General features: G+C 72.7%; 98 protein-coding genes and 1 pseudogene (2 of these 99 only partly in view). 52 read left to right on the top strand and 47 right to left on the bottom strand.

Translation table 11 applies throughout. The features are described from left to right. The 7 genes from BLW85_RS34815 to BLW85_RS34785 all read right to left on the bottom strand — a co-directional run. On the bottom strand, nt 1-1,108 hold the 5' portion of the coding sequence (locus BLW85_RS34815) for an ArnT family glycosyltransferase (protein ID WP_074995281.1). The gene continues 1,097 nt to the left of window position 1, outside the view; 1,108 of the gene's 2,205 nt are visible here — the first part of the coding sequence; it begins with the start codon at nt 1,106-1,108; its stop codon lies off the left edge, out of view. A 162-nt stretch (nt 1,109-1,270) separates the two neighbouring features. Beyond that, entirely contained in the window at nt 1,271-3,040 is a 1,770-nt protein-coding gene (locus BLW85_RS34810; protein WP_074995279.1) for a complex I subunit 5 family protein, read from the bottom strand. After that, the gene (locus BLW85_RS34805) at nt 3,040-3,390 is read right to left on the bottom strand and encodes a sodium:proton antiporter (protein ID WP_074996326.1); all 351 of its coding nucleotides are present in this window, start codon (nt 3,388-3,390) and stop codon (nt 3,040-3,042) included. The genes BLW85_RS34810 and BLW85_RS34805 overlap by 1 nt, the downstream gene beginning before the upstream one ends. Before the next feature lie 5 nt (nt 3,391-3,395). Continuing rightward, nucleotides 3,396-4,136 (bottom strand): MnhB domain-containing protein, encoded by a 741-nt coding sequence (locus tag BLW85_RS34800; RefSeq protein ID WP_074995276.1) that lies wholly within the window; start codon nt 4,134-4,136, stop codon nt 3,396-3,398. Then, the gene (locus BLW85_RS34795; RefSeq protein ID WP_074995274.1) at nt 4,133-4,393 is read right to left on the bottom strand and encodes a hydrogenase subunit MbhD domain-containing protein; all 261 of its coding nucleotides are present in this window, start codon (nt 4,391-4,393) and stop codon (nt 4,133-4,135) included. Before BLW85_RS34795 ends, BLW85_RS34800 begins: the two co-directional genes overlap by 4 nt. A gap of 27 nt (nt 4,394-4,420) precedes the next feature. Further along, complete coding sequence (locus BLW85_RS34790) at nt 4,421-4,873, bottom strand: monovalent cation/H+ antiporter complex subunit F (protein ID WP_074995272.1); 453 nt, start codon at nt 4,871-4,873, stop codon at nt 4,421-4,423. Continuing rightward, complete coding sequence (locus BLW85_RS34785) at nt 4,870-5,064, bottom strand: hypothetical protein (protein WP_070023269.1); 195 nt, start codon at nt 5,062-5,064, stop codon at nt 4,870-4,872. Before BLW85_RS34785 ends, BLW85_RS34790 begins: the two co-directional genes overlap by 4 nt. Before the next feature lie 252 nt (nt 5,065-5,316). Between BLW85_RS34785 and BLW85_RS34780 the strand changes: the two genes are divergently transcribed. Next, on the top strand, nt 5,317-6,567 hold the full coding sequence (locus tag BLW85_RS34780; protein WP_074995269.1) for a lectin: 1,251 nt from the start codon (nt 5,317-5,319) through the stop codon (nt 6,565-6,567). 9 nt (nt 6,568-6,576) lie between these two features. On the opposite strand, the gene BLW85_RS34775 is transcribed toward BLW85_RS34780, so the two are convergent. Both BLW85_RS34775 and BLW85_RS34770 read right to left on the bottom strand, forming a co-directional pair. After that, the gene (locus BLW85_RS34775; protein ID WP_070023267.1) at nt 6,577-6,822 is read right to left on the bottom strand and encodes a hypothetical protein; all 246 of its coding nucleotides are present in this window, start codon (nt 6,820-6,822) and stop codon (nt 6,577-6,579) included. Between the two features lie 61 nt (nt 6,823-6,883). Then, nucleotides 6,884-7,690 (bottom strand): SDR family oxidoreductase, encoded by an 807-nt coding sequence (locus BLW85_RS34770; RefSeq protein WP_074995267.1) that lies wholly within the window; start codon nt 7,688-7,690, stop codon nt 6,884-6,886. A gap of 131 nt (nt 7,691-7,821) precedes the next feature. On the opposite strand from BLW85_RS34770, the gene BLW85_RS34765 reads away from it, so the two are divergent. From BLW85_RS34765 to BLW85_RS34745, 5 genes are all read left to right on the top strand, one after another. After that, nucleotides 7,822-8,862, top strand: a complete 1,041-nt coding sequence (locus BLW85_RS34765) for a PHP domain-containing protein (protein ID WP_074995265.1) — start codon at nt 7,822-7,824, stop codon at nt 8,860-8,862. A 49-nt stretch (nt 8,863-8,911) separates the two neighbouring features. Then, complete coding sequence (locus BLW85_RS34760) at nt 8,912-9,568, top strand: HAD family hydrolase (protein ID WP_070023264.1); 657 nt, start codon at nt 8,912-8,914, stop codon at nt 9,566-9,568. Nucleotides 9,569-9,936: 368 nt separating this feature from the next. Beyond that, the gene (locus tag BLW85_RS34755) at nt 9,937-10,968 is read left to right on the top strand and encodes an SDR family oxidoreductase (protein WP_074995263.1); all 1,032 of its coding nucleotides are present in this window, start codon (nt 9,937-9,939) and stop codon (nt 10,966-10,968) included. Nucleotides 10,969-10,993: 25 nt separating this feature from the next. Beyond that, complete coding sequence (locus tag BLW85_RS34750) at nt 10,994-11,245, top strand: hypothetical protein (protein WP_070023262.1); 252 nt, start codon at nt 10,994-10,996, stop codon at nt 11,243-11,245. 88 nt (nt 11,246-11,333) lie between these two features. Then, nucleotides 11,334-12,086 carry a dienelactone hydrolase family protein gene (locus BLW85_RS34745; RefSeq protein ID WP_070023261.1) on the top strand — a complete coding sequence of 251 codons (753 nt, stop codon included), beginning with the start codon at nt 11,334-11,336 and terminating at the stop codon, nt 12,084-12,086. Nucleotides 12,087-12,110: 24 nt separating this feature from the next. Here BLW85_RS34745 and BLW85_RS34740 read toward each other — a convergent pair whose 3' ends face one another. After that, on the bottom strand, nt 12,111-13,403 hold the full coding sequence (locus BLW85_RS34740) for an ROK family transcriptional regulator (protein ID WP_070023260.1): 1,293 nt from the start codon (nt 13,401-13,403) through the stop codon (nt 12,111-12,113). 140 nt (nt 13,404-13,543) lie between these two features. Beyond that, the gene (locus tag BLW85_RS34735; RefSeq protein ID WP_074995260.1) at nt 13,544-16,708 is read right to left on the bottom strand and encodes a cytochrome P450; all 3,165 of its coding nucleotides are present in this window, start codon (nt 16,706-16,708) and stop codon (nt 13,544-13,546) included. Nucleotides 16,709-16,919: 211 nt separating this feature from the next. Here BLW85_RS34735 and BLW85_RS34730 point away from each other — a divergent pair, with 211 nt between their 5' ends. Continuing rightward, nucleotides 16,920-17,546 carry a PAS domain S-box protein gene (locus BLW85_RS34730; RefSeq protein ID WP_070023259.1) on the top strand — a complete coding sequence of 209 codons (627 nt, stop codon included), beginning with the start codon at nt 16,920-16,922 and terminating at the stop codon, nt 17,544-17,546. A 95-nt stretch (nt 17,547-17,641) separates the two neighbouring features. Here the strand turns inward: BLW85_RS34730 and BLW85_RS34725 are convergent, their stop codons facing one another. Beyond that, nucleotides 17,642-18,514 carry a DUF3626 domain-containing protein gene (locus BLW85_RS34725; protein WP_070023258.1) on the bottom strand — a complete coding sequence of 291 codons (873 nt, stop codon included), beginning with the start codon at nt 18,512-18,514 and terminating at the stop codon, nt 17,642-17,644. A gap of 82 nt (nt 18,515-18,596) precedes the next feature. Between BLW85_RS34725 and BLW85_RS34720 the strand changes: the two genes are divergently transcribed. The 3 genes from BLW85_RS34720 to BLW85_RS34710 all read left to right on the top strand — a co-directional run bounded on the left by BLW85_RS34720 (nt 18,597) and on the right by BLW85_RS34710 (nt 21,776). Next, a complete protein-coding gene (locus BLW85_RS34720; protein WP_070023257.1) occupies nt 18,597-19,091 on the top strand; it encodes an FBP domain-containing protein in 495 nt (164 codons plus the stop codon). 134 nt (nt 19,092-19,225) lie between these two features. Continuing rightward, complete coding sequence (locus BLW85_RS34715; RefSeq protein WP_177329940.1) at nt 19,226-20,479, top strand: FUSC family protein; 1,254 nt, start codon at nt 19,226-19,228, stop codon at nt 20,477-20,479. A gap of 103 nt (nt 20,480-20,582) precedes the next feature. Further along, a complete protein-coding gene (locus BLW85_RS34710; protein ID WP_074995257.1) occupies nt 20,583-21,776 on the top strand; it encodes a lactonase family protein in 1,194 nt (397 codons plus the stop codon). Here the strand turns inward: BLW85_RS34710 and BLW85_RS34705 are convergent. Both BLW85_RS34705 and BLW85_RS34700 read right to left on the bottom strand, forming a co-directional pair. Further along, the gene (locus BLW85_RS34705) at nt 21,744-22,463 is read right to left on the bottom strand and encodes a DUF2470 domain-containing protein (RefSeq protein WP_074995254.1); all 720 of its coding nucleotides are present in this window, start codon (nt 22,461-22,463) and stop codon (nt 21,744-21,746) included. The genes BLW85_RS34710 and BLW85_RS34705 overlap by 33 nt on opposite strands. Before the next feature lie 103 nt (nt 22,464-22,566). Then, entirely contained in the window at nt 22,567-23,172 is a 606-nt protein-coding gene (locus BLW85_RS34700) for a TetR/AcrR family transcriptional regulator (RefSeq protein WP_070023254.1), read from the bottom strand. Nucleotides 23,173-23,291: 119 nt separating this feature from the next. On the opposite strand from BLW85_RS34700, the gene BLW85_RS34695 reads away from it, so the two are divergent. Continuing rightward, a complete protein-coding gene (locus tag BLW85_RS34695; RefSeq protein ID WP_074995252.1) occupies nt 23,292-24,902 on the top strand; it encodes a cytochrome P450 in 1,611 nt (536 codons plus the stop codon). A 64-nt stretch (nt 24,903-24,966) separates the two neighbouring features. Here BLW85_RS34695 and BLW85_RS34690 read toward each other — a convergent pair whose 3' ends face one another. Then, a complete protein-coding gene (locus BLW85_RS34690; RefSeq protein WP_074996325.1) occupies nt 24,967-25,803 on the bottom strand; it encodes a pentapeptide repeat-containing protein in 837 nt (278 codons plus the stop codon). A 208-nt stretch (nt 25,804-26,011) separates the two neighbouring features. On the opposite strand from BLW85_RS34690, the gene BLW85_RS34685 reads away from it, so the two are divergent. Continuing rightward, nucleotides 26,012-27,166, top strand: a complete 1,155-nt coding sequence (locus BLW85_RS34685) for a glutathione-independent formaldehyde dehydrogenase (RefSeq protein ID WP_070023430.1) — start codon at nt 26,012-26,014, stop codon at nt 27,164-27,166. A 48-nt stretch (nt 27,167-27,214) separates the two neighbouring features. Here the strand turns inward: BLW85_RS34685 and BLW85_RS34680 are convergent, their stop codons facing one another. Both BLW85_RS34680 and BLW85_RS39635 read right to left on the bottom strand, forming a co-directional pair. After that, the gene (locus BLW85_RS34680; RefSeq protein WP_074995250.1) at nt 27,215-28,516 is read right to left on the bottom strand and encodes an alpha/beta fold hydrolase; all 1,302 of its coding nucleotides are present in this window, start codon (nt 28,514-28,516) and stop codon (nt 27,215-27,217) included. Between the two features lie 231 nt (nt 28,517-28,747). Further along, nucleotides 28,748-28,843, bottom strand: a pseudogene (locus BLW85_RS39635). 488 nt (nt 28,844-29,331) lie between these two features. On the opposite strand from BLW85_RS39635, the gene BLW85_RS34675 reads away from it, so the two are divergent. The 4 genes from BLW85_RS34675 to BLW85_RS34660 all read left to right on the top strand — a co-directional run bounded on the left by BLW85_RS34675 (nt 29,332) and on the right by BLW85_RS34660 (nt 33,833). Then, nucleotides 29,332-30,741 carry a DUF7507 domain-containing protein gene (locus BLW85_RS34675; RefSeq protein ID WP_074995248.1) on the top strand — a complete coding sequence of 470 codons (1,410 nt, stop codon included), beginning with the start codon at nt 29,332-29,334 and terminating at the stop codon, nt 30,739-30,741. 226 nt (nt 30,742-30,967) lie between these two features. Continuing rightward, on the top strand, nt 30,968-31,723 hold the full coding sequence (locus BLW85_RS34670) for a (Fe-S)-binding protein (RefSeq protein ID WP_070023251.1): 756 nt from the start codon (nt 30,968-30,970) through the stop codon (nt 31,721-31,723). Next, complete coding sequence (locus BLW85_RS34665) at nt 31,720-33,195, top strand: LutB/LldF family L-lactate oxidation iron-sulfur protein (protein ID WP_074995246.1); 1,476 nt, start codon at nt 31,720-31,722, stop codon at nt 33,193-33,195. Before BLW85_RS34670 ends, BLW85_RS34665 begins: the two co-directional genes overlap by 4 nt. Continuing rightward, nucleotides 33,192-33,833 carry a LutC/YkgG family protein gene (locus BLW85_RS34660; protein WP_070023249.1) on the top strand — a complete coding sequence of 214 codons (642 nt, stop codon included), beginning with the start codon at nt 33,192-33,194 and terminating at the stop codon, nt 33,831-33,833. The genes BLW85_RS34665 and BLW85_RS34660 overlap by 4 nt, the downstream gene beginning before the upstream one ends. A gap of 50 nt (nt 33,834-33,883) precedes the next feature. On the opposite strand, the gene BLW85_RS34655 is transcribed toward BLW85_RS34660, so the two are convergent. From BLW85_RS34655 to BLW85_RS34645, 3 genes are all read right to left on the bottom strand, one after another. Further along, complete coding sequence (locus BLW85_RS34655) at nt 33,884-34,651, bottom strand: SDR family NAD(P)-dependent oxidoreductase (protein WP_074995243.1); 768 nt, start codon at nt 34,649-34,651, stop codon at nt 33,884-33,886. Between the two features lie 80 nt (nt 34,652-34,731). Further along, a complete protein-coding gene (locus BLW85_RS34650; RefSeq protein WP_074995241.1) occupies nt 34,732-36,168 on the bottom strand; it encodes an MFS transporter in 1,437 nt (478 codons plus the stop codon). Nucleotides 36,169-36,268: 100 nt separating this feature from the next. Beyond that, the gene (locus BLW85_RS34645) at nt 36,269-36,556 is read right to left on the bottom strand and encodes an Atu4866 domain-containing protein (RefSeq protein ID WP_074995239.1); all 288 of its coding nucleotides are present in this window, start codon (nt 36,554-36,556) and stop codon (nt 36,269-36,271) included. Between the two features lie 139 nt (nt 36,557-36,695). On the opposite strand from BLW85_RS34645, the gene BLW85_RS34640 reads away from it, so the two are divergent. Both BLW85_RS34640 and BLW85_RS34635 read left to right on the top strand, forming a co-directional pair. Further along, the gene (locus BLW85_RS34640; protein ID WP_074995237.1) at nt 36,696-37,544 is read left to right on the top strand and encodes a helix-turn-helix transcriptional regulator; all 849 of its coding nucleotides are present in this window, start codon (nt 36,696-36,698) and stop codon (nt 37,542-37,544) included. A 72-nt stretch (nt 37,545-37,616) separates the two neighbouring features. Next, nucleotides 37,617-38,771, top strand: coding sequence for a betaine/proline/choline family ABC transporter ATP-binding protein (locus tag BLW85_RS34635; protein WP_074995235.1), 1,155 nt, complete (start codon nt 37,617-37,619; stop codon nt 38,769-38,771). A 6-nt stretch (nt 38,772-38,777) separates the two neighbouring features. On the opposite strand, the gene BLW85_RS34630 is transcribed toward BLW85_RS34635, so the two are convergent. From BLW85_RS34630 to BLW85_RS34610, 5 genes are all read right to left on the bottom strand, one after another. Next, complete coding sequence (locus BLW85_RS34630) at nt 38,778-39,758, bottom strand: ABC transporter substrate-binding protein (RefSeq protein ID WP_079172526.1); 981 nt, start codon at nt 39,756-39,758, stop codon at nt 38,778-38,780. 20 nt (nt 39,759-39,778) lie between these two features. Beyond that, nucleotides 39,779-40,450, bottom strand: a complete 672-nt coding sequence (locus tag BLW85_RS34625) for an ABC transporter permease (RefSeq protein ID WP_074995233.1) — start codon at nt 40,448-40,450, stop codon at nt 39,779-39,781. A gap of 25 nt (nt 40,451-40,475) precedes the next feature. Beyond that, nucleotides 40,476-41,156 carry an ABC transporter permease gene (locus BLW85_RS34620; protein WP_070023238.1) on the bottom strand — a complete coding sequence of 227 codons (681 nt, stop codon included), beginning with the start codon at nt 41,154-41,156 and terminating at the stop codon, nt 40,476-40,478. Nucleotides 41,157-41,293: 137 nt separating this feature from the next. Continuing rightward, nucleotides 41,294-41,794: a GNAT family N-acetyltransferase gene (locus BLW85_RS34615; RefSeq protein WP_074995230.1), complete on the bottom strand. Its 501-nt coding sequence runs from the start codon at nt 41,792-41,794 to the stop codon at nt 41,294-41,296. A 99-nt stretch (nt 41,795-41,893) separates the two neighbouring features. Continuing rightward, complete coding sequence (locus BLW85_RS34610) at nt 41,894-42,466, bottom strand: TetR/AcrR family transcriptional regulator (RefSeq protein ID WP_074995228.1); 573 nt, start codon at nt 42,464-42,466, stop codon at nt 41,894-41,896. A 134-nt stretch (nt 42,467-42,600) separates the two neighbouring features. On the opposite strand from BLW85_RS34610, the gene BLW85_RS34605 reads away from it, so the two are divergent. The 7 genes from BLW85_RS34605 to BLW85_RS34575 all read left to right on the top strand — a co-directional run bounded on the left by BLW85_RS34605 (nt 42,601) and on the right by BLW85_RS34575 (nt 48,641). Then, nucleotides 42,601-43,458 (top strand): AAA family ATPase, encoded by an 858-nt coding sequence (locus BLW85_RS34605; RefSeq protein ID WP_070023232.1) that lies wholly within the window; start codon nt 42,601-42,603, stop codon nt 43,456-43,458. Further along, complete coding sequence (locus BLW85_RS34600) at nt 43,455-44,807, top strand: vWA domain-containing protein (RefSeq protein ID WP_074995226.1); 1,353 nt, start codon at nt 43,455-43,457, stop codon at nt 44,805-44,807. The genes BLW85_RS34605 and BLW85_RS34600 overlap by 4 nt, the downstream gene beginning before the upstream one ends. A 102-nt stretch (nt 44,808-44,909) precedes the next feature. Further along, on the top strand, nt 44,910-45,878 hold the full coding sequence (locus BLW85_RS34595; RefSeq protein ID WP_074995224.1) for a D-cysteine desulfhydrase family protein: 969 nt from the start codon (nt 44,910-44,912) through the stop codon (nt 45,876-45,878). A 137-nt stretch (nt 45,879-46,015) separates the two neighbouring features. Then, nucleotides 46,016-46,480, top strand: coding sequence for a hypothetical protein (locus BLW85_RS34590; protein ID WP_074995222.1), 465 nt, complete (start codon nt 46,016-46,018; stop codon nt 46,478-46,480). Nucleotides 46,481-46,542: 62 nt separating this feature from the next. Further along, on the top strand, nt 46,543-47,211 hold the full coding sequence (locus tag BLW85_RS34585) for an RNA polymerase sigma factor (protein ID WP_074995220.1): 669 nt from the start codon (nt 46,543-46,545) through the stop codon (nt 47,209-47,211). Then, nucleotides 47,208-47,582 (top strand): hypothetical protein, encoded by a 375-nt coding sequence (locus BLW85_RS34580; RefSeq protein WP_074995218.1) that lies wholly within the window; start codon nt 47,208-47,210, stop codon nt 47,580-47,582. Before BLW85_RS34585 ends, BLW85_RS34580 begins: the two co-directional genes overlap by 4 nt. 93 nt (nt 47,583-47,675) lie before the next feature. Beyond that, nucleotides 47,676-48,641 carry a pirin family protein gene (locus tag BLW85_RS34575; RefSeq protein WP_074995216.1) on the top strand — a complete coding sequence of 322 codons (966 nt, stop codon included), beginning with the start codon at nt 47,676-47,678 and terminating at the stop codon, nt 48,639-48,641. 774 nt (nt 48,642-49,415) lie between these two features. On the opposite strand, the gene BLW85_RS34565 is transcribed toward BLW85_RS34575, so the two are convergent. After that, the gene (locus BLW85_RS34565) at nt 49,416-50,162 is read right to left on the bottom strand and encodes a phosphotransferase family protein (protein WP_074995212.1); all 747 of its coding nucleotides are present in this window, start codon (nt 50,160-50,162) and stop codon (nt 49,416-49,418) included. Nucleotides 50,163-50,455: 293 nt separating this feature from the next. Beyond that, entirely contained in the window at nt 50,456-50,902 is a 447-nt protein-coding gene (locus BLW85_RS34560; RefSeq protein ID WP_074995210.1) for a winged helix-turn-helix transcriptional regulator, read from the bottom strand. A 112-nt stretch (nt 50,903-51,014) separates the two neighbouring features. Between BLW85_RS34560 and BLW85_RS34555 the strand changes: the two genes are divergently transcribed. The 11 genes from BLW85_RS34555 (at nt 51,015) to BLW85_RS34505 (ending at nt 61,760) form a co-directional block, all read left to right on the top strand. Then, entirely contained in the window at nt 51,015-51,719 is a 705-nt protein-coding gene (locus tag BLW85_RS34555; protein WP_244174969.1) for a DsbA family oxidoreductase, read from the top strand. 99 nt (nt 51,720-51,818) lie between these two features. Beyond that, the gene (locus tag BLW85_RS34550) at nt 51,819-52,127 is read left to right on the top strand and encodes a DoxX family protein (RefSeq protein WP_244174968.1); all 309 of its coding nucleotides are present in this window, start codon (nt 51,819-51,821) and stop codon (nt 52,125-52,127) included. Nucleotides 52,128-52,195: 68 nt separating this feature from the next. Then, nucleotides 52,196-52,858, top strand: coding sequence for an NAD(P)-dependent oxidoreductase (locus BLW85_RS34545; RefSeq protein WP_074995205.1), 663 nt, complete (start codon nt 52,196-52,198; stop codon nt 52,856-52,858). Between the two features lie 53 nt (nt 52,859-52,911). Further along, nucleotides 52,912-53,634: an SDR family NAD(P)-dependent oxidoreductase gene (locus BLW85_RS34540; RefSeq protein ID WP_074995203.1), complete on the top strand. Its 723-nt coding sequence runs from the start codon at nt 52,912-52,914 to the stop codon at nt 53,632-53,634. A 54-nt stretch (nt 53,635-53,688) separates the two neighbouring features. Continuing rightward, complete coding sequence (locus tag BLW85_RS40815) at nt 53,689-54,099, top strand: transposase family protein (protein ID WP_079172679.1); 411 nt, start codon at nt 53,689-53,691, stop codon at nt 54,097-54,099. Between the two features lie 122 nt (nt 54,100-54,221). Continuing rightward, the gene (locus BLW85_RS34530; protein WP_244174967.1) at nt 54,222-55,322 is read left to right on the top strand and encodes a phosphatidylinositol-specific phospholipase C domain-containing protein; all 1,101 of its coding nucleotides are present in this window, start codon (nt 54,222-54,224) and stop codon (nt 55,320-55,322) included. A 623-nt stretch (nt 55,323-55,945) separates the two neighbouring features. Then, entirely contained in the window at nt 55,946-58,120 is a 2,175-nt protein-coding gene (locus BLW85_RS34525) for a xanthine dehydrogenase family protein molybdopterin-binding subunit (RefSeq protein WP_244174966.1), read from the top strand. After that, nucleotides 58,117-59,049, top strand: coding sequence for an FAD binding domain-containing protein (locus BLW85_RS34520; RefSeq protein ID WP_074995199.1), 933 nt, complete (start codon nt 58,117-58,119; stop codon nt 59,047-59,049). The genes BLW85_RS34525 and BLW85_RS34520 overlap by 4 nt, the downstream gene beginning before the upstream one ends. Next, the gene (locus BLW85_RS34515; protein ID WP_074995197.1) at nt 59,046-59,528 is read left to right on the top strand and encodes a (2Fe-2S)-binding protein; all 483 of its coding nucleotides are present in this window, start codon (nt 59,046-59,048) and stop codon (nt 59,526-59,528) included. Before BLW85_RS34520 ends, BLW85_RS34515 begins: the two co-directional genes overlap by 4 nt. Further along, nucleotides 59,525-60,577 (top strand): amidohydrolase family protein, encoded by a 1,053-nt coding sequence (locus BLW85_RS34510; protein ID WP_244174965.1) that lies wholly within the window; start codon nt 59,525-59,527, stop codon nt 60,575-60,577. The genes BLW85_RS34515 and BLW85_RS34510 overlap by 4 nt, the downstream gene beginning before the upstream one ends. 58 nt (nt 60,578-60,635) lie before the next feature. Then, nucleotides 60,636-61,760, top strand: a complete 1,125-nt coding sequence (locus tag BLW85_RS34505; RefSeq protein WP_074995195.1) for an XdhC family protein — start codon at nt 60,636-60,638, stop codon at nt 61,758-61,760. 23 nt (nt 61,761-61,783) lie between these two features. Here BLW85_RS34505 and BLW85_RS34500 read toward each other — a convergent pair whose 3' ends face one another. Beyond that, nucleotides 61,784-62,302 (bottom strand): helix-turn-helix domain-containing protein, encoded by a 519-nt coding sequence (locus BLW85_RS34500; RefSeq protein ID WP_074995193.1) that lies wholly within the window; start codon nt 62,300-62,302, stop codon nt 61,784-61,786. Nucleotides 62,303-62,423: 121 nt separating this feature from the next. Here BLW85_RS34500 and BLW85_RS34495 point away from each other — a divergent pair, with 121 nt between their 5' ends. Further along, entirely contained in the window at nt 62,424-62,915 is a 492-nt protein-coding gene (locus BLW85_RS34495; RefSeq protein WP_070023195.1) for a YbaK/EbsC family protein, read from the top strand. 41 nt (nt 62,916-62,956) lie between these two features. Next, the gene (locus BLW85_RS34490) at nt 62,957-63,691 is read left to right on the top strand and encodes an SDR family NAD(P)-dependent oxidoreductase (RefSeq protein ID WP_208624935.1); all 735 of its coding nucleotides are present in this window, start codon (nt 62,957-62,959) and stop codon (nt 63,689-63,691) included. A gap of 100 nt (nt 63,692-63,791) precedes the next feature. Here the strand turns inward: BLW85_RS34490 and BLW85_RS34485 are convergent, their stop codons facing one another. The 6 genes from BLW85_RS34485 to BLW85_RS34460 all read right to left on the bottom strand — a co-directional run bounded on the left by BLW85_RS34485 (nt 63,792) and on the right by BLW85_RS34460 (nt 71,478). Further along, nucleotides 63,792-65,345: an alpha/beta hydrolase gene (locus BLW85_RS34485; protein WP_074995189.1), complete on the bottom strand. Its 1,554-nt coding sequence runs from the start codon at nt 65,343-65,345 to the stop codon at nt 63,792-63,794. Between the two features lie 335 nt (nt 65,346-65,680). Then, nucleotides 65,681-66,283, bottom strand: coding sequence for a hypothetical protein (locus BLW85_RS34480; protein ID WP_244174964.1), 603 nt, complete (start codon nt 66,281-66,283; stop codon nt 65,681-65,683). A 333-nt stretch (nt 66,284-66,616) separates the two neighbouring features. Continuing rightward, on the bottom strand, nt 66,617-68,116 hold the full coding sequence (arfA, locus tag BLW85_RS34475; protein ID WP_074995187.1) for an arabinosylfuranosidase ArfA: 1,500 nt from the start codon (nt 68,114-68,116) through the stop codon (nt 66,617-66,619). Nucleotides 68,117-68,246: 130 nt separating this feature from the next. Next, complete coding sequence (locus BLW85_RS34470; RefSeq protein WP_070023185.1) at nt 68,247-69,146, bottom strand: carbohydrate ABC transporter permease; 900 nt, start codon at nt 69,144-69,146, stop codon at nt 68,247-68,249. Then, nucleotides 69,146-70,168, bottom strand: a complete 1,023-nt coding sequence (locus BLW85_RS34465; protein ID WP_074995185.1) for a carbohydrate ABC transporter permease — start codon at nt 70,166-70,168, stop codon at nt 69,146-69,148. Before BLW85_RS34465 ends, BLW85_RS34470 begins: the two co-directional genes overlap by 1 nt. 11 nt (nt 70,169-70,179) lie before the next feature. Then, complete coding sequence (locus tag BLW85_RS34460) at nt 70,180-71,478, bottom strand: extracellular solute-binding protein (protein WP_074995183.1); 1,299 nt, start codon at nt 71,476-71,478, stop codon at nt 70,180-70,182. Nucleotides 71,479-72,078: 600 nt separating this feature from the next. Between BLW85_RS34460 and BLW85_RS34455 the strand changes: the two genes are divergently transcribed. Beyond that, nucleotides 72,079-73,509, top strand: coding sequence for a non-reducing end alpha-L-arabinofuranosidase family hydrolase (locus BLW85_RS34455; RefSeq protein WP_074995181.1), 1,431 nt, complete (start codon nt 72,079-72,081; stop codon nt 73,507-73,509). A 59-nt stretch (nt 73,510-73,568) separates the two neighbouring features. Here the strand turns inward: BLW85_RS34455 and BLW85_RS34450 are convergent, their stop codons facing one another. Further along, on the bottom strand, nt 73,569-75,095 hold the full coding sequence (locus BLW85_RS34450; protein ID WP_074995179.1) for a glycoside hydrolase family 43 protein: 1,527 nt from the start codon (nt 75,093-75,095) through the stop codon (nt 73,569-73,571). Between the two features lie 284 nt (nt 75,096-75,379). Here BLW85_RS34450 and BLW85_RS34445 point away from each other — a divergent pair, with 284 nt between their 5' ends. The 3 genes from BLW85_RS34445 (at nt 75,380) to BLW85_RS34435 (ending at nt 77,655) form a co-directional block, all read left to right on the top strand. Next, the gene (locus tag BLW85_RS34445; protein ID WP_205009765.1) at nt 75,380-75,943 is read left to right on the top strand and encodes a TetR/AcrR family transcriptional regulator; all 564 of its coding nucleotides are present in this window, start codon (nt 75,380-75,382) and stop codon (nt 75,941-75,943) included. 117 nt (nt 75,944-76,060) lie between these two features. Next, nucleotides 76,061-77,233, top strand: a complete 1,173-nt coding sequence (locus BLW85_RS34440) for an aromatic ring-hydroxylating oxygenase subunit alpha (RefSeq protein WP_208624934.1) — start codon at nt 76,061-76,063, stop codon at nt 77,231-77,233. After that, nucleotides 77,230-77,655, top strand: coding sequence for a PaaI family thioesterase (locus tag BLW85_RS34435; RefSeq protein WP_070023169.1), 426 nt, complete (start codon nt 77,230-77,232; stop codon nt 77,653-77,655). The genes BLW85_RS34440 and BLW85_RS34435 overlap by 4 nt, the downstream gene beginning before the upstream one ends. A gap of 48 nt (nt 77,656-77,703) precedes the next feature. Here the strand turns inward: BLW85_RS34435 and BLW85_RS34430 are convergent, their stop codons facing one another. Both BLW85_RS34430 and BLW85_RS34425 read right to left on the bottom strand, forming a co-directional pair. After that, nucleotides 77,704-79,218, bottom strand: coding sequence for a class I adenylate-forming enzyme family protein (locus tag BLW85_RS34430; RefSeq protein WP_074995175.1), 1,515 nt, complete (start codon nt 79,216-79,218; stop codon nt 77,704-77,706). A gap of 167 nt (nt 79,219-79,385) precedes the next feature. Further along, the gene (locus BLW85_RS34425; RefSeq protein WP_074995173.1) at nt 79,386-81,590 is read right to left on the bottom strand and encodes a protein kinase domain-containing protein; all 2,205 of its coding nucleotides are present in this window, start codon (nt 81,588-81,590) and stop codon (nt 79,386-79,388) included. A gap of 327 nt (nt 81,591-81,917) precedes the next feature. Between BLW85_RS34425 and BLW85_RS34420 the strand changes: the two genes are divergently transcribed. From BLW85_RS34420 to BLW85_RS34405, 4 genes are all read left to right on the top strand, one after another. Continuing rightward, a complete protein-coding gene (locus BLW85_RS34420; protein ID WP_074995171.1) occupies nt 81,918-86,174 on the top strand; it encodes a HAMP domain-containing protein in 4,257 nt (1,418 codons plus the stop codon). Nucleotides 86,175-86,283: 109 nt separating this feature from the next. Next, nucleotides 86,284-88,662: a SpoIIE family protein phosphatase gene (locus BLW85_RS34415; protein ID WP_074996321.1), complete on the top strand. Its 2,379-nt coding sequence runs from the start codon at nt 86,284-86,286 to the stop codon at nt 88,660-88,662. A gap of 166 nt (nt 88,663-88,828) precedes the next feature. After that, nucleotides 88,829-89,068, top strand: coding sequence for a DUF5133 domain-containing protein (locus BLW85_RS34410; RefSeq protein ID WP_074995169.1), 240 nt, complete (start codon nt 88,829-88,831; stop codon nt 89,066-89,068). Between the two features lie 164 nt (nt 89,069-89,232). Beyond that, nucleotides 89,233-90,270 (top strand): C40 family peptidase, encoded by a 1,038-nt coding sequence (locus tag BLW85_RS34405; protein ID WP_070023160.1) that lies wholly within the window; start codon nt 89,233-89,235, stop codon nt 90,268-90,270. A gap of 37 nt (nt 90,271-90,307) precedes the next feature. On the opposite strand, the gene BLW85_RS34400 is transcribed toward BLW85_RS34405, so the two are convergent. Together BLW85_RS34400 and BLW85_RS34395 are read right to left on the bottom strand one after the other, a co-directional pair. After that, nucleotides 90,308-90,718: a hypothetical protein gene (locus tag BLW85_RS34400; RefSeq protein ID WP_074995167.1), complete on the bottom strand. Its 411-nt coding sequence runs from the start codon at nt 90,716-90,718 to the stop codon at nt 90,308-90,310. Further along, complete coding sequence (locus BLW85_RS34395; RefSeq protein ID WP_074995165.1) at nt 90,715-92,697, bottom strand: heavy metal translocating P-type ATPase; 1,983 nt, start codon at nt 92,695-92,697, stop codon at nt 90,715-90,717. The genes BLW85_RS34400 and BLW85_RS34395 overlap by 4 nt, the downstream gene beginning before the upstream one ends. A 103-nt stretch (nt 92,698-92,800) precedes the next feature. On the opposite strand from BLW85_RS34395, the gene BLW85_RS34390 reads away from it, so the two are divergent. The 5 genes from BLW85_RS34390 to BLW85_RS34370 all read left to right on the top strand — a co-directional run bounded on the left by BLW85_RS34390 (nt 92,801) and on the right by BLW85_RS34370 (nt 97,670). Further along, nucleotides 92,801-93,202, top strand: coding sequence for an ArsR/SmtB family transcription factor (locus BLW85_RS34390; RefSeq protein ID WP_074996320.1), 402 nt, complete (start codon nt 92,801-92,803; stop codon nt 93,200-93,202). Between the two features lie 82 nt (nt 93,203-93,284). Then, nucleotides 93,285-93,665: a hypothetical protein gene (locus tag BLW85_RS34385; protein ID WP_074995164.1), complete on the top strand. Its 381-nt coding sequence runs from the start codon at nt 93,285-93,287 to the stop codon at nt 93,663-93,665. A gap of 114 nt (nt 93,666-93,779) precedes the next feature. Beyond that, nucleotides 93,780-94,874, top strand: coding sequence for a PLP-dependent cysteine synthase family protein (locus BLW85_RS34380; protein ID WP_074995162.1), 1,095 nt, complete (start codon nt 93,780-93,782; stop codon nt 94,872-94,874). Continuing rightward, entirely contained in the window at nt 94,871-96,127 is a 1,257-nt protein-coding gene (locus BLW85_RS34375; protein ID WP_074995160.1) for an MFS transporter, read from the top strand. Before BLW85_RS34380 ends, BLW85_RS34375 begins: the two co-directional genes overlap by 4 nt. Nucleotides 96,128-96,305: 178 nt before the next feature. Continuing rightward, on the top strand, nt 96,306-97,670 hold the full coding sequence (locus tag BLW85_RS34370) for an alkaline phosphatase (RefSeq protein ID WP_074995158.1): 1,365 nt from the start codon (nt 96,306-96,308) through the stop codon (nt 97,668-97,670). 17 nt (nt 97,671-97,687) lie between these two features. On the opposite strand, the gene BLW85_RS34365 is transcribed toward BLW85_RS34370, so the two are convergent. The 3 genes from BLW85_RS34365 to BLW85_RS34355 all read right to left on the bottom strand — a co-directional run bounded on the left by BLW85_RS34365 (nt 97,688) and on the right by BLW85_RS34355 (nt 101,066). After that, nucleotides 97,688-98,455 carry a thioesterase II family protein gene (locus tag BLW85_RS34365; protein ID WP_074995157.1) on the bottom strand — a complete coding sequence of 256 codons (768 nt, stop codon included), beginning with the start codon at nt 98,453-98,455 and terminating at the stop codon, nt 97,688-97,690. A gap of 104 nt (nt 98,456-98,559) precedes the next feature. Then, nucleotides 98,560-100,170 carry a GMC oxidoreductase gene (locus tag BLW85_RS34360; protein ID WP_074996319.1) on the bottom strand — a complete coding sequence of 537 codons (1,611 nt, stop codon included), beginning with the start codon at nt 100,168-100,170 and terminating at the stop codon, nt 98,560-98,562. Between the two features lie 317 nt (nt 100,171-100,487). After that, nucleotides 100,488-101,066 carry a LuxR C-terminal-related transcriptional regulator gene (locus BLW85_RS34355; RefSeq protein ID WP_070023143.1) on the bottom strand — a complete coding sequence of 193 codons (579 nt, stop codon included), beginning with the start codon at nt 101,064-101,066 and terminating at the stop codon, nt 100,488-100,490. Between the two features lie 441 nt (nt 101,067-101,507). Here BLW85_RS34355 and BLW85_RS34350 point away from each other — a divergent pair, with 441 nt between their 5' ends. Continuing rightward, nucleotides 101,508-104,894, top strand: a complete 3,387-nt coding sequence (locus BLW85_RS34350; RefSeq protein WP_074995155.1) for an ATP-binding protein — start codon at nt 101,508-101,510, stop codon at nt 104,892-104,894. Nucleotides 104,895-104,981: 87 nt separating this feature from the next. Here BLW85_RS34350 and BLW85_RS34345 read toward each other — a convergent pair whose 3' ends face one another. The 5 genes from BLW85_RS34345 to BLW85_RS34325 form a co-directional block, all read right to left on the bottom strand. Then, the gene (locus BLW85_RS34345) at nt 104,982-105,176 is read right to left on the bottom strand and encodes a ferredoxin (protein ID WP_070023132.1); all 195 of its coding nucleotides are present in this window, start codon (nt 105,174-105,176) and stop codon (nt 104,982-104,984) included. A 43-nt stretch (nt 105,177-105,219) separates the two neighbouring features. Beyond that, entirely contained in the window at nt 105,220-106,434 is a 1,215-nt protein-coding gene (locus BLW85_RS34340) for a cytochrome P450 (protein WP_070023131.1), read from the bottom strand. A gap of 72 nt (nt 106,435-106,506) precedes the next feature. Continuing rightward, the gene (locus BLW85_RS34335; protein ID WP_074995152.1) at nt 106,507-107,697 is read right to left on the bottom strand and encodes a cytochrome P450; all 1,191 of its coding nucleotides are present in this window, start codon (nt 107,695-107,697) and stop codon (nt 106,507-106,509) included. A 42-nt stretch (nt 107,698-107,739) separates the two neighbouring features. Beyond that, complete coding sequence (gene ccrA, locus BLW85_RS34330; RefSeq protein WP_074995150.1) at nt 107,740-108,996, bottom strand: crotonyl-CoA carboxylase/reductase; 1,257 nt, start codon at nt 108,994-108,996, stop codon at nt 107,740-107,742. Between the two features lie 61 nt (nt 108,997-109,057). After that, nucleotides 109,058-114,812, bottom strand: the 3' portion of a protein-coding gene (locus tag BLW85_RS34325; protein ID WP_074995148.1) for a type I polyketide synthase. The gene runs 4,409 nt beyond the window's last position; the window shows 5,755 of its 10,164 coding nt (coding positions 4,410-10,164); its start codon lies off the right edge, out of view; it ends in the stop codon at nt 109,058-109,060.

Raw genomic sequence — 114,812 nt, 5'->3', positions numbered from 1 at the left:
TCGCCCACCCGTCGTGGGCGCCGCCGGAACCGCCCCCGGCCCGGGGCGCGGCACCCCCGGGACCCGCCGCGCCCCGGTCCCCGGCACCCCGGTGGGCGGGCCCGGCCGCGCCCGTCGCACCGGCGCCGTGCCGTGCGCCGGAGTGCCCGGTCGCACCCGGGACCGCGGCACCCGGCCCCCCGGTCCCCCGCCCGGCGCCGGCCCGGTGCCCGCTCCCCTGGGTCGCGCTCACGCTTCCCGTGGCGGCCGCGCTGACGCCCAGGGAGGCGAAGCGGTTCAGGAAGTTGTAGCCGACGACCATGCTGAACGCGGAGTTGTCGGTGGTGCCGTCCACGTACGGCCGCTCCTTCGCCGGTACGAGGGTGACGGCGAGCATCCAGGAGGCCGACACCGCGACCGTCACCAGGGCGGCCAGGCCGAGGTGGGCGAGCCGGCGGCGCAGCGCGACCGGGGCCGAGACCAGGTGGACCAGGGCGAGCGCGGGCAGCACGGCCCAGGCCTCCAGCATCTTGGCCTGGAAGGCGGCGCCGACCCAGAAGCCGGCCTGCAGCAGCGGGCCCAGCCGGCCGGCGCGGGCGGCGCGCTGGGTGGCCTCGGCGGCGAGCAGCAGGCACAGGGTGAACGCCGGGTCCTCGACGGAGGTGCGGAACAGACCGACCGCGACCGGGGTCACCAGGAACGCCGCACCGGCGACGAGGGCCGCGTGGGTCCCGGCCCAGCGGTGCACCAGACGGTACAGCACCAGCAGGCTCGCCACGCCTTCGAGGACCTGGGGCAGGGTCAGGGTCCACGGGTGGAAACCGAGGAGGCGGGCGGAGAGCGCCTGCGGCCACAGGAATCCCGGGGTCTTGTCGAGGGTGATGGAATTCCCGGGGTCGAAAGAGCCGTAGAAGAACGCCTTCCAGCTCTGTGTCATGCTGCGGGCCGCGTCGGCGTAGAAGGTGTGGTACTGGCTGTGCCCGATGTCCCAGGCGTAGAGCAGGGCGGCGAGCGCGGTGAGGGCCAGCAGTGCGGGGCGGGCGTACGCGGGCTCGCCGGCCGGGGTCTTCCAGGGTGCGCGGCGGCCGGCACCGGTGGGGGCGGTCGCGTCGAGAACGTTCGTGGCCATGCGCGGCAGTGTTGGTCACGACCCCCGTCGAGAACGCCGTGTCGCGGCCTCTTCAAGGAAACTCTCATCGCCGGCAGGGCAATTCTTTGACCACACCAGCAGAAATTTGCTCTGGTAAAGCGCATTCATTGCATTCGTCGCCCGCGGCACCGGCGTGCCCGGTCAGCCGCCGAGCACGCCGGGCAGGGCGAGCGCGGCCAGCAGCGTGGCGCCGACCACCACCCAGGCGACGTAGTCGCCGACATGGCCGGACTGGAGGCGGCGCAGGGGTGTGGTCCACGCGGGGGCGGCCGGGCGGCGCGGCCGGGTGACGGTGACGGCGGCGACGGCCACGGCGAGGACGGCGGAGAGCAGACCGAGCAGCACGCCGTGCGCGGTCCACGCGGCCGAGGCCCGGGCACCGCCCGAGCCCGCCTCGTTGACCGAGCGGGCCACGAGGTCGCCGAAGCCTGGGACGGTGCCGACGGCGAGCGCGGCGGCGAGCAGTACGGCGGCGACCGTGGTCATGGTGTCCGGGACCCGGCCGACCAGTCCGGAGGTCTCCGGCTCCTCCTCGGAGCCGCTGGTCTGGTAGGCGTCGGTGTCCTCGGGGGGCGGCCCGAGTCCGAAGAAGACGCGGGCGGTCACCCGGAGCACCGCGGCCGCCGTGAGCGCGGAGACGGCCACGTACACCACGGTGAGCGGGCCGCCGACCGCCTCCTCGCTGACCGCCTTGCCGAGCCCGGTGCCGAACGGCGGCAGGCCCGCGAGGGCGAGACCGCCGACGGCGAACAGCACGGCGGTGGCCCGCAGCCGGCCCGCCCGGCCGTGCAGCGCGTGCTCGTCCACGCTGCCGAACCGGTCCAGCAGGGCGCCCGCACAGGCGAACAGCGCGGCCTTCACCCCGGCGTGGCCGAGGATGTACAGGGCGGCCCCGTCGTCGCCCTCGGGGGTGAGGACGCCGACGGCGACGAGGAACAGGCCGGTGTGGGCGATGGTGGAGAAGGCGAGCAGCCGTTTGATGTGCCGCTGGTACCAGCACATGACGGCGCCGGTGACGGCGGTGAGCACGCCGAGCGTCAGCAGGGCGCGGGTCAGGTCGGCGGCCGGGATGCCGCCGGGTCCGGCGAAGACGGTGCCGTAGACGCGCCAGACGCCGTACACACCGAGTTCGACCATCACGCCGGACAGCAGCATGCACACCGGGGTGGGGGCGACGGCGTGGGCGTCGGGGAGCCAGAAGTGGAAGGGCACGGTGGCCGCTTTGACCAGGAGTCCGGTGAGCACCAGCACGAAGGCGGCCAGCACCAGTGCGTCGGGCCCGCCGTGACCGGCCGTGCCGTCGAGACCCCGGCCGATCTTCGTCATGGACAGCTCGCCGGTGCGGGCGTACAGCAGCGCGATGCCCGTCAGCATTCCGTACGCGCCCAGCGAGTTGACGACGCCGAAGGTCAGCGCCCCCTGGACCGCCTTGGCCTCGTCGATGCGGTAGCCGGTCAGGGCGTAGGCCACCACGCTCATCAGCTCGAAGAACACGAAGGCGTTGAACAGGTCCCCGGCCACGGCGAATCCACACATGGCGCCCTGGAAGACCAGCATCAGCGCGGGGAACGAACCGGCGTGGCCGTGCGGCGGCTCGTCGAAGTAGCGCCAGGAGTAGGCGAGGGCCGAGAGGGCGAGCAGGGAGACGAGTGCCGCCATGCCGAGCGAGGGGCCGTCCCCGATCAGCTCGATGCCGACGCTCTCGCCGCCGACGGGCTTCCAGCCGCCGGCCCACTCGACCATCGGCGGCGAGGAGCCGAGCAGCAGCACGAGGGCGAGCGCGGCGGTCGCGGCGGAGGCGACGAGGCCGGTCAGCTCGGCGGCGGCGCGCGGCAGTCTGCGGCCCGCGGCGGCCAGCAGGGCGGCCCCGAGCAGCGGCACCGCGACGAGGAGGGGGAGCAGATGACGCATCAGCCGCGCAGCTCCCGCAGTGCGTTGGGGTCGACGGTGCCGTGCCGTTTGACGATCTGCAGGACCAGGGCGAGCAGCAGGGCGGTGACGGTGGCGCCGACGACGATGTCGGTGAGGGTGAGGGCCTGTACCACCGGGTCCACCACGGGCCGGGAGCCGGGCTTGATGTCCGAGAAGACGGGCGCGGTGCCGCCGGACCGGTAGCCGACCGCAAGGAGCAGGATGTACGTGGAGACCTGGCACACCGACAGACAGCCCACGGCGTGGATCAGGTTGCGGCTGGTGGCGAGGCCGTACACGCCGGTCAGGAAGACGTAGGCGGCGACCAGGTACGGCAGGACGTGCGCCACGGTGCTCACCCTGCGGACTCCTCCTCGATCTCGACGGCCTGGTCCAGGAAGTTGGCGAGCAGGACGACGACCGCGCACGCCACCTCCATGCCGACGGCCGCGTTCAGCAGCGGGACGATGCCGCCCGAGGACAGCGTGTTGAACGTGCCGTACGGCAGCAGGGTGTTGGCGAGGAACGCGGTCCCGGCCAGGACACCGGCGAGGCCGAGCACCAGGTAGGCGGAGACGGCGAGGGCGTCGGTGGCCTCGAAGACGCCGAGGGGCCGGATGCGTTCGAGCGCGTGGTAGTCGGCGCCGAGGTACAGCAGGTGCAGGGCGGTCGCGGCGACCACCCCGCCCTGGAAGCCGCCGCCGGGACTGAGCTGGCCGTGAGCGATGACGTACAGGCCGCAGACCAAGGCGACGGGCGTCACGAGCAGCGCGTAGCGGCGCACGGGCAGGGCCACGCGGGCGGGTTGGGGGCGGGCCCGGTATTCGTCGCGGGCCTGGCGCAGCAGCACCACGCAGCCGAGGACGGCGGCGAACAGGATGCTCATCTCGCCGAGGGTGTCGTAGGCGCGCTGGTCGAAGTTGACGGAGGCGATGGTGTTGGCAGTGTGCCGGGTGAGGGAGGCGTGCACCGCACGGGTGCCGTAGGGGTGTGAACGGCCACCGAAGCCGGGCAGGTCGAGGCTGGCGGCGGTCAGCAGGGCGGCGAGGCCCGCGCCGCCCACGGCCAGCAGCCACAGCCGCAGCCGCCGGCTCACCGGGCACCGTCCCGGTCCCGGCCGCGGCGGCGGATCTTGCGCACCGACAGCATGACCAGCAGCGGGGTGAGGACGGCGCCGACGGCGAGCTGGGACAGGCCGACGTCGGGTGCCTGGACCACGGTGAACAGCACGGCGAGCAGGACGCCGAGGACGGACAGGACCAGAGCCTGGCGGGCGGGGTCGCGCTGGGCCACGGCCGCGGTGGCCGCGCCGGCCACCAGCAGCAGGGCCACGAGGATCACTGCTTCGTCCACGCCCCACCTCCCGTCCGGGGTGCCGGCTCAGCCACCGCGCACCCCCCGGAAGGCTCCCGACAGGGCCCGCGAGGCGATCAGGTTGCCGCCGATCAGCAGGGCGCCGATCACCAGCAGCTTCACCATGGCCCGGCCCGGCCCGGTGGCCGCGCAGACGGCGGCCACGACCACGGCGCCCACCGCGGCCACGGCGTAGGTCGGCCCCCAGGCGCTCGGCCGCTGTCCCTCCAGGTCCTCGTGGAGCAGGCGGGCGAAGACCAGGGTGCCGACCGGTCCGAGCAGGGCGAGCAGCAGGGCGAGGTCGACGTAGGCGGGGCGGCCGTACCCCTGGGCGAGCAGCAGCAGCGCCGGGCACAGGGCCGCGGTGGTGAGGTTCTGGGCGACGACGCGGCGGGCGGTCCCCCCGGTGGTCACGCCCCACAGGGCGGCCGCCCCTCCCCCACCGAGTTCGACGGTCGCCGCCAGGACCCAGCCGTTCACCGCCAGCTCACCGCCCGCCGGCCGGCCCGTGCCAGCAGCGCGCCCACGGCGGCGACGCTCGCGCCCACGATCCACTCAAGGGGGTAGACGCTGCTGATCAGCACCAGCCAGAGCAGGGTCAACGCGACCCACCACAGGAGGAGTTCACCGACGAGGAGCAGCACCGCACGGGGTGTCGTCCGCCGGTCCATCCGCCACCTCCTCGTTTCCGGTTCGCGGCGGTCTGTCCGCTTCGCCGCCCGGTGCATCCAAGCACCGCCGGACCCCTGGCGGGGCGGCGGCGCGCGGGGCCGGGGGCGGAGTGCCCCGGGAGCGTGAACGGAAACCGGGGCATGACCGGCGCCTCAAGTGAAGGTCCGTACCAGACTCTTGACGGCCCCTTATCTCACTCCTTAAATCAACCAGGAAAACTTCCCCCCACCGACCCCCACGATCGGAGTGCCATGGCCTCCCCGCGCCTGCTGCGCAGATGTCTGTTCGCGGCCCTGTCCGTGCTGATCGGCTCGGCCGCCGTCGGCCCGGCGCACGCGCGTCCCGCCGACCCGGCCGCCGCGCCCGCCGCGCCCGCCGCGACCGTGACCGCCTTCTCCGACACGTTCGACGGGCCCGCAGGCTCACCGGTCGACTCCTCGAAGTGGACGCTGGAGACGGGCGACAACGTCAACAACCACGAGCGGGAGTACTACACCTCCGGCACCCACAACGCGGCCCTGGACGGCCAGGGCCATCTGGTGATCACGGCCCGCAAGGAGAACCCGGCCGGTTACCAGTGCTGGTACGGCACGTGCCAGTACACCTCGGCCCGGCTGAACACCTCCGGGAAGTTCTCCGCGCGCTACGGCCATGTCGAGGCCCGGATGAAGATCCCGCGCGGGCAGGGCATGTGGCCCGCGTTCTGGATGCTGGGCACCCCGGTGAACTGGCCGGACTCGGGTGAGATCGACGTGATGGAGAACGTCGGCTTCGAGCCCTCGACCGTGCACGGCACCATCCACGGCCCCGGCTACTCCGGCTCGGGCGGCATCGGCGCCGCCTACTCGCTGCCGAACGGGCAGGCCTTCGCGGACGGCTTCCACACCTTCGCCGTGGACTGGGCACCGGACTCGATCACCTGGTCGGTGGACGGGAACGTCTACGAGCGGCGCACGCCCGCCGACCTCGGCGGCAAGACCTGGGTCTACAACGACCGGCCGTTCTTCCTGATCCTGAACCTGGCGGTCGGCGGCTACTGGCCCGGCGACCCGGACGGCAGCACCCAGTTCCCGGCGCAGCTGGTGGTGGACTCGGTGTCCGTCACGACCACGGACAGCGCGGCCGGGGTCCCGATCCGGGGGCTGGCCGGCAAGTGCGTGGACGTGGCCGGCGCCAACTCCGCGAACGGCACCCCGGTCCAGCTCTACGACTGCAACGGCACCGCGGCCCAGTCCTGGACGGTCGGCTCGGACGGCACGATCCGGGCGCTCGGCAAGTGCCTGGACGTCACCGACGCGGGCACGGCGGACGGCTCGACGGTCCAGCTGTGGGACTGCACGGGCGGGGCGAACCAGAAGTGGACGGTCACCGGCGCGCACGACATCGTGAACCCGCAGGCGAACAAGTGCCTGGACGTCACCGGGAACAACTCGGCCAACGGGACGCGGCTGCAGATCTGGTCCTGCACCGGCGGGGCCAACCAGAAGTGGACGGTCGGCTGAGCGAACGGCTCAGTGCAGCTTCCAGGTGTACTTGTCGCCGCCCACCCAGCGGACCACGTCCGGGTCGTCGAGGTCGTGGATGGTGATGCCGTGAGCCGCGGCGGCCTCCAGGACGTCGGTGACGGTCCTCGCCTCGCCGATCACCTCCTTGTCGATCTCCACGACCCGGAAGGGCGGCTCGCCCGGCTTCCCCGGGCAGACGCCGAGCACCAGGACCCGTGGCTGGCAGATGTGGGGAGCTGCTTGTTCGGTCATGCAATTCAGGTTAGGACGGAACGCCCGTCGGCGGGTCGCCGCGCACCGGCGCCGTCCGCGCTCACGGGCGGCGCCAGTCGTCGCTGGTCAGATGGGAGCCGGCCTGCGGTCCCATGCGGAGCATGCCGCCGTCGACGCTCCAGGAGGCGCCGGTGACGTAGGAGGCGTCCGGGCCCGCGAGGAAGGCGATCACGGCCGCGACCTCGCGGGCGTCGCCCGGCCGCCCGAGCGGCACCCCGGGCCGGCGCACGCCGTGGACGTCGGTGTCCTCCTGGCCGGTCATCGGGGTGGCGATCTCACCCGGCGCGACCGCGTTCACCGTGATGCCGTGCTCGGCCAGCTCCAGGGCCATCACCTGGGTGAGCAGCCCGAGCCCGCCCTTGGCCGCGCAGTAGGGGGCGGAGCCGACCCGGGGCTGGTGCTCGTGCACCGAGGTGACGTTGACGATCCGGCCGCCCTCGCCCTGCCGGATCATCTGCCGGGCCGCCCGCTGCCCGCACAGGAACGGGCCGACGAGGTCGACGTCCAGGACCCGGCGGACGTCCTCCAGGGTGAGGTCGAGGTAAGGCGTGCTGGTGCCCGTGCCGGCGTTGTTGACCAGCACGTCGAGCCGGCCGAGCGTGTCGCACAGCTCGTCCACGGCGTCGGCGGCCTCGGGCAGCCGGGTCAGGTCCAGCCGGGCGACGGCGGCGGTGCGGCCCTTCTCCCGGACCTCCCGCGCCGTCTCCTCGGCGCCCTGCTCGTCCGTGTGCCAGGTGATGCCGACGTCCAGGCCCGCCTCGGCCAGTCGTACGGCGGTGGCCCGGCCGATGCCGGAGTCCGCGCCGGTGACGATGGCCGTGCGGCGCGCGGCCGGGGATGCGGGCATGGTGTGCCTCCTGTGGTGGTCGGCGCTCGGACGAGTCACCGCAGTACCCGGGGCGGACCCGGCAAAACGGCCGGGTGCGCGGCTGACCGCGCCGGGTGCCGGGTGCCGGACGCTGAGGCAACCTTGGCTGCATGGACCCCGTTGCCGCCCTGGAGCGGATCGCGTTTCTGCTGGAGCGGGCGCTGGCGCCGACCTACCGGGTGCGGGCCTTTCGCACGGCGGCCCGGGTGCTCGGCGGGCTGGGGCCCGGTGAGGTGGCGGCGCGGGCGGCGGACGGGACGCTGGAGGGGCTGAAGGGCGTCGGGCCGAAGACCGCCCAGGTGGTGCGGGAGGCCCTGTCCGGCGAGGTGCCGGGGTATCTGCGCAAGCTGGAGGAAGAGGCCGGGAGCGAAGCCGCACAGGGGCCCGGGGCGACGCTGCGGGCGCTGCTGCGCGGCGACTGCCACACCCACTCGGACTGGTCCGACGGGGGCAGCCCGATCGAGGAGATGGGGCGGGCGGCGGCCGCCGTCGGCCACGAGTGGACCGTGCTCACCGACCACTCCCCGCGGCTGACCGTGGCCCGGGGCCTGTCGCCCGAGCGGCTGCGCGAGCAGCTGGACGTGGTGGCGGAGCTGAACACGCGCTGGGCGCCGTTCCGGCTGCTCACCGGCATCGAGTGCGACATCCTCGACGACGGCTCGCTGGACCAGGAGCCCGAACTGCTGGAGCGGCTGGACGTGGTCGTCGTCTCCGTGCACTCCAAGCTGCGGATGGACGCCCGCGCGATGACCCGGCGGATGGTGACCGCCGTACGCGATCCGCACGCCGATGTGCTCGGGCACTGCACCGGGCGGCTGGTCACGGGCCGGGGGCGGCCGGAGTCGCGGTTCGACGCGGACGAGGTGTTCGCCGCCTGCGCCGAGTCCGGAACGGCCGTGGAGATCAACAGCCGGCCCGAACGGCTGGACCCGCCCCGGCGGTTGCTGCGCCGGGCCGTGGCCGCCGGGACGCTGTTCTCGATCGACACCGACGCGCACGCGCCCGGCCAGCTGGACTGGCAGATCCTCGGCTGCGCCCGGGCCGAGGAGTGCGGGGTGCCGGCCGAGCGGGTGGTGACCACCTGGTCGGCCGACGAGCTGCTGGACTGGACGCGGCACGGCCGGGTGCCGGCACGCGTGGCGCAGGCGTGACGTGGTACCCGGGACCGGAACGAGAAAGTCCCGTCAGAGAGGTCACCGGATGGAGCGCGCCGCGGTCTTCGACGTCGACGGAACCCTCGTCGACACCAATCATCTGCACGTCGTCACCTGGTGGGAGGCGTTCCGGCAGGCCGGACACGACGTGCCCATGCACGCGGTGCACCGGGCGGTCGGCCTCGGTTCGTCGGACCTGATCGCACATCTGCTGGGCGAGGACCGCGACCGGGAGCAGGACGACGCGCTCAGCGCCGCGCACAAGGCGCTGTACGGACAGTACTTCGACCGGCTGCCCGCCCTGCCGGGCGCCGGGGAGCTGCTGCGGCGGCTGCACCACGACGGCTGGACGGTCGTCCTGGCCACCTCGGCGAGCGGTTCGGAGCTGGGCGCGCTGCGCCGGGCGATCGACGCGGACGACGCCATCGCCGACACCGCGAGCAGCGACGACGTCCAGCAGGGCAAGCCCGCTCCGGAGCCGGTGGAACACGCGCTGGAACTGGCCGGGGTGCCGGCCTCGCGGGCGGTGTTCGTCGGGGACACGGTGTGGGACATGCGGGCCGGCGCCAAGGCCGGGGTGCGCTGCGTCGGCGTGCTGTGCGGCGGGCTCCCCCGGGCCGATCTGGAGGAGGCGGGCGCGGAGGCGGTCTACGCGGACCCCGCCGACCTGCTGGATCGCCTCGACACCAGCCCTTTCGCCTGACGGCCGTGGTGTGTGAGGCAGGTCACGGGCGGCGGTGGAACACCGCGGTCCGCCCGCCCGTTGAACCGACCGTGGGTGCGGATGGGACAGTGTCCCCGGGCCTCACCTTTTGCCCACAGGGACGATCGTTCGGCTGAAGCCCTGTGGAGCCTTTCGCCGAGAGGCGACCGCCATCCGTGCCCACCCACAGACCGCCCCGGCCGTGAATCCCCCCGTCACGGCCGGGGCTTTCCGCTGCTCGCGGAACGGGATGCGCCGGAGCCGTACCGGGGGGCGCGGTGCGCGTCGGGCACGCGTGTGCGCCAGGGGCGCCCGGGTACCCGGCCGGTCGGTGCGGGCCTTTCGCCCGAGGACCGGAAGGAGCCAAGGTGAGCAGCTCAGCGGGCAGCAGGGTGGTGGTCACGGGGGCCACCGGCAATGTCGGTACGAGCGTGGTGCGTCTGCTCTCCCAGGATCCCGGGATCAAGTCGGTGCGGGGCATCGCCCGGCGCATCCCCGGCTGGTCGCCGGCGCGGACCGAGTGGTCCGCCGTCGACCTGGCGTCGGACCGGGCGAACCTGGCCGAGCGGTTCGAGGGCGCGGACGCGGTGATCCATCTGGCGTGGGCGTTCCAGCCGACGCACGATCCGGCGGCCACCTGGCGGACCAATGTGCTCGGCGGCATCCGGGTGCTGGAAGGGGTCGCCGCGGCGCGGGTGCCGGTTCTGGTGCACGCCTCGTCCGTGGGCGCGTACTCGCCGGGTCCCAAGGACCGCGCGGTGGACGAGTCCTGGCCGACGCACGGGTGGCCGGACGCCGCGTACTGCCGGGAGAAGGCGTACCTGGAGCGCACCCTGGACGTGTTCGAGCGCGATCACCCCGAGGTGCGGGTGGTGCGGATGCGGCCGGCCTTCCTGTTCAAGTGGGAGTCGGCGAGCGAGCAGCGCCGGATCTTCGGCGGGCGCTTCCTGCCCGGCCGGCTGGCCCGGCCCGACCTGCTGCCGTTCCTGCCGGACATCCCGGGTCTGCGGGTACAGGCCCTGCACACCGACGATGCCGCCGAGGCCTATCGGCTCGCGCTGCACTCGCCGACCGCCCGCGGCGCCTTCAATCTCGCCGCCGAGCCCCCGCTCGACGCCACCGTGCTCGGCGAACTGCTCGGCGCCCGCCCGATGCGATTGCCGCGTACGGCGGCCCGCTCGGCCATCGCCGCGGCATGGGGCCTCCATCTGCTGCCCGCCTCCCCGCACCTGTTCGACGCGGTGCTGCGCCTGCCGCTGATGGACTGCACCCGGGCGCACGAGGAACTGGGCTGGCGGCCGCGCTGGACGGCGACGGAGGTGCTGGAGGAGTTCCTGGACGGGCTGCGGCAGGGCGGCGGCATGGACACCGCGCCGATGCACAGCGGCACGATGGGCTGACCACGACACACTGGGGAGAACCGACATGGCCGCACAGCACCCACAGCGACCCGGCGAACGGCCCGACCAGGAAACCGACCGGCCGTCGGACCCGGTCCCGCGCGACCTGCCCGACCAGCAGTCCCACCCGGACGACCACTGGGAGCCGGACCACCCGGCGTCCGGCCCGGCCGAGGACGCCCCCGACCCGGACGAGGCCGGCACAGGGCCCCGGGGCGCCCCGCGCACCGGCACGGTCCACCCGGAGCATCCGGAGCCGCAGGAGCCCTCGGACTGAGGGATGGGCACGGCGTCTCACCGGGACGGGTGACCGGTCGGCCCGGTGCCTTGTGCCTGGGCGCGGCTCCGGGGAAGCATGACCGGACATGCCCACCAAGACTCTTTCGGTCCCCACCCCGGACGGCGTCGCCGACGCGTACGCCGCCTTCCCCGACGACGGCGAACGGCACCCGGGCGTGCTGCTCTACCCCGACGCCTTCGGCCTGCGGCCCGTGCTGGAGGAGACGGCCCGGACGCTGTCCGGACACGGGTACTGCGTGCTCGTGCCCAACGTCTACTACCGCCAGGGCCCGGCGCCGCTGATCGACCTTCCCGAGCACATCGGCGAGGAGGACAGGCCCGCGGTCATCGCCCGGCTGAAACCCCTGGTCGACGCGCACACCACCGAACGGGTGCTGCGCGACGCCGACGCCTTCCTCGCGTTCCTCGCCGACCGGCCCGAGGTGGGTCCGGGGCCGGTCGGTGCGATCGGCTACTGCATGGGCGCCGTCCTGGCGATGCGTACGGCGACGGCACACCCCGACCGGGTGGCCGCGGTCGCCGGGTTCCACCCCGGTTTCCTGGTCACCGACGACCCCGACAGCCCGCACCGGCTCATCCCGGAGCGCCTCACCGCCGAGGTCCACCTCGGCCTCGCGGAGAACGACATGTCGCCCGAGGCCATCCGCGAGATCGAGCGTGCCTTCGAGGCCGCTGGCGTCGGTCACACCACCGAGGTCTACCCCGGCAGCGTCCACGGCTTCACCATGTCCGACACCGACGCCTTCGACCCGGCCGCCTACCAGCGCCACTGGGACCGGCTGCTCCCCCTGCTCGGCCGCGCCCTGAAGAACGGCTGAGGCACCGCGGGCCGGCGCGCCCCGTCACGCCCCCGGGGTGCGCTCCCGCAGCGCCGTCCGCCAGGCGGGGAGCGGGCTCTCGGGGGCCGGGGCGGGGCGGTGACCGCCGGCGGCGAAGAAGTCGGCCAGGGGGAGGATCGCGGCGCCGACGGTCACCGCGTCCGGGCCGAGCCGGCCCAGTTCGATGGTGACCTTGTCGGCGGGGTGGCGCAGGGCGTACGTCGTCGCGTGCCGGCGTACGGCGGGCAGGAAGCGGGTGCCGAGCTGGAGCCCGGCCCAGCCGCCGACGATGATCCGCTCGGGCTGGAAGAGGTTGATCAGATCGGACAGTCCCGCCCCCAGGTACTCGGCGGTCTCCTCCAGGACGGCCAGCGCCACCGGGTCCGCCGCGCGGCCCTCGGCCGGGTAGGCGGCGGCGAGCATGGCGGTGAGCGCGGTCTCCTCGTCGGCGTCCGCCGGTGGCCGGCCGCCCTCCTCGCGCCAGCGGGCGAGCAGCGACTCGGCGCCCGCGTACGCCTCCAGGCAGCCGGGCGCGCCGCACCGGCAGCGGCGCCCGCGCACCCGGACCGTCAGATGGCCCCACTCGACGGCCCGTCCGCGCTCCACCTCGGGAGTGACCAGACAGGCGCCGACGCCGGAGCCGAAGAGCACGACCACCGCATTGCGGGCGCCGCGCCCCGCGCCGAACCACATCTCGGCCTGGCCCAGCGTCTTGGCGCCGTTGTCGATGAAGTACCGGACGGTTCCGGGCAGTTCGGAGGAGGAGCGGAGCAGCTGTTCCAGCGGCACCGCCTCCCAGCCGATGGTCTGCCCGTGCACGACGGCGCCCCGGTCGGCGGTGTGCTCCACGATGCCGGGCACGCCGATGCCGATGCCCAGCAGCCGCTCGGGCACGGCGGCCTCGGCGGCGAGCATCTCGGCGACGCCGTCGCGGATGTGACCGGCGATGACCTCGACGTCGTAGCCCAGCGGCGTCAGCGGGCGTTCGGTGCGGGCCAGTTCGGTCAGGGCGAGGTCGAACAGCTCGATGCGCACGCGGGTCTCGCCGACGTCGACGCCGATCAGCTGCCCGCTGTCCGGGGAGACCCGCAGCAGGGTGCGGGGCCGGCCTCCGTCGGAGTCGACGCTGCCGGCCTCCTCCACCAGCCCGTCGGCGACCAGATCGGCGACCACGTTGCTGACCGAGCCGGAGCTGAGGCCGGTGGCCGGGCCCAGCTCGAAGCGGCTCAACGGGCCGTCGAAGTACAGCCTCTGCAGCACCGCGGTGCGGTTGCCCCGCCGTAGGTCACGTACCGTGCGCCCGTTCCGCCCCGCCATGCGGCTCCTTTCACGAACCATGCCCGACCTGCAACATACTCCTTCGGGCGACCGGAACGCGACTTTCCACCAACCCTTAGTTCACGCTGTGAGCTAAGGCGGGGGTCCGTGCGCGTCCCGGCGGGGCGGCGTTCCCGGCTTCAGCCGGCCGCGTACACGTCCTCGACGTAACGGCCCTGCGCCACCAGGGAGTCGAGCCAGCGTCCGGCGGCCGCCTCGTCGGCGCCCGGGGTGCGCTCCCGGTACAGGGTACGGAACGCCTCGCGGACGCCCGGCGCCATGCGGGCGCCGTCGCCGCAGACGTACACCCGGGCGCCCGCGGAGAGCAGCGCCCACACCTCGTCGGCCTCGGCGGCGATCCGGTGCTGCACGAAGCGGGCGCCGTCCTCGGGTGCCTCGCTGAAGGCCGGGCGCAGCCGGACGGCGCCCGCGGCCTCGGCGGCACGCAGCTCCTCGGCGTGCAGGAAGTCCGCGTCGGGCGCGTCGCAGCCGAAGTAGAGCAGGGCCCGCGGGAGCCGGCCGCCCGCGCGCAGGGCGGCGACCCGGTCGGCGACGGTGCCGCGGAACGGGGCGAGTCCGGTGCCCGCGGCCACCAGCACCACCGGCACGGAACCGTCGACGCGGAAGGCCTCGCGGCACGGCTGCACCCGGGCGTAGACGGTGTCGCCGGGCCGCAGGCCGGCCAGGTGGCCCGACCCGGTGCCCCGGTACCGGCCGCGGCCCGAGCGGGCGGGGGCGTCGAGGACCGAGACCATCAGGTCGGCGTGGCGCGGGTCGGCCGCCGGGGAGGAGGAGAGGGAGTAGTGGCGGGGCCGCAGCGGGGTCAGCAGGTCGAGCAGGAGCGGCCAGTCGAGGGCGCCGCGCAGCGCGGGGTGGTCCTCGGCCAGCTCCACGAGGGTGCGCGGGTCGTCGCCGGGCAGGGCCTCGAGGGCGGCGCGCTCGGGCGGGCAGGGGTTGGCCTGCGCGAGCAGGGCGAGCTGCCGGGCCGTGGGCCGCTCCTGCAGCTCGACGTGGTGGGTCAGCAACTGCCGTACGGTCAGCGGGCGGTCCACCGCGAGGCCGTCGCGCCGCGCCCGGGTGGTGCGGATGTCCAGGACGGTGTCGCCGTCCAGGCCGAGGGCGGCGAGCGCGCGGTCCACCAGGCCGGGGGCGTTGACGGGGAGGACGGCCAGGTGGTCGGCGGTGCGGTAGGTGACGCCGTCGGGCAGGGCGATGCGCAGGAACCGCTTGGTGCGCGGGTGGCCGGGAGCGGTGAGGTCGTACGCCTCGGTGACGGTCATCGCGGTCAGCCCGTGCCGTTCGGCCAGGGCGTCCAGCGGGCCGCCGGTCAGCGTGCGCACCTCGTAGGCGTGTCCGGGCCGCGGCCGGTCGTCCCCGGTGGCGTCCGGATCGCCGTACGCGGTCAGCAACGCGGTGCGCAGCCGGTCGGTGAACTCCCGCACGGTGCCGGTGAGGTCGCCGGAGGCGTCGGCGGCCGCCCGGTCGGTGAGCCGGGTGGCGCCGAGTTCGGCGAGGCGGGCGTCGATGCGGGTGGGGACCTGCTGGTAGGTGGCGGACCAGTTGCGGTCGCCGACGCCGAGGACGGCGTACGTCACCCCGGTGAGGTCGGGGACGCCGTCGAGCAGGGCGGTGAAGGCGGTGGCGTCGTCGGTGGGGCGGCCGTTGTAGGAGGCGGCGGTGATGACGACGGCCCGGTCCGTGGGCAGCCCGTCCGCGTAGGCGTCGAGCGCGGCCACCTCGGTGGCGCAGCCCAACGCCGCCGCCTCGTCGGCGAGTTGTCCGGCGAAGGCGCGGCAGGTGCCGTAGTTGCTGCCGTGCAGGAAGAGCACGCCGGTGCCGGGGCGGACCCGGGACGGGAGGGCGTCCGGGGCCGTCGTCGACGCGCTCCGCGCGGGGGCGCCGGGCAGCGGGGCGTGGACCCGGTCGGCGGAGGTGCGCGGGGTGAGGGTGAGGGTGAAGCCCTCGGGCTTGAGGGTCAGGGTCTCCTTCACGTCGAGCCGGTAGCCGGCGTGGTCGTGCAGCCGGTAACGGTGCACCAGCAGGGCGAGCAGCATGGTCGCCTCGTGCAGCGCGAACTGCCTTCCGATGCAGGCGCGTTCGCCGGTGCCGAAGGGTTTGAAGGCGTGCACCGGGCGGGCCTCCTCCGCCTCGGCGGTGAACCGCTCGGGGTCGAACAGCTCCGGGTTGTCGCCCCAGACGGGCTGGCGGTGCAGCATCGGGGTGAGTACGGTGACGGGCTGTCCGGCGGCGAGCGGGATCCGGCCGCCGAGCAGGGTGTCCTCGCGGGCGTGCCGGCTGAACGCGGCGGCCGTCGGCCACAGCCGCAGCGCCTCGTTGAGCACCTGGCGGGTGTAGGTGAGCCGTCCGACGTCCTCGTACGTCGGCTCGGGGTCGGCCGCGTCGCCCCACAGCGCGTCGGCCTCCCGCTGTACCAGCCGGAGCACGGCGGGGTGCTTGACCAGGTAGTACAGGGCGAAGGACATCGCGCCCGAGGTGGTCTCGTGCCCCGCGATCAGGAAGGTGATCACCTGGTTGCGGATGTTGGCGGTGTCCAGGGTGGTGCCGTCCGCCGGGTGCGGCGCGCTGAGCATCAGCCCGAGCAGGTCCTCGGCGCCGCTCTGGTCGGTGCCGGTGCGGGCGGCGACGACGTCGTCCACCACCCCGGCGAGGAAGTCCGCGTCCCGGCGGAAGGCCGCGTCGGCCGCCGCGTGGTCGCGGTCCGCGGGCGCGGCCACGCGGGTCATGCTCCACTCCAGGCAGCGGACCATGGACTCCACGAAGGGGTGCGGCCGTTCGCGCCCGAAGGAGCCGAAGTCGTAGCCGAATCCGGCGAGTCCGATGGTGTCGAGGGTCATCCGGGTCATGTCGTCGGCCACGGCGACCGGGCGCCCGGCGTGGGCCGCGCGGTCCCAGGAGTCGATGAGCCGGCGGGCCACCCGCAGCATCACCGGGTGGTAGGTGCGCATGGAGCCGAGCGCGAAGGCGGGCATCAGGATGTCGTGCGCCTTGGCCCAGTTCGGTTCGTCGTTGTACGCGGTGAACAGGCCGTCGGCGGTGAAGGCGCGCACGTTCTCCAGCGCGGGTCCGACGTGCTTGGCGAAGCGGTCCTCGTCGGCCAGGTCGGCGACCAGGTCCGTGTCCGCGACGAACAGGGTCTCCCGGCCGTGCAGCCGGCGCACCAGCACCGGCCCGTGGGTGCGCATCAGGCCCATGGTCTGCTGGATGGGGGTGCGTCCGACGCCGGCGGTGCCGAGGTCCACGACGGGGACGGCGGAGGGGGCGGGATGCGGTGCGGTGGGGGGCATGGCGCGGCAACTCCCTTTCACGGTGCGCGGTGTGCTGCGCTCCAGCCTGCTCGCCCCGCTCCCCGGTCGGGACCACACCACTACACGATCGTGCAGTGGAAACCGGCCCGCGGGGCTTGCGCGCGGCCGCGGCCGGTGCCCCGCCGATTTGGCGCCGGCCTGGGCCTTCGTCTTGGATGAAGCGGACACTGCGGCACGTCGGGAGGTACGCGTGGAGACGGGCGACGCCGTGGTCTGGCGCAACCGCGCCCTGACCCTGTTCGACCGGGTGGCGGTGCCGGTCGCGGTGTGCGACGCGTACGGCCGTGTCGTGCTCGCCAATCCCGCGATGGCCGCGGAGTGCGGCACGACGCCGGGGCGGCTGCGCGGCCGGGACGTGCTGGAGCTGTTCCGCCCGCAGCGGGCCACGCAGGTGGAGCGGATCGCCGAGGCGCTGCGGCTGCGGCGCCGCTCGCGCTACCGGGTCTCGGTGTGCTGGCGGGCGCCGGACGGGGGCGAGCGGTACGGGGAGCTGACCGCGGACCCGGTGAGCGACAGTGTGGAGGAGACGCCCGCGCTGCTGGTGATGCTGCGGATCGAGGACGAGCGCCCCGCCGCCCCGCCGGTTCCCGCCCCGGCGCCGGTCACCCCCGTGGAGGGCCGGGTGCTGGCCCTGCTGGCCTCGGGCGCCACCACGGCCCGCGCCGCCCGCGAACTCGGCCTCACCACCGACGGCGTCAACTACCACCTCCGCCGTCTCTCCGCCCGCTGGGGCGCCGCCAACCGCACCGAACTGGTGGCTCGCGCCTACGCGTCGGGGGTGCTGGCCCCCGGGGTGTGGCCGCCTGCGGCACCCTGACACACGGCCCGGCCCGGCAGAGCGGGGGCCAGGGGGGAACGGCGCGCCGGCACCGGCTCCCGCCCGGCGCGTGTACACCGGGCGGCCGTCGGTCGTCAGTTCCCGACCCCGGACGGCTCCCGGACCGCGCCGAAACGGGCCAGGACGTGCCAGACCTTCTTCAGGTCCTGGAGGTCGTAGCGGCCGGTGCGGGCCGCGTCGCCGATGATCCGCGGGGTGAGTACGCCCCGCTCCGCGATCCGGGCGCCCAGACGGGTGTACTCGGCGCCCCGGTAGTCGGCGTGGTGGTGCAGCCGGTCGGCGGTGAGCCGGTAGCCGGGGTGCCACTCCAGCGGGAACGGCAGCCGCCGGGCCGCCGCCTCCACGGGTGTGCCCCGGAAGCTCGGGTCCAGTACCAGCGCCCGCACGTCCCGGGTGAGCAGCACGCCCCCGTGCACATGGCACTCGATGTAGTCGTCGAGCGCGTCCCGCTCGTCCGCCTCGGCGAGCGCGATCAGCGGCATCGCGCTCGCCACCCCGAAGTCGGCGGGCTCGGCCGCGCTGTCCGGGTAGCAGAAGGTGGCCCGGTGCGCGACGGGTGCGGCCAGCCGCAGGAACGAGGAGCCGAACCGCGGCGCGGCGCCCCCCGGTTGGCGGCGGAAGTCCAGGGCGCCGTACACCGGCCGCTCCGCCGGCTCGGCGTCGTCGTAGGCGCCGCCGAAGATCCGGCTCTCCCAGCGCCAGCGGTCGCCGCCCGGGTGTGCCGTGAGCCCGCCGTTGCTCGTGCCGGTGACGAACTGGGAGTGGTAGACGCCGTCCCGGGCGAGGGAGTCGAGGACGGAGAGCCCGCCCGACAGCCGGTCCGGGTGGAAGTTCAGGGTGATGTGCGGGCCGGGGACGAGCGCGGGCCCGGACGCGCGGGCGGTCACGTGCCGCAGGGCCCGGTGGGCGCGTAACGGCAGGCCGTCCGGAAAGCCCGGGAAATCCATTGGCTCCCCCTCCCCTGGGATATCTAGGCTGCTCAGGGACCCATCTTGCGGGTTCCGTGCACGTACGACGAAGGAATTTCCCATGAGATCGCTCACCGAGCAGGACATCCGCGGCTCTTTCGTGAACTGCTCCAAGGGGGAGGCCAAGCGGCTGGCGATACCCCGGGACCTCGACGAACGGCCGTGGGACGATCTGGACTTCCTCGGCTGGCGGGACCCGGGCGCGCCCGACCGCAGCTATCTGGTGACCGAGCGGGCGGACCGGCTCGTGGGCATCGCGCTGCGCTTCCCGGCGTCCCAGCGCGGCTTCCTGCACCGCAGCATGTGCTCGGTGTGCCTGACCACGCACCCCGGCGGCGGCGTGTCGCTGATGACCGCGCGCAAGGCGGGCACGGCGGGCCGCGAGGGCAACTCGGTGGGCCTGTACATGTGTACGGACCTGGCGTGTTCCCTGTACGTCCGCGGCAAGAAGGTGCCCGAGTCCGGTACGCGGTTCGAGGAGAGCCTGACGCTGGAGGAGCAGATCGCGCGGACGGCCGGCAACCTGGCCGCCTTCGTCGACAAGCTCTACGCCTAGGGTCTTTCCGAACCCTTCCGGTCGCAGCGCCGGTCACCGGCGCTCGGCCGGATGGCCCACGCGTCTCCGCCCCGCGCCCGCCCTCCTCGAACATCCACGTTCGACGCAGCCGAGGAACGGGAACAGGCGAAGGAATGTACGACGTACGCAAGGGGATCGAGGGACTGCGGCGCCTGGTGATGCGCCGCCGGGAGCCGGTGGTCGTCCAGACGCTGCGGTCTGCCGCGGCGGCGACGGTCGCCTATGTCATCGCGCTCCGGCTGAGTCCCGAGCCCGCCCCGCTGACCTCGCCCCTGACCGCGCTGCTGGTGGTCCAGGTGACCTTCTACGCCACGCTGACCAACGGCATCCGGCGGGTGAACGCGGTGGTGGCCGGTGTGCTGGTCGCCATCGCCTTCAGTGTGCTGGTGGGCCTGACCTGGTGGAGCCTGGCGCTGCTGATCGTGGCCGCACTGGCGGTGGGCCATCTGGTACGGGTGGACGAGTACGTCGCCGAGGTGGCGATCAGCGCGATGCTGGTGCTGGGGGTGACCACGGTCGGCTTCACCGCCTGGGCGCGGATCGTGGAGACGCTGATCGGCGCGGTCGTGGGCACCGCCTGCAATCTGCTGCTGCCGCCGCCGGTGTGGGTGGACGCGGCGGGCCGGTCGATCGCGGACCTGGCGCGCCGGGTGCGGCAGTTGATGCTGCGGATGGGTGAGGAGGCCGCCGGCCACATCCCCTGGCAGCGGGCGGCCGAGCGGCTGCACGAGGCACGCCGGCTGGACCAGTACATCGCCGAGGTGGACGCCTCGCTGCGGCAGGCCGAGGACAGTCTGCGGCTCAATCCGCGGGTCAAGGAGGGTCTGCTGCACCGGGTGGTGCTCCGTACCGGCCTGGACACGCTGGAGATCTGCACGGTGGTGCTGCGGGTGCTGGCCCGTTCCTTCACCGACCTGGCCAAGGCGCGCGGCTCCGAGGACCTGTTCCCGCCCCGGGTCGGGGCGGTGGTGGAGGAGCTGCTGTCGGAGATCGGCGACGCGGTGGTCAGTTTCGCGGTGCTGGTGACCGCCCATCTGAGTGCGGACGCCGAGTCGGCGGAGGCACGGCTGACGGCCGAGCTGCACACCGCGGCCGGCACCCGGGACCGGCTGGCCGAGCTGCTGCGCGAGGAGGTCCGCAGGGACTGGGCGAACTGGCAACTGCTGGGCGCCGTACTGACCGAGACGACCCGGATCATCGACGAGCTGAACACCGAGCACCGCACCCGGCGCCTGCTGGAGGAGCTGGACCGGGTCTCCGCCGAGCAGCGTGCCAAGCTGCCCCGGATGACGCGGATGCGCGAGCGGCTCGGCATCCAGGAGAAGCTGTGGAGCGACCGGGCGGGGTTCGGCGACCGCACTCCGTGAGGCCGGCCGGCCGCCGTGTCCCGCGCCGCCGTCCTTGCCTCGCACACCCGGCTCGGGCCAAGGTGGCCCTCACGACCGGGCGACCGACGACCTGAGGTGTGGGATGGACACGGAGGCAGCGGCGGGCGGCGGCTGGAGCAGGCGCCGGTTCATCGGGGTGGGCGCGGGCGCGGCGGCCGTGGTCGCGGTGCCGTCGCCGGCCGCCCCTCCCCCGAGCGCCGCGCGGGCCGCGGACCCGCGGCGGCCGCCCGGCGACCGCTCCGCGGGGCCGCGCCCGCTGTACGTGGGCACCTACACCTCCGCCCCGGGCGGCGGCACCGGCATCGGGCTCGCCTCCTACGACCCGGAATCCGGTGCGATCACGGGCTCCGGCACGCTCACCGGGGTCCCCGACCCGTCGTACCTCGCCGTGCACCCGGACGGGCGCACGCTGTACGCGGTGGACGAGCGGCAGGACGGCGGGGTGACGGCCGTACGCCTGGCGGACCGGCGGATCCTCGGCACGCGGAGCACCGGGGGCGCCGGGCCCTGCCATCTGTCGGTGCACCCCTGCGGGCGCTGGCTGCTCAGCGCGAACTACGGCTCCGGCAGTGTCGCCGTGCATCCGATCGCCGCCTCGGGCGCCCTGGGCGAGCGCACCGACCTGGTCACGCACACCTCCCCGGCGCCCGGTCCGGGCCAGGAGGGACCGCACGCCCACCAGTTCACGACCGCTCCGGACGGCCGGCATCTGCTCGCGGTGGACCTCGGCACGGACACCGTCTACACGTACCGCCTGGACACGGCGAAGGGCACGCTCACCGAGACCGGCCAGGCGCACACCCGGCCGGGCGCGGGGCCCCGCCATCTGACCTTCCATCCGGGCGGGCGGCACGCCTATCTGGCCAACGAGGTCGACGACACGATCGCCGTCTGCGCCTACGACCCGCCCTCCGGCCGGCTGACGATCGGCGCGCCGCAGTCCACGGGCTCCTCGGGGGACGTCACCAACTACCCGGCGCAGATCCTGGTCACGGGCGACGGCCGGTACGCCTTCCTGGCCAACCGCGGCCACAACAGCCTGGCGAGGTACGCGGTGGAGGCCGAGGGGTCCCGGCTGCGGCTGCTGGGCACGGTGCCGGTCGGCGGGGACTTCCCGCGGCAGATCGCGTTCTCGCCGGACGGCCGGCTGCTGTTCGCCGCCAACCAGCGCTCGGGCACGGTCACCGTCTTCCACGTCGACACCGATCGCGGTGAACTGCGGCTCGCCGGCGAGCCGTTCGCGTCACCCGTCGCCGTCTGCGCGCTGCCGCTGTAGCGTCCGGGGGCAGCCTGCGCGGCCCGCCTGCGCCAGCAGGGCGTGCACCCGCTCGGTGAGCTGGGCGAGGTCGTCGGCGGGGCGGTGGAAAGGCAGGCGTACGTCGCCGTGGGCGCGGGTGCGTTCGATGCGCAGGGTCAGCCCGTGCCGGTCGACGGCGAGGGGCAGTACGCGGGTCGCCGCGTGCAGGCTCTCGGGCCGTACCAGCCGGGTGAGGCGCCGCACGGCGTCCGGGTGGGCGTCGGCGAGGTGGGTGAGCAGCCGGGCCTCGGCGGTGGCCAGCGGATCGGGGCGGGCGGCGGTGAACTCGTCCGGTTCGACGAGTACGGAGCCGCCGGCACGCCGCAGCAGCACGCGGTCGGGGTGGCAGCGCAGGGCGCCGCCGTCGGGGGCCGGGGCGAGGCGGCCGGCCAGCCAGAGGCGGGCGCGGACACGGTCGCGCACGGGTACGGGCGCCACGTCGGCGAACTCCAGTACCGCGCGGGTGCCCTGCCGCGCCGCCGCGGGGAGGTCGCTGTCCTCGGGCACCGCGAGCAGGACCGCGCCGTCGTCGGCCACGGTGTGCGCGCCGACGTACTCCTCGCGCGTGCCGCCCGCGGTCACCGCGCACGACCATGCGGCGACGAGCACCGACCGCGCTCGTTCCGCCGCGCCGGGGGCGGCCGTCCACTCCTGCGTGTCATCCATCCCGAGACCTCCTCATTAGGTAAGGCTTACCTAACTTATCGGAGATCGGAGTGCGCGCCAACCAGGCCCCGGCCGAAGGGAAGGGGTGCGGCCCGACCGGGCCTCAGGCGATGGCACCCAGCAGTGCCCGCGCGCACAGATCGCGCACCTGCTCCCGGCTCGCCTCGCCGTCGCGCAGCCACTCCAGGCAGACGGCGGTGGTGAAGGCGAGCCAGCCGCGCACGGCCAGCCGCAGCTGCGGGCCGCGCTCGCAGACGGGCCCGAACTCGGGGTCGGCCGCGAGGGCGGCCAGGATCTGCTTCTCCTGGGCGGCCAGGGCCCGCCGGTAGACCCTGCGCACGGCCTGGTCGCCGGCGGCGTCGGCGCGGTGGAAGGCGCGGAAGCCATGGGCGTGGGCCTGGACGTAGCCGAGATAGGTGTCGAGCCCGGCGGTCAGCTGCTCGCGCACCGGCACGCCGGGCTCGGCCGCCGTCATGCGCAGCATCCGCTCGCTCTCACGCTCCACGACCGCGGCGAAGAAGTCCCGCTTGGTCGGGAAGTAGTGGTACAGCAGCCCCCGGGAGACCCCGGCGAGATCGGCGACCCGCTCGATCCACACGTCGTCGTAGGGACTCTCCGAGAACAGCCGCGCGCCGACCGACAGCAGCTGCTCACGGCGTTCCCCGGTACTGAGTCGGCGCCGGGCGCGTTCCCCCTGGTTCGCGGGCATGCCGTCACTTTACTTGACGTCGGTTCAACAAGCGGACCAGACTGGAAGCCTTATTGAATCCACGTATAACAGGCGCGGATCAAGCTCGACGGTCCGCCCGAGCAAGGGAGTTCGGCGTCATGGCGGGTACGGCGGAGGGACCACGTTCGAGCGGGGCCGCACGGGGCGCGGGCCCGGCCGAGTCCGCGCTGCCGAAGGGGTTCCGCAGCGCCGAGCTGGGCTGGCCCGAGCTGCACCGCATCCCGCACCCCCGCCACCGGCTGCCGCTGCTCGGCGATGTGCTGGGCGTCGACCGGAACCGGCCCGTACAGGACTCGATGCGCCTCGGACGCGAGCTGGGGCCGATCTTCCGGCGGCGGATCTTCGGCAAGGAGTTCGTCATGGTGTGGGGCGCGGAGCCGGCCGCCGACCTCGCCGACGAGTCACGGTTCGCCAAGCACGTCGGCCTCGGCGTGGCCAACCTCCGGCCGGTCGCCGGGGACGGGCTGTTCACCGCCTACAACCACGAGCCCAACTGGCAGCTGGCCCACGATGTGCTGGTGCCCGGGTTCAGCCGGGAGGCGATGGCGGGCTACCACGGGATGATGCTGACGGTCGCCGGGCGGCTGACCGACCACTGGGACCGGGAACTGGCCGCCGGCCGCGCGGTGGACGTGCCCGGGGACATGACCAAGCTGACCCTGGAGACGATCGCCCGGACCGGGTTCGGGCACGACTTCGGCTCCTTCGAACGGGACCGGCCGCACCCTTTCGTCACGGCCATGGTCGGCACGCTCTCCTACGCGCAGCGGCTCAACAGCGTGCCCGCCCCGCTGGCCCCGCTGGTGCTGCGCGGCGCCGCCCGGCGCAACGCGGCCGACATGGCCCTGCTGAACCGTACGGTCGACGCGCTGGTCGCGCAGCGGCGCCGGTCGGGCGACGGGGAGGGCGACCTGCTGGACCGGATGCTGGCCACCGCGCACCCGGAGACCGGCGAGAAGCTCTCCCCGCAGAACGTCCGCAGGCAGGTGATCACGTTCCTGGTGGCGGGCCACGAGACCACGTCCGGCGCGCTCTCCTTCGCCCTGTACTACCTCGCCCGGCACCCGGAGATCGCCGCGAAGGCGCGGGCCGAGGTGGACCGCGTCTGGGGCGGCACCGCGCGGCCCGGCTACGAACAGGTGGCCAAGCTGCGCTATGTGCGCCGGGTGCTGGACGAGTCCCTGCGGCTGTGGCCGACCGCGCCCGGCTACGCCCGCGAGGCCCTGCGGGACACGGTGCTCGCCGGGGACCATCCGATGCGCCGGGGGGCGTGGGCGCTGGTCCTCGCGCCCCTGCTGCACCGCGACCCGGGGGTGTGGGGCGAGGACGCCGAGCGTTTCGACCCGGACCGCTTCGAGCCCCGGGCGGTCCGCACCCGCCCGCCGCACACCTTCAAGCCCTTCGGCACGGGCGTACGGGCCTGCATCGGCCGCCAGTTCGCCCTGCACGAGGCCACCCTGGTCCTGGCCCTGCTGCTGCGCCGCTACGAATTCCGGGCGGACCCCGGCTACCGGCTGACGATCACGGAGCGGCTGACCTTGATGCCGCAGGGGTTCCGGCTGCACCTGGAGCGCAGGCGGCCGGAGGGACCGGAGCCCGCGGCCCCGCAGGAGGCGGCGCCGCGGGCCCGGGAGGACGACACGGCGCCCGCCGAGGGGTGCCCGCTGCACACGGCCGGCAGCCAGGCGGCACCCGGCGCCCCGGCGTAGCGCGCCGAGGACGCGGTGCCATGGGGCCGGGGCGATCCGGGGACCCGCCGCCCGGTGGGAGCGGTCAGTCCGCCGTCTCCCAGTGCACCGGGCGCCGCACCGACCCGGGGAGTTTCGTGGCCCGGTTGCCGCGGGCCGCGTTGAGCTGGGGCTGGGTGAGGAAGAAGGCGCCGGTGAGGTCCGCGTCGCGGAGGTCGGCGTCGCGGAGGTCGGCGCCGATCATGTCCGCCTCGCGCAGATCGGCCCCGGTGAGGTCGGCCGCGATGAGGTACGCGCCGCGCAGGCTCGCCCCGCGCAGGTCGGCGCCCCGCAGCCGGGCCCCGATCAGGTCCGCGCCCCGCCGGTCCTTGGCCTCGCGGCCCCTGCGGTCCCCGGCACGGACCAGCTCGCTGGTGCGCAGCAGCAGCACATTGACCCGCTCGCGGTGCGCGGCGACGTCCAGCCCGGCCAGTTCCTCGGCCGGCTGCCGGGTGAGCCGCTCGGTCTCCCGCAGGAGCCGCCGCAGCTCGGGGTGGACGGGGCGGGCGGCGGCCAGTCCCAGCGCCTCGGTCAGGTACCACAGCAGCTCGTGGAGCTGTCGTACGACGGGGAACACGTCGAACATCAGACGGGCCCGCTCCTTGGGGGCGCCCCGCCAGTCCTGCCCGCCGAAGGTGTGCCCCGAGACCTTCTGCCCCGCGCCGAAGCAGTCGTAGACGGTGCAGCCGGTGAAGCCCTTGTCCCGCAGCCGGGCGTGGATGCCGCAGCGGTGGTCGGTGCCGAGGTTGGGGCAGGGCCGCCCCGCGGGCTTGTCGAGCGCGAAGTCCGCGGAGGCCGCGAAGGGCAGGGCGACGCAGCACAGCCCGAAGCAGTTCCCGCAGTCGCCGCGCAGCTCCGCGAGCCCGGCCGTCTCATCTGACATGAGCACAGCCTACTCGCGCCGACCTGCCGGAATGCCCGCCCCACCGGGGTTGCGACCCCCGCGCCGGAGGAGTTACCTGGAAGTACCGGCGGTGCAGCGCGCGCATGGGGGCTCCGGCACGTACCGAGGGCCCGGGTCGACGTGTGCTCCCCCGGCCCTGGCTCTCGCTCGCCGCCGCCGTCCAGCGCTCCACGCGGAGGTGACCAAGGTGAAAGCCGTCGTCTACGAAAAGCCGTTCAGCGTGACGGTGAGGGACGTCGATGACCCTCGGATCCAGCACCCCAACGACGTGCTCGTGCGCGTCACGTCGACCGCGATCTGCGGCTCCGACCTCCATATGTACGAGGGCCGCACGGCGGCCGAACCGGGCATCGTCTTCGGACACGAGAACCTCGGTGTGATCGAGGAGATCGGCAGCGGCGTGAGTTCCCTGTCGGTGGGCGACCGTGTCGTGATGCCGTTCAACGTGGCCTGCGGATTCTGCAAGAACTGCCTGGCCGGCGAGACGGGTTTCTGCCTGACGGTGAACCCCGGCTTCGCGGGCGGTGCCTACGGATACGTGGCCATGGGCCCGTACAAGGGCGGGCAGGCCGAGCATCTGCGGGTGCCCTTCGCCGACTTCAACTGTCTGAAGCTGCCGCCGGGCGAACAGTTCGAGACCGACTTCGTGCTGCTCGCCGACATCTTCCCGACCGGCTACCACGGCTGTGAGCTGGCCCAGGTGTCCCCCGGTGAGAGTGTGGCCGTCTACGGCGCCGGTCCGGTGGGCCTGATGGCCGCCTACTCGGCGCTGCTGCGCGGCGCGTCCAAGGTGTTCGTGGTGGACCGGGTGCCCGAGCGGCTGGCCAAGGCCGAGGAGATCGGGGCCATCCCCATCGACTTCACCAAGGGCGATCCGGCCGAGCAGATCCACGCCCAGACGAACGGCGAGGGCACGGACAAGGGCGTGGACGCCGTCGGCTACCAGGCCCAGGCGCACGACGACGTCGGCCACGAGGAACCGGCCGTCGTCCTGAACTCGCTGGTGGAGACGGTACGGCCGACCGGCAGGCTCGGTGTGCCGGGGCTGTATGTGCCCTCTGACCCGGGCGGGCCCGACGAGCACGCGAAGCACGGCCAACTCCTGGTCTCCATCGGCAAGATGTTCGAGAAGGGCCAGAAGATGGGCACGGGCCAGTGCAACGTCAAGCGGTACAACCGCCAGCTGCGCGATCTGATCATCGCCGGGCGGGCCAAGCCCAGCTTCGTGGTCTCCCATGAGCTGCCGCTGGAGGACGCGCCGCAGGCGTACGAGAAGTTCGACAAGCGGATCGAGGGCTACACCAAGGTCGTACTGCACCCGGGTCACGCGCTCGCCGCATGAGGCCCCGGGGGTCCGGGCGCCCGGCGCGGGTGCCCGGACCCCCGTGTGTCACACCTCGTCCCGGACGACCGCCAGCAGCCGGTCCAGCACCCGGGGCGCGCCCGTGCGCAGCCCGTCGTGCTCGTACTCGTTCGTCACCCAGGGCCGCAGACCGCGGATGGCGCGCGCGGTCTCCAGTGAGTGGCCGGCGTCGACGTACATGTCGTCGTGGTAGACGGCCGCGGCGACCGGCACCTCGTTGCGGGCGAGGCGGTCGCGGTCGTACAGCGGGGTCCAGTCGGAGCGGGCGGCGAGCAGTTCGGCCGTCTCGCGCAGCGGGCGCAGCGCCGGGTCGTTCTCGAACATCCAGGGGTGCACGGTCTCGCCGGTGAACAGCACCGGGGCGTCGCCCGCGAGCGCCTTCGCCGCGTCGAACTGGGGGAACTCGGCGCGGACGCGCTCGGCGGCCCAGGCGGTGGGGCGGCTGTCCTGGCCGTAGATCGACTCGTGGACGAGGGCGTACAGCGGGTGCGCGGCGTACGACAGCAGGGCCTGCGCCTGCTCCTGGAAGGCGTCCGACAGTTCGGGCCCGGCCGGGGTATGGACGAACGCGTCGGCGAGGAGGTGGTGGAGGCGGTGGCTGCCGTCACCGGTGCCGAGCATCAGGCCGAGGGACTGGAAGGCCTCGACGGTGAAGCGGTAGCCGTTCGGCAGGACCACGTCACGGGTGAGCAGGTGGTCGGCGATCCGGCGGGCCCGCTCGACGTCCTGCGGGTAGCGGGCGTAGTGCGCGGCGACCTTGCGCTCGATGCGCGGGTAGGCGGCGCGGTAGACGTCGTCGGCGTGCGCGTCGAGGGAGGGCAGCCCCCCGGTGATCACGGCGGTGGCGAGGCCCTCGGGGGCGAGGGAGAGGTACGACACCGTGCAGAAACCGCCGAAGCTCTGGCCGAGCACGGTCCAGGGGGCGCCGCCGGTGACCTCGGCGCGGATGTACTCGCAGTCGCGGACGATGGAGTCCGCGCGGAAGCGGGCGAGGTAGTCGGCCTGTTCGGCGGGCCCGCCGCGCAGCGGCAGCGTCTGCCGGTTCGCGGGCGTGGAGCTGCCGGTGCCGCGCTGGTCGAGCAGCAGCACCCGGTACTCCCGCAACGCCCGGTCGAGCCACGCCTGCCGTCCGACGAAACGATTCGCCCCGAATCCCGGGCCGCCCTGGAGGTACAGCAACCAGGGCAGCTCCTCCCCCGCCTTCTCCCTGGCGACCACCTCGCGCGCGTACAACTCGATGCTCTCGCCATCCGGATCGGCGTGATCGAGCGGCACGGTGAACCGACGATCGGTCAGTACGACGCCGGGCTGGCGGTAGCTGGTGCTCAACGGGTCTCCCGGAGGGGTGGGACGGAGGGAGTCCAGTTCAGCACACGGGGTCGGGGCGGCAGGGCGCCAGGGTGGTACTCGCCGCCACCGGCGGGCGGTCGGGCGCCGCCGCGGGCCGGGGCCGCCGCACACGGCCGGCTCGTGGCCGCGGACCGGCCGCCGGGCCGCGCGGCCGACGCGGGCCGACGCGCGGGCGGCCCCGGGGCCCGGCCGCCGGACCCCGTACGGTCGCGGAGAGGGCAGGATTCGAACCTGCGCAGGTCCCTGCGGACCCGACCTCCGAGCCATGCTCGCCGGTCCCCGTTGAACCGCTCCGGGCACCTCTCCTCGTTCCCGGCCGGGCCTTCGCGGACCCGCGCCGTTCACGAGCACCAAGGTGCCAGGGTCCGCTGACCCGGCGCTGACACGAGCACCGTCCGACGCTGTTCGTCCTCCGGCCGGGAACCCGGCGACCGCTCCGACGCGACACCCCGTGTCAATTCGACGTAGCAGTGATTCACCTGGCCGGGTGACCTCTTCGCGTTCTTTCGGGCAGTTGTTTCAGCCATTGGCCACGTCAATACCCCGTGAGTGTGAGGCGCGTGGGCGTCCTGTTCCGCCGTCGCCGCTGCCCGCGAAAACGACAGGACGGTACTTCACGGGCATCTGCACGCGAAACCTCCCGTGCGGGCTTGGCCGGTAGCGCGGGTACGCCCCTTTGCGGTGGCCGCGGCATGCGCTGTCCTGCTCGCGCAACCAGCCGACGCCCGGGCCCTCGCGTCCACCGGGCCCCACCGGCTGTTCCACCACGCAGCACCCAGCAAAGGGGGAAGGCTGTGACCACTCCCGTCCCGTCCCGGATCGCGCTGGCGAACGGCAGCTTCGAGCAGCCCGCCGTCAGCGGCATGGGCTTTCTGCCCGACGCTTCCCAGACCCAGAACCCACAGCACGTTCCGGGCTGGCTGACCACCGCCACCGACCACCTCATCGAGATCTGGCACGACGGCTTCAACGGCGTCCCGGCGGCAGACGGCGTGCAGTTCGCCGAGCTGAACGCCAACCAGGTCTCCACCCTCTACCAGGACCTGCCCACCACCCCGGGCGCGACGCTGTACTGGCGGCTCTACCACCGAGGGCGGCTCGGGCAGGACACCATGGCGCTGGACATCGGCGCCCCCGGCGCGGTCGTCCAGCAGCGCACGTTCACGGACGGCAACAACGCCTGGGGCTTCTACACCGGCACCTACACCGTCCCCACCGGGCAGACCACCACCCGCTTCGCCTTCCGCTCCGTCTCCGCCGCCGGCGGCGACCCGACGGTCGGCAACGTCCTCGACGGGATCTTCTTCGGCACCGCCCCGTCCGTGGCCCTCGCCAAGTACGCCGTTCCGGACGGGCCGCTGCAGGTGGGTGACGTGATCACCTACCGCGTCGTCGTCAGGAACCAGGGCGGCGGCAACGCCGAGGCACTGAGCCTGAGCGACGCCGTCCCGGCCGGCACGACGTACGTGCCCGGGTCGCTGCGGATCGTCAGCGGCCCCAACGCCGGGGCGAAGACCGACCGGCCGGGCGACGACCAGGCGTACTTCGACGCGGCGGGCAACCGCGTGGTGTTCAACCTGGGCAACGGCGCCACCAGCGGCCAGGGCGGCAGCCTGCCCAACACCGACACCCTGCCGAACGGGACGACGGTGGAGTACCGCGTCACCATCGACGAGGCCAGTGCCGGCGGCCACGTCGCCAACACCGCCACCGCGACCTACGAGAACCGCCTCGGCCCCACCCCGCAGCCCCTCACCGCCACGTCCGACGAGGCCGACACCCAGGTGCTGCCGGCCGCGGACCTGAGCGTGACCAAGTCCGCCGACGCCACCACCGTCACGGTCGGCCAGACCGTCACCTACCGCGTCAGCGTCCGCAACGCCGGGCCCGACACGGCCACCGGCGTCACCGTCGCGGACGCCCTGGCCGACCACCTCGCCCTCGTCTGGGCCACGCCGTCCACCGGCAGCTACGACCCCGCGACCGGCCAGTGGGCCGTCGGGACCCTGGCCAAGGGCGCGACGGCCACCCTCACCCTCCACGCCAAGGCCACCGCCACCGGCCCCGTCACCAACACCGCCACCGCCCACGCCAACGAGACCGACCTCCACCGCGGCAACAACACCGACAGCGTCACCGTCTGCGTCGAACCCGCCCCCACCTGCCGGTCCTGCCCCCCGGCGCCCGCCTCCGGCTGCTGCTGATGCGGCGCCGGCCCGGGTCCGCGCACCGCCCGCCAGGTGCCGGCCGCCCTCGGCGACCGGCACCTCGCCGGACCCGCGTACCGTCCCGCCAACGGTCGTCGGCATCCCGGCCGTAGGCGCTCCGGTTCGAACTCCCGCCCACGCCACGCGCGCCTCCTGGTCTCCGGTGGCCACGACGGGGCGATTAGGCTGCGATTCGTCCCGTGGTCGACTCGGAGGAGCCGCGATGCGTGTCGCCCTGTTCCTGACGTGTGTCAACGACACGCTCTATCCGGACACCGGACGGGCCGTGGTGAGGCTGCTGCGAAGGCTGGGGGTCGACGTCGAGTTCCCGCTGGGGCAGACGTGCTGCGGGCAGGCGCATTACAACACCGGGTACCGGCACGAGGCGGAGCCGCTGGCGCGCCGCTTCGCCGAAGTGTTCGAGGGGTACGACGCGGTCGTGACGCCCTCCGGGTCCTGCGGGGCGATGGTGCGCGAGCTGTATCCCCGGATGGGCGAGCGGGCCCGGGCCGAGGGGCGCGGGGACTCGCTGGCGCGGACCCTGGCGCCGGTGGTGCCGAAGACGTACGAGCTGACGGAGTTCCTGGTGGACGTGGTGGGCGTGACCGATGTGGGCGCCTGGTATCCGCACCGGGTCACCTACCACCCGACCTGTCACGGGCTGCGCACCCTGGGCCTGGGCGACCGGCCGCGCCGGCTGCTGGAGGCCGTCCGGGGGCTGGAACTGGTCGAGTTGCCGGGCGCCGAGGAGTGCTGCGGCTTCGGCGGGACGTTCGCGGTGAAGAACGCCGCGGTGTCGGCGGCGATGGGCACGGACAAGGTGCGCAACGCCGAGTCGACCGGCGCCGAGGTGCTGTGCGCGGCCGACAACTCCTGTCTGATGCACATCGGCGGCACCCTGAGCCGTCTCGGGGCGGGCATGCGGCCCGTCCACATCGCGGAGATCCTGGCGAGCACGGAGGAGGACCCGGCACGGTGAGCGGCACCTACGTCGGCATGCCGGCGTTTCCCGAAGCGGCGCGCGACGCCGTCGGCGACCGTACCCTGCGCGGCAATCTGCGCCACGCGACCCACACCATCCGCGCCAAACGGGCCGGTGCGGTGGCCGAGTTGGCCGACTGGGCGCAGCTGCGCGAGGCGGGCCGCCGGATCAAGGACCACACCCTGCGCCATCTCGACCGGTACCTGGAGCAGTTGGAGGCGTCGGTGACCGCGGCGGGCGGCACGGTCCACTGGGCCGCCGACGCCGAGGAGGCCAACCGGATCGTGACCCGGCTGGTCGAGGAGACCGGCGAGTCGGAGGTCGTCAAGGTCAAGTCGATGGCCACCCAGGAGATCGGGCTCAACGAGGCGCTGGAGGCCGGGGGCATCCGCGCGTACGAGACCGATCTCGCCGAGCTGATCGTGCAGTTGGGCCACGACCGCCCCTCGCACATCCTCGTCCCGGCGATCCACCGCAACCGGGGCGAGATCCGGGACATCTTCACGCGCGAGATGGGCTCCTGGGGCCGCCCGGCCCCCGACGGCCTGACCGACAGGCCCGCGGATCTCGCCGAGGCCGCCCGGGTGCACCTGCGGGAGAAGTTCCTGCGGGCCAAGGTCGGCATCTCCGGCGCCAATTTCATGGTCGCCGAGACCGGCACCCTGGTCGTGGTGGAGTCCGAGGGCAACGGACGGATGTGCTTGACGCTGCCGGAGACGCTGATCTCGGTGGTCGGCATCGAGAAGATCGTGCCCACCTGGCGCGACCTGGAGGTCTTCCTCCAGACCCTCCCCCGCTCCTCCACCGCCGAGCGGATGAACCCGTACACCAGCACCTGGACCGGCACCACCGACGAGGACGGCCCCCGGACCTTCCACCTGGTGCTGCTCGACAACGGCCGCACGGACACGCTGGCGGACCAGGTGGGCCGCCAGGCCCTGCGCTGCATCCGCTGCTCGGCCTGCCTGAATGTCTGCCCCGTCTACGAGCGGGCCGGCGGACACGCCTACGGCTCCGTCTACCCCGGCCCCATCGGCGCCATCCTCACCCCCCAGCTCCGGGGCACCGCGAGCGAGATCGACGCCTCGCTGCCGTACGCGTCCAGCCTGTGCGGGGCCTGCTACGAGGTGTGCCCGGTCGCCATCGACATCCCCGAGGTGCTGGTGCACCTGCGGGAGCGGGTCGTGCAGGGCGGCCCGGCGGTACGGCGGGGCAACAAGGTGGTGCTGCGCCCGGCGAAGGGGCACGCGGCCGAGCGGGCGGCGATGCGGGCGGCGGGCTGGGCGTTCACGCACCCCGGCGCGCTGCGCACCGGGCAGCGGCTCGCCTCCCGCAGCCGCCGGCTGCACCCCCGTACCCTGCCGGGCCCCGGCCGGGCGTGGACCGGCAGCCGGGATCTGCCGGCGGTGCCGGCGGAGCCGTTCCGGGACTGGTGGCAGCGTACGCGCGGCGGAGAGGACGCCAAGTGAACAGCAGGGAACGGATCCTGGGCCGGGTGCGGCGCGCGCTCGCCGACGTGCCCGCGGACGACCCGCCGTACGAGCGGGCCGTGCCCCGGGACTATCTGCGCGAGCACGGGGCGCGGACCACCGAGGAGACGGTGGAGCTGCTGGCGGAGAACCTGGCGGACTACCGGGCGGTCGTGCACCGCACCGGGCGCGAGGAACTGCCGGTCCTGATCGCACGGTTGCTGGACGCGCACGACACCCGGGAGGTGCTGGTGCCCGACGGGCTGCCCCCACAGTGGCTGGCCGCGACGAACGCGCGGCGGGTCGAGGACCGCGCGGCGGACACCCCGGACCGCCTCGACCGGGTCGACAGCGTGGTGACGGGCTGTGCCGTGGCCGTCGCCGAGACCGGCACCCTCGTCCTCGACGGCTCCGCCGACCAGGGCCGGCGCCGCATCTCGCTCATCCCCGACCACCACATCTGCGTGGTGCGGGTGCCGGAGCAGGTCGTGGGGTCCGTCCCCCAGGCCCTCGAACGGCTCGACCCCACACGCCCCTTGACCTGGATCTCCGGGCCGTCGGCCACCAGCGACATCGAACTGGACCGGGTGGAGGGCGTGCACGGACCGCGCGCGCTGGAAGTGATCCTGGTGGGCTGAACCCCCCTTCCGGACGAGGCCGGCCCAACCGGCGTGCGGGCGGCGGCGGATCAGGCCGCGGTGAAGCCGCCGTCCGCCGCGAGTACGGCGCCCGTGACGAAAGCGGACCGCGGTGAGACCAGGAAGCACAGGACTTCCGCGATCTCACGGGGCTGCGCCACCCTGCCCAGGGGCTGGGCGTCCGCGAAGGACGCGAGATAGGCGCGGCTGTCGGGGCGGAAGGTGTCGAGGAGATCGGTTTCGACGACGCCCGCGGCGACGAGGTTCGCGCGGATGCCCAGGGGTCCGCCTTCCAGTGCCAGCACCTTGGTCAGCTGGGCCAGCGCGCCCTTCGACGCGCTGTAGGCGATCCCTTCGGGCAGTCCGACGGTGGACGCGTAGGAACCGGTGCCGACGATGGCGCCGCCACCGCGCTCCGCCATGGCCCGGAAGGCTTCCCGGGCGAAGAAGAAGGCGCCGCGGGCGTTGACGTCCATCACGCTGTCCCAGTCCTGTGCGGTGGTGTGCGTGACGGGCTTGTTCAGGGTGCGTCCGGCGTTGTTGACCAGGATGTCCAGCCCGCCGAAGGCGTCGACGGCGGCCCCTACCGCGCGGGCGGCGGACTCTTCCGCGGTGACATCGCCGGTCACCGTCACGACGCCGGGGAACTCCGTTGCCAGTGAGTCCAGTTCGGGTCGTATGTCGAGGGCGACGACGTGTGCGCCGCGGGCGTGGAGGAGTGCCACGGTCTCCTTGCCGATGCCACGCGCGGCGCCGGTGACGACGGCCGTCTTTCCGGTGAACTCGGCGGCTTCGGTGGACGCGGTCGTGGATGTCATGCGGGTGCTCCTGGTGGGGTGGTGGTCGGGTGTCCGTGCGTGGTGACGGATGGTCGGCGGTGAAGGCGGGAGCTACGGCGTCAGTGGTCCCGGCTGCCGGTCCGGTGCCGGAGGAGGAGGGTGCCGCCCAGGCCGGCGAGCACGACGGCGACGATGACGGCGGTGCCAGGGCCGTAGCCCGCCAGAGGGTCGCTCCGGTTCGCCCGCTGTCCGGCTTCGGCGACCGCGGTGACGAGCGCGAGAACGACGGCACCGCCGATCTGCATGAAGGTGTTGAGCAAGGCGCCCGCCAGCCCCTGGTCCCGGTCGGGCACTCCGGCCACCGCGCTCATGTTCAGAGCGGGAAATGTCGCCGCGGTGCCGATCCCGTTGACGACCATGACCGGCAGGACCACGGTGAGGAAGGAACTGTCCGGCCCGATCCGGAAGAACAACGCGTAGGACAGCGCGAGGATCAGCATCCCGGCGGCGACCGTCCTGTGCACGCCGAACCGGGTCGCGAGCCGTCCGGCGAACGGCGCCAGCGCGCCGTTGGCGAGGCCGAGCGGGACGAAGGCGCCGGCCGTCCGCAGCGGCGTCCAGTCCAGCACGTTCTGCAGGTAGAGCGTGGCGAGGAACGCGAAGGACGTGTAGGCGCCCCACATGGCGAAGATCGTCAGGTTGGTGCCGGCGGTAGCGCGCCGAGTGAGGAAGGACAGCGGGACCAAGGGCCTGGGCGCGCGGGACTCGACGCGCAGGAACAGACCGAGCAGGCCGGCCGCGGCGGCGAAGAGGACGAGGGTGCGGGCCGACAGCCAGCCGTGCGAGGGAGCCTGAGTGAGGGCGTAGACCAGAAGCACCAGTGCTCCGGTGGCCGTCAGCGCACCCGGGACATCGATCCTCTCGCGTGTGCTGTCACGGGGGTCCGCCGGGAGCAGGCGCGGCCCTGCGAGCAGTGCCGCCATGGCGATGGGCACCGGGAGCGCGAAGACCAGTCGCCACGACAGTTCGGTCAGCACGCCGCCGAGGACGAGCCCGCCGATGAAGCCGCAGGCGCCCGCGGTCGCGTACCAGCCGAGAGCACGTCCGCGCCGCGTGCCTTCCGGCCAGTTGGTGGTGATCAAGGAGAGGGCCGCCGGGGCGAGGAAGCCCGCCGCTATGCCCTTCGCCAGCCGTGCCGCGATCAGCGGGCCACCGGTCGGGGCGAGCGCTCCCAGCACGCTCACCACGCCGAAGACGGCGACGGCGGCCAGGAAGGCGCGTCGTCGGCCGAACAGATCGGCGACCCGGCCGCCCAGGAGAAGGAACCCGCCGTAACCGAGGGCATAGGCGGACACGACCCACTGCAGGGAACCCGATGACATGCCTAGGTCACGCTGGATGGCCGGCAGGGCCACGCCGACGTCGGACAGATCGATGGCGTCCATGAAATGAGCCGCGCACAGGACCAGCAGGGCCGGAGTGCCGGGTGGCGGGGAGACGTCCGCGAGGGGCCCGGTGCGGCCCGCGCCGGTGGTGCTTTCGCCGGTCTGTTTCATCGCTTCGCCTTCTTCCGGGGACGGTCGAGCGGGACAGGGCCCGCACCGCGGCGGACTCCGTGTCCGTGGGCGTGGGAGAGGACAACGCTGCCGCGCTCCCTCACGAGGGCTTCTCCGCCCGGTCCTCGCGGTGGAGCACGAGGTGCTCGTGATAGAGCACGCCGTCCCGGATGTCCCCCGTGGCGGTGAACCCGGTGTCGTCGACGTAGTCGAGATGGCTGCCGCTCACCGTGTAGCGGCCCGTGTACGCGCTGCGCCGGTCTCCTCGGGCCTCGTCGTAGCGCCCGTCCGGCAGCAGCTCCTGACGGATGTGACCGTCGACGGTCACCCACATGCCGACCACGTCGGCGTTCTCCGCATCGCGGTCGCTCCGCGCATCGCCTGTCATCGAAATTGCCTTCCTCGGTGGGCCACAGGTGTCATGCCCGACCGAGTCTGCGCAGGTCAGCGAGGGTGTGCCAGGGTGCTCTCCGCCTGGGTGCGGCACACCCAGGATGCGCGGGCGGCCACCGCCTAGCCTGGAGGCCATGGACGACAACCACCTCGGGGAGTTCCTGCGCGCGCACCGCGACCGCCTGCGGCCGCAGGACGTCAACATGGCGAGTCACGGTGTGCGCAGAGTCGCCGGACTGCGCCGCGAGGAGGTCGCCGTGCTGGCCGGCGTCAACGCCGACTACTACACCCGGCTGGAGCAGGGACGCGAGCGCCACCCCTCGCCCCAAGTGCTGGACGCGCTCAGCCGCGCGCTCCTGCTCGACACGGACGCCCGCGACCACCTGCACCGCCTGGCCGGAGTGTCACCGGACGGCCGAGGCTCCCGCCACGCCACCGAGCACGTCAGCCCCGCGCTGCGCCAGCTGATGGACGGCTACCCGCACACCCCGGCGTTCGTCATGAACCGCACCCTCGACCTGCTGGCCGGGAACGCCCTGGCCGACGCCCTCTACGCCCCCTTCACCCCGGCCGACAACCTGGCCCGCATGACCTTCCTCGACCCGGTCGGACGGCAGTTCTACCGAGACTGGGACCGGGCCGCCCAAGCCGCCGTCGCCAACCTGCGCCAGGCGAGCGGCTTCGACCCCGACCACCCGCGGCTGCGACACCTCGTGGACATGCTGACCGAACACAGCGCGGAATTCCGGCGGTTGTGGGCGCGGCACGCCGTGCGCGGCAAAACCCGGGACGCCAAGCAACTCCTCCACCCGGACGTCGGCCCTCTCTCCCTCACCTACCAGTCCTTCGACGTCCGCGACGCGCCCGGCCAGCAACTCGTCATCTACCACGCCGAACCGGGCAGCCCCTCCGCCCAGGCCCTGACCCTCCTCGGCACCCTGCACGCCGGGGAGAAGCGGGCCCCGTCCGGCTCCCCACCGTGACGTGCCGGCCCGAGGGCGGCCGGCGGGCGTCGTCGTCGCGCGATGCGGGGGCGGCGCCGCTAGCGTGAGGACATGATCCGGTTCGAGCACGTGACGAAGCGGTATCCGGACGGTACGACGGCCGTGGACGACCTCTCCTTCGAGGTGGCCGAGGGCGAACTGGTGACACTGGTCGGCCCCTCGGGCTGCGGCAAGACCACCACCATGATGATGGTGAACCGGCTCATCGAGCCGACCTCCGGGCGGATCCGGGTCGACGGCGAGGACATCGCCGGGGTCGACCCGGTGCGGCTGCGCCGCCGCATCGGGTACGTCATCCAGCAGGTGGGCCTGTTCCCGCACCGCACCGTGCTGGACAACACCGCGACCGTGCCCGTGCTGCTCGGCTGGAAGCGGGCGAAGGCCCGGGCCCGCGCCGCCGAGCTGCTGGATCTGGTGGGCCTGGACCCGAAGACGTACGGGCCGCGCTATCCGGAGCAGCTGTCCGGCGGGCAGCGGCAGCGGGTCGGGGTGGCGCGGGCGCTGGCGGCCGATCCGCCGGTGCTGCTGATGGACGAACCGTTCGGCGCGGTCGACCCGGTGGTGCGCGAGCAGTTGCAGGACGAGTTCCTGCGGATGCAGGCGGCCGTGCGCAAGACGGTGTTGCTGGTCACGCACGACATCGAGGAGGCCGTCCGGCTCGGCGACCGCATCGCCGTGTACGGGCAGGGGCGGATCGAGCAGTTCGACACGCCGGGGGCGGTGCTGGGGTCGCCCGCGACACCGTATGTCGCGGGGTTCGTGGGGGCGGACCGGGGGCTGAAGCGGCTGTCGGTGACCGCGATCGAGCCGGACGACCTCCGGCAGCCGCCCGTGGCCCGGCCGGACGAGCCCGCCGGGACGGCGCGGGAGCGGCTGCGGGAGCAGGGCGCGCGCTGGGCGGTCGTCCTGGACGCGCACGGCGATCTGCACGGCTGGGTGGGTGCCGAAGACCTGGCGGCGGGCGGCACGGTCGGGGAGCTGGCCCATCGGATGACCGCCTGGGTGCCGGTGGGGGCGCCGCTGAAGCAGGCGTTCGGGGTGATGCTCCAGTACGACGCCGGGTGGGTCGCGGTGCTGGACGGGGCGCGTTTCCTCGGGGTGCTCACCCCGGCGAAGCTGCACGAGGCGCTGCGCCGCTCGGTGGACGCGGACGCGCGGGGCGTGGCGCGCGGGCAGGTGCCCTTCGACTCGGTGTCGGACGCCTGAGCCGGCCTACTTCAGCAGGCCCTTGTCCTTGAGGTAGGTGCGGGCCACGTCGGCGGGCAGCCGCCGCCAGCTGTCCACCTGTTCGTCCAGGCCGGCCAGGTCGCGTGTGGTGAGGACGGTGTTGAGCCTGCCGAGGGCCCGGGTCACCCCGGCGCCGCCCGCGCGGGCGCGGTTGACGACCGGGAGCACGTAGTCGGCGTTCTGCAGCCGCCGGTCGTCGGTGAGCAGGACCAGGCCGAACCGGTCGAGGGTGGCGTCCGTGGTGGTGGTCAGCACCAGTTGGTCGTGGCCGTCCTGCACGGCCCGCTTGGCCTGGGTGGTGCCGACGCCCTTGGGGTCGACGCCGGTGACGTCGATGCCGTACACCTTGCGCAGCCCCGGTGCGCAGTAGGGCCGTTGCACGCATTCGTCGCCCGCCGCGATGCGTACCGGCAGTCGTGCCGCGCCGAGATCGCCGAGGGTCTTGAGGTGGTGCCTGCGGGCGTAGTCGGCGCGTACCGCGAACGCGTTCTGGGCGAGGGCCCGGCCCGGTGGGAGCACGGTGAGTCCGCGGGGGGTGGCGAGTGCGCGCAGGGCCCTGATCGTGACGGCGAGGTCGGGTGAGCCGACCGGCCGGGCGCGGGGGCCGTGGGTCTTCGTGTTCAGCCAGTCGGCGAAGGTGGCCGCGTACTCGGGCACGACGTCGATCCGGCCGGACTCCAGTGCCGGTTCGTACAGCTCCCGGTTGTTGACGGTGAGGATCGAGGTGCGGTAGCCGGCCTGGTTCAGCAGCTGGGCGTACATCTGGGCGAGCAGGTCGCTCTCGGTGAAGCCGGCCGAGCCGATGGTCAGGTGGTGGCTGTCGCCGGGCGGGGCGGTGACCTGGCCGCGGTTCTCCAGGGAGGGGCCGGTGGTGCAGGCGGTGAGCGCGAGCAGCAGGGCGGCCGGGAGTGCACGGCGGGCGCCTGTCGCCCGCCGCCTTCTCGTCCGCCCGCCGCCATGGCCCACTCCCCCATGGTGCCGCGGGCTCACCGCCCGGTCCGCGACCACGCCGGTCCCAGCCGTTCGGCGATCTCGAAGAGGGCCTCCACGACCAGCGCGAACACCGCGACGATCAGGGCGCCCGCGACCACCTGGGGGGTGCTGGCGAGGTTGAAGCCCGCCGTGATGATCCGGCCGAGCCCGCCGCCGCCCGCGAGCGCCGCGATGGTGGCGGTGGCGACGAGCTGTACGGCGGCGATCCGGACCCCGTTCAGGATCATGGGGAGCGAAAGGGGCAGTTCCACGTGAAACATCACTTGCCGGCCGGTCATCCCCATGCCCCGGGCCGCCTGGACGACCCCCCGGTCGACCTCGCGCATCCCGACGTAGGCGTTGGTGAGCAGCGGCGGCACGGCGAACAGCACCAGTGCCACCACGGTGGGCCCTTCGCCCCAGTTGCCGACCGGCGTGAGCAGCAGCAGGACCAGCACGGCGAAGGTGGGTACGGCCCGGCCGACGTTGGAGATGTTCACGGCGAGCGCACCGCCCCGGCCGAGGTGGCCGAGGACCAGGGCGACGGGCAGGGCGATCAGACAGCTCAGGAGAAGGCAGACGGCGGTGAGGGCGAGGTGCTGGAGCAGCCGGTGCCACACGCCGTCGTCGCCGTGCCAGTGGGCGGGGTCGGCGAGCCAGTTCCAGGTGGCGGTGAGCGTGCTCATGGGGCGGCTTCCGGCCGGGCGGCGCTCAAGGGCGAGCCGCCCGGGTCCACGGGGTGATCAGCCGCTGCACGCCCAGCAGGAGCAGGTCGGCGGCGACGGCGATCAGCACGCACAGCACGGACGCGGTGAGCACCTGGGCCTTGAAGTAGGTGTTCATGCCCGAGTAGATGAGGTTCCCGAGGCCCCCGTAGCCGACGATCGCGCCGACCGTGACCAGGGAGACCGCCGAGACGGTGGCAATGCGCAGCCCGGCCATCGCGGCGGGCAGGGCGAGCGGCAGTTCCACGGTGAGCAGCAGCCGCAGCGGGCCGTAGCCGAGGCCCCGCGCCGCCTGCCGGGTCTCCTCCGGGACCGCGCGCAGGCCCGCGAGGAGATTGCGCACCAGCAGGGTGAGCGAGTACAGCACCAGTCCGGCGACGACGAGGGTGGCCGAGAGGCCGTACAGGGGCAGCAGCAGGGAGAACATCGCCAGGGAGGGAATGGTGTAGAGGACCGTGGTCAGGGCGAGGACGGGGGCCGCCGCCCAGCCCCAGCGGCGGGCGAGGACCGCGAGCGGCACCGCGATGACCAGGCCGATCAGGATCGACAGCGAGGTCAGCTGGAGGTGCTGGACGACCGCGTCGAGCAGGATCCGGCGGCGGCTGCTCAGATAGGCGCCGCAGATCCACTCGTTGCGCGCGAGGCAGTCGTCCGGGGCGGCGGTCACGGGTCCATTGCACCGGGAGGGGCGCCAGCCGGCGCGTGGTGGGGGGCCGTACGAGGGAGGGCCGCACGGGGGAAGGCGGATCGGACGCCTCACCTGGGCGCGCGGTCGCCGAGCCGGCGCACCGGCAAGATCGCGGTCTACGGCCGGTGTTCCAGGTCGCACTGGTACCAGGTGCCCGCCTGGCCGCCGACGTCGGCGGGGTCTGCCGGGCCGACCGGCACGAACCCGGCCTTGATCAGCACCTTCCGGGACGCGGCGTTGGCGTGGGAGGCGGCCGCCCGCAGGGTGCGCAGCCCGTGCCGCTCCGCCGCCAGCCGGCACAGCTGCCGGACGGTGGCGGTCGCCACGCCGCGGCCGGCGACGTGCTGCGCGACCCGGTAGCCGAGGTCGGCGCTGCCGTCCTCGAGGTCGTACAGGTTGAACCGGCCCAGTACGGAGCCGTCCTCGGCGACCAGCACGTAGAAGGCGCAGATGCCGGCCTCCTGTTCGGCCAGCAGGGCGCTGTGCCGGTCGGCGAACCGGGCGAAGTACTCGTCGCCCCGGTCGGAGACGGAGGCGGCGAAGTAGGCGCGGTTCGCCAGCTCGAAGGCCAGGACCGCCGGGGCGTGGTCGGCATGCAGCCGCTCCAGTTCGGGCACGGCGCGACTCTACCCGGCGGGCGCGCCGGGGCCGACCGGGTTTTCACCGGCGGTGGACGCGACGCCGGCCGGTGCCGAGGCCGCGCCGCTGTCCGGTGGTCACCGCCGCAGGCCGGCCGCGTCGCAGAGGGTGGCGGCGGTGGCCGTGGCGAGGCCGTCGGCCAGCCGCTCCACCCGGGCGCCGGCCCGCGCGCCGGCGCCGTCGAAGACCAGCATTAGCTGGCGGGCGAGGAGTTCGGGGTCGCGGGCGCCGCCCCGCTCGGCCTCGGTCCGAAACGCGTGCGCCAGACGTTCCTTGGCCTCGCGGGCGACCTCGCTCGCCGGGTGGCCGGGGTCCTTCAGTTCGACCAGCGCGGCGAGGAAGGGGCAGCCGTGGAAGCCGGCGTCCAGGGAGTCCTGCTCCAGCCGCTCGAAGACGTACAGGATGCGCTCGCGCGGCGGCGCCTGCGGGTCGGGGTGCGTGAGCCGGGCGTCGTACCCGGGGACGCGGCGCTCCAGGCTCGCGGCGAGCATCTCGTCCTTGCCGCCGAAGAGCTGGTACATCGACCGTTTGGAGACCCCGGCCTCCCGGCACAGCGCCTCGACGCCGATGGAGACGCCGTCCCGGTAGCAGAGCCGGGCGGCCGCGTCGAGCAGCCGGTCGCGCGGGGATGCCTTGTCGGTGGTGGCCATGGTGTGAGGTTACCTCGCCGGAAACCGATCGGTGTATCAAGCGGAAGGCTGATGACAGAGGCGCTGAACAAGCGCTTAGATAGAACCGCTGCCGACAGAGTCCGAACACTGCTCCCAACCCGCCGGAGGCCCCGTTGTTCACGTCCGTCGACGATGTCTCCGCCCGTCTCGCCGAGACCGGCTACCTCGCCTCGCCCGCCGTCGCCACCACCGTGTTCCTCGCGGCCCGGCTGGGCAAGCCGCTGCTGGTGGAGGGGCCCGCCGGGGTGGGCAAGACCGAGCTGGCCAAGGCCGTCGCCCAGGTGGCCTCGGCCCGACTGGTCCGGCTCCAGTGCTACGAGGGCGTCGACGAGTCCCGGGCGCTGTACGAGTGGAACCACGCCAAGCAGTTGCTGCGCATCAGCGCGGGCCGGGACGAGAGCTGGGACGAGACCCGTACCGACATCTTCAGCGAGGAGTTCCTGCTCCCCCGCCCGCTGCTGACCGCCATCCGCGGCGACGAGCCGACGGTGCTGCTGATCGACGAGACCGACAAGGCCGACGTCGAGATGGAGGGCCTGCTCCTGGAGGTGCTCAGCGACTTCCAGATCACGGTGCCGGAGCTGGGCACGGTCACCGCGACCCGGCGCCCCTTCGTCGTGCTCACCTCCAACGCGGGCCGGGAGCTGTCCGAGGCGCTGCGCCGCCGGTGCCTGTTCCTGCACATCGGCTTCCCGGAGCCGGAGCTGGAGCGGCGGATCGTCCGGCTGAAGGTGCCAGGACTGTCCGAGGCGCTGACGGAGTCGCTGGTGCGGGTGGTCGGCGCGCTGCGCGCGATGGACCTGCGCAAGGCGCCGTCCGTCGCCGAGACCGTCGACTGGGCGCGCACCCTGCTGGCCCTGGGCGCGGACACGCTGGACGAGAAGGTCGTACGGGACAGCCTCGGGGTGATCCTCAAGCACCAGGACGACATCCAGAGGGCCGCCGCCAAGCTCGACCTGGACACGCTGTGACGGATGCCGCCGAGCGGATCACCGCCCTGGTCGGGGCGCTGCGTGCGCACGGGGTGCGGATCGGCACCGGGGAGAGCGTGGACGCGGCCCGCGCGGCGCGGGAACTGGGGTTCGCGGACCGGGAGCTGCTGCGCGAGGGGCTGGCCGCGACCTTGCTGCACGGCCCGGCCCAGCGCGCCGTGTTCGACCCGGTCTTCGACCTCTACTTCCCGCGCGGCGTGGGCGGTCCGGGCGGCCGGCCGGCGAGCCGCGAGACCCTGCGCGACCGGCTGGCCGAGGCCCTCGCGGCGAACGACCCGGCGCTGATGGCCCGGTTGGCCCAGGAGGCGGTCGACGCCCTCGGCGGATACGGGAGTTCACCCGGGTCCGACGGCTGGTCCGCGTACCAGACCCTGGAACGGCTGCGCCCGCAGACGCTGCTGGCCCGGGTGCGGGCCGATGTGCGGGAGGGCGAGGGCGCGGGGGCGGGCTTCGCCGACCGGCTGCTGGAAGACGAGATCCGGCGCCGCATCGAGGAGTTCCGGCGGCTGGTCGGGGCGGAGGCGCGGCGCCGGGTCGCCGAGCGGCGCGGGCGGGACGAGATCGCGCGCCGGGCCGTGCGCCCGACGGCCGACCGGGTGGACTTCCTGATCGCCGACCGCGACCAACTGGCCGAGCTGCGCAGGACGGTCCAGCCGCTGGCGCGCAAGCTGGCCACCCGGCTCGCGGCGCGCCGCCGCCGGGCCGCGCGCGGCACCGTCGACCTGCGCCGCACCCTGCGTTCGTCGCTGTCCACCGGTGGCGTCCCGATGCGGCCGGTGCTGCGCCGGCGCCGGCCGGTCCGCCCCGAACTGGTGCTGCTCTGCGACGTGTCCGGCTCGGTGTCGGGCTTCTCCGACTTCACCATGCTGCTGGTGCAGGCGCTGCACGACCAGTTCGGCAAGGTCCGGGTGTTCGCCTTCGTCAACCGGCTGGACGAGGTGACCGGCCTGCTCGACCACGGTCGTGCCGACCCCGGAGGCCTCGGCGCCCGCATCCGCGCCGAGGCCACGCTCACCGGCTGGCACGGCAGCAGCGACTACGGCACGGCGCTGGGCGAGTTCGCGGAGCGGTACGGCGCCGCGGTCGGCCCGCGCACCACGGTGTTCGTGCTCGGTGACGCCCGCACCAACATGAGCGACCCGAACCTGCCCGCCCTCACCGAGATCGCCCGCAGGGCCCGGCGCGTCCACTGGCTCAACCCCGAACCGGCCGCCCAGTGGGGCACCGGGGACTCGGCGGCGCCCGCGTACGCGGAGCTGGTGGCGATGCACGAGTGCCGTACCGCGCGGCAGCTGGGAGCGCTGGTGGGGCGGCTGTTGCCGGTGTGAGGGGCCGGTGGGCACGATCGGCGGGCGGCTGTGATCGACTGATCGCCGTACCGCTGCCACCGTACGAGGGCCCGTGCCCTCCTCCCGTGAGGATGTCCGCCCATGACGCACCCGCCCGTGCCGCTCGGCACCTTCCCCACGCCCGTCGAACCGGCGCCCCGGCTGGCCGCGACGCTGGGCCTCGGCCCGGAGGACCTGTGGGTCAAGCGGGACGACCTGACCGGTCTCGGCGGGGGCGGCAACAAGGTCCGCAAGCTGGAGTGGACGGTGGGCGCGGCGCTCGCCGAGGGCGCGGACACGCTGGTGACCACGGGTGCCGCGCAGAGCAACCACGCCCGGCTGACCGCGGCCGCGGGCGCCAGGCTCGGGCTGGACGTCGTCCTGGTGCTGCGCGGCGGGGCCGGTGCCTCCCGGTCCGGGAACCTGGCCCTGGACGGGCTGTTCGGCGCCCGGCTCGCCTGGGCGGGCGAGGTGGACCAGGCCGGTCTGGACGCCGCCGCGGCCGAGGTGTGCGACCGGCTGCGGGCGGACGGGGCCCGGCCGGCGCTGATCCCGTTCGGCGGGTCGGGGACGCTGGGCGCCCGGGGCTACGTCCGCTGCGGTGAGGAGGTGCGCGCGCAGGTGCCGGACGTGCGCACGGCGGTGGTCGCGCTGGGCTCGGGCGGCACCATGGCGGGACTGGTCGCCGCCCTCGGCACCGGTTCGGTGCTCGGCGTGGACGTCGGCGCGCTGGCCGATCCGGCCGCCGCGGTGGCGGAGTTCGCGGCGCCGTTGACCGCACAGGAGGTCACGGCGCGGGAGCTGCGGGTGCGCCGGGACCAGGTGGGCGCCGGGTACGCGGCGCTGACCGGCCCGGTGACGGAGGCGCTGCGGCTGGCCGCCCGCACCGAGGGGATCGTCCTGGACCCGACCTACACGGGCCGGGCGCTGGCCGGACTGCGCGCGGCGGTGCGCGACGGTTCCGTACGCCCCGGTGAGAAGACGGTGTTCGTGCACACCGGTGGACTGCCCGGACTGTTCGGCCACGCGCAGGCGGTGGCCGCCGCGGAGGAGGGGGCGGGAGCGTACTGACGCGGCGGAGCGCGCTCCCGGCGGCGGCCCGGGAAAATTCGTCGGCCGGCACCCGCAACCTCGACCGGGGTCGGACGTCTGTCGGGGTGGAGGCCTCCACTTCGACCAGTTGTCCGAGCCGAACCACGAAGGAACCCATGTCCGCACACCGTGTCCCCCGTCCGAGTCGCGCCCGCAAGCTGCGCACCGCCCTGGGGGTCTCCGCGCTGGGCGCGGCCCTCGCCGTCACCGGCACCGTCGCCGCGCAGGCGGCCCAGTCCGACCACCACTCCGCCGGCCGGTCCGACGGCACGGCGAGCCCGGCACCGGCCCGCGCGGCGACCCCGTCGCCCGTGCCGTCCGCCCCGGGGCACGCCAAGACCCCGGCCCCCGTGCCGTCGACCCCCGTCCACACGAAGACGCCCAGCCCCGTGCCGTCCGTGGCGTCCCCGGTGCCGGTTCCGTCCACGCCCGCCGGGACCCCGCGCCCCGTGCCCGCGACACCCGCCCCGGTGCCGGCGACGCCCTCCCCGGTGCCCTCGACCCACGACGGGCGGGCCACGCCGAGGCCCGTTCCGCCCCACGGTCCGGTGACCCCGGCCCCGGTTCCGCCGCAGCACTGAGGTGAGGCGGGTGCGGGGAGCCGCCGTACGACCGGCTCCCCGCACCCGGCCCCAGGAGATCCATGACGACAGCGACACCACCGGCGGCCCTGCCCTGGGAACGGGCCGGCACGGCGCCCTCCCCCGCGTTCTGGCGCAGATGCGCCCGGCTCCTCGTCCGCGCCCGGTTGGGCACCGGCACGGGCGCGGCCGGCGCACCGGCCGCGCCGGGGCGCCCCCTCGACCCGGCCGCCGTCCTCGAACCCCCGCCCGGCATCGAGGAGTTGTACCACCACCGCCGGTTGTCCCTGGTGCGCCTGGCGGTGCTGCTGGTGGACGATCTGCCCACGGCCGAGGACGTCGTGCAGGACGCCTTCACCGCACTGCTGCGCCGGCACGGCCACCGGCTCGCCGCCCTCGACGACCCGGAGGCGTACCTGCGGACCAGCGTGGTCAACACGGCCCGCTCGGTGCTGCGCCGGCGCAGGACCGTACGGGCGCACGTCCCCGCCCCGGAGGAGCACGCGCCCGCACCGGAGGAGGACGTCCTCCTGCACGAGGATCACCGGGAGGTGCTGGCGGCGCTGCGCACCCTGACCCGGCGGCAACGGGAGGTCCTGGTGCTGCGCTACTGGTCGCATCTGACCGAGGCCGAGATCGCGGCGACGCTCGGCCTGTCACGGGGCACCGTCAAGTCCACGGCCAGCCGGGCCCTGGACGCACTCGGCCGCCGTCTGGAGGGCCTGCGATGAACGACCCCGGTACGGCGGACACGCCGCGCCCCGTCGAGGAACGGCTGCGGGCCGCACTGGCCGCCCGCGCGGACGCGGTGGGGCCGGCCGATCTGCGGCCCCTGCGCCCGCCGAGCGCAGCGCCGCGCCCGCACCGGCCCGCGCCGCTCCGCTCACTGCCGTCGCGCGCGGCCGTGGCGGGTCTGCTGGCCCTGACGGCCGTGGCGGCGCTCGTCCTCCTCACGCTGCACGGCACCCGGACCCGCCCGGCGGAACCGGCGCGCTCCCCCCGGCCGACGGTCACCACCCCGACGCCGGTACCGAGCGGCGCGGTCCGCAGCCCCGTGGCGGTCCCCTCCCCGGCGTCGGAGCCCCCACGGCCGTCCGGATGAGGGCGGCGCGACGACGGCACCCGCGCCGTCGCCGGGGAAACGGCCGCTTCGCTTGTCCACCGGTGCAGCGCCCGCACCGCTAAGTTGGGCGGCATGAGCAACCTTGACCGCGCGCCCGTGCCCACCGTCTGCGGGGGCCGTGGATTCGTCGTCGCCGAACCCGTCCGCGAACTGCTGAGCCCCCGACACGTCACGCTGGGGGAATCCACCGAGGTGCGTCGGCTGCTGCCGAACCTGGGCCGCCGCATGATCGGCGCGTGGGCCTTCGTCGACCACTACGGCCCGGACGACATCGCCGACGAGCCCGGCATGCAGGTCCCGCCGCATCCGCACATCGGGTTGCAGACGGTCAGCTGGCTGCACGAGGGCGAGGTGCTGCACCGCGACTCCACGGGCAGCCTCCAGACGATCCGGCCCCGGCAGCTGGGCCTGATGACCGCGGGGCGCGCGATCAGCCACTCCGAGGAGAGCCCCCGGCCGCACGCCCGCCTCCTGCACGGCGCCCAGTTGTGGGTGGCGCTGCCCGACGCACACCGGCACACGGCCCCGAAGTTCGAGTTCCACGCCGAGCTGCCCACGGTGACCGCACCCGGCCTGACCGCCACGGTGCTCCTCGGCGGCCTGGACGGCGCCGTCTCACCCGGCACCGCCTACACCCCGATCGTCGGCGCGGACCTCGCCCTCACCCGGGGCGCGGACGTCCGGCTGCCGCTGGAACCCGACTTCGAGTACGGCGTCCTGGCCATGTCCGGCGAGGTGCACGTGGACGGCGTACCGGTCCTGCCGGGCTCGATGCTCTACCTCGGCTGCGGCCGCTCCGAACTCCCGCTGCGCGCCGAGTCCGACGCCGGGCTCATGCTCCTCGGCGGCGAGCCCTTCGCCGAGGAACTCGTCATGTGGTGGAACTTCGTCGCCCGCACCCAGGAAGAGATCGAACAGGCTCGCGAGGACTGGACGAAGGGGGTTCGATTCGGCGAGGTGAAGGGCTACGACGGGACTCCGCTGCGCGCACCGCAGCTGCCGGAAGTACCGCTGAAACCGCGCGGAAGGGTGCGTTGACCAGGGGAATCCCTGATTTGCGGTCCAGGGCGTTCGAGACCGTCTCTCCGCCTGTCCTCCGACGACATCGCTGGTGGCGCGGGCCCTTGGATACCGCCTCCGGGACGCCTCCGAGTCTGCCCGCGTTTCCAAGGTCGGGTCAGGAGCCGATCAGTCTTCGGAGCCAGTCACCGTAGGCCGGCCGCTCGGGCAGTTGTGGGAACCAAACAGCTTCAGGTATAGGGGCATTGCCATCCGATCCCAGCGGCGAACATGGCATCCCACAAACGACCCCGCCCTCAGCGAACCTCCCCCAGCCGCCAGCCCCGTCGGTACCACCATCAACCCCCTGTCCTACATGGTCAGTTGCTCGTTGGTTGTGCCATGGGGAGTGGACGGTGGGGATGGAAAGAGTGCTTCACCGCCACCGAGGAAGGAACACCTCAAGGCGGCGTGAGCAGTCCCCTCCTGCTCAACACTGCTCTCCATGGAATGAAAGAGGCTGCCGGAGTCCGCTGTTTCACCGGCGGATCACACGCCGGTAAACGGCGCTGTAGTGTCACCGGGTCGCTCCACCCGCGCGGGTCTGCCTGGCTGATCCCGTAGACCAGGGAGGTCAGCCCGACCGTGGCGAGGACCGCGCCCCGCAGGTCCAGTCGCTGGGCGTCCCTCCCCGCTGCCCGACCGGGGAGAAGCGAGGCCGTCAGCAGGATCACCACCGCCTCGATGGGCGCGTTGATCAACAGCCTCCGATGCGTCAGAATGCATTCACAGCAGTACCGGGCCCGCGCAGCCTCACATGCGGGATCTCAGCACGTCGACCTCACAGCCCGGCGCGAACGGGTCGAAACCGTGCTCGACCAGCCAGCGAACCGCCAGCAGGCTTCGCAACGACCACCACGCGTGGATCACGTCGATGTCGATGTCCGTGCCGTAGCCGACGATGACATCGTCAAGGTGCTCCTCGTGTCCGAGCGTGAAGGTGGCGAGGTCGTACAGGGCATCACCCTGGCCCGCCTCGGACCAGTCGATGATGCCTGTGACCTCGTCGCCATCGACGAAGACGTGCGCGATCTGCAGGTCGCCGTGCGTGAACGCCGGAGTCCACGGCCGGAGCGCGGCCTCGGCGACCTGGCGGTTGCGGGTGACCAGGTCCGCGGGCAGGACGCCGTTCGTCACGAGCCACTCGCACTCGTCGTCGAGTTCCGCCGCCAGCGCGATGATGCTCCGGCCAGCCCGGCCCGGCCGGGGCGGCAGCGGCGCGTCGTGCAACTTCCGGATGGCGGCGCCCGCCGCGGCCCATGCCGTCGGCGACCCGGTCGACGGCCCGCCGAGGCGTCCAAGCGTCGTCCCCCGGAGTGCGGCGATCGCGAGCACGGGCGGCTTGTGCCACAGGACCTCCGGGGTCGGGACCGGCGCGAGGGCCATCGCCTCGACCTCGACGTCGATGCGCGCCCGATCGGCGTCCACCTTCAGGAACACGTCGCCGACGCGCAGGGTCGCGCGCTCGGAATGGGCGACGACGACTTTGACCTCATCCATGGGCGACCAGTATCCCGGGGATGATCGCCGACGTCGCCGGGTTTATCGCGTGCGATGACGCGGCTGACCGCCTCCCGCTATCCGACGGCCTCTTGCACGACACCGCCCTCCGACCAGGTCAAGCCCACCACTTTTGTTAGGAGTCCTAACGTTCCGGCGCAGGGCGGCGTCGTTCAGGCGATGTGTCCGTCTTGATGCCGGTTCAGGCGGCTGACGTGACTGTGGAGTTCGCGGACCGGGCCGGAACCGAGGCAGGCGCGGTCTCCGCGTGATCATGAGCGGTCTCTGGTGGCTCAGCCGCGTGCAGTCGTACTCGGCTGCGCTGAGGTCGTGCGGGCCCGGTTCTCGCGGATCTCGTCGTGGTGGGCGGCGGCCCAGCCGACCAGGGACGTGGCGATCTCGTGGAGACCACGGCCGAGCGGGGTCAGGGTGTACTCGACGCGCGGGGGCACTTCGGCGTAGGCGGTGCGGGTGATCAGGCCGTCCTGCCGGAGTTGGCGCAGGGTGAGGGTGAGCATGCGCTGGGAGATCCCGGGGACTTGGCGCTGCAGGTCGGTGTAGCGCAGCGGGCCCGGCTCCAGGACGGCGATCAACAGCAGGCTCCACTTGTCGCCGACGCGGTCCAGGACCTCGCGGATGAAGGTCATGTGCTCGGCGGGGATCGCCGCGCACGGCCCGATCGCCGCCGCCCCGACCACCTCCGCGCCACCGGCCGCCTCCGTTTCGCGGGTCTGTTCCATGACGCACATTCCTCTCCGGCAACGCACACGGATGTGCCTTTTGTATCGCCTTCCATACTGGTCCACCATGATGCTACGAACAAGTCGTAAGAATTGGAGGTGCGGGGTGAAGGTGGACATCTGGTCCGAGGTGACGTGCCCCTGGTGCGGGCTGGGTCATCACCGTCTGCAGCGGGCCGTCGAGCGGTTCGAGCACGCGGGCGAGGTGGAGGTGGTCCACCACTCGTTCCCGCTCAGCAGCAGCTTCCCCGAGGGGCGGACGTTCTCCGTCCGCGAGGCTCTGCTGCGACGGCACGGTGTGGGCGGCGGTCAGGCCGAGGCGTCGACCCGGCGGATCGAGGCACTGGCCGCGGCCGAGGGTCTGAGCCCCTACCGGGTGCTGGACAACCAGGTCGGCAACACCGACCTGGCCCACGAGTTCCTCGCCCACGCCTCCGCCCAGGGCAAGAACCGCGAAGCGTGGGACGCCGTCTTCGACACCTACTTCGGCAAGGCCAAGCCCGTCTTCTCCCTGGACGACCTGCTCGCCCTCGCCGACACCCTGGGCCTGGACCACGAGCGGACCCGACAGGCCCTCGCCCGGCACCGCTACCGCGAGCAGGTCCGCGATGACGCGGCCCGCGCCCAGCGCCTCGGCGCGACGGGTGCCCCGTTCATCGTCATCGACGGCCGCTACGGCGTCCCCGGTGCCCAGGACAGCGACACCCTGCTGGACCTGCTCCGCACCGCTTGGGACGACACCCACCCCCTCACCCCCGCCGGTGGCGACGCCCCGGCCTGCGGCCCGGACGGCTGCGCCGTCCCCGTACAGGGCTGATCTCCCTCATAACCCCCGAGATCCGGTAGCCAGGAGCCCGATGGACGTCCTGCTGTGGGGTGCGGGACTGCCGGCCGCAGTGTTCGCGATGGCGGCGTCATGAAGACGACCCAGCCGATCCACAAGCTCGTCGGCACCCTCCCCTACGCCAAGGACCTCACGCCGGGCACGGTGCGGCTGATCGGGGCGGTCGAGCTGGCGGCCGCACTCGGCCTGGTCCTGCCCGCCGCCACCGGCATCGCGGTGGTCCTCACACCGCTCGCGGCCCTCGGCCTCGCGGTGGTGATGGCGCTGGCCGGCACCTTCCACCTCCGCCACCGGGAGTACAGCGCGATCGGCATGAACGGCGTGCTGCTGGCCCTGTCCTTCGTGGTGGCCTGGGGCCGCTTCGGCCCGTACTCCCTCTGACCCTTCCGAATCCATCCCCGGCCGGCGCCCGCCGTCGGCCCTCCGCCCGCGAAAGGCGATGACTCCCCATGACCGACCTGCTCGTCCTCGGCGGCAGCGGCCGCACCGGCATCCACGTCCTGGCACAGGCCGCCGAACGCGGCCACCGAGTCCGCGCCCTCGTCCGCGACCCCTCCTCCGTCCATGCCCCGACCGGTGTCGAGCTGATCCGGGGCACGCCCGCGAACATCGACGACATCCGCCGGGCCGCCCAGGACACCCAGGCGGTGATCAGCGTGCTGAACAACGCCCGCGCCTCCGACAACCCCTGGGCCAAGCCGGTCAGCCCGCCGATGTTCATGACCGACGCCGCCCGCAACACCCTGACGGTCATGGCCGAACAGGGCATCCGCCGGATCGCCCTGGCCTCCTCACAGGGCGCCGGCGACGACTGGGCCCGCCTCAACCCGCTTATGAAGGCGTTCATCAACCTGTCGAACATCAAAGCCGGGTTCACCGACCACACCGGCGTCGACCAGGTCGTACGCGCCTCCGACACCGACTGGACCCTCGCCCGCGCCGTCGCACTCACCGACAGGCCCGCCACCGGCCCCCTGCACGCCGGCGAGGCCCCCACCGCCACGCCCGGACGCTGGATCAACCGGGCCGACCTCGCCCGCTTCCTCCTCGACGCCATCGACGAGGCGACCTGGATCCGCAGCGCGCCGCTGGTGTGGAACGCCCGCGGCTGACCCACCTCGAACCCCTGTTGAACACTCCCCCGAAATCCCGAGGAGACATCCCCATGCCCCAAACGTCCAAGGTCATCGCGGTCTTCGGAGCCGGCACCGGTCTCGGCGCCTCCGTCGCCCGCCGCTTCGCCCGCGAAGGCTTCCGCGTCGCCCTCGTCGCCCGCCGCAAGGACCGTCTCGACACACTCGTCGAACAGCTCACCGGCGAGGGCATCGACGCGGTCGGATTCACCGCCGACCTCTCCAAGCCCGCCGAGGTTCCCGCCCTTGTCAACGCCGTCCGCGGCCGGTTCGGCCGGATCGACGTCATCGAGTACGGGCCGATCAGCGGGGAACAGAGCTTCGCCCCCGCCACCGAGCTGGACGCCGACACCTTGCAGAAGGACAGCCCCCTTCTCCTGCTCACCCCGGTCGAGGTGGTCCGCGCGGTACTGCCCGAGTGGGCCGAGCGCGGCGACGGCGCGTTCCTGATGACCACCGGCCACACCGCCGTGGCGCCGCGGCCGTACATGAGCGGCGTGGGCCCGCTGATGTCCGCCGCCCGCAACTGGCTGTACTCCCTCAACGGCGAACTCGCCGACATCGGCGCCTACGCCGGCACCCTGTCCATCGCGGCCTTCATCGCCCGCAGCGAGATGGGAGAGATCGCCGCCGCATCCCTGCCGGAAGGCGTCGGCCCGCTCGTCGACCCGGACGACCTCGCCGAGCACTACTGGGACCTGTACACCAAGCGCGACCGCATCGAGCAGATCCACCCCGAGCCGAACGCCGGGTAACGCCGGCCGGGTCCCTCGCCACCGCGGTTCGGGTCATCCCTCGGCTACGACACCCTGCGTCCAAGCCGGTCCTCCGGTGGCGAGTCCAACCGGCCGTCCGCGGGGACCGCCCGCCGGCGGGGAACCCGCGGCCATACGCGGGGAAAGGGGCTTGGCCGCTGCATCACCAGGCGGAAGACCGCGCCTGCCCGATCACCATCGCCCATCCCCGCCGGCCTGGGCCGGCTCGCCACCGGCCGCCCTGCCGAGCCCGGGGAACACCCGCTGCTGCTGGACCGCCTCGCGACCGTACCCGATCCACGCAGGGCCAAGGGGCGCCGCCACCCGCTCGCCTGCGCACTCGCACTCGCCTTCGTCCTCGCACTCGCAGCATGCGCGGTACTGGCCGGCGCGAAATCCCTGACAGCGATCTCGTCCCGACCAGACCCGGAGCGCTTCATATACCTGAACCTCCTTGCCCAGTAGGGGAGTTCGGCTCGAAGTGGAGCTGACAGAAGGATTCCAGGTCGTGTTACGTGTCATGTCTCCGTCGATTCACACGTGGCCATCACCGTCCTTGACGGAGAGCCACACCCACAGGAGGGCACGTGACCGGACCGTTCACCCGTCGAGCTCTGTTCCGACCACGCGCCGTCGTGCGCGCCGCGCTGCTCGGGGCACTCACCGCGTGCCTGGCGTTCACCATGGCCGGTCCGGGGAGCGTCACCGCCTCCGCCGCCGGCACGGACGCGCTACCACTGTCCGGCGCCACGACGTCAGGCCTGCACAACAGCTACGACCCCGGCGCCTTCACGTATCTGGCCCAGGCTCTCGACACAGGCACCTCGATGATCGAACTCGACGTCTGGGACGACGTTTTCACCCAGGAGTGGAAGGTGAGCCACTCCAACCCGACGGGCAACTCGAACAACTGCGTCAACGCGTCCGCGGCCTCCCAGCTCTACACCGGCGCGGCGAACAAGGACCTGGAGAGCTGCCTGGACGACGTCCGGCTGTGGCTCGGGGCGCACCCCGGGCACGGCCCGCTGTACATCAAGCTGGAGATGAAGGCGGGTTTCCAGGCCACGTTCGGCATGAGCCCGGCCAAGCTCGACCAGTCCATCAGCGCACACCTCGGCGGGCTGGTGTTCAAGCCGTCCGACCTGCTCGACAAGCCAGGCGGCGGGCAGTACGCCACACTCGACGCGGCCGCGTCCGCCGGCAACTGGCCCACTCGGCAGCAACTGGCCGGCAAGGTCATCCTCGAGGTCATTCCCGGCACGGTCGAGGAGAGCAACCCGACCGACTCTCTGTGGACCGACCAGGAGTACGCGGGCTACCTGCGCGACCTGCACACCCAGGGCAGGACGTCGGAGGCGAACGTCTTCCCTTCGGTGCACAACGCCCAGGCAGGCGATCCCCGTTCGCGCTACTCCGACACGTCGCTGCGCCCTTGGTTCGTGGCCTTCGACGGTGACGCGGCCACATACCTCAACGGCAGCATCGACACCGGGTGGTACGACACCCACCACTACCTGCTGTTCATGACCGACGCGCAGAACGTGCCGCCGGCGCTGGACGACGTCAACCCCTCGACGGCCGACGCGCAGGCCCGGGTCACCCAACTGGCCAAGGCACACGCCACGGTGGCGTCCAATGACTGGAGGACCCTGCCGGACGTCCAGTCGATGGTCGTCCCGCGCGGCTGACGGCCGCCAGAGGCCCACCGACTCGCCGGGTGCCCGCGGTCAGACGGGAACGCCGACCGCGGGCACCTGGAATGCGGCGAGTGACGTCACGCGCCGCCTCGGGCCCGACATCTTCTACTCGGCCTCCTCTCCGAGGGGGAGCGGTCAGCCCAGTTCCGTCTCCAGCCACTCCAGTGCGTCGGGCTTCACCGGTCGGTGATGTCAGCGAACTCCTCGTGCCGCTTCAGGTACTTGGCCACGCAGAGGCAGACGGGAAGCGGCGGCCGTCGTGCCCGGCGGCCGCCTCTACCGCCAGCGCACTCCGTCTGGTTTTTCTGTGCTCTCAGCGCACAGCGCGCCTCGGTGACTCGTCTTCGTATTTGCGGTGTGGTTAGCATCCGAACCGCTGAATTCGAATGCAATCGACGCGGTGTTCCCTTTGGGACGCCCTACGGCGACGGGCCGGAAATCCTGCACGGCGATGGGCGCAGGATGCGGGGCTCTCGCCCTGCCAATTCCCGCAAAGACACGAACGAGGTGTTGTTGTGGCGCAATGGATGAGGCGCGAGGACGAGCGCCTGCTGTCCGGTCAAGGCCGGTATGTTGCCGATATCGACGTGCCCGGATGTCTGGATGCCGCTTTTGTGAGAAGCAAGGTGGCCCACGGCGTCCTGCGTGCCGTGGACTGTACGGCGGCACGGGAGGTACCGGGTGTCGTGGGAGCCTGGTCGGCCGCGGATCTGCCGGACCTCCCCCCGGTGCCGTACACGCTGCTGGCGCGGCTCTCCACGGAGGACGCTGTCGCGGGCCGGGAGTGGCCGGCCCTCGTGAAGGACCGGGTGCGCTATCCGGGCGAGGCGCTCGCGGTCGTCCTCGGGGAGGACCGGTACCGGGCCGAGGACGGGGTCGCCGAGGTCACTGCCACCATCGATCCCCTGCCCGCAGTGGTGACACCGTCCGCGGCGCTGGACGACTCCGTCCGCCTGTTCGACGGACTGAGCAATATCGCCCTGCGGGGCGAGGCGGGAGAGCCCATCGACCCGTCCGTCTGGCAGGACGCGGCCGCCGTGGTCGAGGCCACGTACCGCCAGCAACTGCTGATGCCCAGCCCCATGGAGTGCCGCACCGTCCTCGCCGTACCCGAGGCGGACCGGCTGACCGTGTGGTCGGGGCACCAGATGCCGCACCGGCTGCGGCGGGAACTCGCCGCACTGCTCGGCTGGTCCGTCGACCGGATCCGGGTCGTCGTCCCCGACACGGGAGGCGCCTTCGGGTCCAAGAGCGCCGCCTTTCCCGAGTTCGTGGTCGTCGCCTACCTGGCGGTGAAGCTCGGGCGGCCGGTCCGCTGGATCGAGGACCGCCTGGAGTCGATGCTGGTCGCCACCCGGGGCAGGGGGCAGGACCAGACTGTCCGGCTCGCCGCCGACGCCGAAGGGCGGCTCCTCGCCTATGAGCTGAAGATCGACGCAGACGTCGGCGCCTACCCCCACCTCGGTGTGGGACTGCCGATGCAGACGGTATGGATGGCGACGGGCGCGTACACCACGCCCCGCGTCCACGCGACGCTGCGCTCGGTGCTCACCAACACCATGGTGACCTATCCGTACCGGGGCGCCGGCCGTCCCGAGGCGGCGATCGCGATCGAGCGGACGATGGACCTGCTCGCCCGGCGGCTCGGCATCGACCCGATCGAACTGCGGCGGCGCAACTTCATCCCGCCCGACGCCTTCCCGTACGACACTCCGACCGGACGCCGCTACGACAGCGGCGACTACGCCGCCGCCCTCGACCTGGCCCTGGACACACTCGGCTACGAGGAATGGCGTGCGGAGCAGGCCCGCCGCCGGGTGGACCCGGCCGCGCTGCCGCTGGGAATCGGGATCTCCTGCTACGTGGAACGCTCGGGCGGCGAACCCGGCGGTCTCCACGAGTTCGGCAGCCTGGAGGTGCAAGAAGACGGCACCGTCACCGCCCGCTGCGGCGCGGCACCCAGCGGCCAGGGGCACGAGACCGTCTTCCCGGCACTGGTCGCCAAGGTCCTCGGCATCCCGGAGAGACAGGTCCGCCTCGTCGAGGGCGACACCGACGAACAGCCCGAGGGGCTGGGCTCCTTCGCCAGCCGGTCGGCTCAGGTCGCAGGTGCCATGTTCGAGCACGCCGCGACCCTCCTGATCAAGGAGGCTCGCACCCGGGCGGCGGAGCTCTGGGGTCTGCCGCCCGAAGAGGTCGAGTGGGCGGACGGTGCCGTGCACGCCGCCCGCGACGGTTCCGCGGCCACCAGCCTCGGCGACCTGGTGAAGGCCACAGGCCCGTTGCGCGTCGAGGACCGGTACGAGGCCGGTATGGCTTTCCCCTTCGGAGCTCATGCGGCGGTGACCGAGGTGGATCCGGACCTGGGCACCGTGAAGGTCCTGCGGCTCGTGGCCGTCGACGACTGCGGAGTGGTGCTCAACCCCACGGTGGTACGCGGACAGGCTTTCGGATCGGCCGTGCAGGGCATCGGCCAGGCCCTCTACGAAGGCATGACGTTCGACGACGGCGTACCGCATCTGGCGAACGGCCTGTTGGACTACCTGCTCCCGACGTTCACGGAGATCCCGCCCATCGACATCAAGGACACCTGCACCCCCAGTCCCAGCACGCCGCTGGGTGCCAAGGGCGCGGGAGAGTCCGGCTGCATCGGCACCCCGGCAGCCATTGTCAATGCTGTGGCCGACGCCCTGCAGATCGCCGACCCCGACCTGCTGCAGATGCCGCTCACCCCGGACAGCGTCTGGCGTGCGGCGCACGCCCCGAAACACGAGGAAGGCGACCGGTGAAACCCGCATCCTTCGACTATGTGGTGCCCCACACGGTCGCCGAGGCCGTGGAGGCCCTCGGCGGCACCGGACGCAAGGCCCAGGTGCTCGCCGGAGGACAGAGCCTGATCCTGGAGATGCACCTCCAACGCATCCGCCCCGACCTCGTCGTCGACATCAACCGCATCCCGGAGCTCGACCGCATGAGCGTCGAGGGCGACGAGCTGCGCGTCGGCGCCCTGATCCGCCATGCGACCTTCGAATCGGCCGATGCCGTACCCGGTCCGTTGGGCACCCTGCTGTCCCGTGCCGTGGTCAACATCGCCCATCCACCGATCCGTTCCCGCGGAACCATGGCCGGCAGCTTCGGCTGGGCCCATCCCGCCTCCGAGTGGTGCGCGATCGGTGTGGCCCTGGACGCCACCGTGGAGGTGACCGGTCCCGGCGGTGCCCGCGAGATCGCGGCCGGCGACTACTTCCTCGGTCCGTACCGCACCGCACGCCGTCCCCAGGAGCTCATCACCGCCGTACGCCTTCCGCTGCTCGGTGAGAACACCGGGGTGGGTTTCATCGAGCACCGCCGCACCCACTTCTGCTTCGCCCAGGTCGCCGTCGCGGCGGCCCTCACGGTGACCGACGGCGTGCTCAGCGACGTACGGATCGGACTGGTCAACTCCGCGGACCGGCCGGTACGGGCCCGCGCCGCGGAACGGTCGCTGCTCGGTGCCGAGATCGGCCCGCTCCCGACAGCGCCCCGGCTTCCCGACGACCACCCGTTCGCCCGCGCCGGCCGTGTCGCCGCCCAGGAGGACGCCGCCCCGGTGGCCGAACCCTACGCCGACGTCGAGTACAAGCGGCAGGCCATCGCCGTCCTGGTCGGCAGAACACTCCTCGAGGCGGCGGTGGACCGGTGCGCCCGCCTCGCCGCACGAGAGGGAGACAACCGATGAAGATCACGCTCAACGTGAACGGCGCCGCACACCCCCTCGACGTGGAGCCCCGGCGCCTGCTCGCCGACGTCCTCCGCGACGACCTGGGACTCACCGGTACGCACCTCGGCTGCGAGCACGGCATCTGCGGGGCCTGCACCGTGCTCGTGGACGGCAAGCCTGTCCGCTCGTGCCTGGTGCTGGCCGTGCAGTGCGACGGCAGCTCCGTCCGCACGGTGGAGGGCCTCGCGGGACCCGACGGCGAACCCCATCCCCTGCAACGGGCGTTCTCGGCCGAGCACGCGCTCCAGTGCGGATTCTGCACACCGGGCTTCCTCATGGTGGCCGCCGGAGCGCTCGAAGCCGATCCCGACCTCGCTGACGACCCGGAGGCCATCGCGGGTGTGGTCGGGTCCAACATCTGCCGGTGCACCGGCTACGAACCCATCCGGTGCGCCATCACGCGCGCCGCCCGGGAACAGCGGGAAGCCACCGCGTGACACGCACAGGCCCCGTGCGGGAGCGCCGCTCCCCGGAGCCGACCAAGGAGAACAACATGAACGGTGACATCCGCGCCGGAGTCATTGACGTCCACGCTCACTGGCTGCCGCGCGACCTGCTCGCCCTCCCGCCCGGAAATCCGCTCGGCGGCATGAACGACCGCGACGGCGAACTCTTTCTGGGAGAGATCCCGTTGTCGTTCCCGACCGCGGCGATGACCGATGTCGACACCATCGTCGCCGACACCCTGAAGGCCGGGCTCGGCGCACGCGTCATCTCCGCACCGCCCTTCGCCTTCCCCGTCCACGCCCCCGCCGAGGCGGACGACTACATCACCGCCTACAACGAACAGCTCGCCGACGCCGTGTCCCGCACGGACGGAACACTCGTCGGGCTCGGACTGGTCCGGCTGGACGACGTGGCAGCCGCCCGACGCGAGCTGACACGGCTCGCCGCCGCGGAGGGCATCGCGGGCGTCGCCGTCCCGCCCGTGGTCGACGGCCGCTCCTACGACCGGGGCGTGCCCCGGGAAGTCCTCGGCGTCGCCGCCGAACTAGGGCTGTCCGTCCTGGTCCACCCGATGCAGCTGCCCCGCGCCGAATGGGACCACCACTACCTGGTCAACCTGATCGGCAATCCGGTCGAGACCACGACCGCCGTAGCCGGGGTCCTGCTGGGCGGAGTACTCGAAGAACTCCCCGACCTTCGGATCTGTTTCGTCCACGGCGGGGGCTGCGCTCCCTCCCTGCTGGGGCGGTGGGGGCATGGCTGGCGCTCCCGCGACGACGTGCGCCGGGGAAGCACCCGTCCGCCCGCGGAGTCCTTCGGCCTTCTCTACTTCGACACGATCACCCACGATCCGGAGGTCTTGAGGCTGCTGCGCGCCCACGCGTCGCCCGACCGGATCGTCTGCGGCAGCGACTACCCCTTCGACATGGCGCAGCCCGACCCGGTGGGATTCCTGCTCGGCCACGGCATCGACGCCGCGGTGCTCGAGGCGAACGGCCGACGGTTCCTCGGGATGAAGCCCGCGCACACGGCGCGATGACAGGCTCGTCCGGCCGGCGGCGGCCGGCCGGACCCGACACAGTGGATCGGAGATCTTCATGCGCCACCTGGCGCCCCGCCTGCTGGAGTGGCAGGCCGCCGGAGCCCCCTATGCCATCGCCAGCGTCGTCGCCGTGCGAGGCAGTGCGCCCCTGGAACCGGGAGCGGCGCTGTGCGTCCATGCCGACGGAACCGCCCTCGGCAGTGTGTCCGGAGGTTGTGTCGAAGGCGCCGTGTACGAGCTGGCCCGTGAGGTTCTGGCCTCGGGACAGCCACGGTTCGCCTCCTTCGGATACTCCGACGACGACGCGTTCGCGGTGGGGCTGACGTGCGGAGGCGAGATCGACGTCTTCGTCCAGGTCGTGCAGGACGCCACGGCGAGGGTTCTCGCCACCGCCCTCCTGGCCGCGGAGGCAAGGCGTCCGGTTGTCGTGGCACGCGTGATGTCGGGACTCCACGGACAGTGCGGCGGGGCCGTCGCCGTGTGGAAGGACGGGCACCTGGGCAGCACCGGAAGCGCCGATCTGGACCTCGCCGTCCTCGCCGACGCCCGTGCGATGCTCGATCAGGACGAAACCGCCGTACGGACCTACGCCATGGGTGTGGAGGACGAGCCCCGGGTTCTGTTCGAGGCATGGTCGCCGCCACCACGGCTGCTGGTCTTCGGGGCCAACACCCACGCCGCCGCCGTGAGCCAGATCGGAGCCTTCCTCGGATACCACGTCACCGTGTGCGACGCACGCTCCACCTTCACCACGCCCGAGCGCTTCCCGCACGCCGATGACGTCGTGATCGACTGGCCCCACCGGTATCTGGCGGGTGTGGAGACCGACCGAAGGACCGTGGTGTGCGTGATGACGCACGATCCGAAGTTCGACATCCCCGTCCTCGCCGAGGCACTCGGCCGGCCGCTGGCCTATGTGGGTGCGCTCGGTTCCCGGCGCACCCAGGCACGAAGGATCCGCGACCTGGCGGAGGCCGGTGTGTCGCCTGACGCGGTGGCGAAGCTGCACGCACCCGTCGGCCTCGACCTGGGCGCGTCGACGCCGCAGGAGACCGCGGTGTCCTTCGCGGCGGAACTCATCGCGGTGCGCAGCGGCCGCACCGGCCGTTCGCTCTCCCTGCTGGAAGGCCCCATTCACCCGACGACGGGTGCGGACCGCCCCGGCGACGGCGCATCGTGAGACACGGGATCATCCGCGAGGTTTCACTGGGGGTAGCGCACGATCAGCAGAGCCTCGACGTCTCCGGACGGTGCTTGGTACAGGTGCGGAACGTCGGCGGCCCAACTGCCGTGCGCGCCGGGGCCGATCAGGGTTGGGGCGGAAATCTCGCCGACCCGCGCGGTGCCGGCGAAGACGATGATGTGCTCCGTTGTGCCGGGGGCGTGGGCGGCGGATTCCTGCGTCGTTCCGGCGCGGATGCGCACTCGGTAGGTCTCCGTGACCGCCGCGGCGGTCTCGAACCGCTCGGTGAGGACGGCGTCCACGGCATGACCGGAGACCTCGGCGGGAATCGCGAGGTTGTGCAGCGCTGTGCTGAGCGGCACTTCGAGGGCCGTCGTCAGGGCGTAGAGCGTCTCCAGAGTGGGATTGCGCCGGCCGCTCTCCAGTTCGGAGAGCGTCCCTTTGCCGATCTTGGACCTGCGGGCCAGCTCGGACAGTGACATCGCCTGCGCTTCGCGCAATTCCCGCAGGCGCAATCCGACGCGAGCGGCGACGTCCATGGTGAGCCCCTCCTTGTTGCCGAGACCAGTTGATCCGATGCCGTGCGAGATCTATCGTTCCACATACAGAACGTTCCGTATATGGAACACGTGACGATGCGACCTCGTAGGAAGGAGTCCCATGGGGCCTCAGGAAAACGCGTCCCTGCCCGTTCGCAGCATGCAGGTGGCCCGCGCCCTCGCCGCGGCCGGCGTCGCGGGTCAGGTACGTGAGCTGGAGGAATCGACGCGCACGGCCGCCGAGGCCGCCTCGGCCCTGGGGTGCGACGTGGGTGCGATCGCCAACAGCCTCGTGTTCCTCTCCGACGACGAAGCCGTTCTGGTCCTGACCAGCGGCCGGCACAAGGTCGACACCACCGCGCTCGCCGCCCGGTGGGGGCGGGGCAAGCTCCAGCGCGCCACTCCCGAGCAGGTGCGCCAGGCCACCGGACAGGCGATCGGAGGAGTGGCCCCCGTCGGCCACCCCCGCGCACTTCCCACCGTGGTCGATACAGCCCTCGCCGACTACCCCCGGGTCTGGGCCGCCGCCGGAACTCCCCGCACGGTCTTCCCCACCACCGCTGGAGAACTCGTCCGGCTCACAGGTGGGCTTCTGCTCCCGGTCGGCCCGTGACGAAGGGGTCCGTCGGCCCGGGGACGGATCTGTCCGGGCAGGTGGCTCTGGTCACCGGGGGCTCCTCCGGGCTCGGCCGGGCCATCGCGCTGGGCCTGGCCTCCGCCGGGTGCACGACGGTGGTGGCCGGCAGGCGGCCGGAGGTGTGCCGTCAAGCCGCGGCCGAGATCGCTGCCCGGACGGGCACTGCCGCCTCGGGCCTTGCGTGCGACGTGACCGAGGAGGACGAGGTCCACCACCTCGTCGAGGAGATCGTCACCGAGTACGGCCGCCTGGACGTGCTGGTGACCAGCGCCGGGATCCAGGCCCGAGGCGAGCTCGGAGCGCTCGACGCCGCCACGTTACGCCGCTGCCTGGATGTCAACGTCGTCGGAACCTTCCTCGCCTGCCAGGCGGCCGTGCCGGTGATGCGCAGTGCCGGGTACGGCCGTATCGTCACCTTGGCCAGCGCTCTCGGGCTCGTCGGTGCCGCAGGCCGGGCAGGCTATGCGGCCAGTAAGGGCGCGGTCGTCCAACTCACCCGCAGCCTCGGTGCCGAACTCGCCGGCACCGGCATCTGTGTCAACGCGCTGGCTCCAGGTCCCTTTCGCACACCCCTGAACGACGGCATCGACGACGACCCGCGAGTACGGGACTTCCTCGATCACCAAGTCCCCATGGGGCGCTGGGCCGACCCTGAGGAACTGGTCGGCGCGGCAGTCCTGTTGGCCGGCCCGGCGGCCTCTTACCTCACGGGCGCCGTACTTCCGGTCGACGGAGGCTGGACCGCCCACTGACGGCGACGGCCCCGGCTGCCGCCCGGCGGTTCGGACCTCTGGCCGGGGAGGAGGCATGCAACCGGTCGACGCGGACGCGCCCCGCGGAACCTGACAGGCCTCAGGACATGCTCCCTGGGCACACCGTCCCCGGGGCCGGGGTGCGGCCCGTGCGGAGGTATCGGTCGACCGTCTCCATGACGCAGCGGTTCTGCGGGTAGGTGCCGTGTCCGTCCTCCTGGGCCGTCAGGAGCACGCCAACGCCCTCGCCCAGCGCACCGGCCATGTGGCGGGCGCCGGAGTACGGGGTGGTCGGGTCGCCGGTGCCGCCGACCACCAGGATGGGCGCCGCGCCGTCGGCGTTCACCTGGGGCGTGATGCGCTCGCCGTCGAACGGCCAGTCGTAACAGAGGTAGACGCCGGTGGACCAGGCCGCGCCGAAGACAGGCGAGGCGGCTTTGGTCCGGGCCTCGTCCCGGTCGAGGCGTTCGACATCGGGGCGGAGGCTGGAGTCCGCGCAGGTGATCGCGATCTGGGCGGCGCGGCTGTTGTCCCGTTCGGCCGCCGCGCGCTCGGCGGAGCCGATGTCGTCCGCGCCCTTGCTCAGCGGACGGCCGTCGTTGTGGTCGATCAGCGCGGTGAGGGCCTTGGCGAGCGGCGACCAGCCGTCCGTGCCCAGGTCGAGATGGTCGCTGACGGCGTACGCGAGGTCGTCGGCGTCGAGGTTCCTTCCGCCGCCGGCCGGGGCGGGCTTCTTCTCCAGGCGGTCGGCCAGGGCCGCCATGCGTCGCGCGGCCTCCTCGGGCCCGTCGCCGGTCGGGCAGTGGCGGATACGGGCCGCGCAGTACGCAGCGAACCGGTCGAACGCCGCCTGGACCGCCTTGACCTGTGAGACCTGCTTCTCATCGAGGTCCTCGGTCGGATCGACGGACGCTTCGAGGACGAGCCGTCCGACGTGCGACGGGTACAGGTGGGCGTAGACCGCGCCGAGCGCCGTTCCGTACGAGACGCCGAAGTAGTGCAGCCGGTTGTCGCCGAGGAGGTAGCGCATCAGGTCGAGGTCGCGAGCGGTGTACGAAGTGCCGATGTACGGCAGGAGCGCCCCGGAGTGCTCGGCGCAGGCGTCGGCCCCCTCGTAGCCGGTGTCGTCCGCGGTCTTCCCGCAGCGCACGGGGATGGTCGCGCCGACGCCGCGCGGGTCGAAGGAGACCAGGTCGTAGCGGTCGAGGAGCGGCTTGTACTGGTCGAGGAACTCGGGCAGTCCGATCACGCCGGACACGCCGGGGCCGCCGAAGTTCAGGACGAGGGAGCCGATGCGCCGGGCGTTCGGCCCGGTGGCCTTTCGGCGGATCAGGGCGACGTCGATCGTTTCGCTGTCCGGTTTCCGGTAGTCGAGGGGGGCCTTCATGGTGGCGCAGTCGTAGCCCGTACGCGCGGTGGGCGGCGAGGTGCAGCGGGACCAGTGGAGGTGCTGGCCGGTGGTGAGCGCGGTGGGCAGGCCGGCGGGCGGGTTGTCCGCCGTGAACTCCGTACGCGGTTGCGCGCTTTGGCCGGGAGCGCCGTGCTGAAGCCAGGCGCAGACGGCCCCGATCGCGGTGAGGACGACCACGGCGATGATGCGCGCACCGACCGAGAGGCCCGGTCTACGGCTTCCTGTCGGACGTGCGTCACTCATCGAAATCCCCCGCGCTCCCGCCCCCGGACGCCCGCCCCGTGCCCGCATGCCCGTATCCGTGACCGTCCGATCGTCGAATGAGCGCAGCGTACAAGCCGCCTCCGACAGTACGGTTCGCGGGAGTGGACCAGGAGTCTGGACCGCGGTGGAAGATGCCGGGTCAGGCCGGGCTCGTCCGCAGTGCCGCATCCCGGAGGGAACGTCTGTGAAGGCAGTGACCGAGAGCCGGATCCGGTAGGTTCGGCCGCGGCCCCGCGCCCCGCTGACGGGAGCGGGCGAAGAGAACGAATGCCGCAAGCGGCTGCGGTTCCGGCCCGCTTGCGCCTGTGGGTGGTTCAGGGCTTGGGCCACAGCGGCAGATCGGCGTGCACGACGCGGTATCCGCCTTTCGTGACGGGGGCGAACGGGGCCGGCGCCATGCAGGTGTTGCCCCCGTCGGCGTGCTCGTGGGTGCGGGTGGCCCAGTCGACCGTGTCGTCCCAGGAGAATCCGACCCGGTCACCCGACGTCTTGCCGCGGTGGTCTTCACCCTGGTCCTGGACGCTGATTCCCAGGCGCTTTCCCACCCAGTCAGGGCCGCCGCGGCTCACCTTCGTGAACACCGCCGTCAAGGTGGCGTTGCCCGGTGCGGTGACCAGGCAGTCGACCTCGCCGACGGCCGTATAGGTGGTGTGCCGCTCGGCGGAGTAATGCACGACCTTCACCGTGCCGTAGGCGTCTGTCGGCAATCCGCTCGACACCCCGGGGAACGGTCTGCTGTAGGGAGCCGCATGCGCGTTCAATATGAAGGAGCGAACGTCGTGGTCGTTCAGATACGGCAGCCGGAACTCGGCCGCCCCGGTCACACTCGCCCGCAGCGGGCGCTGCGGCGGTTCACCACCCTCGGCCTCGCCGGTGAAACCGGTGACGGCGACCGCCGCCGCTGCGGCCGCGGCCACGACCGCTGCTTTGCGTAACGGCGTCAGCGAACGAACAGTCTGCACAGGACCAACCTCCGACTCGATGTCTTTCGGGGGCCACGCCCCCGCTCGCAGACATCCTGGTTCCGCACGGTCGCAGCGTCGTCCGTCTGTAGGCTCAACCACCCGACGCGTTCACCATCCTGTGGTCGCAGCCGATTTCAGCGCCACGGTTGACGTGAGACCCGATAGCGCTCCCGACTTCGTCGGCTATCTGTCGACCGTCTCGGCATACCTCCAACTGCCGCCTTCGAAGCGGCAGCAGGGGTACGACGCGATCACGGAGGTGCTGCCCGAGTCAGGTGTCGTCGCTCAGCGCAGGGCGATCGCGGTCCATGACACCGGTGGCAGCTCGATGGTCAGCACGCCGTCGGCGAGTGTCGCGCTCGGGTTCGCGGACGGGGTCACCCGGTTCTGCTCGGCGAGGGTGTTCTTCGCGTAGACGTCGGAGTCGGCGAGCGTGACCGCCTCGGCGATACGCGACGTGCCGAGTCCGCGCACGTCGATCGTCACCTGCGCGGCCTCCCTCAGGTCGCGGTTGACGAGGAACACCGCGGCCCGGTCGTCGTCGGCGGTCGCGACGGCGTCGATGACGGATGCCTCGCCGTGGCGCGCCGTCTCGTACGTCGGCGCCTCGATCACGGGGCGGATCACCTCCCCCGAGGCGAGCCGGCTCGTGATCGAGAACGGGTGGAAGGTCGTCTGCCGCCAGGCCGGACCGCCGGGTTCGGTCATGATCGGCGCGATCACGTTGACGAGTTGCGCGAGCGATGCCGAGGTGACGCGGTCGCTGCGCCTGAGGAGCGTCATCAGCAGATTGCCGACGACGACGGCATCGGCCACCGTGTACTTGTCCTCGAGTTGCCGAGGGGCGTGCCGCCACTCGTCGTTGACCTCCCCCGACTCCTGGTGCTCCTTGAGGTACCAGACGTTCCACTCGTCGAAGGAGATGTTGATCTTCTTGTTCGAGCGTTTCTTGTACCCCACGTGGTCGGCGGTCGCGACGACGGTGTCGATGAAGTAGTCCATGTCGATCGCGGAGGCGAGGAAGGAGCCGAGGTCGCCGTCGTGCTCCTGGTAGTACGCGTGGCAGGAGACGTAGTCGACATGGTCGTAGGCGTGTTCGAGGACCGTGCGTTCCCAGTCGCCGAACGTCGGCATGCCGGACCCGGAGGAGCCGCAGACGACGAGTTCGAGGTCCTTGTCGGCCATCTTCATCGCGGCCGCGGTGCGGGCGGCGATCTTGCCGTAGTCGTCCGCCGTCATGAAACCGGTCTGCCACGGTCCGTCCATCTCGTTGCCGAGGCACCACATCCGCACGTTGTGCGGGTCGGGCGTGCCGTTGGCGATGCGCAGGTCGGACAGCGCCGTGCCGGACGGGTGGTTGGCGTACTCCAGGAGGTCCAGGGCCGGCAGGATGCCGCGGGTGGCGACGTTGACGCTCAGCATCAGCTCGGAACCGGTGAGCTTGAGCCACCTGGCGAACTCGTCGAGACCGACCTGGTTCGACTCCAGCGAGTGCCAGGACAGGTCGCGGCGCACCGGGCGTTTCTCGCGCGGACCGATCGAGTCCTCCCAGCGGAAGCCGGAGACGAAGTTGCCCCCCGGGTAGCGGACGGTCGTGGTGCCGAGCTCCCTGACCAGTTCGACGACGTCCATGCGGAACCCTTCGTCGTTCGCGGTCGGGTGTTCCGGCTCGTAGAGACCGGTGTACACGCAGCGGCCGAGGTGTTCGACGAACGCGCCGAAGGTGCGGCGTTTGACGGGGGCGACGACGGCCCGCCTGTCGAGCTCGATGTGGGCGCGGGGCAACGCGGGGTCCTTTCCGTGGGGTCGAGCGGGAGTGCCGGTCAACGGGTGCCGCCGGCGGCCGGCGGCCTGCCCCTGCCGGGGGCCGGCGGGGGCAGGCGTGAGACGGTCCGGTGCGGGTCCCGGGGGCGGTTCAGCCCTTCACGGCGCCGGTGAGGCCGCCGACGATCCGCTTCTCGAAGACGGAGAAGAAGACCAGTGCGGGCAGCATGGCGAGCGAGGTGAACGCGAGGACCTTCGCGGTGTCCGAGGAGTACTGCGAGGAGAACGCCTGGACGCCGAGCGGCAGGGTGTAGTTCGCGTCCGAGTTGAGGACGTACAGGGGCAGAACGTAGTTGTTCCAGCTGCCGATGAAGGCGAGGATGCCGACCGTCACCACGCCGGGCAGCGACAGCGGGATCACCATGCGGAAGAAGAATCCGAGCCGGCTCGTGCCGTCGATCGCGGCGGCCTCCTCTATCTCCTTCGGAATGGCTTTGAGGAACGGCACCAGGATGATGACGGTCGTCGGCAGGCCGAACGCGATCTGCGGGACGATGACGCCGAACAGGTTGTCGACGAGGCCGATGTTCTTGACGATGATGTACAGCGGGGTGATCGCGATGACCATCGGGAACATCAGACCGGCGGCGAACAGGGAGTACATCGCGCCCTTGAGCCTGAAGTCGTAACGCGCGATCACGAAGCTCGCCATCAGCCCGAAGGCGACGATGCCGACGGTGCTCACGAGCGCGACGATGACGGAGTTGGCGAATTCGCCCCAGAACGTCCTCGACGTCAGCACGTCTTCGTAGTTGCCGAGGACCCAGGGGTCCGGCAGGGCGGCCGGGTGGGTGGTGAGGTGCGAGTTGGTGCGGAACCCGCCGAGCACGATGTAGAGCACCGGTGCGACGCAGACCCCGACGAAGAGCAGGGCGACGAAGTAGGTGAAGGGGCTCCCCCACTTCTGCGGCCTGTCGTGCTTGGCGCGCCGGCCGCCGGGCGTCTTCGGGTCCGTGCCGGAGGTCAGCCAGTCGGCGGTTGTCGCGCTCATCAGGCGGCTCCTTCGGTGACGGCGCCCTGGAGGTCTCGGCGCAGGACGAAGCGCTGGTAGATCAGTGCGACGACGAGCGAGATGAGGAACATCACGACCGCGATGGCGCTGCCGTAGCCGTAGTTGCCCGCGTTGCGGCCCTGGGCGACCATGTAGATCGCCATGGTGGAGGTGCCGGCGGTGGCGGAGATGTACGGACCCCAGATGATGTAGACGAGGTCGAACAGCTGCAGCGACCCGATGATCGACAGGAAGGCCCAGATGCGGACCGTCGGCCCCAGCAGCGGCAGGGTGATGCGGCGCTGGATCTGCCAGTAGGAGGCGCCGTCGATCTGGGCGGCCTCGAAGAGTTCGTCGGGGATCGACTGCAGGCCCGCGAGCATGAGGATCACCGCGAAGCCGATGTACTTCCACGAGATGATGCCCATCAGCGTCCAGATGGCCAGCTTGGGGTCGGAGAGCCAGTCGGCCCGCAGGGAGCCCAGCCCGATGTGCTGCAGGAGGTCGTTGAGGGCGCCGTTCGTCTGGAGCATCAGACTCCAGCCGGTGCCGACGACGACCTCGGAGACGACGTAGGGCACGAAGATCAGGACGCGGATGACCGAGCGGCCACGGATCTTCCGGTTGAGCAGGAGCGCCAGGAAGATGGCCAGCGGGCCCTGGATGACCAGGGAGAGCACCAGGATGAGGAAGGTGTGCCACACCACTTGCCGGAACGCGGGGTCGGTGAGGATCAGTTTGTAGTTGCCGAGACCGACCCAGTCGGTCGGCGCCCCGTAGCCTTTCCACCGGTAGAAGCCGTAGAACGCCGCCAGCACCACCGGAAAGATCACGAACGTCAGGAACATGATGATCGCCGGCCCGGACAGGACCGCGATCTCCAGTCGCGCCCGGGCACGGCCGCGGCGGCGCGTGGCCGCTCGCGGCGAGGGCGGGGAGGCGGGCCGGGCCGCGTCCCCGCCTCCGGGCGTGCCCTGCGACCGGCGGCCCATGGCCGCGTCAGCACCCAGGGTGTTGCGCATCGTCGGTTTCCTCAGCCCTTCGCGGCAGCGGCGTTGGTGTCCCTGGCGATGTCGGCGGCACTGCCCTTGCCAGCCATCAGGTTCACTACGGCGGTGTTCATGGCGTTGCCGACGTTCTGGCCGTACATGGTGTCCAGGAACATCATCGAGTAGGGGGCCTTGTTGAAGGCATCCAGCGCCGAGACGTTGTAGGGCTCGGTGACGACCTTCTGGGCGTCCTTGTTCACCGGGATCGTAAAGAACGCCTTGGCGTAGGCCTGTTGCTGGTCCTTGGTCACCAGGAACTCGAGGAAGCCGAAGGCTTCCTTCGGTGCGTTCTTGGACAGGGAGAACCCGTCGAGGCCGCCCATGATGGCGCTCGGGTCACCCTGCCCGCCGTTCACCTTGGGGAAGGGGAACCAGCCCAGGTCGGGGAGCTGCTTCTTGTCCGGGGTCAGCGTGGAGTACACGCCGGGCTGCCAGTTGCCCATGAGTTCCATGGCCGCCTTGTGGTTGGCGACCATGCCCGCCGACGACCCGGCGCCCTGCTGCGAGGAGGTGGTCAGGAATCCCTTCTGGAAGGGATCGGCCTTCAGGAAGGAGGCCAGATCGTCTCCGGCCTTGGTCCAGCACGGGTCGGTGAACTTGAGCTCCTTGCCGGCCTTCGTCATGGTGTCCTGGCCGCACTCGCGCAGGGCGAGGTTGTAGTACCAGTGCGCGGCCGGCCAGGCGTCCTTGGCCCCGACCGCGATCGGTGCGACGCCGGCCGCCTTCAGCTTCGCGACATCGGCCGCCAGCTCGTCCATCGTCGTCGGCGGCGCGGTGATGCCGGCCTTCTTGAACAGGTCCTTGCTGTAGTAGATGCCCTCGGGCTGTGTGTCGACCGGCATCGCGTAGACCTTGCCGTCGATCGAATAGCCCGCGACGGACGCCTCGCCCGCGTTCGCCTTGTCGCCGGCGGTGAGGTTCAGCGGCTGGATCTGGCCGGCGTCGACCATCGCCTGCATCTTGCCGCCACCGCGCTGAAGGAAGATGTCCGGCGCGGAGTTCGAGTTGAGCGCGGTCTGCAGCTTGCCGTCGAAGTCCTCGTTCTGGACCGCCTGAATCCTGACCGTCACGTTCGGGTGCAGCTGGTGGTACTCCTTCACGGCGGCCTTCCAGTACTCCTCACCCGGCCCGGGCTGCGCGTTCTCCCAGAGGGTGAGCGTGACCTTGCCGTTGGACGAGCCACCGCCGTTGCCGGTGTCGCCGCCGCCGGCGCAGCCGGCGGCCGCGAGCGCGACACCCAAGCCGATCGCGACAGCCGTCGCGCCGCGTGTCTTCCTCGACATCCTGAAAGCTCCCTGATCTGGCGTCATAGACACACGAGTGCAAGTAGTTCGCGCAACATGACGGTCTGTTGAAGTTCGGAGTGGGACTCGTACGCGCCGCTGGTCCGGGTTCGGACGGCGGTCGGCCGCGACGACAAGCGAACCGGCCTCCGGCGCCGGGCACGCTCATGTGAACGTACGGGGTGGATGGGTGTGACCGTACGAAGTCGGTTCCGTTACGGGGGGTTGCGATTGCACGAGAGTATGGGCTTGGCCCCGAGCGACAGTCAATGACTTGTTTTCGAAAGATTCCCGAAACTTACGACCGGTCGGCCGAGGCGAGCGTCGAAACATTTCGATGCCTCACGAGCACCCACGCGGTATCGGGGAGACCGCCGGAGTGGAGGACGGTTTCGCGCCGAAGTGTCGGCATGCGGAGCCACAAAGGGCGGCGAATGTTTTGTCGTAACTCCCGAATCATGCGAGAGGTATTGACGCCACCCACCGGTTCCCTATCATCCAGTTGCCCGACACCTCGGTCCCTTTTGTGTCATGCGCGCATCAATCAGACGCCTCCGAGGAGGTCGGACGGAACCGCTCGTTCAAGGACCAGGAGGTCCCATGCGCAGAGGACTACCGCACCACAGGCACCGGTCCGGGGTGTTCGCCACCGCGGTCGCCGCCCTCGCCCTGCTGGCGGCCGTGCTCGTCGCCGTCCCGGCCCAGGCGGCCACCACCGGCGCCGTGCGCGGTGTCGGTTCCGGCAGGTGTCTCGATGTGCCGAACGCCGCCCAGGACAACGGCACTTACCTGCAGATCTACGACTGCCAGGGGCAGGCGAACCAGCAGTGGACCCTGACCGACGGCAACCAGCTGACCGTGTACGGCGACAAGTGTCTGGACGTTCCGGGCCACGCCACCACGGCCGGCACCCGGGTGCAGATCTGGTCCTGTTCCGGCGGTGCGAACCAGCAGTGGCGGGTGAACTCCGACGGCACGATCGTCGGCGTGGAGTCCGGACTGTGCCTGGACGTCACGGGCTCCGGTACGGCCAACGGCACGGCGGTGGAGATCTGGACGTGCAACGGCGGCAGCAACCAGAAGTGGACCGGCCCGTCCGGATCGTCGACCCCGCCGACGGGCGGCACGTGCTCCCTTCCCTCGACGTACCGGTGGTCGTCCACGGGCACGCTGGCGCAGCCGGCGAACGGGTGGGTGGCCCTGAAGGACTTCACCGACGTCGTGTACAACGGCAAGCACCTGGTCTACGCGTCGAACGTGTCGGGATCGTCGTACGGCTCGATGGCGTTCAGCCCCTTCGGCGACTGGTCGGAGATGTCATCGGCCGCGCAGACCGGGATGAGCCAGGCCGCGGTGGCGCCCACCCTGTTCTACTTCGCTCCCAAGAACATCTGGGTGCTGGCGTACCAGTGGGGCCCGTCGCCCTTCATGTACCGGACGTCGAGCGACCCCACCAACCCCAATGGCTGGTCCTCTCCGCAACCGCTGTTCACCGGCAGCATCTCCGGCTCCGGCACCGGCCCGATCGACCAGACCCTGATCGGCGACGGCCAGAACATGTACCTGTTCTTCGCCGGTGACAACGGCAAGATCTACCGGGCGAGCATGCCGATCGGGAACTTCCCGGGCAACTTCGGCTCGTCGTACACCACGGTCATGAGCGACTCGACGAACAACCTGTTCGAAGCGCCGCAGGTCTACAAGGTGCAGGGCCAGGACCAGTACCTGATGATCGTCGAGGCGATCGGCGCGAACGGGCGCTACTTCCGCTCGTTCACGTCCTCCAGCCTCGGCGGTTCGTGGACTCCGCAGGCCGCCGGCGAGAGCAACCCGTTCGCGGGCAAGGCCAACAGCGGCGCCTCCTGGACCAACGACATCAGCCACGGTGACCTGGTCCGGGACAACCCCGACCAGACCATGACCGTCGACCCCTGCAACCTGCGGTTCCTCTACCAGGGCAAGTCGCCTTCGGCGACCGGGAGTTACGACCAGCTGCCGTGGCGGCCGGGGCTCCTCACCCTGCAACGCTGACCCGGTCGGCGGGCCCGGTGGAGTTGCCGGGCCCGCCGCGCACGGCCGGACGCCGGACGTCACACGGAGGGCGCCGGGTCCGGGACGTACTCGAACCAGTCGAAGGCGACCGCGCCCTCGGTGGCGTACATGCCGATGACCCGGCCGGTGAAGCCGCCGGCGACCTCGGTGGACAGGTAGCGTCCGTCCAGTTCCGCGAGCGGCCGGGCGTCCTGTCCGCCGAGCCGGAAGGCGATGGTGTCGGGGCCGGTGGTCCCGCCGTCGGTGAGTTCCGGCGAGGCGGGCACCAGGCGGGACGTGCGGATCGAGAGGGTGAGGGTCAGCGGCCCGGGCGGGACGGGTCGGGCGGCCACGGTCTGGCGCAGCGGGCCGATCCGGGCGACGACGCGGACCTCACCGTCGCCGGCCTCCAGTTCGTAGTGGTGGGCCTCGTCCAGGCGCACGCCGAGACCGCCGCGTCCGGTGCCCGGATCGACGACGGCGGTGACGTGGCAGTCGTGGTGCTGCTGGCGGCGCCCGACGAAGGTGTACCCGGGGCGGTCGAGGGTGGCGCCGGTGGCCCTGAGGACCAGCCGGCCGGGGCGTTCGGTGAGCGACCAGGAGCCCTCGGGGCGGCGGAACGGCGAGATCCAGTGCGGGGCGAGAGCCGGCCCGTCGAAGTCGTCGCGGGCGGGCGGGGTCGGCACGGGGTGCCAGGCGCCCCCCGGGGCGGGATGGCGCTCCGGAACGGGGGCGACGACGGGCCAGCCGTCCTCGTCCCACTCCACGGGGGTGAGGTACGTCTCGCGGCCGAGCACGTGCACGTCGGGCGTGAAGCCGCGGGGCCGGACGCCGAGCAGCAGCATCCACCAACTCCCGTCCGGGGCCTGCACCAGGTCGGCGTGGCCGGTGTTCTGGATGGAGCGGGCGGTGCCGCTGTGGGACAGCAGGGGGTTGGCGGGTGCGCCTTCCCAGGGGCCGCGCGGCGAGCGGCCGCGGGCGATGGACACGCTGTGGCCGCGCTCGGTGCCGCCCTCCGCTATCAGCAGGTACCACCAGTCGCCGATGCGGTAGAGGTGCGGCGCCTCGGGGAACTTGAGGCCGCTGCCCGACCACGTGGCGACGGGCCCCTCCAGCACCGCTCCCCCGACCGGGTCGATCCTGGCCAGGTGGATGCCGCCTCCGGGCCCGGAGAAGGCGCACCAGCAGGTGCCGTCCTCCTCCCACGCCAGATCCGGGTCGATCCCGGGCAGGTCGATCCACACCGGGTCGCTCCACGGCCCCTCGGGCCGCTCGGAGGAGACGACGAAGTTGCCGCCGCCGTCGATATTGGTGCAGATGACCCAGTAACGGCCGTCGTGGTGACGGATCGTGGGGGCGTAGAGACCACCGGACGCCTTGGCACCCGGGAGAGGGAGCGGCAGTTGCCCGGGCCGGTCGAGCACGTTGCCGATCTGCGCCCAGTGCACGAGGTCCTTGCTGTGGAAGAGCGGCAGTCCCGGGAAGTACTCGAAGCTGGAGCACACCAGGTAGTAGTCGTCACCGACCCGGCACACGCTGGGATCCGGATGGAACCCGCCGATCACGGGGTTGTCGTACGTGCGCACGGAATGTGTTCCTTTCGGGCCGCAGGCGCCGTGGAGCGAATCCAGGGCGTGTCCGACGCATGAGCGTAGGAGACGGAGCGGCGGCGCGGGAGGGCCCCGCCCGGCCCGAGGGGGCCGTTGCCGCAGTCGCGGGTGCCGGCCGCCGCCGGCCCGCACCGCGCCCCTCGGGTGGTTCCTGGTTCACTGTTGCTCCCGGCAACAACACGGAAGGCCCAGCTCCCGCCATGGTGTATCGGCGCACGGAACGTACGAAGCGGCATGCCCGGACGAAGGAGGAGGCCTTTGTGCACGCCGCGCACGCGCTGGTGGCCCGCAAGGGTTTCGCCGGGGCGAAGGTGGCCGCGGTGGCGGAGGCGTGCGGGGTGAGCGCGGGCTCGCTCTACTCGTACTTCGGCAGCAGGGACGAGCTGCTCGCGCAGGTCTTCCGGCGTGCCGCGGGGCGGGAACTGGCCGCCGTGCGCGGTGCGGTGGATGCCGCGCCCGCGGATCCCGAGGCCCGTCTCAAGGCGTTCGCCGACACCTTCACACGGCGTGCCCTGCGCGGACGGCGGCTGGCGTGGTCCCTGCTCTTCGAACCGGTCTCGCCGGTGGTGGAGCGGGAGCGGCTGGTGTACCGGCGGGAGTACGCCCAGCTGTGCGAGGGCGTCATCCGGGACGGTGTCGCGGCCGGGCTGTTCGCCCGGCAGAACGCGGCGATCGCGGCCAGTGCCGCCATCGGTGCCATCTCCGAGGCGCTGGTCGGCAGACTCTCGCCGGAGGTCGCGCGGAAGGCGGAGGTGCCGGACGAGCAACTGGTCGCCGAGATCCGCGACTTCTGCCTGCGGGCCCTGGGCCGCACGCCTTCCTGACGATCCGTCATCGGACTTTCATTGCCTCGCCCCCGTACCCTCCGTACCATGAATTGAACGAGAATTCAGATCTTGATCTGCGACGGGGGCCTTATGCGGCACAGCGAGCAAGTGGCGATGATCAAGCGTCTTCTCGCGCTGCGCGAAACGCGCCGTGACGAGAAGATGCTCGACGAGGTCGTCACCATCCCGGTCACCAAGTACACCGACGAGGCGCTCCTGGAGCGGGAGATCGCCTCGGCCTTCTCCCACTACCCGCTGGTCGCGGGGCACGCCTCCGCGCTCGGTGCACCCGGGTCCTACCTCACCAGCGACTGGGACCGGTTCCCCTATGTCGTCGTCCGGGGCGAGGACGGCCGGGTCCGCGCCTTCTACAACCAGTGCCGCCACCGCGGTGCCCGCCTCGCCGGCCAGCCGGCGGGCACGGTGAAGAACTTCGTCTGCCCCTTCCACGGCTGGGTCTACGGGCTCGACGGCGCTCTGAAGGGCATCACCCGGGCGCATGACTTCCCCGGCGTCAAGACCTGCGACTACGGGCTGGTGGAGCTGCCCGCCGCGGAGTCCGGCGGACTGATCTGGGTCGGCCGCACGCCCGGGGAGACGCTCGACATCCCCGGCTTCCTCGGGACGTTCCACGAGGACCTGGTGAACTTCGACGTGGCCTCGCTCGTTCAGTACAAGAAGACGAAGGTGGTCAAGGAGGCCAACTGGAAGCTGCTGATCAAGACGTATCTCGAGGGCTACCACGTCCCGTATCTGCACCGGGACACCCTCGCCTTCGCCTTCAAGAAGGGGGTCATCGCGCACGACGAGGACGGGCCGCACATCCGGCTGTCCGCGGCGCGCACCAACATCGGCGAGACGGCCCTGAAACCGGAGGCGGAGTGGCGCATCCTGGACTACGCCTCGGTGTACTACACGCTCTTCCCCAACACCTTCTTCATCCTGCATCCCGACTACGTGTCCATCAACACCTTCTGGCCCCTGGCCCCGGACCGCACGATATGGACCCATGAAATGCTCTACCGTGACGCCGACTTCACCGGGTCGGCGGGGCAGAGCGCGCTGGCCAAGCGCTTCCGGTTCACCAATGACACGGTCTTCGACCAGGAGGACTTCGCCATCGCCGAGAACGTGCAGCGGACCCTGCCGCACGGAGGTAGCGACCACCATGTGCTGGGACTGGCGGAGGGCCTGCTCGCGATGTTCCAGCAGACCATCGACGAGCGGCTGACCGGCCCGGACACGGCCGCCCCCACCACCCCCCGAGCCACAGGACGGCACTCATGACCACGGATCTCGCCGATTTCGCGCACAGCATCTTCAAGGCCCAGCCCTTCAGCGAGTTCCTGGGCGCCGAACTCACCTCGGTGGGGCCCGGCTCGGCCGAGATCCGCATCGTCAACCGGCCCGAGATCCAGCAGCAGCACGGCTTCGTGCACGGAGGAGTGCTCAGCTACCTGGCCGACAACGCGCTGACCTTCGCCGGCGGACTCGCCCTCGGCGGCGATGCGCTCACCGCCGAATACAAGATCAACTACGTGCGGCCCGCGGTGGGCGTCCAGGTCGTCGCCCGCGCCGAAGCGACCGTCACCACGCGGCGGCAGGCCGTGTGCCAGTGCACGGTCCACGTCGTCTCGGAGCAGGGCGAGGAGCAGCTCGTCGCCGTGGCGCAGGGGACGATCGTCAGGGCCGGCAAGCAAGCGGACTGACGCGCGAGGGCCGGCCGGGCGGTCGGCCGGCCCATGGCGCCGGGCGTGTCATGCGCCGCCGACCACCTGTTCGCGCAGGACGTGCTTCTGCACCTTCCCGGAGGGCGTGCGCGGCAGCGACGGGACCACCACCAGCTCCCGCGGGATCTTGTACTTCGCCAGCCTCGTGGAGAGGAACGCGCGCATCTCCTCCAGCGTCACCGCCGCGTCGGCCTCCACCACGGCGACGACGGTCTCGCCCCAGTCCGGGTGCGGCCGCCCGACGACGGCGGCGTCCCGGATCGCCGGGTGCCGCAGGATCGCCTCCTCCACCTCGGGCGAGTAGACGTTCTCCCCGCCGGTGACGACGACGTCCTTGATCCGGCCGACGATGAACAGATAGCCGTCCTCGTCCACCCGCGCGAGGTCCCCGGACCGGTACCAGTCGCCCTCGAAGGCGCGCTCGGTCGCCTCCGGATCGTCGAGGTACCCCAGCATCCGGGTCCCCGACCGCAGCCACAGCTCCCCCGTCTCGCCGGCCCCGGCGTCCAGGCCGTCCTCCCTGACCACGCGGATGTCCACGCCCGGCATGCCGCCCGCCCCGATCGACCCGGCCTTGGCGAGCTGCTCGTGCGGGTGGAGCACGGAACCCACCGGCCCCATCTCGCTCATCCCGTACACCTGGCAGAAGCGGTCCGGGCCGTACACCGCCTCCAGCGTCCGCACCGTCTCGGCACCCAGCGGTGCCCCGCCGTAGGCCCACAGCCGCACGTTCGGCAGACCGAAGCCGGACAGGTCGGCCCCCGCCCCGGGCAGGGCCCGCAGCGGGGCGAGGTAGGCGATGGGGGCGCCGAAGAAGGCCGTGACCCGGTGTTTGCGCACGGCCTCCAGGAAGGCGAGGGGCTGATACTCCTTCAGCAGGACGACGGTGCCGCCCAGGTAGATCATCGACAGGAACCAGTTGTTCAGGGGCGAGGCGTGCCAGATCGGCATGGCCAGCAGGAACCGGTCCTCGCGGCGCAGCCCCGCGGCGGCCGTGGTGTACGCGGGCACGGCGGACAGCCCGCGGTGCGAGTGCAGACAGCCCTTGGGCGCGCCGGTCGTCCCGGAGGTGTACAACACCTGTGCGACGGCCTCGGGCCCGACCTCCACGCCCTCCCATTGGGGCGCCCCGGCGACCAGCCGGTCGAACTCCCCGCCGCCGGTGTCGTCCGTGGTGAGCACATCGACCTCGGGGGCGCCTTCGCGCATACGCCCGGCGAGTTCCTCCGCGACGACGGCGACCCGCAGCTTCGCATGCCCCGCCAGGTACGCCAGTTCGGGCGCGGTCAGCTTGTGGTTGACCGGCACCAGCGCCGCCCCGGCCCGCCAGATCCCGAACGCCGCCACCGCGAAGGCGGGGGTGTTGTACGTCATCACCCCGACGCGGTCCCCCGGCCGTACCCCGCGCTCCCGCAGCACGGCGGCGGCCCGCTTGGAGGCGGCGAGCAGCTCGGCGTACGTCATCGACCCCAGGTCGGACACGAGGGCCGGCTTCCCGCCGCAACTGCGGGCCGACCCCTCCAGCATCCACGTCAGGTTCACCGCGGTCCTCCGTATCCTCGCGGGGCTGCCGTGCCGAGGGCCGCCCCGGCACGGCAAGGATTGAACCATCGTTCAATACCCTGGGGAAGCTCCGACTTCCGTCGCGCGGACGGCACTTCGGCACGGGACGGCGAAGGGCCCGCCGATCCCGGACGACGGGAGCGCGGTCACGCCGGGACGGGTCTGCGTCCCGGGTGCGCCGGGTCCAGGGTGAAGAGGGTGCCGTCCGAGGTCGCCAGCACCAGGGCGCCCTTGTTGAACCACACGGTGGGCAGCAGGCCGCTGTCCAGCACCTCCGCGCGGGCCGAGGACTCCCACAGCAGGGTGCCGCGCTTCGCGTCCAGGGCGGCCACCCGGCCACTGCCGCCGGCCAGGTACACGGTCCGTCCGCTCGGGTCCACCGACACCTGCCCCGGTGTCTCCAGGCTCGTGTGGCTCTCCCACAGCCGGGCTCCCGTCACCGGCGAGACGGCCGTGACCAGACCGCTGGAGGTGGCGAAGTACAGGGTGCCGTGGGCCAGGGCGGGCAGCCCGCCCCGGTACCGCTCGGGAAGCGGCGTGAGCACGCGCTCGCCGGTGCGCGGGTCGACGCGCACGATCCGGGTGTGGATCAGGTCGGGACCGTTGGCCACCGGGCGGTCGTCCGCTTCCACGAAGACCAGTCGTCCGTCCCGGACGCCGACGAAGCTCCCCTGCCGGGCGGGGGACGTCAGGGTGCGCACGGAACCGTCGGCGGGATCGACGACGAGGAACTTCGTGGTGTGCACGCCTTCGGCCTCGGTGACGCACTCCACGTACGGGCGGTCGTCGGCGGCGAGCGGGGTGCAGTCGTACCCGGCGGGCACGGGGATCGTCCTGCGCACCGTTCCGTCGCGCGCCGAGCGGACGGTCACCGCGCCGCCGTCGCCCTCCCGCGTCAGCGTCACCCCGGCCGCGTAGACCGAGCCCGGGCTGTCGATGCGCACCGGGTGGGACCAGCGCCTCGTGCCGCTCGCCGCGTCGAGCGCGAGGAGGGACTGCGTCCGGCCGGTGCCGCCCTCGCCGGTGACGGTCAGTTCCACGAGCACCTCGCCGTGGTACGTGCCGAGGACGTTCGAGACGTAGCGGTCGGCCGGGACGCCGGCGGGCGCGACGCCGGAGCGCCACAGGGTGCGCCCGGTGGTGGCGTCGATCCGTTCCGGCAGGAGTGCGCTGCCCGCGCAGTAGAGGGCGCCGCCGTCCGGTACGCAGGCCGGTGCCCGGTTCCCCTCGTAGCCCGGTGCCTGCTTCACGCCCTTCCCGGCGACCGCGGAGGCGGTCGTCTGCCAGGGCTTCCAGCCGGCCGGGAGCGGGGCCCAGCGCCCGGTGGGGGCCGGGTTCGCCCGTGCCGTGCCGTCATCGCCGGGCGGACCGAGCAGGAGGTAGCCGGCCAGGGCCGCGGCCAGCGCGCCGCAGACGGCCAGGACCCACGGTCCGCGCCTGCGGGGGCGGCCGGCGACGGTCGGGGCGCCGGCGGCGGCCGGTTCGCCGGACGGCGCGGAGGGCAGCCGCAGCGCCATGGTCTCCGGTTCGTCCGGCGTCGGCTCGGGCAGGGCGTCGGCGAACTCCCGTGCCAGTTCGTCCGGACCGGGCCGGTCGGCGGGCTCCTTGGCCAGGCAGCGCTCCAGCACCGCCCGCACCGGTCCGGTCACCCCGTCGAGGACCGGCTCGTCGTGGACCACCCGGTAGCCGGTCAGATAGGGGCTGTCGGCGTCGAACGGGCCGCGCCCGGTCACGCAGTACACGAGCAGCGCGCCGAGCGAGAAGACGTCCGAGGCCGGCCCGACGGCACGGGCGTCGGCGAACTGTTCCGGGGACATGAAGGGCGGGGTGCCGATCACCTGCCCGGTCTCGGTGAGGGTGTGGTGGTTCTCGGCCGCCCGGGAGATGCCGAAGTCGATGACACGGGGCCCGTCCTCGGCCATCAGCACGTTGGCCGGCTTCAGGTCGCGGTGCACCACCCCGGCCCGGTGGATGTCCCGCAGCGCCTCCACCAGGCCGAGTGCCAGCGGCCGTAATTCGGCGGGGCGCAGCGGGCCCTGGTCGCGGATGCGCGCGGCGAGCGAACGGCCGGGGACGTACTGGGTGGCCATCCAGGGCGACTCCGCCTCCGGGTCGGCGTCCACCACGGCGGCGGTGAAGGCGCCGCTCACCCGGCGGGCGGCCTCGATCTCCTGCCGGAACCGGGCGCGGAAGACGGGGTCCTGGGCGTACCGGGCGTGTACGACCTTGACGGCGACCTCGCGCCCGGAACGCGCTCGGCCCCGGTAGACCATGCCCATGCCGCCGGCCCCGAGCCGGTCGAGCAGCCGGTAGCCGCCGATGGACCTCGGGTCGTCCTTGTGCAGCGGCACGCGCCCCTCCCTCGGTCGTCCGGCAGTGCCGGGCGCCACAATACGGAACGGGCCGTGACGGTCGTCGGGCCGCTCCGGTGCCCGGCCGGCGGACGGTGCGGCGCGTCCGGCCGTGCGGCTGCCGGCCGGCGGACGGTCCGGCGAGCGCCGGTGGCCGGTCCATCGCTTTGTGCGAGTCCGCGCAACTGGGTTAACCTGCGACGTATTTCCTCGTCGGGTAAATCCCTGAACTGGGGAAATGCACACCAATCGTCGGGTCAGGCCGCGTGCCCGGCGCTGGTTCCGGGCCCCTCCATGGGGCCCTTGGGGAGCGGAATGAGGGTGCGCATGGCCGGCAAGGTGACCGGGACGACCGACGCGGTCCCCGGCGACGAGGAACTGAGAGGACTGCTCGCGGGGCTGACCGCGGTCCGGGACGGAGATTTCGGCACCCGGCTGCCGGACGACTCCCCGGGGCTGATGGGCGACATCGCCACCGTCTTCAACGGCATGGTCGACCAGTTGTCCGTGTTCACCTCCGAGGTCACCCGGGTGGCGCGCGAGGTGGGCACCGAGGGCACGCTCGGCGGGCAGGCGCAGGTGCCGGGGGTCTCGGGCACCTGGGCCGTGCTGACCGACTCGGTCAACGCCATGGCGGGGAACCTCACCACGCAGGTCCGGGACATCGCCCAGGTGGCCACCGCGGTGGCCAAGGGCGACCTGTCGCAGAAGATCGACGTACCGGCGCGCGGTGAGATCCTCCAGCTGAAGGAGACCGTCAACACGATGGTCGACCAGCTGTCCGCGTTCGCCGACGAGGTCACCCGCGTCGCCCGCGAGGTCGGCACCGAGGGCCGCCTCGGCGGCCAGGCGCAGGTGCCGGGCGTCGCGGGGGTCTGGCGCGACCTGACGGATTCGGTCAACTTCATGGCCGGAAACCTCACCGCCCAGGTCCGCAACGTCGCCCAGGTGACGACGGCGGTGGCACAGGGCGACCTCTCCCAGAAGATCACCGTCGACGCCCGCGGCGAGATCCTCGAACTCAAGAGCACCATCAACACGATGGTCGACCAGCTGTCCGCCTTCGCCGACGAGGTCACCCGCGTCGCCCGCGAGGTCGGCACCGAGGGCCGCCTCGGCGGCCAGGCGGACGTCAAGGGCGTCAAGGGGACCTGGCGCGACCTGACGGACTCGGTCAACTTCATGGCCGGAAACCTCACCGCCCAGGTCCGCAACGTCGCCCAGGTGGCCACCGCGGTGGCACAGGGCGACCTCTCCCAGAAGATCACCGTCGACGCCCGCGGCGAGATCCTCGAACTCAAGAGCACCATCAACACGATGGTCGACCAGCTGTCCGCCTTCGCCGACGAGGTCACCCGCGTCGCCCGCGAGGTCGGCACCGAGGGCCGCCTCGGCGGCCAGGCACAGGTGCGGGGGGTGGCCGGCACCTGGAAGGACCTCACCGACAACGTCAACGTGATGGCCTCCAACCTCACGGGCCAGGTGCGGTCCATCACCCAGGTCGCCACCGCCGTCGCCAAGGGCGATCTCTCGCAGAAGATCACCGTGGAGGCCAAGGGCGAGGTCGCCGCGCTCGCCGACGTCATCAACACCATGGTCGACACCCTCTCGGCGTTCGCCGACGAGGTGACCCGGGTGGCCCGCGAGGTCGGCACCGAGGGCCGGCTCGGCGGCCAGGCCCATGTGCCCAACGTGGCCGGCACCTGGAAGGACCTCACCGACAACGTCAACTCCATGGCCAACAACCTCACCGGCCAGGTGCGCAACATCGCGCTGGTGACCACGGCCGTGGCCAAGGGCGACCTGTCGAAGAAGATCGACGTCGACGCGCGCGGCGAGATCCTCGAACTGAAGACGACCATCAACACGATGGTGGACCAGCTGTCGGCGTTCGCCGACGAGGTCACCCGCGTCGCCCGGGAGGTCGGCACCGAGGGCCGCCTCGGCGGCCAGGCCGAGGTCGAGGGTGTGTCCGGCACCTGGAAGCGGCTCACCGAGAACGTCAACGAACTCGCCGGGAACCTCACCCGGCAGGTCCGTGCCATCGCCGACGTGGCCAGCGCCGTCGCCGAGGGCGACCTGACCCGGTCCATCACCGTCGACGCGTCCGGCGAGGTCGCCGACCTCAAGGACAACATCAACTCCATGGTGGAGTCGCTGCGCGAGACCACCATGGCCAACCAGGAACAGGACTGGCTCAAGACCAACCTCGCCCGCATCTCCGGCCTGATGCAGGGCCACCGGGACCTGCGCGTGGTGGCCGAGCTGATCATGGACGAGCTGGTGCCCCAGGTGTCCGCCCAGTACGGCGCCTTCTACCTGGCCGAGGAGGGCGCCGCGGGGCCCGAGCTGCGGCTCGTCGGCTCGTACGGGCGCCCCGACGAGGACGACCGGCCCGAGCGGATCTCCTTCGGCCGCTCCCTGGTCGGCCAGGCCGCGCGCAGCCGCCGCACCATCGCGGTGGACGAGCTGCCGCCCGGGTACGTCACCATCTCCTCCGGTCTCGGACAGGTCGTACCGACCACGCTGCTGCTGCTGCCCATCCTCTTCGAGGAGCAGGTGCTCGGCGTCATCGAGCTGGCCTCCGTCACCCGGTTCACCGCCGTCCAGCGGGACTTCCTCCAGCAGCTCGTGGACACCATCGGCGTCAACGTCAACACGATCGTCGCCAACGCGCGCACCGATGAACTCCTGGAGGAGTCGCAGCGCCTGACCAGCGAACTCCAGGCCCGTTCGGCCGAGTTGCAGGCCCGGCAGGAGGAGTTGCAGCGCTCCAACGCGGAACTGGAGGAGAAGGCCTCGCTGCTCGCCGAGCAGAACCGCGACATCGAGGGGAAGAACCTCCAGATCGAGCAGGCGCGGCAGGAACTGGAGGCGCGCGCCCAGCAGTTGTCGCTCGCCTCCAAGTACAAGTCCGAGTTCCTCGCCAACATGAGCCACGAGCTGCGCACCCCGCTCAACAGCCTGCTCATCCTGGCCCAGTTGCTCGCCCAGAACCCCTCCCGCAACCTCACCCCGAAGCAGGTGGAGTACGCGGGGATCATCCACTCGGCGGGCTCGGACCTGCTCCAGCTGATCAACGACATCCTCGATCTGTCCAAGGTCGAGGCCGGCAAGATGGACGTGACGCCGGAGCGGGTCTCGCTGCGCCAGCTCATCGAGTACGTCGAGGCCACCTTCCGGCCGATGACGTCCCAGAAGAGCCTCGGGTTCACCGTGAGCACGTCGGCCGGCGCGCCCGCCGACCTGCTCACCGACGACTCCCGGCTCCGCCAGATCCTGCGCAACCTGCTGTCCAACGCGGTGAAGTTCACCGAGCAGGGCGGGGTCGAGCTGCGCGTCGAGCCCGCCACCGACGACGAGGTGCCGCAGGACGTGGTGCGCGGCGGCTCGGTGGTCGCCTTCCGGGTGAAGGACACCGGCATCGGCATCCCGGAGCAGCAGCTGGAAAGCATCTTCGGCGCGTTCCAGCAGGCGGACGGCACCACCAGCCGCAAGTACGGCGGCACCGGGCTCGGCCTGTCCATCACCCGGGAGATCGCCCATCTGCTCGGCGGCGCCGTCACCGTCGACAGCACCCCGGGCAAGGGCAGCACCTTCACCCTCTACCTGCCCGTGGCCCGGCCGGACTTCGACGAACACCTGCACGGCGTGCGCGGCGCCGCCGAACCGGACGAGCAGGAGCAGGCGACCGCCACGCCCCCGCGGGAACTGGAGGCGTCGGCACCGCGCGTCGCGGCCAAGCGGCAGCGCGCCCGCAGGCTCCTCGTGGTGGAGGAACGCCCGCGCGGCCTGCTGACCCTGGTCGCCGAGAGCGTCGTCGGCGACATGGACCACGGGCACGCCGACGGCATCCCGGTCGACATCATCACCGCGGTCGGCGCCCAGGAGGCGGCCGGCGCCCTCGCCGCCGAGCCCTGCCACTGCGTGGTGGTGGAGCTGGGCGGCCCGGACGGGGAGTCGGCCCGGTTCCTGGCGGCGCTGGACGGCGACTCCGCCCTCGCCGGCGTTCCCGTGCTGGTGCACAGCTCCCACCGCGCGGAGTACCCGCCGGTGGAGCCGGGCGGCTCGCTGGAGTACCTCTCCAGCCTGGACGAGCTGCGGGAGCGGATCGCCCTCCACCTGTCGGCCGAGGAACCCGGCGAGGTGCTCACCTTCGTCCGCGGCGAGGAGTTGCAGCACGCCCCGGCGGACCTGGTCGACGAGCAGACCCGCGGCCGTACCGTGCTGGTCGTCGACGACGACGCGCGCAACCTGTTCGCGCTCAGCGGCATCCTCGAACTGCACGGCTTCCGCGTCCTGCACGCGGAGAACGGCCGCAAGGGAATCGAGACGCTGGTGAGCAACCCGGACGTGGAACTGGTCCTGATGGACGTGATGATGCCCGAGATGGACGGGTACACCGCCACCGCCGAGATCCGCCGCATGCCGCAGTACGCCGACCTGCCGGTGATCGCCGTGACGGCGAAGGCGATGCACGGCGACCGGGAGAAGAGCCTCGCCTCCGGTGCCAGCGACTACGTGACGAAACCGGTGGACACGCGCGACCTCATCGCCTGCGTCCGGCGCTGGCTGCCCGCATGAGGCCCGCAACGGCACCGCGCAACCGTCCGTCCGCAGGCCGAGGAGTACCCGTCCGGTGAACATCCAGCCATCCGCCGAGCCCGGCACCCAGACCGAGGCGGCGAGCGGAGTGCCCGCCCCGCTGTCGCCGGTGGACGACGTGGCGGCCGATGTGCCCCCCGGCTCCCCCGTCGGCAGGCTCGCCGCCACCGTGGAGCGGCTGCGCCACGAGGTGCGGACCGCGCAGGCCGAGGCCGAGGGCCGGGCGCTGATCGAACTGGCCAAGGGCATCCTGATCGAGCGGCTCGGCTGCGGTCCGGCCCAGGCCGGCCGGCAGCTCGCCGAGCTGGCCGAGCAGGCGCAGGTGACCTCGCTGGAACTCGCGGTGGACGTCATCAACCAGGCGGCCAGGGACCGGGTCGCGGAGGTGACCGAGGCCTTCCTGTCCACGGCCGCGGCCCCGTCCGGGCAGGCTGAGGAGTCCGCAGCCGTACGGCTGCGCGCCGCCGAGAGCGGCGTCCTGGCCGCCCACGACGCCCAGGCCATGGCCGACTCGCTGCTCGAACACGCCCTGCGCCCGCTCGGCGCCGTCGCGGTGGCCATCTGGGCGGCCGGCTCGGACGGTTCGCTCGCCCTGGCCGGCAGCGCGGGCTTCACGGCCGCCGAGGCGGCCCGCTGGTGCTACGTCCCGCCCGACGTGGCCACGGTGGCCCGGCGCGGACTGACCGAACCCGACGGGCAGTGGCTGCCCTCCATCGCCGCGTCGGGGCTGCCCACCATCGGGCGGCGCGACTACCCCGACGGCGCCCGGATCGCCGTGCCCGCCGGTGCGGGCGGCCGGATCCACGGCGTCCTGGAGATCGCCTGGCCCGGGGCCGAGGAGCCGCTGCCGCGGCCGGTGGTGCGCCAGGTGGAGACGCTCGCCGAACTGTGCGCGCACACCCTGGAGGACTTCGTGCCCTCCGCCGGGACCAGTTGGGGACCTCGGGTGGTGCCGGACGTGGCCGAGCTGATGGACCTGGCGGACGGGCTGCACGACCCGGCGCTGGTGCTGGTGCCGCACCTCGACGACGACGGGCGGCTCGTCGACTTCCGCATCCAGCACGTCAACAGCCGTTTCCTCGACCCGGCGGGCAGGTCGCGGGCCGTCGTCGGCGGGGCCCTGCTGCTGGAGGCCTACCCGATGGCCGCCGGCGCCGGCGAGCTGTTCCAGCGCGTGGAGCGGGTCTACGCCACCGGCGAGCCGTTCCGTGCGCACCGGATGCGGCTGACCGCGCTGGTCGACCAGGTGCCGCTGTCCGCGGTCGCCGACATCAGCATCAGCCGGCACGGCTCCAGCGTGCTGCTCATCTGGCGCATCGAGGACGAGACGGCGCGCCTGGCCAGTCTGCTCCAGCACGCCCAGCGGCTCGGCCGGATCGGCGGCTTCGAGGAGAACCTGCTCACCAGTGAGATCACCTGGAACGGCCAGCTGTTCGACCTCTACGGGCGCCCGCCCACGAGTTCCCCGGTGCCGCTGGAGGACCTGCCCGCCTACTCACACCCGGACGACGCCGTCCAGATCGGGCGGTTCCTGCGCACCCTGCTGCACCAGCACCGGCCGGCGTCCGCCGCCTTCCGACTGCGGCGGCCGGACGGTGTCACCCGGCACATGCGCGTGGTCGCCGAACCGGTCCTGGACACCGCCGGGCAGCTGTTCGGCGTGCGCGGCGCCTACCAGGACATCTCCGCCCAGCACTGGACCGAGGTGGCCCTCGCCGCGACCCGCGACCAGCTCGCCCACACCGAGCAGCAGGCCGTCGAGCGCAACCGGCTCACCCTCCAGCTCCAGCACGCCATCATGCCGCCCACCCAGGCGCCGTTGCGCGTGCCGAGCCTCCAGGTGGCGGTGCGCTACCGGCCGGCCGAGACGGAGCACCTGGTCGGCGGCGACTGGTACGACGCGGTGGTGCTGCCGTCGGGGCTGGTGCTGCTGTGCGTCGGCGATGTGGCCGGGCACGGGATCGAGGCGGCCACCAGCATGGTCGTCCTGCGCAACGCGCTGCGCGGCCTGGCCGTCACCGGAGCGGGTCCGGCGCAGCTGCTGTCCTGGCTGAACATCGTCGCCCACCATCTGACGGGCGCGGTCACCGCGACCGCCGTGTGCGGTCTGTACGACGCCGAGCGCCGTACGCTGCGCTGGGCGCGGGCCGGGCACCTGCCGCCGGTCCTGGTGCGCACGGACGAGGCCACCCCGCTGCCCAGGCTCAAGGGCCTGCTGCTGGGCGCCCTGCCGGAGGCGGAGTACGAGGAGACCGAGGTGCGGCTGGCCGCGGGCGACACCCTGCTGATGTACACCGACGGGCTGATCGAGCGCCGGGACCGCTCGGTGGAGGAGTCCCTGTCCCATCTGCTGGAGACGGCGCGTTCGGGCCCCCGGACCCTGGACCAGCAGCTGGACCGGCTGCTCACGTACAGCAGGTCGGACACCGACGACGACACCTGCATCGTGGGCATCAGGGTCGGCTGACGGCGTACGCCCCGGTGGCGGCCGGGGGCCCTGACCTGCCTTAGTGGCACAGGGGTTCGCTCTCGATGCATACGGTGATCGTTCGGGGGCACACGAAGCGCCGGAGGATCCGTTCGCGGGGTCCGGCCGGGGCCGTGTGCCCGCCCACCGAGAGAGGGATGTCGCTGTGTTGCTGCCTGCGGAGAAGGAACTGCGCGCGCTGCTGGCCCGCTTCGCCGAGGCTCGTTTCCGCCATGACCTCCAGCCCACCGGCCACTCCAGCCGGGAGCTGGAGGACACCTCGTACACGCTGTGTGTGATGACCGGCACCCGGACGGTGGACGAGGCCCTCGCCGCCGCGGACGTCATGCTGGAGCGGCTGCGCACCGAACGGCAGGCGGGCACCCGACCGGTCCTGGCCGCCTGACCCGCACGAACAGGCCTTTCCATGCAAACATTTGATCTAACCGAGAGGAAGTCATTAAGGTCTAGCTCCAACCCCCGTTGGTGATCACTCAGAGGGAGTGACGGCGGCGGGCCCCGCCCACCGATGTGCCGGCAGGCGGCTGAAGGAGCAAGGAGCTCGCCCCTGTGGCGTCCCATCGTCGACCCAAGCAGCCGAGCCGCACGCGTGTCACCGTACTGACCACCGCGGCCGCCGCAGCCGTCGTCCTCAGCGCGAACGCCGCCAACGCCGCACCGAGCGAGAAGCCCGGCAAGGACGAGGTCAAGGCGAAGGTCGACAAGCTGTACGAGCAGGCCGAGCAGGCCACCGAGAAGTACAACGGTGCCAAGGAGAAGCAGGAGAAGCTCCAGAAGGAGATATCCACGATCCAGGACAACGTCGCGCGGGGTCAGGAGGACCTGAACAAGCTGCGCGACGGCCTGGGTTCGCTGGCGACCGCGCAGTACCGCTCCGGTGGCATCGACCCCTCGGTGCAGCTCTTCCTGTCCGCCGACCCGGACGACTTCCTCGACAAGGCGTCCACGCTGGACCAGTTGAGCGGCCAGCAGGTCGAGGCCCTGAAGAAGATCCAGGCCAAGCAGCGCGAACTCGCCCAGCAGCGCGCCGAGGCCACCGAGAAGCTCAAGGACCTCGCCGCCACCCGGACCGAGCTGGGCAACAAGAAGAAGGAGGTCCAGGGCAAGCTCGCCGAGGCGCAGAAGATCCTCAACACCCTGACCGCCAAGGAGAAGGCGGATCTCGCGGCCGAGCAGCAGCGCGCCAACCGCTCCTCCACCGAGCGGGTGGACCTGGGCCACGACAGCTCCGCCTCCGGCCGGGCCGGCGCCGCCTTCTCCGCCGCCCAGAGCCAGATCGGCAAGCCGTACGTCTACGGCGCCACCGGCCCCTCGTCCTTCGACTGCTCGGGCCTGACCTCCTGGGCCTACGCGCAGGCCGGCGTCTCCATACCGCGGACCTCCGAGGCGCAGTCGGGCATCGGGACCCGTCTCACGCGCAGCCAGCTCCAGGTCGGCGACCTGGTCTTCTTCTTCAACGACCTGCACCACGTGGGCCTGTACGCGGGCAACGGCCAGATCCTGCACGCGCCGCGCACCGGCACGGTCGTGCGGTACGAGTCGATGGACACCATCGGCGGCCCGTTCATGTTCGGCGTCCGGGTCTGACCGCAGGCCGCCGCCGGGGCCGCTCCCCCGGCGGCCCTCAGCCCTCCATGCCCTGGCGTACGCGCCGGGACGGGCTGAACTCGTACAGATCGAGCACGCCGGGCGGGTCCGCAAGTCCCGGGCCGCCGGCGGCGACCCACGCGGCGATGTCGGCGGCGGCGTCGATGTCGTTGACCAGGCCGAGCCACACGGGCCGCCCGCCGGCGGCCCGCCCGGCGGGGGACGGTTGCACCACGATCACATCGGCGTGCTCGCAGGCGTCGAGGCAGCCGGTCACCCGGACCCGCCCGGTGCCGGCCAACGCCTCGCGCAGCAGGCCGAGTTGGGCGGCGTGATCGACGCCGGGGAGCTTCTCGGTGCCGCAGCAGCAGCCGCGGCACACGGTGACGGTGCAGCGGTCCGGTCCCTCGGTCGCACCCTGGTCGGTCTCCCGGCGCCGGCGGCTCATCGGGGGCTCCCGCCGTGTGCGCGGCGCCAGGCGCCGTCGGCGAGCAGCCGCAGACCGTTGAGGCCGACGATGACGGTGGAACCCTCGTGGCCCGCGACGCCCAGCGGCAGGGGCAGGTTTCCGGCCAGGTCCCAGATCACCAGGCCGGTGATGAACACCGCCGCGACGACCAGGTTCTGCACCACCAGCCGGCGTGCCCGGCGGGAGAGGCGCACGACCGCGGGAATGGTCGCCAGCTCATCGCGGACCACGACCGCGTCGGCGGTCTCCAGCGCGAGGTCGGAGCCCGCGCGCCCCATGGCGATGCCGGTGTGGGCGGCGGCCAGCGCGGGGGCGTCGTTGACACCGTCGCCGACCACCAGCACCTTGCGCCCCGCCTGCTCCAGCTCCCGCACCGCGGCCACCTTGTCCTGCGGCAGCAGCCCGGCACGGACGTCCGTGATGCCGACCTCGCCGGCCAGCCGGGCCGCCGCGCGCGCGTTGTCGCCGGTGACCAGGGCCGGGGCGGTGCCGGTCAGTTCCTCCAGGGCCGCGACGGTGGCGGCGGCCTCGGCGCGCAGCCGGTCGGCCACGCCCAGCACGCCCACCGGCTCGCCGTCGAGGGTGACCAGCACGGCGGTGCGGCCCTCCTCCTCCAGGCCCGCGGCCACGGCCACGGCGGGATGGCCCGGGTGGGCGTCGCCGAGGCGGGCGGGGCTGCCCACCGCGACGGTCCTGCCCTCGACGGTGGCGCGCACTCCGGTGCCGGGGGCGGAGTGGAAGTCCCGCACCGGGGGAAGGTCCAGGCCGCGGGTGCGGGCGGCTGCCACGAGCGCGCGGGCCAGCGGGTGTTCGCTGGGGTGCTCGGCCGCCGCCGCCAGCCGCAGCAGCTCGTCCTCCGTCAGCCCGGAGGCGGCCAGCGGGCGGATCTCCGTCGTCCTCGGCGTGCCCTCGGTCAGGGTGCCGGTCTTGTCCAGCGCCACCGCGTCGATCTGTCCGAGGCGTTCCATGACGACGGCGGACTTGACGAGGACGCCGTGGCGGCCGGCGTTGGCGATCGCGGACAGCAGCGGCGGCATGGTGGCCAGCACCACCGCGCACGGCGAGGCGACGATCATGAACGTCATGGCTCGCAGCAGGGTCGGCTGGAGCGCGGCGCCGAAGGCGAGGGGCAGCACGAAGAGCGCGAGGGTGGCGGCCACCATGCCGAGGGAGTAGCGCTGTTCGACCTTCTCGATGAACAACTGGGTCGGCGCCTTGGTCTCGGAGGCTTCCTCGACCATGGCCACGATCCGGGCGATCACCGAGTCGGACGGGTCCCGCTCGACCTTCACCCGCAGCGCGCCGGTGCCGTTGAGGGTGCCGGCGAACACCTCGTCCCCGGCTTCCTTCGGCACCGGCAGCGGTTCGCCGGTGATGGTGGACTGGTCGACCTCGCTCGCCCCCTCCAGCACCCGGCCGTCGGCGCCGACGCGCTCACCGGGGCGCACCAGGATGGTCTCGCCCACCGCGAGCCGCTCGGTGGGCACGCTCTCCTCCTCGCCGTCGTCGGCGACGCGGGTGGCCGTTGCGGGGGCGAGGTCGAGCAGGCCGCGCACGGAGTCGGCGGTGCGGGCGGTGGCGATCGCCTCCAGCGCGCCGGAGGTGGCGAAGATGACGATGAGCAGCGCGCCGTCGAGCACCTGCCCGATCGCCGCCGCCCCGAGCGCGGCGACCACCATCAGCAGGTCCACGTCGAGGGTCTTCTCGCGCAGCGCCTGGAGCCCGGCCCAGCCCGGTTCCCAGCCGCCGGTCGCGTAGACGGCCGCGAGCAGCGTGCCCCAGGTCCATGACGGCGCCCCGGTGAGGTACAGCGGCAGCGCGATCAGGAACAGCACCAGTGCGGCGGTCGCCCAGCGGGCCTCGGGCAGGGCGAGGACGCGGGTGCGGCGGCGGGGCGCGCCCGCCTCGCGCGCGGTGCCGTCCGGCGCCGGGCGGGTGAGCGTGGATGAGTTCGACATGGGTCCTTCACGGTGGGCGGCACGGGATCCCGACCCGACCACCGTAGCAGGAATGGATGAAGAGTCATTCATGCGTTCATGAATGGTGTCGTACCATGAACACATGGGTCATGGAGCCGCACAGTCGTCAGGACGCGTCCCGCGCAGGAGTCTGGACGCGGCCAGCGCCGCCAAGGTGGCCACCACCCTCCAGGCCCTGGCGACCCCCTCGCGGCTGCTCATCCTCGCCCGGCTGCGCGAGGGCCCGCTGCCCGCGACCGAGCTGGCCGCCGAGGTCGGCATGGAACAGTCCGCCTGTTCCCACCAGTTGCGCCTGCTGCGCAACCTCGGTCTCGTCGTCGGCACCCGCAAGGGCCGCTCCATCGTGTACTCGCTCTACGACAACCACGTCGCGGAACTCATCGACCAGGCCATCTACCACGTGGAACACCTCCGCCTCGGCCTGACGGACACGGCCGCCCTCACCGAGCCGGAAGCCGAAGCGGCGGGCCTGCCGAGCGCCTGACCGCCCGGGCGTTTCACCTGATGCGGTGATCCCGCCCCATCGACCGGAACCATGCGCGCCCGGCCGACTACTCTTCGCGTTCATGCGAGCCGTGTCGGAGAGGCGCAGCAGCCGCTCCCTGCCGTGGGCCGGAGCGGTGCTCGCCCTGGTGCTGATCACGCTCATGCATGTCTTCGCCTGCTGTCACGGCCCGACGGCCGGACCCGCGCAGCGCGCCGACGTCCTGGTGGCGGCCGGGCCGGGCGCGCCGTCCCCCGACCACCAGAGCCATTGCTGGGGTCTCGACGAGCCGACCGCCCAGCCGCCGCGCGACGCCGGGCCGGTGGACCCGCCGCTCGCGGCGCTCGCCCCGGCCGGACCGCTCGACGCCGCTGCGGCCGTCCCCGCACCGGCGCTGCCCTGCGCCTCCCCCGCGTCGTCCCCCGGACATGCGCGGGCCCTGCTCGGCGTGTGGCGGACCTGATCGCCCCCGCGCCGGCGCCCATCCGAACCGGGCCGCCCGGCGAACGATCACCCCCGTCCCTCCCCCACACCGGCCGGGCGCGGTCCGACGCGCCGGCCGGAGGAGAAGCACGCCATGAACCACCCCTGCCCCACGGCACCGCACACACCCGCCGGCCTCGTCGGCGACACCCCCCTCCTGTGGATCGGCGCGCCCTTCGCCGCCGCCGGCCGCGGCTTCTGGGCCAAGCTCGAAGGCCACAACCCCGGCGGCATCAAGGACCGCGCCGCCCTGCACATGGTCCGCGCCGCCCGCGAGAGCGGCCGGCTCGCGCCCGGCGCCCGCATCATCGAGTCGACGTCCGGCACGCTCGGCCTCGGTCTGGCCCTGGCCGGCGCGGCCTACGGGCATCCGGTCACCGTCGTCACCGACCCCGGCATGGAGCCGCTGATGACCGGTCTGCTCGCCGCCTACGGCGCCCGGGTCGACCTCGTCACCGAGCCGCACCCGCGGGGCGGCTGGCAGGAGGCCCGGCGGCGGCGCGTCGCCGAACTGCTCGCCGGCCGGCCGGACGCCTGGTGCCCGGACCAGTACAACAACCCCGACAACGTGGCGGCCTACGCCCCGCTCGCCCGGGAACTCGTCGCCCAGTTGGGCCGCGTCGACACCCTGGTCGTCTCCGTCGGCACCGGGGGCCACTCGGCCGGCATCGGCTCCGTGCTGCGTCACCGCTTCCCCGGCCTGCGGATCGTCGGGGTCGACAGCACCGGTTCGACGATCTTCGGCCAGCCCGCCGCCGCCCGGCTCATGCGCGGCCTGGGCTCCAGCATCCACCCCCGCAACGTCGCCTACGACCTCTTCGACGAGGTGCACTGGGTCTCCGCGCCGGAAGCCGTGTGGGCCGCCCGCCGGCTGGCCCGCGACCACCACGCCACCGGCGGCTGGAGCGTCGGTGCCGTCGCCCTCGTCGCCCGCTGGCTGGCCCGCACCCTGCCGCCAGAGAACCGGATCGTCACGGTCTTCCCCGACGGGCCGCAGCGCTACGTCGGCACGGTCTTCGACGACGCCTACTGCCGCCGCCACGACCTCCTCGGGCACCCGCCCGCCGACGACCCCGACGAGATCTCCCACGCCGCGGAACGCACCGTCACCCGCTGGACCCGGTGCACCCGCGTCACCGACCCCCTCGGACACTCCCGCCGTCCCGGTCTCGCGGGAGCCGCCCGATGAAGCACCTGTGGCGGCAGACCCGCTCCTTCCCGCCCGGCGCACGGCTGATGATGGCCAATCAGTTCGCCATCAACCTCGCCTTCTACATGCTCATGCCCTACCTCGCCGCGCATCTGTCCGACGGCCTCGGACTGGCCGCCTGGGCGGTCGGGCTCGTCCTCGGTGTGCGCAACTTCTCCCAGCAGGGCATGTTCCTCATCGGCGGCACGCTCGCCGACCGCCTCGGCCCCAAGATCCCCATCATGGCCGGCTGTCTGCTGCGCACCCTCGGCTTCGCCCTGCTCGGCTGGGTCGACGACCTGCCCGCCCTCATCGCGGCGTCCGCCGCGACGGGCTTCGCCGGCGCCCTGTTCAACCCGGCGGTGCGCGCCCACCTCGCCGCCGAGGCCGGCGAGCGCCGGGTGGACGCCTTCGCCACCTTCAACGTCTACTACCAGGCGGGCATGTTGCTCGGCCCGGTGGTGGGACTGGCCCTGCTGGCCACCGACTTCCGGCTGGTGTGCACGGTCGCGGCCGGCATCTTCGCCCTGCTCACCCTGTTGCAGTGGCGCGCGCTGCCGGCGCGCCGGCGACCCACCGGGGACGGCGGGCGGGACGGGGTGCTCGCGCAGTGGCGCAGCGTCGTCGCCAACCGGCCGTTCCTCCTCTTCTCCGCGGCGATGATCGGCTCGTACGTGCTGACCTTCCAGGTGTATCTCGCGCTGCCGCTCGCGGCGACCGACTTCCTCGGCGCCGACGGCACGGCGGTCACCAGCGGACTGTTCGTCGTCTCGGCCGCGGTCGCCGTCATGGGCCAGCTACGGCTGACGGGCTGGGCCAAGAAGCACTGGCGGCCCGGCACGGCCCTGGTGCGCGGTCTGGCGGCGATGGGCCTCGCCTTCGTACCGCTCGCCCTCTGCCCAGGGCAGTCCCCGACGGCCGTGCTGACAGCGCTCGTTCTGGCCGTGGTCCTGCTGGCGGTGGGATCCTCGGTCGTCTATCCCTTCGAGATGGACACGGTCGTCGCCCTGTCCGGGGGTCGCCTGGTCGCCACCCACTACGGCTTCTACAACACCGTCTCCGGACTGGGCATCTCCCTGGGCAACCTCGGCACGGGGGCCCTCTGGGACCACACCCGGCGCCATGACGCCACCTGGCTGACCTGGGTGGCACTGACCGCGACCGGGGCGGCCTGTGCCACGGCGGTCGCCGCGCTCGCCCGCAGCGGACGCCTCGCCGCACCACGCCCGCGGCCGGAGCCCGTCGCGGCATGAGCGCCGTGACCGCCCGTGCCCGGACGGGCTTCGACCACCGCGGAGCCCTCCGGGCACGGGCGTCATGCCACGGATACGTGCACACGACCGGCCGTTTACCCCGGCTTTGCCAACGCATGGTGATCTGATGCCCGTCGGCCGACGCGGCCGACCATCGGACGCCCCGAGGAGTCACTTCATGCACAGAGCCACCCGCCGCCGTCTGACGCTCGCCACCGCGCTCGTCGTCGCGACCACGGCCGCCGTCGCGGTCACCACCCCCGCAGGTGCCTTCGACTCCAAGGAGCAGGCACGCAAGGCGATCCAGGGCGGACAGGCGAAGAACGTCATCCTGCTCATCGGCGACGGCATGGGCGACTCGGAGATCACCCTCGCCCGCGACTACACCGTGGGCGCGGCCGGCCGGCTGAACATGGACCGGTTCCCGCTCACCGGCGCCTACACCACCTACGCGGTGCACGCCGACGGCACCCCCGACTACGTCACCGACTCCGCCGCCAGCGGCACCGGCTGGGCCACCGGGGTAAAGACGGTGAACGGGCGCATCTCCAAGACCCCCGGCACCGACAAGCCGGTGCCCACCCTGCTGGAGCTGGCCCAGCGCAACGGTTACGCCACCGGCGACGTCACCACCGCCGAACTCACCGACGCCACCCCGGCCGTGCTCGCCGCCCACGCCACCGACCGCTCCTGCCAGGGTCCCGCGGACATGGCCAAGTGCCCGAGCGACACGATCGCGGCCGGCGGACCGGGCTCGATCGCGGAGCAGGAGGTCGGCCACAAGGTCGACGTCCTGCTCGGCGGCGGCAAGCAGCGCTTCGACCAGACGATCACCCAGGGCAGGTACCAGGGCAGGACCGTCACCCAGCAGGCGCGGGAGCTGGGCTACCAGGTCGTCACCGACGACGCGTCCCTGAAGGCCGCCAAGGCGGGCCGGCCGGTCCTCGGCCTCTTCGCCCCGGGCAATGTGCCCACCGAGTGGACCGGCAAGGCCGCGGCGGTCGGCGGCACGGCCCCGCAGCGGTGCGTCACCGCCAACCCGGACCGCCCCGCCTCCACGCCCAGTCTCGCCGACTCCGCCGCCACCGCGATCCGGTTGCTCGAGGCCAAGCAGCAGGCGAACCACTCCAAGAAGGGCTTCTTCCTGCAGATCGAGGGCGCCTCGATCGACAAGCAGGACCACGCCGCCGACCCCTGCGGCCAGATCGGCGAGACCGCGGCGTTCGACCGTGCGGTGAAGGTGGCCCGCGACTACGCGGCCAAGCACCCCGACACCCTGGTCGTCACCACCGCCGACCACGGCCACACCAGCCAGATCGTGCCGCTGGAGGCCACTCCGCCGGGGCAGTCCGCCACGCTGGTCACCGACGAGGGCGGGCAGTTGAAGGTGAACTACTCGACCAACACCCCGGGGCAGTCCCAGGAGCACACCGGCACCGAGGTCCGCATCGCTGCCCAGGGGCCGCTGGCCTACCGGGTCCTCGGCGTGACCGACCAGACCGACCTGTTCACCACGGTCCGCGAGGCGCTGCGGCTGCGCTGACCGCGCCGGCCCGGTGCTCAGCGCGGGGCGGGCGCCTCCAGCCCGGAGGTCATCAGCCGGATGATCTCCGGCTGGTGCCGGGCCAGGAAGAAGTGCCCGCCCGGGAAGACCTCCAGGGTGAAGGGGCCCTCGGTGTGTTCCGACCAGGCGGCGGCCTCCGGCACGGTGACCTTGGGGTCGTCGTCGCCGACGAGGCAGGTCACGGGGCAGCTCAGGGGCGGCCCGGGTACCCATGCGTAGGTCTCGGCGGCGCGGTAGTCGGCCCGGATGGCCGGGAGGATCATCCGCAGGACCTCCTCGTCGCCGAGCAGTTGGGGATCGGTGCCGCTCAGGCCGCGCATCTCGGCGACCAGGCCGTCGTCGTCGCGCAGATGGACGGTCTCCTCGCGGTGCACGGACGGGGCGCGGCGGCCGGAGGCGAAGAGCGCGGCGAGCGTGATGCCCCGCTCCCGCTCCAGCCGCCGGGCGATCTCGTAGGCGAGGGAAGCACCCATGCTGTGACCGAACAGGGCGAGAGGCCGGTCGGTCCAGGGCAGCAGGGCCTCGCAGACCCGGTCGGCCAGCGCCGGTACGGAGTCCAGGAGCGGTTCGTCGCGGCGGTCCTGGCGGCCGGGGTACTGCACGCACAGCACCTCGATGTCGTCGGGCGTGGACCGGGACACCGGGAAGTAGAAGCTGGCGGAGCCCCCTGCGTGGGGCAGGCACACCAGCCGGACACGGGCGTCGGGGCGCGGGTGGAACCGGCGGACCCACAGGCCGTTGTCCTCGGGGAGCGGGGTTTTCACGGGGTCATTGCCTTTCGGTTCGGGTTCGGCCGCCCACCGGGGCGGAGCGCTCGCCGGGGCGGAGTGAGGGGCGGGGCGCACGCGGGCCCCGCCCCCGTCGCGTGTCAGGAGGCCGTGACGTCTTCCTTGATGACGCGTTCGACGTTGCGCTCCGCCAGCGCCGTGATGGTCACGAACGGGTTGACGCCGATGCTGCCCGGGATGAGCGAGCCGTCGGTCACGTAGAGGTTCTTGTATCCGGCGACGCGGCCGTAGGCGTCGGTGGCCTTGCCGAGGACGCAGCCGCCGAGCGGGTGGTAGCAGAAGTCGTCGGCGAAGGCCTTGACCTGCTTGCCGAACAGGTCGTACCGGTAGATGGTGCCGTTGGCCGCGTTGACGCGGTCGAACAGCGACTTCGCGGCCGCGACCGCCGGCGCGTTCTGGTCCCGGGTCCAGCGCAGCTTGGCGCGGTCCGCGGCGGCGTCGTAGACGAAGGTGCCGCGCTCCGGGTTCTTGGTGATGGCCAGGTAGAGGCTGACCCAGGTCTCGATGCCCGCCGGCAGCGGGGCGATCTCGGCGAAGACGGGGTTGGCCGGGTTGTCCCAGTCGTCGATACCGAGGGCGGGGATCGACGACTGGCCGGCGCCCGTGGGGTTCCACACATGGTTGGCGCGGGCGGTCATGATGTTGCCGTTGGGGCCCCAGCCGCCGCCGATCTCGGAGCTGAGACCGGGCAGGGTGCCGGTCTCCCGGGCGCGCAGCAGCAGTTCGGTGGAGCCGAGGCTGCCGGCGCCGAGGAAGAGGTGGCGGCAGGAGATCTCCTTGGTCGCGAGCGGCTTGCCGTCGGCGTCCTTCTGCTCGACGGTCAGCAGATAGGTGCCGTCGTTCCGCTGACGGATCGTCTTCACCTGGTGCAGGGTCTCGACGGTGACCTTCCCGGTGCCCAGGGCGGCCGCCAGGTAGCTCTTGTCGAGCGAGACCTTGCCGTGGTTGTTGCCGTAGATGACCTCGCCGGCCAGCGCGGACTTCGGCACCGAGCCGTCGGCCTCCCGGCGCATGTAGTCCCAGTCGTAGACGTTGGGTACGAAGGTGGTCTTCAGGCCCGCGTTCTCGGCCTGCTCGCGCGAGACACGCGCGAACCGGTACCAGTCTGTCTGCTCGAACCAGCCCTGGTCGATGTCGTTGACCCGCAGGGTGGAGTTCGCGCGCGGGAAGTACGTGGAGTACATCTCGTCGGCGTCGACCTGGGGCAGCACCTCCTCGAAGTAGGAGCGCCGGGGCGTGACCGCCATGCCGCCGTTGACGAGCGAGCCGCCGCCGACGCCGCGTCCGACGTACACGGACATCTGGTCGAAGTCGACCCGGTCCAGCACCCCCGCGTGGGGGTCGATGTCCCGGTTGACGAGGTCGAGCCAGAGGAAGGAGCCGAGCGGGGCCTCGGTGCGGGTCCTGAACCAGCTGGAGCGCTTGTCGGGCTTGAGCATCCCGCAGAATATGTTTCCGTCCGGGCCGGGCCGGTTCCACAGTTGGCCCATCTCCAGCATCAGGGTGGGCACTCCCGCCTCGCCGAGGCGCAGGGCGGAGACGGCCGCGCCGTACCCGGTGCCGACCACGACGGCGGGGACGAACGTGCCGCCCTGGCCGCCGCTCGTGGTGGCGGCGGCCGCCCGGGTGGCCGCGGTGATCGTGGTCTGCCCCGCGATCGCGGCGGCGCCCAGGGCCGCGAGGCCGAGCATGCGGCGGCGCGACAGAGGCTGGTGTGCGTTCACGCTGTGTGTCTCCTGGGTCGGGGGCAGGGGAACGGGAGGTACGGAGGGGCGGGGGTGCGCGGCGCGGCCGGTGGCGGCCGGGTCCGGAGGCCGGGTCGCGCGGCGCGCGGAGAGGGCGGCACGGCGCGGACGGGGCCGGCGCGGCCCACGCGGAAGGCGGCACGGTGACGCCATTCGAAGAGGGCTGCGGCACGGCCTGGCCGGGGGCACGGCGCGGCCCGCTCACGCCGTGCCGCGGCGGGGCTGCCGGGCGCTCGGTGAGCGCCCGGGGCCCCCGTGCGTGCTCACTTCACGAAGTCGTCCACGACCTCGGGCGGCCAGGTGCCGACCTTGAGCACGCCCATGGAGTAGGCGCGGGAGACCAGCGCCGCGCGGTTGGGCACTTTCAGCTTCCGCAGCAGGCAGGTCACGTGGTACTCGACGCCCTGCCGGCTGAGGTAGAGGCTCGCCGCGAGGGGGACGGTGGAGACCCCGGCGGCGATGCCCTCCAGGATGCGCGCGTCCATGGCGGAGAGGATCTTCTTGCGCCTGGTCACCACGCCGGTCCCCTCGGCGTCCCCGGCCGTGGGCATCATGACCAGGATGGCGGTCGTGTCGGGCAGACCGCCGCGCACCGCGACCGCGGTGAGGGGGACGGTGAAGGCGGACTCGTCGCCGGGTCCCAGGGCGATGACGGGCGTGACGAACCGCTGGTGCTTGCCCTCCAGTAAATTGAAGAATTGTCGTACTAACGGCTGCTGCACGCTCGGGTGCACCACGTCACGGAAATTCCGGCCACATATGTCTTCGGACGAGCTGTTGAACTGCCGGAAGAACTCCTGGTTTGCCTGTTGGATGGTCAGAGTTCTATCGAGACTTGCCATGCACAGGCCCGGAGCTGCAAGTGCTGGACTCAGCAAGAGTGGGCTCCCTGTCGGAAAACTTGACTGCGAATCTTTCGGAGGCTGGTGCGCGGCCGTGACGGCCGTCGGCAGGGGCGCCATCGTCCCTGAGACCAGCAGAATCTCCAGGTGAGAACATCGTGCGTCACCGACCTTGCGGGGTCCTTGCCGAGCCGCTGGCGGTACCTTGCCGCCGCCCGCCATCGTTTTTCGGACCCTCTGTCGGAATACTTGCCCAACACCTGCCGCTTTCTTGCCAATCGATGGCTATCCGCCCGGATCGGCGCTTTCACCGTGTCATGATCCGCAGGGGGGCGGCGTGAGTCCGACCAGCTCCAAACCGGCCCTCAGACAGCCATGCCCGAGAGAACGATGGGGAACGTCATGCCCGCACCTGAGCTCTTACTGAACGTTCTGGGGCCCATGTCGGCGCGACACCACGGGCGTGAGCTGCCACTGGGCCCACCACGCCGCCGGACCCTGCTCGCCCTGTTGCTCATCCGCCTGGGCCGCGTGGTGCCCACCGAACTCCTCGTCGAGGAACTCTGGGGCGACGAAACGCCCCGCCGCGCCGTCGCCACGCTCCAGAGCCACGTCTCCCATCTGCGCCGGGCACTGGAGCCCACGGGTGAATCAGGCCATTTTTCGGTGCTGCGTCACCGGATGCCCGGGTACGTCCTCGACCTCCGCCCCGAGCAGGTCGACGCCTGCCGCTTCGAGAGTCTGGTCACCGACGGCCGGCGACTGCTGGAACAGCGCGATCCGTGCACCGCGCAGGCCCGGCTCACCGAGGCCCTGGGGCTGTGGCGCGGCTCGCCCTACGCCGAGTTCGACAACAATCCCCCGCTGAGCGACGAGTGCGCCCGGCTCGAACAGATCCGGCTCACCGCCGTGGAGTCCTGTGCGGAGGCGCGGCTGGCGCTCGGCGCGGCCGAGGAGGTCGCCGCCGAGCTGGACGGGGAGGCGCGCCGGCATCCCACCCGGGAGCGGCTGGTCGGCCACCTCATGACGGCACTGTCCCAACTGGGGCGGCAGGCCGAGGCGTTGGAGGTGTACGAGCGCACGCGCAGCCATCTGGTCGAGGAGTTCGGCGTGGACACCGCGGCCGAGCTGCGCCGGGTCAGGAACGCGATCCTGCGCCAGGAGCCGGGAGCGAGCGCGCCCTCGAAGGGGCCGGCCGCCGAGCCCCAGGGCGCCACCAGCACGTCGTACGCCCCGCTCGCGCGGAAGGAGTCCGCCGCCCGGGGGACGCCGGGTTCCGGGCACGGCGGGACGCACGACTCCGGGGTGGCCGTCGCCCACACAGGCGGCGCCGGGATCGCCGGGCGCCCGCAGGCACCGGCCGAACCGCCGCCGGGCGCGCGGGCGGACGCCGCCGCCCCGGCCGGTGCGGCCCCCTGGCGGCCCGCGCCCTGGCCGGGGCACGAGCCGGCCACCGCCCCGGGGACCGGTGAGGTCCCGGACCCGGAATCGGGGTGGGCGGCGGTGCCGTCCCCGTTCACCGGCCGCGGCCAGGAACTCGACCGCCTGACCACCGCCGCCGCGAGCGCGGTCGTGGGCCACGGCCATGTGGCCGGTGTGCTCGGCCCCCCGGGCGTCGGGAAGACCCGCTTGTTGCTCGAACTCGCGGCGCGCCTGGAGAACATGGACGCCCAGGACGAGGGCACCGGCCTCGAAGTGGTCTGGGGCCACTGCTTCCCCGGCGAGGGCGTCCCCGCCTACTGGTTGTGGACCCAGGTCCTGCGGCGGCTGTCCGCCACCCGTCCGGACGCCTTCCGGGAGGCGACGAAGCCGTACGGCTCCCTGCTCGCCCCGCTGATGCCGGAGCGGTCGCCGGTCCCCGCCGGCGACACCGGCCGGGCCTCCGACTGGTGCAAGGCCCGCTTCCTCACCCACGACGCCCTCTGCGAGGTGCTGCTCGCCCTCGCCGGGCAACGCCCGCTCGTGCTGCTCCTGGAAGATCTGCAATGGGCGGACACCGCCTCCCTCGACCTGCTCCGGCTGCTGGGCACCCGCTGCCAGGGCCGGCCGCTCGGCATCGTGCTGACCGCGCGGGAGTTCGAGGCCGAGTCGGACACGACGCTGCGCCGGATGGTCTCCGACGTGCTGCGCGGTCCCCGCACCGAGACGCTGCGGCTGGGCGGACTGTCCCGCGCGGCCGTCGGCGCCCTGGTCGAGGCCTACGCGGGAGCCGGCGTGGACCCGGAGGTGATAGAGGTGCTGCACCGGCGCAGCGAAGGCAATCCGTACTTCGTGATGCAGCTGCTCTCCCTCGTGGGTGACGCGCGTAAACTCCACCACCCCAACGCGGTCGGCGCGCTCCTCGCGCACATTCCCGCCGGGGTGCGCGAGGCGCTGCACCAGCGGTTCGCCGCGTTACCCGAGCCGGTGCTCGGGGTGCTCCGGCTGTGCGCCGTCATCGGCGCCGAGGTGGACACGGACCTGCTGCACCGGACCGCGACCCGGGACGAACCGGTCGTCGCCGCGCTCGAGTCGGCCATCCGGGCCGGACTGCTCGGGGAGGACCCGAACCATCCGGGGCGGCTGCACTTCGCGCACGCCCTGGTCCAGGAGACCCTCGTCGACGAGCTGCCCCGGGAGGACCGCCACCTGCTGCACGCCCGGATCGCCGACGCGCTGCGCGCCCGCAGGCGCGGCCAGGTCGGGGACGAGGAGATCGAGCGGGTGGCCCATCACAGCTGGCACGCCAAGAGCGCGCTGCCCGCGGCCGAGGTGCTGCCCCGGCTGCTGCTCGCCGCGGAACACGCCGAGCAGTCCATGGCGTACGAGCAGGTGGAGACCTGGCTGCGCCGCGCGGTGCACCTGGTCGGCTTCCTGCCGCCGGACGACTCGGCCACCGTGCTGCTGGAGCAGAGGCTGCACATCCAGCTCGGCCAAGTGCTCGCCACCACACGCGGTTACGGCCATCACGAGGCGGAGACGGCGCTGTCCCGCGGCCGTGCGCTGAACGCGGCCACGCATGCCCCCGAGGACCCGTCGGTGGTCTGGGCGCTGTGCGCGGCGCACCTGGTCACCGGCCGCTACGACACCTCGCGGCAGCTGTCGGGCCTGCTTCGGGAGCTCTCGCGGCAGACCCGGGAGCCCGTGGCGGCGCTCGGTGCGGCGTACGGCGAGGGCATCGTGCTGCATGTGCGGGGGATGCTGCCGCAGGCACTGGCCGAGCTGGAGCGCGGCGTCGGCATGGCGGACCGGCTGGCCGGCGAGGGTCATGTGCTGGCCCGTACGTTCCAGCACGACCCGCGGGTCTCCTGCCGTTCCTACGACACCTTCACCCACTGGCTCCTCGGTCACCGGGGGACCGCGAGCGCGCGCCGGCGCGAGCTGCTGAACCTCACCGAGTACGAAAGCAGGCCGTCCGACCGCGTGTTCGCGCTGTACGTCGACGGGATCGTGGCGGCCTGGGAGGGCGACGCCCGCACCGCCCTCGTGGCGGCCGACGAGGGCGTACGGGTCGCGGGGCAATACGGCCTGCTGTACTGGAAGGCGATGCTCGGCGTCGTCCAGGGGTGGGGCCTGGCGCACGCGGGGGACCATGACGACGGCCTCGCCCTCATGCAGACCTCGCTGGCCGAACTGGGCCGGTCCAGAACGTCCTTACGGCACCCGCTGCACCTGGGCCTGCTGGGCCAGGCGCAGCATCTGGGCGGCCGGACCGAGGACGCGAGGAACACCTTCCGGGCGTTGCTGGCCGCCGTCGAACAGCGCCGCGAGCGCGTGTACCTCCATCCGGCGCTGCCCGCGACCCCGCTGCTGCACGAACTGCTGGGGCACGGCTCCGTGTCGACGTGACAAGGCAGGAACGGGCGAGCGGCGGCCCCCGTTTTGGGGGAGCCACCGCTCGCGCGGGTGCGGCCGGTGCCGCACGGCCGTCGCCGTTCAGTCCTCGGTGATCGTGACCGCCTGTACCGGGCAGGCCAGGGGCACCTCGCGCACGCGCGGGTCCCCGGCGCCGTCCTCCTGTCCCGGGAGGAGGGCGACGAGCGCGTCGTCGTCCTGGGTGAAGACGCCGGGTGCGGTCATGACGCACTGGCCGGAGCCGATGCACCGGTCGCGGTCGATGGTGATGCGCATGGCGTGGGCCGCTCCTTTCGTTCCGCCGCTGACGCGTGCCCTGTCACCAGGTGACGGGGAGTTCGATCGGGCCCTGGGCGTCGTGGCCGGCCTTGATGGGCACCTCGTCCAGGGGCACGGCCGGCCGCAGGCCGGGGATGCGGGCGAAGAGCGAGCCCAGGGCGATCTCCAGCTCGGCGCGGGCGAGGTTCTGCCCGAGGCACTGGTGGATGCCGTGGCCGAAGCCGACGTGGTGGCGCGCGTTGCGCCGGGCGTCGAAGACGTCGGGGTCCTCGTACGCCCCGGCGTCGCGGTTCATCAGCGTGATGGAGACCAGCACCGCGTCCCCGGCCCTGATGGTCTCGCCGCCGACCTCGATCTCCTGCGTGGCCATCCGGACCAGGTAGTCGGAGACGGAGGTGAACCGCAGCAGTTCCTCGACCGCGCGCGGCACCGCGTCGGGGTCGCTCAGCAGCACGTCGATCTGTTCCGGGTGCTGCATGAGCGTGAGGGCGCCGAGGGCGATGGCGTTGACCGTGGTCTCGTGGCCGGCCACCAGCAGGACCAGCGCGATCATGACCACCTCGTCGTGGTCCAGCCCGCCCTCCTCCAGCTGGCGGGCGATCAGCTCGTCGAGCAGGCCGTCACCGGGCTCGGCCTGCTTCTTGGCGACCAGGCCGTGCAGGTACGTGTACAGCTGGGCGAAGGCCGCGTCGGCCTCCGCCGATGTAGCGGCGCCCACGAAGTCGCGGGAGCACTCCTCGAAGAAGTCGTGGTCGCCGTAGGGGACGCCGAGCAGTTCGCAGATGGCCATGGAGGGCACCGGCAGCGCGAAGGCCGACACCAGGTCGACGACCGGCCCCTTCGCCAGCATGTCGTCCAGGAGCCGGTCCACCAGGCCCTGGAGCCTGGGGCGGATCGCGTTCATGCGTTTGACGCCGAAGCTCGGGATGAGCATGCGGCGCTGCCGGGCGTGCAGCGGGTCGTCGACGCCGATCAGCGGGAACGCGAGCCCGCCGCGGCCCTCGGTGCGCCGGACGACGACCGGGAAGACCGGGTGCCCCCAGTCGGAGGACAGCCGGGGGTCGGCGAGCAGCGCGCGGCCCTCGGCGTGCCCGGTGATCAGCCACGCCGGCCGCCCGTCGAAGAGCGTGACCCGGGTCAGCGGGCCGTCGCCCCGCCACCGCGTGTAGGCCTCCGGCGGCTGGTAGGGGCAGGTCCGGTCCTGTGGGAAGGGCGGGGCCGACGGCGCGGAGCGGCTGATGTCGGTCTCGGTCATATCGTGCCTTTCGGGCGGTCGGCGGTGCGGTCGTTCAGCGGTTCGTGCGGGGCCGCGGGGAGCCGGCGGGGTTCACCAGGTGACGGGCAGCTCGTGGACGCCGTAGAAGACCATGTCGGTGCGGAAGCGCAGCTCCGAGACGGGCTTGGCCAGGCGCAGGGTCGGGAAGCGCCGGAACAGGCTCTCGAAGACGATCTGCAGCTCGATGCGGGCGAGTTGCTGGCCGATGCACTGGTGCGCGCCGAAGCCGAACGCGAGGTGCGGGGCGGGGCGGCGGGTGATGTCGAAGCGTTCCGGGTCGTCCACGAACGCGGGGTCGAAGTCGGCGGCGAGGACGTGCGCGACGACCTGCTCGCCCGCGGCGATGCGCACGCCGCCGAGTTCCACGTCCCGGGTGGCGACGCGCTCGCCGCCGAACTGGCCGATGGTGAGGTAGCGCAGCAGCTCCTCCACCGCGTTGCCGACCAGCGACGGGTCCTCGCGCAGCAGGGCCAGCTGGTCGGGGCGGTCGAGGAGCAGGGCCGCGCCGAGGCCGATCATGCAGGCGGTGGTGTCGTGGGCGGCGATCAGCAGGGTGCCGGCGGCGTTCATGAGGAACATGTCGTCGACGACGCCGTCGGGGTCCTCGGTGGTGATCAGCGCCGAGATCAGGTCGTCCCCTGGGGTGTCGCGGCGCTCTTGGACGAGCTGGTACAGCAGCCCGCCCAGCCGCATGCCGGCGGCCTCGGTGGCGGCGGCGTCCTGGTCGACCCGCATCATCGCCTCGGCGATCTCCTGGAACTCCGCCCGGCGTTCGACCGGGACGCCGAACAGGTCGGAGATCACCATGGAGGGCACCGGATTGGCGAAGGTCTTCACCAGGTCGACCGGGCCGCCCCGCGCCTCGATCGCGTCGAGGTGTTCGTCGACGATGCGCTGGATGTTCGGCCGTAACGCCTGCATGCGGCGGACGGTGAACTCCTTGGCGAGCAGCTTGCGGTCCGCGGTGTGCTCCGGCTCGTCCTGCCACAGCAGGCTGCCGCGGCCGGGCTTCTGGGTGACGACGCCGTCCTGGGTGTGCAGCGCGTAAGGCACCCGGACACTGAAGGACGGGTCGCGCAGCAGGGCGCGGACCTCCTCGTAGCCGGTCACCAGCCAGGCCTCGTGGCCGCTGGTGAAGGTGGCCCGGGTCACCGGGGCGGCTGCCCGGACGTCGGCGATGCCGTCCGGCGGCAGGAACGGGCAGCTGCGGGCCTTGGGCACGGCGGGGGCGGGCTCGGGCATGACTCTCCTAGCGCTGGTGGGAGGGGGTTGGGGACGGCCGGGTCAGGCCGCGGCGAGTTCGACCGAGGTCTCGCCGCGCCGGGGCGCGTTCACGAGGACGGCCATGTTCCCGGAGGGGTGCACGTTGTCGTGCATCATCTGGTGCATGCGCCCGACGTCCTGGAAGCCCTCGCAGGCGGACAGGCAGGGGTCGAGCATGCCGGCGCCGACGAGGTTGATGACCTCGCGGCACTCGCGGGCGTCCGCGTAGTGCGAGCCCTGGAGGCGCTTGGAGCGCATCCACAGGTGGCGCAGGTCGACGTCCCCGTTGTAGCCGGAGGTACCGCCGCAGATCACCACCATGCCGGCGTTGTCGCACAGGTACATCGAGGTCGGCAGGGTGTCCTGGCCGCTGTGTTCCAGCACGATCCGCGGGGACTTGCGCTCGCCGAGGATCTCCCAGATCCTCTTGCCGACCCCGCGGGCGCCGCGCAGGAACCGTGCCGAGGCCTCGGCGTCCCCGACGTCGGGCAGCCGGCCCCAGTGGTCGAAGTCGCGGCGGTCGATGGTGCCCGCCGCGCCGAGGCGGCGGCAGTACGCGGAGCGGTCCTCGCTGGAGACGACGGCGATCGGGATGCCGCCGGCCAGCTTCACGAGCTGGATGGCCATGGAGCCGAGGCCGCCCGCGCCGCCCCAGATCAGCACGGGGTCGCCGGGGCGGACCGTGTGGCCCTGCCAGCCGAACAGCTGCCGGTAGGCGGTGGGCCCGGTCAGCAGGAAGGCGGCGGACTCCTCCCAGGTCAGATGGGCGGGCTTGGGGTGGCACTGGTACTCGTCGACGCGGCAGAACTGGGCGAAGGAGCCGTAGTTGGTCTCGTAGCCCCAGGCCCTGATGCTCTCCGAGGCCAGCGGGTCCCTGCCGAGGCGGATGTCGGCGGCGGTTTCGTCCCACTGGCCGCTGGTGACCAGTACGTGGTCACCGACCTTGACGTTGCGGACGCCCGCGCCGACGGCCCACACCACGCCGGAGGCCTCCGAGCCGCCGATGTGGAAGTCCTCGGGCCGGCCCTGGCGCTGCCGCATCCCGATGACGTCGACCGGTTTGCCCAGCGAGGACCACACGTTGTTGTAGTTGATGCCGGCGGCCATCACGTAGACCAGCACCTGTCTCCGGCCGACGGCCGGGGTGTCGACGACCTCGGTGCGGAACGCCTGCTTCGGCTCGCCGAAGCGTTCCTGACGGATCACCGAGGCGTACATCCGGCCCGGGACCTCACCGAGCGGCGGGGTCTCGCCGATCTCGTAGAGAGCCTTCGTCATGATTTCTCTCCCACGTCTGCTCTGTCGGGGTCTTGGGGTGCTCGCGGTGGTCGCGGGCGGGTCATGCGGTCGTCGTCGCGTCCGGCGGCACGGCGGGGCCGGTGCGGCCGGTGACGGTGTCCGCGAGCCAGGTGTCCACGGCCGCGGCGGTGGTGGCGGCGTGGTCCTCCAGCATCGAGTAGTGGTCGCCGGGCACTTCGACGGTCGTGTCCACGTGCTCGGGCGGTGCGGCGCGGCCGTCGCCGTCCACGGGGGTGTCGGCCGGCATGGCCTCGCTCGCCCGCACGAGGAGGGTCGGCGCGGCGATCCGCGGCGCGTCCCACTCGTCGAACAGGCGCATGTAATGGCCCATCGCGGTGAGTTGCTCGCCGCCGGACTTCATGAAGTCCAGGCGCCGCGACTGGGCCTGGGCCATCGCGTTGAGCACCTGGTGGTCGAAGGGGATCTCGCGGCTGAAGCTGTCGACCATCACCACGGCCGCGGGCGGCTCGCCCATGGCCTCCAGGTGTGCCGCCACGCCGTGGGCGATCCAGCCGCCCGAGGAGTAGCCGAGCAGGACGACGGGCTTGCCGCCCGCGCGCTCCCGTACGGTCCGCGCGTGCAGCAGGAGCACGGCGTCCGGGTCGGACGGGACCGGCTCGGCCTGCTCGTAGCCGGGGTTGACCAGCGCCCACACGTCCAGCCGGCCGCGGAAGGGGGCGGCGAACCGGGCGTACTGGTGGGCGCCGGCCGGTACGACGTACGGCGAGACGCACATCAGCGTGACGGGGCCCTCGCCGTGTGACAGCCGTACCGGGGCGGGCGGCTCGGTCAGTTCGCCGGGCCGGTCGAACGAGGGCCGGAAGCGGGCGGCGTCCATCAGCATGCCCATGGCCTCGGCGGCCGTCCCGGTCTCGCTGGCGTGCCGGTAGAGCTGGACCAGCAGGTCGGCGGGCCGCTCCGGCGTGCCGCCGCCGGTGTCCCCGAGCCGGGTCAGCAGGTGCTTGGCGAGCCTGGCGGGCGTGGGGTGGTCGAAGGCCAGTCCGGCGGGCAGCCGCAGACCGGTCGTCGCCGCCAGGCGCCGGCGCAGGTCGATCGCGGTGAGCGAGTCGAAGCCGAGTTCCAGGAAGTGCGCGGTGGGCCCCACGTCCTCGGCCGACGTGTGGCCGAGGACCACGGCGCTCTGCGCACGGATGTGCTCCAGCAGCCACTCCTCCCGCTCGGCCGGGGCGAGCGCGGCGAGTTCGGGCGCGGGGCCCGCGCCGTCGCCGGTCTCCGCGTCGGCGGTCCGCTCCGCCGCCAACAGCCGCTGTACGTCGGGCAGTTCGCTCAGCAGTGGGCTGGGCCGGGCCACGGTGAAGGCGGGCAGGAACTTCTCCCAGTCGATCGGGGCGACGGTGAGGGCGGCCTCGTCGTGCCCGACGGCCCGGTGCAGGGCCGAGATCGCGAGTTCGGGGGGCATGACGCCGAGGCCCCGCCGCTCGCCGCGCTCCTGGACCGTGTCGTCGACCATGCCGCCGCCCGCCCAGCCGCCCCAGGCGACCGAGGTCGCGGTCAGGCCCCGGGCCCGCCGCCGCAGTGCGAGGGCGTCGAGGAAGGCGTTGGCGCAGGCGTAGGAGGCCTGGCCGCCGCTGCCCCAGACGCCGGCGCCGGAGGCGAACAGGACGAACGCGTCCAGCTCGCGGCCGTCGAGCAGTTCGTCCAGGTTGCGGGCGCCGGTGACCTTGGCGGCCGCGGCTTCGGCGAACTCGTCGAGGTGCGCGTCGGCCAGCAGGGAGGAGCGTGCCGTGCCGGCGGCGTGCAGCACCGCGGTGAGGGGGTGCCGGGCCTCGATGCCGGCGAGCAGCCGGGCGAGCGCGTCGCGGTCGGCGATGTCGCAGGCGGCGATGGTCACTTCGGCGCCCAGGGCGGTCAGCTCCGCGCGCAGTTCCCGGGCGCCGGGGGCGTCGGGCCCGCGCCGGCTCGTGAGCACCAGGTGCCGGGCTCCCGCGCCGGCCAGCCAGCGGGCGAGGTGCCGGCCCACGCCGCCCGTTCCGCCGGTGACCAGGACGGTGCCGCGCGGCCGCCAGGGGGTCGTGGGCTCCGTGTCGGCGGGCCGTGCCCGGACCAGGCGGCGGGCGTACACGCCGTCGGCACGGACGGCGAGCTGGTCCTCGTCGTGCTGGGCCAGCACTCCGGCCAGGCGGCGCAGCGCGTGCTCGTCCGGCTTCGCGGGCAGGTCCACGAGTCCGCCCCAGCGCCGGGGCAGTTCCAGCGCGGCGACGATGCCGAGGCCCCACAGCTGTGCCTGACCGGCGTCGAACAGCGGGTCGCCGGCCCCGGTGGAGACGGCGCCGCGGGTCGCGCACCACAGCGGTGCCTCGATGCCGGCGTCGCCGAGCGCCTGGACCAGGGTGACGGTGGTGGCGAGGCTCGCGGACAGCGTCGGGTGGGCCGGGTGGCTGCCGGGGGCGAGGCCGAGCAACGACAGGACGCCCGCGGGCCGTTCGCCGTCGAGTTCCTCGGTGAGCCGGTGCGCGGCTGCCGCGCGGTCGCAGTCGACGGGGAGTTCGACGACCCGCACCTTGGCGCCGTGGGCGCCGAGCACGCCGACGACGCAGGGCGCCCACTGTTCGTCCGCCCGTCCGGCGGGGAGGACGGCGAGCCAGGGGCCTTCCAGGTCGGGTGCCGGGTGGTCGGTGAGCCGCCGGAAGCGGACGCGGTAACGCCAGCCGTCCACCGTGGACTTCTCCCGGCCGCGTCGGCGCCACGCGGACAGCGCCGGCAGCGCCGGGGCGACGAGGGCGGCGGCGTCGGGCCCGAACTCGTCGGTGAGGGCGGGCAGGTCCGCGTTCTCCACCAGGTGCCAGAACCCGGCCTCGACGGGATCGGTGCCCGCGGGCACCGAGTCGGCGCTCTCCAGCCAGTACCGCTGCCGCTGGAACGCGTACGTCGGCAGTTCCACACGCCGTACCGGACGCCCGGCGAAGGGCACCGTCAGGTCCACGGACACGCCGTTCACGTGCAGTTCGGACGCGGAGCGCAGGAAGCGGTCCAAGCCGCCCCGGCCCCTGCGCAGCGAGCCGCCGGTGACCGCCTCGGCGTCGGCCTCCTCCGCGATCTCCTGCACCGCGTCGGCCAGCAGCGGGTGCGGGCTGCACTCGACGAACGTCCCGTGCCCGTCGGCCAGCAGCGTCCGTACGGTCGCCTCGAACTCGACCGTGTGCCGCGCGTTGCGGTACCAGTACTCGGCGTCCAGGGCGGTGGTGTCCAGGAGGGTGCCGGTCACGGTGGAGTAGAAGGGGATGTCCGCGGCGGTCGGTGCGACCGGGGCGAGCAGGTCGAGGAGTTCGGGGCGCAGGCTTTCGACCTGGGCGGAGTGCCCGGCGCCGGTGGCGCCGCGCACCTTGCGCACGCGTACGCCCTCGGCCTCCAGTTCCGCCAGGAGCGCGTCGACCGCGTCGGGTTCCCCGGTGACGGTCAGGGCGGCGGGCCCGTTCACGGCGGCGACCGCGAGCCGGTCGCCGTACTTCTCCAGCCGCGCGCGGGCCTGCTCGGCGGGCATGGCGACCGCGAGCATGGCGCCCTTGCCGATGAGCTTGGTCAGCGAGCGGCTGCGCAGGGCCACGATCCGCGCCGCGTCGTCCAGGGTCAGGGCGCCCGCGACGTACGCGGCGGCGACCTCGCCCTGTGAGTGGCCGACGACGGCTGCGGGCGTCAGGCCGTAGGAACGCCACAGGGCCGCCAGCGACACCATCACCGCGAACAGGGCGGGCTGGGCGACCTCCACCTCGGCGACGCTCGGCGCGTCCGGTTCGGCGCGCAGGACGTCGAGCAGCGGCCAGTCGAGGTAGGGGGCGAACGCCTCGGCGCAGGCGCGCGCCTGTTCGGCGAAGGCCGGGGCGGTGTCCAGGAGTTCGCGGGCCATCTCCGGCCACTGGGAACCGTGCCCGGGGAAGACGAAGGCGACCTTGCCGCGGGCCGTGGCGGTGCCCTGTACCACGGTGTCGGCGGGCCGGCCGTCGGCGAGCGCCGCGAGCCCGGCCCGCAGCTCCTGCCGGTCGTGGCCGACGACCACGGCCCGCTGCTCCAGCCGGGCGCGTGTGGTGAGGAGGGTGTGACCGATGTCGGCCGGGGCGAGGTCCTCGGCGCGGTCGAGGTGGTCCAGCAGCCGGCGGGCCTGCGCGCGCAGGGCCCGGACGCTCTTCGCGGACAGCGCCCAGGGGAGGGCCTGGGGTGCCGAGGGGGCGTGGGCGTCGGCGGTGGGCGCGGGGAGTGTCGAAGGGGTGTGGCCGTCGCCGGTGGCGGGCGCCGGGTGTGTCTCGGGGGCCTGTCCCCCGGTGGCGGGTGCCGGGGGCGTCTCGGGGGCCTGTTCGATGATGGTGTGCACGTTGGTGCCGCTCAGTCCGAACGAGGAGAGGGCGGCGCGCCGGGGCCTGTCCTGGTCGGGCCAGGCGGTCTGCTCGGTGAGCAGGCGCACGGTGCCGCTGGACCAGTCGACGTCCGGGGTGGGCTCGTCGACGTGCAGGGTCCGGGGCAGGACGCCGTGGCGCATGGCCATCACCATCTTGATGACGCCGCCGACACCCGCGGCGGCCTGCGCGTGCCCGATGTTCGACTTCAGCGAGCCGAGCCACAGCGGCCGGTCCCCGGCGCGTTCCCTGCCGTAGGTGGCCAGCAGTGCCTGTGCCTCGATCGGGTCGCCGAGCCGGGTTCCGGTGCCGTGGGCCTCCACGGCGTCCACCTCGTGCGGCGCGAGCCGGGCGTTGGCCAGTGCTTGCCGGATGACCTGCTGCTGGGCCCTGCCGCTGGGCGCGGTCAGGCCGTTGGAGGCGCCGTCCTGGTTGACCGCGCTGCCCCGGACGACGGCCAGTACCCGGTGTCCGTTGCGTCGTGCGTCGGACAGCCGCTCCACCAGGACCAGGCCCACGCCCTCGGCGAAGCCGGTGCCGTCGGCGGATGAGGAGAACGCCTTGCAGCGGCCGTCGGCGGACAGGGCGCGCTGCCGGCTCGACATCGTGAACGCGGACGGTCCGGTCATCACCATGACGCCGCCGGCCAGCGCCATGGCGCACTCGCCGTTCCGCAGTGCCTGCACGGCGAGGTGGAGGGCGGTCAGCGAGGACGAGCACGCGGTGTCGACGGTGACGGAGGGCCCTTGCAGGCCGAAGGCGTAGGAGAGGCGGCCGGAGATCACGCTGGCCGCGTTGCCGCTGGGGAGGTAGCCCTCGACGCCGTCGGGGACCTTGAGCGGGCGGCCGGTGTAGTCCTGGTAGCCGGAGCCGACGAAGACGCCCGTGGCGGTGGAGCGCATCGCGTCGGGCGCGATCCCGGCACGCTCGAAGGCTTCCCAGGTGGTCTCCAGGAGCAGGCGCTGCTGCGGGTCCATGGCGACGGCCTCGCGCGGGCTGATGCCGAAGACCGTGGGGTCGAACTCGTCGGCGTCGTGCAGGAATCCGCCGTGGACGGTGTAGGTGGTGCCGGGGTGGTCGGGGTCCGGGTGGTAGAGCGCCTCGACGTCCCAGCCGCGGTTGCCGGGGAAGCGGGAGATCGCGTCGCGGCCGGTGGCGACCAGTTCCCACAGGTCCTCGGGCGAGCGCACGTCGCCGGGGTAGCGGCAGGCCATCGCGATGATGGCGATCGGTTCGTCCAGCACGGCGCCGGCCGCCGCTTCGGTGGCCGGCTCGGCCCGGTCGCCGGTGAGTTCGGCGACCAGGTGGGCGGCCAGGTCGGCCGCCGTGGGGTGGTCGAAGACCAGCGTCGTGGGCAGGACGAGCCCGGTGGCCCCGTTGAGCCGGTTGCGCAGTTCCACGGCGGTGAGGGAGTCGAAGCCGAGGTCCCGGAAGGGCCGGTCGGCG

This window comes from Streptomyces misionensis, assembly GCF_900104815.1.
In the GTDB taxonomy this organism is placed as follows: Bacteria; Actinomycetota; Actinomycetes; order Streptomycetales; family Streptomycetaceae; genus Streptomyces; species Streptomyces misionensis.
Note: the sequence above shows the minus strand (reverse complement) of the source record. Positions and strands in the feature narration are given on the sequence as shown.

What these genes read in the sequence shown, in the direction of transcription:
- BLW85_RS34610 (WP_074995228.1), bottom strand. Translation starts at nt 42,466, where the DNA reads ATGGCCACCACCGACAAGGCATCCCCGCGCGACCGGCTGCTCGACGCG.
- BLW85_RS34595 (WP_074995224.1), top strand. Translation starts at nt 44,910, where the DNA reads ATGACGCACCCGCCCGTGCCGCTCGGCACCTTCCCCACGCCCGTCGAA.
- BLW85_RS34465 (WP_074995185.1), bottom strand. Translation starts at nt 70,168, where the DNA reads ATGCGCAACACCCTGGGTGCTGACGCGGCCATGGGCCGCCGGTCGCAG.
- BLW85_RS34775 (WP_070023267.1), bottom strand. Translation starts at nt 6,822, where the DNA reads ATGACCGAACAAGCAGCTCCCCACATCTGCCAGCCACGGGTCCTGGTG.
- BLW85_RS34460 (WP_074995183.1), bottom strand. Translation starts at nt 71,478, where the DNA reads ATGTCGAGGAAGACACGCGGCGCGACGGCTGTCGCGATCGGCTTGGGT.
- BLW85_RS34550 (WP_244174968.1), top strand. Translation starts at nt 51,819, where the DNA reads ATGAAGACGACCCAGCCGATCCACAAGCTCGTCGGCACCCTCCCCTAC.
- BLW85_RS34700 (WP_070023254.1), bottom strand. Translation starts at nt 23,172, where the DNA reads ATGCCCGCGAACCAGGGGGAACGCGCCCGGCGCCGACTCAGTACCGGG.
- BLW85_RS34390 (WP_074996320.1), top strand. Translation starts at nt 92,801, where the DNA reads ATGGGTCATGGAGCCGCACAGTCGTCAGGACGCGTCCCGCGCAGGAGT.
- BLW85_RS34655 (WP_074995243.1), bottom strand. Translation starts at nt 34,651, where the DNA reads ATGACATCCACGACCGCGTCCACCGAAGCCGCCGAGTTCACCGGAAAG.
- BLW85_RS34370 (WP_074995158.1), top strand. Translation starts at nt 96,306, where the DNA reads ATGCACAGAGCCACCCGCCGCCGTCTGACGCTCGCCACCGCGCTCGTC.
- BLW85_RS34340 (WP_070023131.1), bottom strand. Translation starts at nt 106,434, where the DNA reads ATGACCGAGACCGACATCAGCCGCTCCGCGCCGTCGGCCCCGCCCTTC.
- BLW85_RS34375 (WP_074995160.1), top strand. Translation starts at nt 94,871, where the DNA reads ATGAAGCACCTGTGGCGGCAGACCCGCTCCTTCCCGCCCGGCGCACGG.
- BLW85_RS34670 (WP_070023251.1), top strand. Translation starts at nt 30,968, where the DNA reads ATGCGTGTCGCCCTGTTCCTGACGTGTGTCAACGACACGCTCTATCCG.
- BLW85_RS34705 (WP_074995254.1), bottom strand. Translation starts at nt 22,463, where the DNA reads ATGGATGACACGCAGGAGTGGACGGCCGCCCCCGGCGCGGCGGAACGA.
- BLW85_RS34760 (WP_070023264.1), top strand. Translation starts at nt 8,912, where the DNA reads ATGGAGCGCGCCGCGGTCTTCGACGTCGACGGAACCCTCGTCGACACC.
- BLW85_RS34750 (WP_070023262.1), top strand. Translation starts at nt 10,994, where the DNA reads ATGGCCGCACAGCACCCACAGCGACCCGGCGAACGGCCCGACCAGGAA.
- BLW85_RS34470 (WP_070023185.1), bottom strand. Translation starts at nt 69,146, where the DNA reads ATGAGCGCGACAACCGCCGACTGGCTGACCTCCGGCACGGACCCGAAG.
- BLW85_RS34635 (WP_074995235.1), top strand. Translation starts at nt 37,617, where the DNA reads ATGATCCGGTTCGAGCACGTGACGAAGCGGTATCCGGACGGTACGACG.
- BLW85_RS34560 (WP_074995210.1), bottom strand. Translation starts at nt 50,902, where the DNA reads ATGGAACAGACCCGCGAAACGGAGGCGGCCGGTGGCGCGGAGGTGGTC.
- BLW85_RS34650 (WP_074995241.1), bottom strand. Translation starts at nt 36,168, where the DNA reads ATGAAACAGACCGGCGAAAGCACCACCGGCGCGGGCCGCACCGGGCCC.
- BLW85_RS34455 (WP_074995181.1), top strand. Translation starts at nt 72,079, where the DNA reads ATGCGCAGAGGACTACCGCACCACAGGCACCGGTCCGGGGTGTTCGCC.
- BLW85_RS34640 (WP_074995237.1), top strand. Translation starts at nt 36,696, where the DNA reads ATGGACGACAACCACCTCGGGGAGTTCCTGCGCGCGCACCGCGACCGC.
- BLW85_RS34710 (WP_074995257.1), top strand. Translation starts at nt 20,583, where the DNA reads ATGGACACGGAGGCAGCGGCGGGCGGCGGCTGGAGCAGGCGCCGGTTC.
- BLW85_RS34400 (WP_074995167.1), bottom strand. Translation starts at nt 90,718, where the DNA reads ATGAGCCGCCGGCGCCGGGAGACCGACCAGGGTGCGACCGAGGGACCG.
- BLW85_RS34395 (WP_074995165.1), bottom strand. Translation starts at nt 92,697, where the DNA reads ATGTCGAACTCATCCACGCTCACCCGCCCGGCGCCGGACGGCACCGCG.
- BLW85_RS34720 (WP_070023257.1), top strand. Translation starts at nt 18,597, where the DNA reads ATGAGATCGCTCACCGAGCAGGACATCCGCGGCTCTTTCGTGAACTGC.
- BLW85_RS34725 (WP_070023258.1), bottom strand. Translation starts at nt 18,514, where the DNA reads ATGGATTTCCCGGGCTTTCCGGACGGCCTGCCGTTACGCGCCCACCGG.
- BLW85_RS34580 (WP_074995218.1), top strand. Translation starts at nt 47,208, where the DNA reads ATGAACGACCCCGGTACGGCGGACACGCCGCGCCCCGTCGAGGAACGG.
- BLW85_RS34360 (WP_074996319.1), bottom strand. Translation starts at nt 100,170, where the DNA reads ATGCTCGGCCTCGCGGCCCTGGGCGCCGCCGCGATCGCGGGGCAGACC.
- BLW85_RS34385 (WP_074995164.1), top strand. Translation starts at nt 93,285, where the DNA reads ATGCGAGCCGTGTCGGAGAGGCGCAGCAGCCGCTCCCTGCCGTGGGCC.
- BLW85_RS34695 (WP_074995252.1), top strand. Translation starts at nt 23,292, where the DNA reads ATGGCGGGTACGGCGGAGGGACCACGTTCGAGCGGGGCCGCACGGGGC.
- BLW85_RS34715 (WP_177329940.1), top strand. Translation starts at nt 19,226, where the DNA reads ATGTACGACGTACGCAAGGGGATCGAGGGACTGCGGCGCCTGGTGATG.
- BLW85_RS34740 (WP_070023260.1), bottom strand. Translation starts at nt 13,403, where the DNA reads ATGGCGGGGCGGAACGGGCGCACGGTACGTGACCTACGGCGGGGCAAC.
- BLW85_RS34515 (WP_074995197.1), top strand. Translation starts at nt 59,046, where the DNA reads ATGAAGATCACGCTCAACGTGAACGGCGCCGCACACCCCCTCGACGTG.
- BLW85_RS34485 (WP_074995189.1), bottom strand. Translation starts at nt 65,345, where the DNA reads ATGAGTGACGCACGTCCGACAGGAAGCCGTAGACCGGGCCTCTCGGTC.
- BLW85_RS34355 (WP_070023143.1), bottom strand. Translation starts at nt 101,066, where the DNA reads ATGGCAAGTCTCGATAGAACTCTGACCATCCAACAGGCAAACCAGGAG.
- BLW85_RS34500 (WP_074995193.1), bottom strand. Translation starts at nt 62,302, where the DNA reads ATGGACGTCGCCGCTCGCGTCGGATTGCGCCTGCGGGAATTGCGCGAA.
- BLW85_RS34345 (WP_070023132.1), bottom strand. Translation starts at nt 105,176, where the DNA reads ATGCGCATCACCATCGACCGCGACCGGTGCATCGGCTCCGGCCAGTGC.
- BLW85_RS34565 (WP_074995212.1), bottom strand. Translation starts at nt 50,162, where the DNA reads ATGGATGAGGTCAAAGTCGTCGTCGCCCATTCCGAGCGCGCGACCCTG.
- BLW85_RS34690 (WP_074996325.1), bottom strand. Translation starts at nt 25,803, where the DNA reads ATGTCAGATGAGACGGCCGGGCTCGCGGAGCTGCGCGGCGACTGCGGG.
- BLW85_RS34645 (WP_074995239.1), bottom strand. Translation starts at nt 36,556, where the DNA reads ATGACAGGCGATGCGCGGAGCGACCGCGATGCGGAGAACGCCGACGTG.
- BLW85_RS34735 (WP_074995260.1), bottom strand. Translation starts at nt 16,708, where the DNA reads ATGCCCCCCACCGCACCGCATCCCGCCCCCTCCGCCGTCCCCGTCGTG.
- BLW85_RS34780 (WP_074995269.1), top strand. Translation starts at nt 5,317, where the DNA reads ATGGCCTCCCCGCGCCTGCTGCGCAGATGTCTGTTCGCGGCCCTGTCC.
- BLW85_RS34625 (WP_074995233.1), bottom strand. Translation starts at nt 40,450, where the DNA reads ATGAGCACGCTCACCGCCACCTGGAACTGGCTCGCCGACCCCGCCCAC.
- BLW85_RS34335 (WP_074995152.1), bottom strand. Translation starts at nt 107,697, where the DNA reads ATGCCCGAGCCCGCCCCCGCCGTGCCCAAGGCCCGCAGCTGCCCGTTC.
- BLW85_RS34380 (WP_074995162.1), top strand. Translation starts at nt 93,780, where the DNA reads ATGAACCACCCCTGCCCCACGGCACCGCACACACCCGCCGGCCTCGTC.
- BLW85_RS34765 (WP_074995265.1), top strand. Translation starts at nt 7,822, where the DNA reads ATGGACCCCGTTGCCGCCCTGGAGCGGATCGCGTTTCTGCTGGAGCGG.
- BLW85_RS34505 (WP_074995195.1), top strand. Translation starts at nt 60,636, where the DNA reads ATGCGCCACCTGGCGCCCCGCCTGCTGGAGTGGCAGGCCGCCGGAGCC.
- BLW85_RS34540 (WP_074995203.1), top strand. Translation starts at nt 52,912, where the DNA reads ATGCCCCAAACGTCCAAGGTCATCGCGGTCTTCGGAGCCGGCACCGGT.
- BLW85_RS34585 (WP_074995220.1), top strand. Translation starts at nt 46,543, where the DNA reads ATGACGACAGCGACACCACCGGCGGCCCTGCCCTGGGAACGGGCCGGC.
- BLW85_RS34495 (WP_070023195.1), top strand. Translation starts at nt 62,424, where the DNA reads ATGGGGCCTCAGGAAAACGCGTCCCTGCCCGTTCGCAGCATGCAGGTG.
- BLW85_RS34420 (WP_074995171.1), top strand. Translation starts at nt 81,918, where the DNA reads ATGGCCGGCAAGGTGACCGGGACGACCGACGCGGTCCCCGGCGACGAG.
- BLW85_RS34785 (WP_070023269.1), bottom strand. Translation starts at nt 5,064, where the DNA reads ATGGACCGGCGGACGACACCCCGTGCGGTGCTGCTCCTCGTCGGTGAA.
- BLW85_RS34590 (WP_074995222.1), top strand. Translation starts at nt 46,016, where the DNA reads ATGTCCGCACACCGTGTCCCCCGTCCGAGTCGCGCCCGCAAGCTGCGC.
- BLW85_RS34350 (WP_074995155.1), top strand. Translation starts at nt 101,508, where the DNA reads ATGTCGGCGCGACACCACGGGCGTGAGCTGCCACTGGGCCCACCACGC.
- BLW85_RS34545 (WP_074995205.1), top strand. Translation starts at nt 52,196, where the DNA reads ATGACCGACCTGCTCGTCCTCGGCGGCAGCGGCCGCACCGGCATCCAC.
- BLW85_RS34575 (WP_074995216.1), top strand. Translation starts at nt 47,676, where the DNA reads ATGAGCAACCTTGACCGCGCGCCCGTGCCCACCGTCTGCGGGGGCCGT.
- BLW85_RS34745 (WP_070023261.1), top strand. Translation starts at nt 11,334, where the DNA reads ATGCCCACCAAGACTCTTTCGGTCCCCACCCCGGACGGCGTCGCCGAC.
- BLW85_RS34810 (WP_074995279.1), bottom strand. Translation starts at nt 3,040, where the DNA reads ATGCGTCATCTGCTCCCCCTCCTCGTCGCGGTGCCGCTGCTCGGGGCC.
- BLW85_RS34440 (WP_208624934.1), top strand. Translation starts at nt 76,061, where the DNA reads ATGATCAAGCGTCTTCTCGCGCTGCGCGAAACGCGCCGTGACGAGAAG.
- ccrA (WP_074995150.1), bottom strand. Translation starts at nt 108,996, where the DNA reads ATGACGAAGGCTCTCTACGAGATCGGCGAGACCCCGCCGCTCGGTGAG.
- BLW85_RS34435 (WP_070023169.1), top strand. Translation starts at nt 77,230, where the DNA reads ATGACCACGGATCTCGCCGATTTCGCGCACAGCATCTTCAAGGCCCAG.
- BLW85_RS34770 (WP_074995267.1), bottom strand. Translation starts at nt 7,690, where the DNA reads ATGCCCGCATCCCCGGCCGCGCGCCGCACGGCCATCGTCACCGGCGCG.